Raw genomic sequence first — 108104 nt, 5'->3', positions numbered from 1 at the left:
CCCGTACCGTACCGCCCCATCCGACTCAGCATTCCTGTGCCCCCGAACCGTACCGCCCCTTCCGACTCCGCATTCCCGTGCCCCGCATTCCCGTGCCCCGCATCCACCGTTCTCCATTCACTGCTCCATCGCGCTCCGCGTCCCCCCTCCGTCATATTTACGAATCCCGTCTTGGATATATGGTTTTCACAAAATAAAATTGACAATAATTTACTCTGCGTTTTATAGTATTAATCGTATAGTTGCAAACGTTTGCATAACCGTCGGAGCCGTTCTTTTATTCCGGAAAGGAGACAGCATGGCGCTGAGATTGTATCCCGATCGTGATCCTCCGTGAACCATCGTCCGCAGTCTCGGCCAGAGAGCGGAATCAAGGCGATCGCCAAGGCGCTCGACCTGTCGCCGAGCACCGTATCGCGCGCGCTCAACGGCGTGCGGGGCATTAATCCGTTGACGCGTAAGCAGGTGCAAGACATGGCCGCCGCGATCGGCTACGTGCCGCACTACGGCGCGAAGCAGCTCGTCGGCAAGAGCAGCCAGCTGATCGGCTTGTTCGTGCCGCAATTCGAATTCGAGGCGAGCTCGGGTTTCGTCGAGATGTTCTCGCCCTTGCAGCATGCGCTTAGGAATTACGGAAGGGACGCGATGTTCTTCTCCGTTCCGTTCCTGAATTACCCGCCCCGGCGGCTGACCGAATGCGTCGGCTCGCGAAGCCTGGAAGGGGTCGTGTTATTCCCGGCTTTCTCCGAATCGCATCCGATCGTGCAAGAGGCATTGCAACTGCGGGTCCCTTGCGTGAACTTCGAAGACGTCGTCGGCCCGCGGATGTCCTCGGTCATCTCGGACGACCGGGAAGGCGGACGCTTGGCCGGACGCAAGCTGGCGGCGGAAGGGCACCGGAACATCGGCTACATTAACGGACCTCCGCAATTACGGATTTGCAAGGAACGCTACGCGGGATTTTGCGAAGCGCTCGCCGAGGCGGGAATCGAGTATCGGCCCGAGAATGTCGCGGTCGGTAATTTTTCCGGAGCGAGCGGCGCGGAAGCTGCGATCGGACTGTTGCGATCGAATCCCGGCATGACCGCGATCTTCTGCGCGAACGACTTGATGGCGATGGGGGCGATGATGAGTTTCGCCCACCAGGGTATCGCGGTACCGGGACGCGTATCCGTCGTCGGATACGACGGCGACCCTTTCACCGCCTATACGTCGCCTCCGCTTACGACGATTCGCCATCGGCAGGAGACGATCGGGGAACGCGCCGCGTTCATGATGTTGGAGCTGCTCAACGGAGAACCCGGGAGAAGGGACGCGGTCAGCCCCATGCTGGTCGACCGGCAATCCGTCGCCGGGCCGGAAGCCGGAGGCCTCAACTTTACACTGCCTTTGCGTCAGGAAAGGGGAAACGAACAGAAATGACGGTTTTGTCCGAAGAAAGCGCCGAAGCGTCGAAGACGCCGCAACGGCAGATCATCCAAGCAAGCGGCATTAAGCGGGTGTTCGGCAAAGGAACGGGTTCCGTCACCGTCCTCAAGGGGGTAGACATCGAGCTGCCCGCAGGCAAGCTCGTCGCCTTCAAAGGCAGGTCGGGCTCCGGGAAAACGACGTTGATCAACTTGCTCAGCGCGTTGGACCGCCCGACGGAAGGGAGAATCGTTTTCGACGGCAAGGAATTGACAGCGCTCTCGAATAAAGAACGGGATCAAGTCAGGCGGACCGAAATGGGCCTTATTTTCCAATCGTTCGCCCTCATCCCGCTCATGTCCGCTTACGAGAACGTCGAGTTCGTTCTTCGAATCGCCGGCGTGCCCGCGTCGGAGCGCAAGGCCGCGGCCATTCGCGCCTTGGATCTGGTCGGGCTTAAGCCCCGCATGCATCACCGTCCGTTCGAGATGTCCGGCGGCGAACAGCAAAGAACCGCCATCGCGAGGGCGATCGCCCATAAGCCGAAGCTGATTCTGGCCGACGAACCGACGGCGGAGCTCGACAGCCGCACCGGTTTGCATATTATCAAGGTGTTTCGGGATCTCGTGGAACGCAGCGGCATTACGATCGCGTTGACCACCCACGATCCCGCCATTATGGAGATCGTCGATCAAGTATACGAACTGGAGGATGGACAAATTGTCACGCACGCTTAAACAAGCCGCAGCGCTAGGATTAACGATCATACTGGGCGGAACGCTGGCGGGCTGCTCGTTTCTTCCGAAGGAGGAAGAGACGCTGAAGCCGCCGCTCGTCAAGCCCGCGCAAGAAAACTATTCGACGGCGACAGCGACCAAAGGATCGATCGTGAAGGCGATCAACGGCAGCGGTACTTTCGAATCCGTACATACGGACGTGTCCCAATTCACGGGTCAGGGAGGCAGGATCGACAAGATTCTCGTGAAGTCGGGCGATCAGGTCAAGAAGGGCGACGTGCTCGTGCAGTTGATTCTCGACGGCTTGGATATTCAGCTTAAGGAGCAGCAGTTGTCCCTCGAACGCGCCAAATACGCCTATCGTCAAGCGCGGGACGGCGACGAAGCGCTTCTCAAGATCGCCGGTTTGCAGCTCGAAATCGAACAAAGCAAATACGACCGGTTAGCCAAGCAATTCGGCAGCAAGCAACTCGTATCCGGCATTGACGGGGAAGTCGTGTTCGCCGAAACGCTCAAGGAAGGCGATTTCGTGGAGGCGTACCAGACGATCGTCATCGTCGCCGATCCGACCCTGCTTCGCATCGCGCTCCGCGTGGACGACCCGCAGGCGCTGAAGGACGTTCAAGTCGGCGTGAACGCCGACATTACGCTGAATAAGGAAACGGTCGTCGGCAAAGTCGTGCAAACGCCGTCTTCGTCTCCGGAGACGTTGAACAAGCAACTGGCCGAGAAATACGCGACGACCTTGTTCATCGAAGTGCCGAAACTGCCGAAGAATACGGAAATCGGATCGATCGCCGACGTCAAAATCATTACGGAAAAACGGGACGGCGTCGTCAAAATTCCGCGCAGCGGGCTGCGGTCGTACTTGGGACGCAATTTCGTGCGCATCCTCGAAGACGGCAAACGCCTCCGCGAAGTCGACGTCGAACCGGGACTCGCCGGACCGACGGAAGTCGAGATTCTGAGCGGCTTGCAGGAAGACCAAACGATCGTCCTTCAATAAATCGTTAAAGGTAGTTCAACACGCACTTATTGTATTCCTTCAGTTAGGGAGGCTTTGGAAGTGGCCTTATTCGTCATGATTATCCGTAAAATGGTTCAAAATAAATGGCTCGTCTCGAGCATGTTTTTCGGGATTCTGATGACGGTGGCGCTCGTGGGCACGATGCCGATCTACTCGGAAGCGATTCTGTCCCGCATGCTCGTCAAAGACTTGGAGACGTTCCAGGCGGAGAAGAACATTTATCCGGGTTCGCATTGGGCGTTGATGGGCTTCTATAACGAAGCGCCCGACAAGCGCACCCGGATCATCAACGACATGGACGCGTATATGGAGCGCAGCGCCAAGCCGTCTTTCGGCATTCCGACGCTGGAGCTCGTCAAGGAGCGGCGGACCAAGTCGGTGCAACTGGTTGCCAAAGGCTCGCAGGCGATCAAGAAAAACACGACCGCCACGCTTCGCTCCTTTAGCGATCTAGATAAGCACATCAAGATCGAAGACGGGAGACTGCCGTCGAAGACGGCGGTAAACGGCGTATATGAAGTGCTTCTCACTTCGCAAGCGTTGAGCAGCTTCAAGATCGTGCTCGGCCAGGAGTTCACGCTCAAGGACGATAAGATCAAAGGCACCGTCACGATCAAGCCCGTCGGTACCTTCAGCAAGAAAAGCGACGACGATCCGTATTTCCGCAGCGCCAACCTCGCCGACTTGAATAACGTGTTCGTCGTCGACGCGGGCTTGTTCGACAGCGAGTTCACCCGCGGCAACAAAGTGCCGGTGACGGGCAGCGGATGGTTTTTCGTGCTCGATTACGCGAAGATGAACATCGGCAACGTCGACGACTTCATCGACACGGACAAGGCGATCCGCAACAAAGCGAAAAGCAAGGTCGTCACGTTCCAGACGGAATTCAACGTCCCCGCGCTCGACACGATCAATAAGTATTTCGAACGATCCAAACAGCTGAACAAACTCATGTGGTCGCTGAACGTTCCGGTGCTGATCATGCTCGGCTTCTACATGTTCATGGTGTCGAACTTGATCGTAGACAGGCAGAAGAACGAGATCGCCATCTTGAGAAGCCGCGGGGCTTCGAGGCTCCAGATCGTTCTGTCGTTCGCCGCCGAAGGGGTGCTGTTATGCGGGGGCGCTTGGCTTCTCGGGCCTTTCATCGGCCTCGGCCTGACGAAAGTATTGGGAGCGTCCAACGGGTTCCTCGAATTCGTCCAACGCTCCAGCATGACCGTCCGCCTCAACGAGGACGCTTACTTGTACGGCGGCGTCGCGGCGTTGACCGCGTTCGTCATGACGCTCATTCCGGTGTTGCTGGCGACCCGCGTGTCCATCGTCGACCACAAGCGCCAGCTGGCGCGCTCGCAGCGGATGCCCTTCTGGCATAAGGCGTTTCTCGACGTCCTGTGCTTGGCGGTATCCATCTATGGGCTGTATACGTTCGACAAGCGGCTCAAGGATATGAAAAGCTTAGGATTGAATACGGACGATTTGACGATCGATCCTCTCCAGTTCGTGATGCCGGCTTTGTTCGTCGTGGGGGGCGGGCTGCTCCTGCTTCGGTTATATCCTTACGCGCTCAAGCTCGTCTACTGGGCTGGCCGCAAGTGGTGGCCGCCGTCCTTGTACGCCACGCTCATTCAAGTCGGGCGCTCCAACAGCCAATATCAATTTCTGATGGTCTTTCTCATCATGACGATCGCGATCGGCGTCTTCAGCGCGGGAGCGGCGCGCACGCTCAACAACAATACGGAGGAACGGATCCGTTATAGCCACGGGGCGGATTTCGTGCTGCAATCCCGATGGATGAACGACGCGCCGCCGCCTCCCGCGCCGGGAGCGCCTTCGGAGAGCGCGACGCCGGCGCCGAAGGTCATCCATTATCTCGAGCCGTCCTTCGATCCGTTCACGAAGCTGGAAGGCGTCGAGCAAGCGGCCAAAGTGTTCATCAAGCAGAAGGCGTTTTTCGGCGCCGGATCTCAGACGGGCACGGCAACGCTCATCGGCATCGATTCGGACGAATTCGGACTGACCGCTTGGCTTCCGAATCATTTGCTCGACTACCCGTATTACGAATATTTGAATTTGATGGCGGCGGATCCGAGAGCCGTGCTCATCTCGAAATCGATGGCGGACCAACGTCAGGTGAAGGTGGGCGATACGATCAATGTCGGCTGGGACGGCATCGACTCGCAATCGTTCGTCGTCTTCGGCATCATCGAGTACTTCCCGACGTTTAACCCTAACCCTCCGTTAGGTTCCGTCGACGCGTCGGACGATGAGAGCAAATCGAACGCGCCGATGCTGATCGTCGGCAATCTGAGCCGGATCCAGTTCCAGCTCGCGCTCGAGCCTTACCAGGTTTGGCTGAAAATGAAGCCGGGCTCGTCAACGGCCGCTCTCTACGAGAACATCGAGAAGCTCGAGCTTCCGATTACGAGCATGATCAATACGAAGGAAGATTTGATCAAGGCAAAGAACGATCCGTTCATGCTCGCGCTTAACGGCGTGCTCACGCTCGGGTTCATTATCTCGATCCTGATCAGCTTCGTCGGCTTCCTGCTCTATTGGATTTTGTCGCTGAAAGGACGCACGCTTCAGAACGGAATCATGAGGGCGATCGGCTTGTCGCTCCGGCAATTGATCGGCATGCTCGCGCTCGAGCAGCTGCTGACGTCGGGCGTCGCGATACTGATCGGCGTGCTCATAGGCAACTTCGCCAGCGAGCTGTTCGTGCCGAACTTCCAGATCGCCTTTAATCCGAGCAGTCTCGTTCCCCCGTTCAAAGTCGTTTTCGCGGCGATCGATTTCATCCGTCTGTACGCCGTCGTCTTCGTCATGATGGCGCTCGGGCTCGGCATCCTGTCTTTCATGCTCTCCCGAATCCGCGTTCATCAAGCGCTCAAGCTGGGGGAGGATTAACCGATGATCCATTGCGAAGGTTTGGTCAAAATCTACAAAGCCGCCGATCTCGAGGTGTTCGCGTTGCAAGGCCTCGATCTTCAAATCGAGACGGGCGAGCTGATGGCGATAATCGGCAATAGCGGAAGCGGCAAGTCGACCTTGCTGAACATGCTCGGCGGGTTGGACCGTCCGTCCGCGGGTACGCTCGAGATCGACGGCAAGAACATGCTGAAGATGAGCGAGCGGGATCTCGTCCGGTACAAGAGGGAGAGCGTCGGCTTCGTCTGGCAGAATAACGCGCGCAACTTGATTCCTTACTTGACCGCGCTCGAGAACGTCGAGCTGCCGATTCTGCTCAAGGGCCGCCGCAGGCGGCTTCGCGCGATCGAGCTGCTCGAGGCGGTCGGCCTCGGCCATCGGAAGAACAACAAGCTTCATCAACTGTCCGGCGGCGAGCAGCAACGCGTCGCCATCGCGATCGCGCTCGCGAACCATCCGAAGCTTCTTCTCGCGGACGAACCGACCGGTTCCGTGGACTCGAAGATGGCCGACCAGATTCTAGACCTGTTCCGGGAACTGAACCGGACGATCGGCATTACGGTCGTCATCGTCACGCACGATCCGTTGCTCGCGAAGAAGGTCGACCGCGTCGTCGCGATCCGCGACGGCAAAATCTCCTCGGAAATGTTGCGGCGCAAGTCGTACGCGGAAGAACTCGCGGAAATCGAGCGCGGCATCGAGCAAGCGGAGGAGGATTCCCACGTCGAATACGCGGTTCTCGACAAGGCGGGCCGGCTGCAAGTACCGGCCGCGTACCTCGAATCGATCGGCGTGAAAGACTCGAACAAAGTGAAGCTGGAGCTGGCGGAAGGCAAGATCGTGCTGACGTCGCCGGAGGAAGCCTCTTAACCTCGGACGTCCGATTATCCCACTTGAGAACGCGCTTGCGGCTTCCGGCCGCGAGCGCGCGCTCAAGGGGGATTTTTCAAGAAATACGGCCGCCGTCCGTCCCTTAATCATGTTGAACATTCGCGAACCGATGATATGATGGAAATAGCTTATCAGGGAAACGGAGACAGCCCCTTTGCGAAAAACGGTCATCCTCGTACTCGGCTTCGCTTGCGTCGTTTTGTTTTATTTTACGTTCATGTCGGCCGACAAGGTGTTCCGGTCCGATTGGCAGTTTCCGCGCACGTCGGCCGAGAATCAGGCGAAATACCGGCTCGTGCTGATCACGCAGGAGCTCGAGACGCCGTTCTGGGACAAGGTCGGCTACGGCGCGATCGAAGAAGCGCGGAACAACGGCGCGAGAATCGAGGTATGGGGAAGCTACAACAAAAACCAAGAAGATTTCCTGAAGAAAATCGAGATCGCCATCGATTCCAAGGTGGACGGCATCATCGTTCAGGGATTGGATACGGACGACTTCAAGAACTTAACGAAAATCAAAGCGGCATTCTACGGCATTCCGATTATCACCGTGGCGAACGACGTTCCGATGGCGGAAAGCCTCCGGAGAACGTACGTCGGTTCCGACCAATTCCGGGCGGGGCAGTTGATCGCCAGGCAATTGATCGCCGATATGGGCAAGTCCGGCACCGTCATTCTCCTCGGAGACAGCCGGGCGGAATATTACCAGAAGCAGCGGCTGAACGGTATCGACGACGTGCTGAAGCAATATCCGGACGTACGCACGGAATACGCGGAAACGTTGGACACGAGAGAGCAAGTCATCTCGACGACGCAGAACTTGATGAACCGCTTGCCGAATGTGGACGCGTTCATCGCCGTCAACGCGAACCTCGCCGGGGCGATGATCCAGGAAATCGGCAGACGCTCCCGAGTGGAGCCTTACGACATTTATTCGTTCGACGATAGTCCGGATACGTTGAATTTACTGAAGCAGGGCAAACTGGACGGTATGATCGAGCAATCTCCCGAGACGATGGGGGAAATCAGCGTAAGCCTGATGATCAAGTGGCTAAGCGGCCAGACCGTTCCTCTCGATACGGACGGTTACCTTACCGACATCCGGATGCTGAAAGGCGATGAAGCGCGATGAACAGCATTCAGAAGAAAATTTGGACGCTGGCGGCGGTCGTCTTGTTCATCATGGCGGCGATCTGGATTACCCTCACGTATTACAACCAGAAAACGCAGGATCAATACAACGATATTTTGCAGCGTTACTTGCGGATGAACGAAGTGACGAGCGCGAGTCAGATGACGATCACGGCGCTTAAAAAATACTTGCTCGCCCCGAACCAGTCCAATCTGGCGCAGCTCGACGGGAGCAAGGAGCAGATAAGGAAAGCGAGACTCGAGGTCATCGATCTGAGGAACTCCGATAACGACTTCGCGCTGACGAACTATATGAACCTGATCGACAGCCTCGTCGAGACGACGGACCGCTCGCTCATGTTCCTATCGGAGAAGGAGACGGAGGACTCGGACAAGGCGTTCTCCGAGGCGACGCGCATATCCAAGTACATCTCCGACATGACGCTTACGTTGCTCGATACGGAGCTGAAGACGTACGATCGGTTCTACCGCGGCATTATCGAGCAGTCGTCTGATTTGAAGAAAATGGGCATATGGCTGTTGCTGCTCATTACGTTCCTGCTTATCCTCTTCACGTACATGTTCACGCTCAGCATCACGAGGCCGGTACAGAAGCTGACCCAGGCGGCCAAGGAGCTATCACGGGGCCGGTTCGACCTGCGGATCGAAGTCGAATCGAACGACGAGATTTCGTTTCTCGCCAAGATGTTCGACCGGATGCGCATCAACATCAACAATCTGATTTCGGAAATCCAGCAGAAGGCGCAGCTCGAGAACGAGCTTCAGCAGAGCAAGCTTCTTTTGCAAGAGAGCCAGCTTCGCAGCCTGCAAAGCCAGATCAATCCGCACTTTCTGTTCAACACGCTGGACACGCTGTCCAAGAAAGCTTATCTGGAAGGCTCCGAAGAGACGAGCGATCTGCTCGCCAGCGTCGCCGGACTGCTGCGGTACAACCTGAAGCGGTTGGACCGCTCCGTGACGCTGTACGAGGAAGTCAAAGTGCTGAAGCAGTACATGGAAATCCAGAAAGCCCGTTTCACCGATCGTCTGCGGTTTCATGCGGACGTCGACGAAACTTGCCTGCAAGTTCAAATTCCGGGGCTTACGCTTCAGCCGATCGTTGAGAACGCTGTCATTCACGCGATCGAGCCGATGGAAGACGGGGGCTCGCTGACATTCCGTATCATTGACGGCGAGGAGCGGGTGTCGGTCGAGATCGAAGACGACGGACCGGGCATGGCCGAACTCAAGATCAAGCAAATCTTGGAGGAGCACGTCGTCGAGACCGAAGGACATTCGACGGGCATCGGCTTCAGCAACGTCGTCAGGCGGCTTCGGCTGTTTTACGGGCTGGACGACATTATCGAGATCGAAAGCGGTACCGGCGGCACGAAGGTTACGTTGAAAATACCGAAAATAAGGGCGGTCGAGAAAGTTGATAAAGCTCCTGATCGTGGATGACGAGCAGATCGAGCGGGAAGGGTTGCAGGCGATACTGAGGAAAGGCTTCCCCGACCTGGTCATCGAGCAAGCGAAGAACGGAAAAATCGCTGTGCAGATGGCCGACGAGTTCCGGCCCGATTTGATTCTCATGGATATCAAGATGCCAGGCATGAACGGTATCGAGGCGGTCGAGACGATCGGCGCGGAACATCCGGATATCAAGTTCATCATGGTTACGGCGTACGATACTTTCGAATACGCGCGCAAAGCGATCAAGCTCGGGGTCAAGGACTATTTGCTGAAGCCGAGCAAAGCGAGCGAGATCGTGGCGACGGTCGGCAAGGCGCTCGCCCAGATCGAAGAAGAGAAGCAGTCGCGCGTCCGAAGGGAGAAGGAAAGCGAAGCGTTGCGGAAAGTGTTAACGGTCGTCGAGACGGACGTCGTCACGCAATTGCTGTTCGACCACGTTCACGAAGTGCATCTGGACGAGTTGGTCGGCTTGCTCGACGTGAAGACGACGAACGAGAAGTTCGCGATGATCGTACTGCTTCCGCAAGGCTCCGAGCACGTCTATCCCGCGGTGAAGGAAAAGGTTCGCTTGACGGGGAGCGGGTGGGTCGGCGCGTTATACGGCAGACAGATTCCGATCATCGCGTTCCGCGATCCGGATCGAACGTTCCGCGCCCAAGCGGTGTCCATCGCGAGAGAAATTCTGTCCGTCGCCAAGTCGGATACGGGAATCGGCTGGTTCGTCGGCATCGGTAATGCTTGCGGGTCGCTCGACCAAATCCGGCAATCCTATCAGGAAGCGCTTATCGCATCCATGGATCCGACGCTGCCTGTCAAATATCGTTTCTACGCGGATACCCCGGTGTTGGACGCAGCCGCGGGCGGCAATCAGGCCAAGCAGTTGGAAAAGCAGCTGTTCGACAGGATCCGGCTCGGTCAGTGGGGCCATATTCGTACGGAAGCGATGGATTTCATCCGCCGTTTCGAGTACGAGGGAGCCGATTTGCTGCAAGCGCAACAGCGCGTGATGGAGTTGCTCTGGATCGCGGCGCGGGCGTTGCTCGAGATGGGGGTCGAGACGGAATCCCCGCTGTACTCTTTCCAATCGCAGGATTACCGTCAGCTTCGCTCGGAGACCGGTTTGCTGCTCGACCGGATGCACCAAGCGTTCGCGGAGCATCACGACCGGATAGAGCCCGATACGATCCAGCAGATCAAACAATATATCATCGAGCATTCCCACGAGGACATTTCGCTCGACGCAATCGGCAAGCGGGTCGGGCTAAGCCCGTTCTATATCAGCAAAATGTTCAAGGAACAGCTCGGCGTCAACTACATCGATTTCCTGACCGAATGCCGCATCGAGAAAGCGAAGAAGCTGATGGCCGATCCCGAACGAAGCTTAAAGGAAATCACGTTCGAAGTCGGCTATCACGATCCGAATTATTTCAGCAAAGTGTTCAAAAAAACGTGCGACTCCTCCCCGACGGAATACCGGAAAACGCTTCACGGCAAGAAGGGCCAACCGGACGAGGAAAGGAAGAGAAGCTAATGATGACGAGTTTCAGGCAATCGAGGGTCGTCATGTTTGCGCTGGCGATGGCATTCGTCTTTTCCGGATGCGCAGGAAACGGTACGACGAACCCGGCTCCGGCACCGGCGACGATAGGATCGGCGACGCAGAATCCGGAACCGAGCCCGCATGCCGGCGAGGAGCAATCGGTCGCCGGCGGGGGTCGCAAAATCAAAGTCGGTTTTTCCATGGATTCGTTTCAGGAAGAACGTTGGCTGAAGGACAGGGACCTTTTTAAAATCGCAGTGGAAGAGTTGGGAGCCGATGTCATTATTGAATCGGCAAACGGCGACGACGCGAAGCAAATCCTGCAAGCCGAGACGATGATTAGCCAAGGCATCGATATTCTCGTGCTCATCCCGCATAACGCCGAATCCGTCGGCGCGATCGTCAAGAAGGCGCATTCCGCGGGAATAAAGGTGATCGCCTACGACCGCTTGATCAAGAACGCCGATATCGACCTTTACGTGTCGTTCGATAACGAGAAGGTCGGCGAACTCCAAGCGAAAGCGATCACGGGCTTGGTGCCGAAGGGCAAGTACGTGTATATCGGCGGTGCGGATACGGACAACAATGCCCATTTGATCAAAAAAGGCGTATACAGAGTGCTGCAACCTTTGATCGACAAAGGCGACATTACCATCGTGTACGATCAATGGACGAAAGATTGGGCGCCCGCCAACGCGATCGCCAACATGGAAGAGGCGTTGAAAGCAAACGGCGACAAGATCGATGCGGTCATCTCCGCGAACGACGCGACCGCGGGGGGCGCCATCCATGTTCTTGAAGCGCATGGACTGGCGGGCAAACTGCCGGTCGCGGGCCAGGACGCGGATTTGGCGGGCGCGCAGCGGATCGTCGTCGGGTCGCAGACGATGACGGTGTACAAACCGATCAAGCTACTGGCGGAGAAGGCGGCCGAGCTTGCGGTAAAGCTGGCGAAGGGCGAGAACGTGGATGCCGACAGAAAGGTGAATAACGGTAAAATCGAAGTGCCCTCCGTCCTTCTCCCGCCTGTCGCCGTGGACTATAGCAACATAGACAAGACGATCATCGCGGACGGCTTCCACTCGCGGGAGGACGTGTACAAGAACGCGAAGAAATAGCGATTGCTCCTAAAACCTCCGGCTCCCGCCGAAGGTTTTTTATTTTGCGCGAAAGTACGGAACCGGATAAATCGGAGTTCCCGATTCCGCCAAAGTAACGTCTTTTCGCACCGCTAAACGGCGTCTTCTCCCGCGAGCCGGCTCTCAAAGCTTAAAAAAGTATAGGCGGTCGTAAAAGAATGCTATTGTATAGCGCTTTCATAGAGCTTGGCCGGTGATATAGTTGGTCTTGCCAGTCATCAATGCCATTACCGCAACCAATTCGAGAGGGGTAATAAAAATGAAAAAAAGCTTCAAATCGATCGCGCTTCTGCTCGTGATCATGGTGTTCGCGGCGCTTGTCGCAGCGTGCAGTAAAAACGGCGACAAAGACAAACTGAGCATCGGTATCGTCCTGCCGACGAAAGACGAAAATCGGTGGGTACAAGACGAACAACGGTTTAAAGACTACCTGGAGGATTCGAAGTCGAAGTATACGGCGGAAATTTTGTTCAGCCAAAAATCGTCCGATAAAGAGAAGCAAAACGTAGAAACGCTGATTAACAAAGGCATCGATGTATTGATCATCTGCCCGGTCGACGGCGACGCAGCCAGCGCTGCCGTAGAATTGGCCAAAAAAGAAAAAATCAAAGTCATCTCTTACGACCGTCTCATTACGAAAACGGACGCGGTCGACTACTACGTCACGTTCGATAGCGTCTCCGTAGGCGCGGCGCAAGCGCAATACCTCGTTGACCATGCGAAAGGCCCGGGCCAACCGCTGTACCTGTACGCAGGCGCTGCATCCGATAACAACGCGTTCTTGTTCTTCCAAGGCGCATGGAAAGTGCTTCAACCGAAAATCGCGGACGGCACGTTCAAAATCGCGAACTCCAGCGAAGCGGAAGCCGCGAAAGGCACTGCTGAGTTCCAATTGCCGGCGGATCGCGAAAAAATGGCGAAAATCATCGGCCAAATCACGACGGACTGGGCTCCGGACACCGCGAAAAACTTGTCCGAAACGCACCTGACGGCAGCACCAGCCGAAATGAAAGGCGATGTCGCGGTATTGGCTCCGAACGACGGAACCTCCGTAGCGATCTCCGACGTCTTCGCTGCTGACAAAGCGATTAAGAGCTTCGTCATCACGGGTCAAGACGCGGATAAATCTTCTATCCAATACATCATCGACGGCAAGCAATCGATGACGGTGTTCAAAGACGTTCGTACGCTCGTCAAAGACGCGATGGGCATGGCCGTAGATCTTCTCGACGGCAAAGACATCACAACGACAGGCACTTACAACAACCAGAAAATCGATGTTAAAGCGAAGCAAACGCCGGTTATCACCATCGACAAAGACAACGTCAAAAAAGAAATCGTCGAATCGGGCTACTACCCGGCATCCGATTTCAAAAACCTGTAATTCATAGCTTCGGCGGAATAGTGATAGATTCGTCTATCGCTATTCCGATTTTAGGAGAGTGAACCGATGAGCGAATACATTTTGGAAATGAACCGTATTTCCAAGGAATTTACGGGCGTCAAAGCGCTCGCCGACGTGAATTTCAAAGTTAAAAAAGGCGAGATTCATTGTTTGGTCGGCGAGAACGGGGCCGGAAAAAGCACGCTCATGAAAGTGCTCAGCGGCGTGCATCCCGCGGGCTCCTACAAAGGCGATATCGTCTTCGAGGGAAAAGTCCAGCAGTTCCATCACATCAGCGACAGCGTTAAAGCCGGCATAGCGATCATTTATCAGGAATTGGCCTTGTTTCCGGACCTCACCGTGTATGAGAACATCTACGCGGGCAACGAAGTGAAACGCGGACTGATCGTCGACTGGAACCAGACGATCCTGCAGGCGAAGCAAATGCTGCAAAAAGTAAAGCTGGACGTTAACCCCGAGACGTTGATCAAGGATTTAGGCGTCGGCAAGCAGCAACTCGTCGAAATCGCCAAGGCGCTCAGCAAGCACGTCAAGCTGCTCATCCTGGACGAACCGACCGCCGCGTTGAACGAGAACGACAGCGAAAACCTGCTGATCCTGCTGCGGGAGCTGAAGAAGCAAGGCATCACTTGTATCATGATTTCCCACAAACTCAAAGAAGTCATCTCGATCGCGGACAAAGCGACCGTGCTCCGGGACGGCCATACCATTTGCACGCTTGACGCCTCCAAAGGCGAAATTACCGAAAACGACATCATTAAAAACATGGTCGGTCGGGAGATCGACGATATTTATCCGAAAAGAGCGAATAAAACGTTCGGCGACAAAATTCTCGAAGTGAACGGGTGGTCCGCGTACGATCCGCAGCTTGGCAGGCAGGTCGTGAAAAACGTCGATTTGCACGTGAAACAAGGCGAAATCGTCGGGATCGCCGGCTTAATGGGCTCGGGACGGACGGAGCTTGCGCTCAGCATCTTCGGCAACCCGAAAGCATATAAACTGCAAGGCGATTTGTGGGTAGACGGTGAGCCGGCGTCGTTCAAGCATACGAGCGAAGCGATCGCGGCCGGCATCGCCTATGTAACGGAAGATCGCAAGGGAGACGGCTTGTTTTTGATCCAGGATATCAAAAGCAACATCTCGGCAGCCAATCTGGGCGGCATCTCCGCGCGCGGTGTCATCAACGACAACGAGGAAGTCAAGGTCGCCAACCAATACAAGGAATCATTATACGTCAAAGCGCCGTCCATCGAACAAATCGTCGGCAAGCTGAGCGGAGGTAACCAACAAAAGGTTTCGCTCGGCAAATGGCTGTTCGTCGGTCCGAAGCTGCTCATTCTGGACGAGCCGACGCGCGGCATCGACGTCGGCGCCAAGTTCGAGATTTATACGATCATGAACGAGCTGATTCGGAAAGGCATGAGTATCATCATGATCTCTTCTGAACTCGGCGAAGTGCTCGGGATGAGCGATCGCGTCTACGTCATGGCCGAAGGCAGAATCAAAGGCGAGCTTCCGATCGAAGAAGCGACGCAGGAAAAAATCATGCATTACGCAACGCAGTAGAAGAGAGTTTGGCCGCCAAGCTCCCGATGTCAGGAGGAACACCTATGTCTCTGTACAATGAAGCGAATCCGAAGCTGAAAAAAAATGCGATCGGAGGCGCGCCGGCGTCTTTCCTTCAAGAAGCGAAAACGCAGTTGAAAGGCAATATTCGCGAATACGGCATGTACATTGCCTTATTCGTCATTATGATCACGTTCTGGTTTCTGACGGACGGCCTGTTCATGTCCTCGCGCAACATTAGCAACTTGCTGGATCAGACCGGGTATATCGCCGTCTTGGCCGTCGGCATGACGCTCGTCATCGTCATCCGGCATATCGATTTGTCCGTCGGCTTCGCGGCAGGCTTCATGGGAGCGATCGCCGCCATCATGATGTCGGAGATGGGCTCGCCGATTTATGTGACCGTTCCCGTTATTCTCGTGCTCGGCATCGTGATCGGGATGTTTAACGGCGTTCTCGTCGCGTCGATCGGGATTCCGGCATTCGTGTCATCCCTTGCGGCCATGTTGATTTTCCGCGGCGCACTGTTGCAGGTGACGGAGAAAACCGGCACCATTCTCGTGGAAGACAAAAATTTTAATGCGCTCGGAAGCGGGTATATTCCATCGCTCGCCGAAGTCGGCGGCCTGCACCTGCTAACGCTGATTTTGGGCGGCGTGGCCATTATTCTCTTCATTCTCAGCGAAATCAGGCAGCGGAAAAACAAGATCAAGTATAACTTCGATGTTGTTTCCAATGGCATCTTCGCGACGAAGCTCGTGTTCATATCCGCGATTATCGCTTATGTCACTTGGGTTCTTGCCGGTTATTACGGCTTCTCTTGGACGATGATCATTATGCTGGCGGTCGTTCTCGTCTATCACTTCCTGACGACCAAAACCGTGCTCGGGCGCCATATTTACGCGGTAGGCAGCAACCCCGAGGCCGCCCATCTGAGCGGGATCAACGTCAAGAAAATCACGTACGTCGTCTTCGGATCAATGGGCTTGCTCTCCGCGCTTTCCGGCATCTTGTATACGGCGCGTTTGCATTCGGCGACGACGACCGCAGGCACGCTGTTCGAGCTCGACGCGATCGCGGCCGCATACGTCGGCGGCGTATCCGCGGCTGGCGGCGTCGGCAAAGTGACCGGGTCCATCATCGGCGCGATCGTCATGACGTCGCTGACGAGCGGCATGAACCTGATGGGCGTCGGCATCTCCTATCAATACATGATCCGCGGCGGCGTGCTGGCTGCGGCCGTTATTTTCGACGTGATGACTCGCAGACAAAGAGCATAAAGGCTTGGGACGCCGAGCCGTTCCCGACTCGTTTCGCCCTGCTTGGGGCGAAACAGTTGAGGGACGGCTTTTCTCCGTGTTAAGCTGTCTAGCAGATAGAACGGGCTGCTAAGGCGGCCGCGAAAGGAAGTACGACGCGTGACGAAGGAAAAAGTGCCGATCGATTCCGTGCTGCCGGAGCTGAAGACGGCGCTAGCCGCTTCCCGGAGCGCCGTGCTCGTCGCCGCTCCCGGCGCGGGTAAGACGACGCGGGTGCCGCTGGCGGTATTGGACGAGACGTGGCTGCGCGGGCAAAAAATCATCCTGCTCGAGCCGAGAAGGCTTGCGGCGCGCAGCTCCGCGAACTTTATGGCACGCTCGCTCGGCGAATCGGTCGGGGAGACGGTCGGTTATCGCGTAAAACAGGATACGAAGGTCGGACCGAGAACGCGACTCGAGGTCGTGACCGAGGGCGTCCTGACGAGAATGCTGCAATCCGACCCCGCGCTGGAAGGAATCGGGCTCGTTATCTTCGACGAGTTTCATGAGAGAAGCCTGAACGCGGATTTGGGATTGGCGCTGTGTTTGCAGGCGCAAGCGCTGCTTCGCGAAGATTTGAAGCTGCTCGTCATGAGCGCGACGATCGAAGCGGAACCGGTGGCGGGATTGTTGGGGAACGCCCCGATCATCAGGAGCGAGGGACGAAGCTTCCCGGTGGAAACCGTCTATCGGCCGAAGCCTGCCGGCGCGTATTTGGACGAGGTCGTGTCGAACGCCGTTATAGACGCGTTGCGAGCCCATGACGGAGACGTGCTCGTCTTCCTGCCCGGAATCGGAGAAATCCGCTCGACGGAAGGGAGGCTTCGGTCGAAGTTAGCCGGCACGCCATGGAGCGACGCGAAAATATGCACCCTGTACGGAGGCATGAGCGCGGAAGCGCAAGACCGGGCGTTGGCGCCATTGACGGACGGATCGCGCAAAGTCGTGCTGTCGACGTCGGTCGCGGAGACGAGCTTGACGGTCGAAGGCGTGACCGTCGTCATCGATAGCGGCCTTATGCGCGTATCGCGGTTCTCGCCGCGAACGGGCATGAGCCGGTTGGAGACGATCGCCGTCTCGACGGCGTCGGCCGACCAACGCCGCGGACGGGCGGGCCGGCTCATGGCGGGGACGTGTTACCGGCTTTGGAGCCGGGAGGAGCAGGACGGGTTAGCGGCGAGGACGGTACCCGAGATTCTCGAAGCGGACTTGGCGCCGCTGCTGCTCGAGCTTGCCGTATGGGGCGCGGGAGATCCTTCCGAACTCGACTGGCTCGACGCGCCGCCCGTTCCGGCGATTCAACAGGCGCGGGAGCTGCTCGTTCAGCTCGGCGCGCTGAAGGGGGAGTCGGCGACGCCGCACGGTAAACGGATAGCCGAACTCGGCAAGCATCCGCGCGTCGCGCACATGCTGATCCGCGCGCAAGCGATCGGCCTGGGCGATCTTGCGTGCGAACTCGCTCCGCTTCTCGGCGAGCGGGACATCGTCCGGTCCTCCGCAGGCCAGGCGCCGAACGCGGACGTTCGCGTCCGGTTGGAAGCGTTGCGGGGGCAGGGCCCTTACGCAAGCGCGGTAGACGACTTCGTCAGGCGGAGATTATCCGAAGAAACGCGCCGAACTCGGCGCGAGCTTGGCGAATCTGCCGATCGGGGCGAGAAGCCGGAAACCCCCGACGATTGCGGGCTGCTGCTCGCGTTCGCTTATCCCGACCGGATCGGCCGCAAGAGGGACAACGGCAAGTACTTGCTTAGCGGAGGCAGGGGAGCGGCGTTCGGTCCGGGCCAGCCTCTCGCTCATGAGGAGTGGATCGTCGCGGCCGACGTGGACGACGCCGGCGCGGACAGCCGAATCCGTCTCGCGGCCGCCGTCATCTTCGATCGGCTTGCCGCGGTCATGCCGGAGGAGCTCGCGGCGGAAACCCATCTGTATTGGGATGGCGAATCCAAGTCCGTGCGCGGCCGCGTCCGGAAGAAGCTGGGCGCGATCCTGCTGGAAGAGACGCCGCTGCACAAGCCGCCGGCCGATCGCGTGCTGCGGACGTTGCTGGAAGGCATACGGACGGAAGGTCTCGACCTTCTTCCTTGGACGAAAGCCGCGAGACAGCTGCAGGAGAGAACCGTCTTCGCGCGCCGACACGACGAGACGTGGCCGGACTTGTCCGACGCGGCTTTGCTTGCCTCGCTCGAATCGTGGCTCGGCGGTTACGCCGAAAGTATGAAGAGCCGAGGGGATCTTCAGCGGTTGAACATGAAGGATTTGCTGGAGAACCTGCTCACCTGGGAGCAACGCCGGTCGCTCGACGCCGACGCGCCGACGCATTGGACGGTGCCGACCGGCTCCCGCATTCCGATCGACTATTCGGATATCGACGCACCGGCCGTCGCCGTCAGATTGCAAGAGCTGTTCGGCCTGCCGGAGACGCCGCGCATCGCGGGCGGCCGCGTGCCGCTCACGCTTCATCTGCTGTCGCCCGCACAGCGTCCGGTTCAGGTGACGCGGGATTTGGCCAGCTTCTGGAGCAACGCCTACTTCGAGGTTCGCAAAGACTTGAAAGGGCGGTATCCGAAGCATTATTGGCCGGACAACCCGCTCGAAGCGGAAGCGACCCGCCGCGCGAAACCGCCCGGGAAATAAAGTTATCCGTAGCCGCTCTGCCGACTCGTCGAGGTCGGGAGGGCGGCTTTTTGCGAGCCGATCCGCCAAATTTCGCTCCAATTGTTTCCTGCCCGTGTGGTATGATGAATCCAGTAGAAAAGACTCGAAACTCGGCGAATGAGAGCGGGGTGCGCGCGTGACGGAGCAAGGGAATGGCCGCACGGAGGTGGCCGTCGTGCAGCTGGCCAACCGGTTGGACGAGCTGGAACGGCTGCATGCTTTTTTCGACGAGATCGGCGTCCGTTCCGGATGGCCCGACCGTCTGAAATGGGATTTGACCCTTTCGTGCGAAGAACTCGTCACGAACACGATCTCGTACGGCTACCCGGACAGCGAAGCGGGCAGCCGATTCATCCGACTAACCGTACGCGCGCGCGAACAAACGGTCGAAGTGTGCCTGGAGGACGAAGGAGTGCCCTTTAATCCGCTGGAGACGGCCGATCCGGACGTCGGTCTCGGCATCGACGAGCGGGAGATCGGCGGTCTCGGCATCTTTTTCGTCAAGCGGATGATGAACGAAGCGACGTACGAACGGACCGAGTCCGGCAACCGAATCGTTTTGCGCAAAACGCTATAGAGGTAACATTTACTTATGTCATGCGGGAGGAAACAAAAGTGAACATCGTAACGGCAGAACGCGACGGCGCGACGGTTTTGTGCATAGAAGGCAGGCTGGACGGCAATCACGCCCAGGCGGCGGAGGCCGCGTTCTCGGCGTTGGCGGCCGAAGGCCGTTCCCGGTTCGTGTTCGATTTCTCGGACATGTCCTATATTAGCAGCGCGGGATTGCGGGTCGTTCTCGTGGCGGCGAAGAAGGTGCGCAGCCTGCAAGGCAGGATGATCTGCGCCGGGATGAGCGACCAAGTGCAGGACGTGTTCGAGATGTCCGGATTCCTGAGCATCCTCGAGACGGCGGCGACGGCGGAAGAGGCGCTTAGGAAAATGTCCTCGTAATCTATCGATGCCGCGGGACGGCGAGCAAGGGAAGGAGGCGCAACGGAATGGGCGGACTGTGGACGGGGCTTGCCTGCGGAGTTGTCGCGGGAGCGGCGCTCGGGCTTGCGGCCATGTACGGCTGGGGACGCGGCAGGGCCAGAAGGTCGGAAGCGTTGTTCGATATCAGCATGCAGTTGAACTCCACGCTGAACCGCAGGGAACAGATGGAACTGATCATGAATACGGCGAAAAGGGTGCTACCCGTCGAAGCGGCTTCCGTATTGCTCGTCGATCCGTCGACGAACGAGTTGTTTTTCGAGCTTGCGCAAGGCGACAAAGGAGATCAGGTGCGGGAAATCAGGCTGCAGCCGGGCGAAGGCATCGCCGGTCACGTCGCGCGATCCGGCCAGAGCGTCGTCGTCAACGACGCCGGGAGCGATTCGAGGTGGTCGAACCGCGTCGCGGAACGCACCGGTTTCGTGACGCGCAATCTGCTTACCGTGCCGATCTTGAACCGCGGTCGCGTCGAAGGCGTGCTGCAAGTCATTAACAGGACGGGAAAATCCGGTTTCACGAAAAAAGACCGGCAGCTGCTCGAGAACGTCGCCCGGCCGATGGCCGTCGCTCTCGAGAACGCCCGTCTATACGCCCAAGCCGAGGAATCTCTCGAAGCGCTCCGCAATACGACGGCGATCAAGGAGCGGCTGGAGAGCGAGCTTCAGGTCGCCGGCACGATCCAGATGAGTTTCTTGCCAAGGACGATGCCGTCGTCGCAAGAGCCTTACGACGTGTGCGCGCTTCTGAAGTCGGCCAAGGAAGTCGGCGGCGACTTCTACAATTTCTTCAAAATCGACGACGACCATCTGTTCTTCGCGCTCGGGGACGTCTCCGACAAAGGCATTCCAGCGGCGTTGTTCATGGCGGTCACGCTGACGCTGATCAAAGGCAAAATGGAGCCCGGCGTATCCCCCGGAGAGCTGCTGACGATGGTCAACGACGAGCTCGCGCGCGACAATCCGCTCGTGTTCGCGACGATCGTGTGCGGCATTTTCGATTGCAAGACGGGCGAAGTCGTCATGAGCGAAGGCGGGCATTGCACGCCTTACGTCGTCAGGGCGAGCGGGACGATCGAACCGGTGAAGTTGAAAAAGAGTTTGCCGCTGGCCGCGATGGAAGACGCGGTGTACCACGACGGCAAGCTGACGCTGGGCCGCGGAGACCGATTGCTTCTCTATACGGACGGCATCACGGAAGCGGAGAATGCCGCCCAAGAGCAATATTCTCCCGCCCGCTTGCAGCAATTTCTCGAGATGACGCCGGGCATGTCCAGCGCGGAGACGATCGACGCGTTGCTCATGCACGTGTTCATGTTCGCGGACGGGGCGCCGCAGTCGGACGATATCGCGGTGTTGACGCTGCAGAGGAGATAGAGCGGCCGGATAAGGTCGACAGGGAGAGAGAAAGAGAGGGGATACGGCAGTGCAAGCGGAAGGGAAAACGGTGCCGTACGCGAACGGCCTGCAGCATCTGAACGACGAGCTCGAGTGGCTGGAAGCCGGCTTCAGGACGCTGCTCGAGCTGGGCGGCGGCAATCCGTTCGCCAATCCCCACGGCGGCATGAGAGGGCTCGCGGTATCCGTCGACGAGCTTCTAGAGGCTTCGGAAGACGAGAATAACGGAACGGCCGAAGGCTGGCTACGTTACGTGGAGGAACGACGTTCCCGCGAGAGAAGCATCGCCGCGTCGGCGGAAGCGGCGATGCGAGAAGGCGTCGCCTTGCCGCTCTCGCAATTGTGCGGCCGGCTGCGCCTGACGGTATGGGAGAGGCGGTTCGTCGTGCTATGCCTATCGGCGGAATTGAACCGCAAATACGAGAAATGGCTGGCGTATTTCAACGACGACGTCACTTGCAGGGCGCCGACGCCGGACCTCGCCTACCGGTTTCTGTGCGATTCCCGCGAGGATATGCCCAAAGCACGCCGTTCGCTATCGGGAAGCGGCGCTTTGCGCGGCATCTTGCTGGTAACGGAGGACGCGTACGCTTCGGCCGGGCCGGGCGCGCCCGTGCGGCCGAAATTGAAGACGGCGCTTCGGCTCGACGAGCGGACGGTCAGCTTTCTGCTGCAGACCGAGAAGCTGGACGCGAGGATCGCCGCATTCGCGGAAGCGCATATGCCCGTCCGGATTTCCTCGCTTCCGGAGCTTCCGCCCGAAGACGAAGCGATGGACGCGATCGGCGGACTCGCGGGGGAGATCGAAGTCGGCGGCGGGACGGGAATTCCGTTCATTCATTTGTCCGGGCCGGCCGGCAGCGGCAAGAAGCTTCGGCTGCGTCATCTTGCGGCCGCAAGACGCCAGCGGTTGCTCGTCGTCTCGATGCGGGCGCTTCCGGCGGATGCCGCTCGAGCCGCCGTCGCCCTCGAGCGGGTCGCTCGGGAAGCGGTGCTGACGGACGCCGCGATCGTCCTGAGCGAGGAGCATGCAGCGATCGGCTCCGACATTCCCCATCTCGACGGCTTGACTCGAGCGCTCGGCGATTACGCGCGTTACGGCCGCAGACCGCTTGTCGCGTGGACGTCGAACGCTAAGAGGCAACCTTCCGAGCTTCCGCTGCCGGCCGGAGCCGGCTGGATCCACGGCGAGACGGGCATTCCGGCCGCGAGCGCCCGGTTTGACTATTGGCAAGCCGCGGCCGGACCGGCCGCCGAAGCTTATCCGAAGTCGACGTGGCAGGAGCTCGCGGACAAGTACCGGTTTACCGCGGGACAGATCGCGAACGCGTGGCGGCAAGCTTCGGCTATGGCCGCGGGCCGAGGCGATCCGATCCCCGGCCGCCGCGAGTTGGATGCCGCCGGCAGGGGGCAATTCCGCCATCGGCTCGCCCAACTCGCCGACCGGATCGTTCCCGCCAGGTCCTGGGAAGATCTCGTGCTCCCGCCGGAGCCCGCATCGCTCATTCGCGAAGCCTGCAACAGGTTCCGGCATCGCGAGACGGTATTCGAGCGCTGGGGTTTCGGTCGCAAGCTGCCGTACGGCAAGGGACTCAGCCTGTTGTTCGCCGGCCCGCCGGGCACCGGCAAGACGATGGCGGCGGAGATCATCGCCGGGGAGCTCGGTCTCGAGTTATACCGAATCGACCTTTCCCGAATCGTCAGCAAATACATCGGCGAGACGGAGCAGCGGCTGAGCGAACTGTTCTCGGAAGCGGAGAATAGCGGGGCGATCCTGTTCTTCGACGAAGGAGACGCCCTGTTCGGCAAACGGACGGAAGTCAAGGACGCCCACGATAAATACGCGAATCTCGAAGCGGCTTATTTGCTTCAGAGAATCGAAGCTTACGACGGCGTGACGATTCTGGCGACGAACCTGATCCAGAACATGGACGAAGCGCTGATCCGCAGGATGGGATTCGTCGTCAAGTTCCCGTTCCCCGGACCGGCCGAGAGGGAAATGATTTTCCGGGCTCATCTCCCGGGCCATTCCCCGTTGTCGAACGATCTCGACCTCGCCTTCCTGGCGGCGCGTCTCGACGTATCCGGCGGCTACATCAAGAACATCGTGCTTGCCGCCGCGTTCCTTGCCGCGACCGATAAGCAGCCGATCGGAATGACGCATTTCGTGCGCGCCGCGAGGCAGGAACTGCGGAAAATGGGGAAAATTCTCGTGAAAGACGCATTTTCCCCGTACGATGTCGATTTAAACGAAACATTTGGATAGTCAGCCAGATTTTTTACAGTTATAATACTGGTATTGTGGCGAAAAATGACTGATTTTTCCGTGTTTTGCCGCGATTCGCGGGAAGGAGGAGCTCACATCGGAGGATACACCGTAATCGCGGACGTCGGCTCCAGCTTGCTGAAGCTGCTTCGCGAGCAGTTGTCTCCCGACCCCGTGCCAAGGCCGGATTTGATCGGCATGGCATCGCCGGTCGATAAGGGCGATCTCGTCTTATCTCTCTACTTGTGCAGCATCCGGGAGAACGGCGAGGCGAGACGGAACGAGCTGCAGCCGCAAGGCGGCATCCTCAGGTTTCCGCCGCTGGCGGTCGATTTGCAATATTTGCTGACGGCCCATTCCACGGCGGATTTGCACACGCGCACGTTGGACGAGCATCGCGTACTGGGCAAGGCCATGCAGGTGCTTTACGATAATTCCGTCTTGCGCGGTTCCTATCTGGAGGGCTCGCTGGCCGAGAACAACGAAGAGCTTCGAATCACGTCCGAGAGTTACAGTACCGAGCAGTTGACGCAGCTATGGCAATTCGGGGATAACCCGTACAAGCTGTCGCTCGTCTACCGGGTAGGTCCGGTTCTTCTGGAATCCAATCGAGTGAAACCCGGCACCCGGGTATTGGAGCGCAAGATCACGTTGCGCGACAAGGGAGGCTGACGCCGTTGGACCGCGCGGAAAGAACGTTTTCTACCCGCTGCTCCTTCGTGGCGAAACCGATCGATATTTGGACGGGGAAAGCTCCCGGAGCTTCCTCGATCCGGGTGTCGATCGCGGAAAGCGCGGCCAAGCCGATCCGGACTTCGGACGGAAGCTACGCGTTCATGGACGTAGAAGGCGCCGAATGCACGTTGATCATCGCGTCTTCCGTCTATTCGGAGATCAGGCAATCCGTCGCGTTGGCGCGTGACGCGAACCCGCCGGTCGTCACCGTCGCCTTGCTGCCGAATTCCGCTTATGCGCCTCCTCCCGGCGCTTCCGGCTTTATCGCCGAAGTGCGGGACGAGGCGGGCCGACCGCTCGCGGGCGCGCGATTATCCGCGTACGCGGACGACGAAGCGGCGGTGCGGGGGCGGCTGGCCGAGGAAACCGGCTCGGCCGGCGAGCCGCGCATCCGCGTCTCGTCCGGCAACGGCAAGCTGAGGCCCGGCGACGGGTTCGTCTTGCGGGAAAGGGACGGAGGCACGCTCGAATGGGGCTTTGTCGCCGACCTCGACGACGATCCGTCGGTACTGAAGTTAGACCGTCCGTTCGCGAACAAATGGGGCAGAGGAGCGAGGCTGTTGCCCGCCGTCCGAACGGCAAGCGACGGCAAAGGCGTCGCCGTCATTCCGTTTCGCGGGCTGTTGCCCGCCGCATGTCCGGTTCGCGTTCGGATCGAATGCGGAGAACTTACATACGAAGGCAATTGGGAAGCGACTTGCGGCAGCGTCGTCAGATTGCTGCCGATCAAGCTGAACGCCAAGAATCCAAGCAAGGCCAAGAAGTGAAGGCAGTGCGTGGCGTTGATTGGGCGGAATGCCGCAGGGCAGAGCGATTCCGGTTAACGAAAAGATAAACCCAATATGAGAGGAGGAACTGGTTATCCCTCTGCGATCATCATGAACGAAAGTCGCGAAGCAGATGAGGAGAAGCCGGGGAACATGGCAGAGTATTTGTCGCCTGGGGTATATGTGGAGGAATTCGAGAGCGGTTCTAAGCCTCTCGACGGCGTGAGCACGAGCACGGCCGGCTTTATCGGACTCGCGCAACGCGGGGCGGTCGAAGGTTTGCCGTTGCTCATTACGAGCCCGGCCGATTTTCAGCGCAACTTCGGTTCTTATTTGTCGGAGAGCGCGTTCGGCAGCTATCGTTACTTGGCTTACGCGGTAGACCAGTTTTTCACGAACGGCGGTTCCCGCTGCTACGTCATGCGCGTGGCGCCATCGGATGCCCTTACGGCGTCCAACGTAGGTCCGGTATCGGAGAAGATCGGCATCACGACGAAAAATCCCGGCGCGTGGGGTAACCTCGTGAAAGTCGTCCTGACGGACGCGAGCAAAGCGAAGACGCAAATCTACGAAGTGACCGACAAGCGTTACCGGGTCAAAAACGCCGGCGGCTTCTACGCGGGCGACGTCGTTGCGTTTAACGCCGGCGAAGCGACGCAATATAACCGGGTCGTCAGCGTGCAAGGCAACGTCATCGAGCTTGCCGACGCGTTGTCCGGCGACGTCGTGGACGACGCGCTGCTTCCTACCAAAATCCTTTCCACTTGCGAGTTCTCGCTTCACGTCGTATTCGGAGACGAAGTCGAAAGCTTCGAGAAAGTTTCGTTGAATCCGGAAGCGCCGACGTTCGTCGAGAAAGCGACCGGACGCTCCAACCTCGTCAACGTGAGCGCGCTCGTTACTTCTAAAGACTCGACGCATCCGTTCGACGAGATTACCGGCGCGGGCACGGAAGGCAAAGTCGAATTCGTCCTCGCGGGCGGTTCCGACGGTTCCGTATCCGGCATCGCGGCTTCCGATTTCATCGGCGAAGATCGCGGTCCAGGCCGTCGCACGGGCATTCAAGCGTTCATCGACAACGACGTCGTCAGCATTATGGCGATTCCGGGCGTGACGGACGCGAACGTGCAATTGTCGCTCGTCGCGCATTGCGAGAACTTGGGCAGCCGCTTCGCGATCTTGGACATTCCGCGCGAGAAAACGAAAGTCGCGGACGTCATGACGCATCGCAACCTGTTCGACTCCAGCTACTGCGCGCTTTACAATCCTTGGCTGTCCGTATTCGATCCGCTCGACAAACGGAACATCTTCGTTCCTCCGTCCGGCACGATCGCGGGCATCTACTCCCGTTCCGATACGACCCGCGGCGTTCAGAAGGCACCGGCCAACGAAGTGCTTCGCGGCGTCGTCGGCCTGGACGTTCAATACAACAAAGGCGAGCAAGACATCCTTAACCCTCAAGGCGTGAACCTGATCCGTTCGTTTACGGGCCAGGGCATCCGCGTATGGGGAGCGAGAACGGCTTCCTCCAACACGCTCTGGAAGTACGTCAACGTACGCCGCCTGTTCATCTTCTTGGAAGAGTCGATCAAGGGCGGCACGAACTGGGTCGTCTTCGAACCGAACACGGAGCAATTGTGGGCTCGCGTGCAACGGACGATAGATGCGTTCCTGACGCGGATTTGGCGCGACGGCGCCCTCATGGGCAGCAGCTCGCAGGAAGCCTTCTACATCGATATCGGCCGCAGCACGATGACCCAAGACGATATCGATAACGGTCGTCTCATCTGCGTCATCGGCGTCGCTCCGGTTAAACCGGCCGAGTTCGTCGTCTTCCGCATTACGCAGAAGACAGGATCCGAATAAGCCTTAGCCCGAAGCTATTAAAGGTGCTTGAACGAATATTCGATAATTTGAACGGAAGGGGATACCCATGCCAGGAGAACGCAATGATCCGTACCGCAATTTTAGGTTCCGTGTGGAGATCGAAGGATTGGAGCAAGCCGGCTTCAGCGAAGTGGCCGGCTTCGACGCTTCGTTCGACGTCGTGCAGTACCGCGAAGGCAATGAAGTCATTACCCCGCGCAAGCTGCCAGGTCTCGCACGGTACGGCAATATCACTTTGAAGTGGGGCTCCACGGATTCGGTCGAGCTCTACGAGTGGCTGCAAGAGTGCATTGACGGAACGGTAGAGCGCAAGACGGTTACGATCATCGCCATCGACGAAGAAGGCGGAGACGTCGCGACATGGCAAGTCATCGAAGCTTGGCCGGTACGCTACACGGCTCCGGGCTTCAACGGCTCCGGCGCCGAGGTGGCCATCGAGCTGCTCGAGCTCGCGCACGAAGGCATGACGCGCACGGCTTAATCAGAACGGATGACGGAATAGCGTTACGACGTAACGCTATTCCGGATTATCCGCGCAATAATGTTAGGGGATGACGTTATTCGGAAGTCGATATCGAATGACGGCCGCAATAACGATATGCCGTAACGTTATTGAAACGAGGGGCGCGTAAGAAAGTCCCGACAATCGAATGAAGATCACCGACAAGGGAGGCCCTCTCTCTTGTTTTCCTTTTTTATAAACAGAGTTAAGGAGTGATGGCGGAATATGGCATTCCAGACGGAATACGAATTCGAGCTGCCGCGCGGTTACGTGGATGACAGCGGAACGCTGCACAAGCGCGGGGTGATGAGGCTCGCGACGGCTGCCGATGAGATCTTGCCAATGCGCGACCCTCGCGTACAGCAGAACCAAGGTTACTTGACGATCATTTTGCTGGCGCGCGTCGTCACGAGACTGGGCGATCTGAAACACGTGGATACGAAGACGATCGAGAAGCTGTTCACGGCCGACTTGGCCTACTTGCAGAATCTGTACCGCCAGATCAACGATTTGGAAGCGCCGAAGCTTCATACCGCTTGTCCGAAATGCGATCACGAGTTCGAGGTAGAAGTCGATTTTTTATCCGTAACGGAGGGCCTCTCGTAGCTCATTCGCCCGAGCGAATCTACGAGGAAGTCGGCTTTATTGCCTATTATTTCCATTGGGCCCATGACGACATCATGAACATGGAACACAGGGAACGTCGCAGGTGGTGCGACGAGATTTCCAAAATCAACCGCAAGCTGAACGACGAGCCCGACAAGATGAACGTCTTCGACGTATTCGGAAAGAGGTGACGACGGAACGTGACGGTAGCCGCGATGAACCATAAAGTGAACGGAGCTTTCCGCTTCGTCGTCGAGCTCGACAACATGCTCGTCGCCGGATTCTCGGAAGTGTTCGGGCTCGAGACGCAAATCGAATACGAGGAAATCCGCGAAGGCGGCGTGAACGGATACGTGCACCGTTTGCCGAAAGGCGTAAGGAATGCCTCCATCGTGCTGAAGCGGGGATTATCTTCCTCGCAGGAGCTATGGAATTGGTATTCGCAAGCGACGCTCGGCAAGGTCACCCGCAAAAGCGGGTCGATCATTCTGTACAAGCAAGACGGCGCGGAGCTGTGCCGCTGGAATTTCTTCGACGCGTATCCGACCAAATGGAGCGGTCCGTCGCTGAACGCGGCGTCCAGCGACGTAGCCATCGAGACGATCGAGCTGGCCCATAACGGCATTAAAGCGATCTTTAAGCCTTAAGCGACCGATCGGACGTAGGGAATTGTTGTAAAAGCGCGGCGGAGAGGAGGGCGAGAGATGAGAAGGAACGCGGAGTGGAAAAGGCCGGTCGCGAGCATGGGAGCGATGGGCGCGATGAACGGCCGGTTCGCGAGAGACGTCATGGGCAAATACGGACCGAACCGTCGCGAAGCGAAGAGCGGCCGACCTCTCGTATTCCGAACGGCGAAGAAAGAAGATCGCAAAGCGACGCGCAAACTTTCCGCGACCGATTCTTTTCGGCCGAGGGCTCCGCTCTCGCCTTCTGCCCGCCCGACGCCGCAGTCGCCTATCCGGATTTCGAAGGAACGGGTCGTCGTCGAGCGGGAACGGGTCATCGAACGCGAGCGGATCGTGGAGCGAATCGTCGATCGCGAGAAGATCGTCGAGCGACGCGTTCCGGATACGCGGGAAGTGCAACGGATTATCGTCGAGCAACGTTTGCTGAGAGAACACGCCGTATTGGGGAAGCCGCCGTCGGCGAGTCGAGGCGACGAATCACGGTCGGGCAAGGAAAGCGCAGCTTCCCCGGGACGACTGTTGTTGCCGGATGCGGCGGATGCGCCAACGGCAGTAGCGAATCCTTCCGCCGCGCCCCGGCAAAGGAACTCCGAGGCGAAGTCCGTTCGAAAGGCTACGGCGACGTCCTCTCCGCGACCGCCGCGTAACGTTCCGGGCCAATCTCTCGACTCGCGCGAGCGGGCGACAAAAGATCGGGAGCCTCATGCGGAGTTGGCGATACCGGATCAGGAGTTCCGGCCCGAAGAGATCTTGCAGAATGAATCCGCCGAGCTTGTAACGGATTCAAAAGGAACCGATCAGAGGAGCGGGAAGGGAACGCCGGGTGATAGCGCAAGGGTTGGCGAAGCCAAGAAGATCGGCGGAACCGCCGAATCTCCGATGCCGTCCAGGCATGCGTCCTTCGCGGCGGCTATCTCGGGCCGGACGGACTGGCCTCTTCGTGCAAAATCGTTCGGTCCTAGGATGGCGACTTCTTCTCGGACATCGTCTTCGCGCAAGGCGAATCAGACATCCGGCAGGACGAACCGCAAGCGCATGGGAGAGACCGGACAAGCGGTTTCCCGCGTCAACTCTTTATTAATCTTTCTGAACCGTAAAAAGGTTAGCGAGATGATAGGGGCGGCACCATTAGCGCGTAAGCTTTCAAGTCCGTTATCGGAAGAAGCCGGGAATTCGACTCCCGTCGATCCGATTTCGCGCCGAAGCTTGACGCAAACTTCGACGACGAAAACAAACTTACCGCACGAATTGCAGCCGGAAGCCATGCTGTCGCACGATTCGATAGCAAGAGCGATAGCGCCAGTCAACATACGAAACTCTCCGGCGAGCGGACCGGCCCGACGCGAAGATAACGCTTCGTTCGGAGAGCCTCGTCTTCGGGAAACCGAGTCTTCGGCGGAAACACGATTCGCGTCGGAACATAAAGATCTCATCTCTTATTCGGAGGCGGAAGGAGATCAATCGAGCCCGGAGGCGAAATCGATCGGTTGGCGGTTGCGCAACCTGACTCGGGGAAGTTTCGATCTTCGGCAAGCGGATCCGACCGGAGGCAAATCCTCACTAGAACTGGTGCTTTGGCATTTGGCCGTAAGCGACGGACAGCCGATCATCGCTAAGCGGGATCCGAGCGTTACGGCCGCGACTGAGCATTCGGATACGGAAGCGGGCAACGCGGATGTGCGGAAGCTTGCAAGCGAGTCCTCGGCAGCATCCAAGCCTCTTGAAGTCCAGAACATACCGTTGCTAGGGAAGCCTAATCCCGATGTCTCGGTTCAAGAGAATAGTAAGCTGGAAAGCGAGCTGAAGCTGAAGTCGGGATCGCTACGGCTATCCGCCCGATGGATCGACGAAGCGATCTCCGGTAACAGGAGCGTCGACGGGCCTTTGACTCATCGTGCGGATCCGGGCTTGAACGTATCCGCGAAATCCGCTCAAACGCCTCGTTCGGGAGAGAAGAAGGTCACGGGTCGCTATGCAAAGCAACCGATCGCGGGTCTAGTCCCGTCGTCGACCGAGATGAAGGTCTCGCCGACGCGAATGATTCGCCATAACGGAATCCCGTCGCGATTGCCGGTCAGAAGCGCCGCTCTCTCCGCGAAATTCGCGGAGGAATCAGCCCTTCGAAACGGAAAGTTCGTTTTTCGCAGGACGATAGCTTCCGGAGAATCGCCGGCGACGACGAGTTCGAAGACGAGAGCGGGAAACCGCTCTTCGGCGCAACCGGAGCCGTTATCGCTTGGAGAGCACGAAGAAGCTCGCCGTTCGCAACTGGCCATGCCGCGCGGCGCAAAAGTAAAGCTGCTGGAAACGAAAGCGCCGATCGTTCTTCGCAGAACGGAGCGAGCTACGCACCCGGTGGATACGACCGGGATCGTAAAGAAGTCGATGCCTGTAGCATCGATGTCGAGATCGCCTGAAGCGCCGAGCGCAAGTTTTCAACAAGAGCCGAGCGCCAACCCGCAAGAAACAGCGAGAACGAATAAGGTTTACGCAAGGTCGATGCCGACCCGCGGGACAAAAGATTCGGCTACCGCAATGACCGGAAGACTTATTTCGAGAATGACGAAGCTTCCGGGTAACGTGCCCGTGTCGATGGCCGGATCGTCACCTAAGATGGCAAGCTCGCCGATCATTCGCCCGGACGTAACGGCGAATACTTCCTTCGTGAGGCGGGGAAGTTCGTTTTCGAAGGTTGCCGCTCCGATGCCGGTGACCGCAAGAAGCGTACGAGGATCGGCAGCTTCCGGAAAGCAGGGACCATCCCTCGCCGCGCCCGGAAATCAAGGCTCGCCTCCAGGAGGTTCGATGGCTTTGCCGGGCAGATCGGTCTTGAACAGGACGGGAATCGCCGCGAGCGCTATGTACGACAGGCTTGGTCGGCCGCCGCAAGATACGGCGAGCTTCGCCGAAGAAACGAACGGGAACGGGGAGCCTTCGCTCGTGCCTTTCCGTTCGAGAGGATCCCGCGCGGATGAGAGAGAAAGCGGCACCGCGCTGCCAGTTCATGCCGCGGCGCCGGCCGACCCGGCAATCCATCGCCGCGCGAAGCCTGCGAGGCAAGCGCATGACGACGCCGACGTCGCGGAATCCGCGGCGCTGGAGCTGAGGCGCAACGCGCCGGCCGTCGCCGCGCTCCCCGCCAAGCCTGCGGAAGTGCCGGCGGAGCCGTCGCGCATCGACGCCGAAGTATTGAAGCAAGCGGTCAGCGCGTTGCCCCAGCTGCAGCCGGATCAGCTTGCCGACCAAGTGTACAAAGCGCTCATGAAACGAATGAAGTTCGAGCAACGGTTGCGCGGCTTCTAGTTCGGCCAAACCGCCTTAAATAGCACGGGAACCCGAAAAACGGAGCTGTAGCACGGCCAAACCGCCTTAAATAGCGCGGGAACCCGAAATACGGAGCTGTAGCACGGCCAAACCGCCTTAAATAGCGCGGGAACCCGAAATACGGAGCTGTAGCACGGTAAAACCGCCTTAAATAGCGCGGGAACCCGAAAAACGAAGCTGTAGCACGGTAAATCCGCCTTAAATAGCCTGGTACCCGAAAAACGGAGCTGTAGCACGGTAAATCCGGCTTGCGACAAATCAAGGAAAACAAGGGAGGCCGACAATGGCCCTGACCAAAGCGAAGATCATCATCTTGAAGAACAAGCAGGAAACGGTCAACGTGTTGTTCAACCCGAACGAATACGTGCTGCAATCCGGCAACCAGTTCGCTTGGCAGTCGGTACCCGGCCTTCAGGCGCCGATCGCCCAGTTCATCAGCGGCGAGGGTACTTCTCTGACGATGGACTTGTTTTTCGATACGTACGAGCTCGGGACCGACGTCAGGCTGCATACGAAGAAAATATCCGGCCTGCTCGACGTCGACAACGACCTTCACGCGCCGCCGCTATGCCGTTTCGTATGGGGCTCGCTCGACTTCAAGGGCGTCGTGGAGAAAGTGCAGCAACGGTTCACGATGTTTCTCGATTCCGGCTTGCCCGTCCGGGCGACGCTGAACGTCACTTTCCGCGGCATGCAGTCGATGACGGAGCAATACCAGAACGTGCCGCGCCAAAGCGCCGACCGGACGAAGCAGAAAATGCTGAAGCAGGACGAACAGCTCTGGATGCTGGCGGCGGAAGAATACGAGGACGCGGGACAGTGGCGCTCGATCGCGGAAGCGAACGGCATCGACAATCCCCGCAAGCTGCCCGTCGGACGCAAGCTCATCATCCCCAGATTGGAGTGACCGCAAGTGGCGAGCATTAAATTCGACAACAGCACGTACACGCTCGACGCGCTGGAGAAGAAGTACCGCAATTTTTTCGCCCCGGCGTTCGACATCGAAGTGGACGGGCAGAGCTTCAATCTCAAGAACATCGCCGTGTCCTCCTTGAAAGTGGAGTCGACGACGGAAGCGAAGGCGGACTCCTTCCAGTTCCGCGTCGACAACGCGTATGATGCCGTGGCACGTCATTTCAAGTGGGTAGGGCCGTTGATCGACGTCGGCAAGTCGATCACGATCACGATGGGCTATACCGACAAGCTTGAGATGGTATTCGACGGCATCATTACAGAAGTATCCGCGGAGTATCCCTCCTCCGGCATTCCTTACGTCGAAGTGAAAGGGATGGACCGCTCCTTCCTCATGATGCGCAGCACGAAATCGAATCTGTGGCTGAAAAAGAAAGTGAGCGACGTCGTCAAGGAAATAGGCGGCAAGTACGGGTTTCAGCTGCAGGTGGACGACACGATGACGCCGAAGCCGACGATCGAGCAGATGGGGGACAGCGACTTCATTTTCTTAAAGAAGCTGGCGGAGGAAAACAACCACGAGTTTTTCGTCATCGGGAAGAAGCTGTATTTCCGCAAGCCGAACCCGAGCGCGAGCCCGATGATCACGCTGATGTACGGCAAGAACTTGAAAAGCTACTCGGTATCGGTCGACATCTCGAAGCAAGTGACGGGGTTCGTCGTCCGCGGCGTGGACCCGAAGACGCGCGTGCCGTTCCAGGCGCAATCGCAGACGGTCAACAAGGTCGGAAGCAACGGCCGGACCGGCAAGGACATCATGGCGACGCTGCCCGGCGATCTCGTGGAGACGGTGTACAGCAACGTCACGACGCAAACGGAAGCCCAGACGCTGGCCAACGCGATGTTGAACGAACGCGCGATGGAGATGGTGGACGGCGACGGCGAGTGCATCGGCATTCCGGAATTGCGCGCGGGGCGACAAGTCAACCTGCAAGGCCTCGGCCCGAAGTTCGACCAGCCGCTCGTGCTGAGTTCCGTCAAGCATATGATCAACGACCAAGGCTTCGTGACCCAATTCAGCGCGGAAGGGAATGCGTTCTAATGTCATCGATGAATGATTTCTTCTCTTCCGGCTCTGGAGGCGGACAGTTCGGAGGGGGATCCGGCACGGTAAGCGGCGTCATGATCGCGCAAGTGACGAACAACAGCGATCCCGACGGCCTCAACCGGGTGAAGCTGAAATTCCCGTTGCGGGAAAACAACCACGAGACCGATTGGGTGCCGATCGCTTCCCTCATGTCGGGCGGCAGCCGCGGCACGCTGTTCGTCCCGGAAGTCAACGACGAGGTGCTCGTGGCGTTCCATCTCGGCAATCTGGACCAACCGTTCGTAATTGGCTCCTTATGGAATTCCAACGCGAAGCCGCCGGTGAAGGACGAGAAAAACAATTTGCGCAAAATCCATTCCCGCGGCGGGCACGAGCTGATTTTCGACGATACGGAAAACAAAGGCAAAGTGACGCTGCAGACGAAAAAAGGCATCAAGCTCGAGATCGACGACGCGAACGAGAAAATCACGCTCGGCACGAAAAACGACGCGCAATCCGTCGTCCTGGCGGGAAGCTCGGCCGCTACGATTACGGTGAAGTCCGGGGCCAACAAAATCACGATCGACAACAAAGGCGATATCAGCATAGAGTCGACGAAAGCCGTTACTGTCAAGAGCACCCAGATCAACCTGGAGGCGACCGCGTCGCTGAAAGTGAAAGCGGGCGCGAAGCTCGACCTGATGGCGGACGGCATCGTCACGATCAAAGGCGCGATGGTCAAAATCAACTGACGCGGCGCACGGCGGCGCCTGAAGGAGGGTTCGAACGATGAGCGCATCGTTTCTGGGACGGGGATGGAAATTTCCGATCGCGGTGGACGCGACGACGGGGCGGTTCCTGCTTTCCGAAGGAGAAGAAGATATCGCGGAGGCGGTCCGAATCATTCTGATGACGGCCAAAGGAGAACGCGTCATGCGTCCCGATTTCGGCTGCGGGCTCAGGGAATTCGCTTTCGGACCGACCGATGAGACGACGCTGCGACTGCTCGAGACTGATATTACGCAAGCGATCACCGTCTGGGAGCCCCGCGTGACGGACGTCGAAGTGGAAGCGCGATTGGACGAGTCGGAGTCAGGGAAGCTGCTGCTCGGCATTCAATACGTCGTGCGGTCCACGAACAACCTGTTTAACCAGGTGTACCCCTTCTACCTAGAAGAAGGAACGAAATAAACGGGAGCGACGAATCGGATGAAATCAGGCCAATGGCAAGACGGAATCGCCCGAGCGCCGGCGATCGACGAAAGGGACTTGAACGACCTCGTCGAACAGATGCGGGCCATGGTCCCTCATTATACGCCGGAGTGGAGGTTCTCTCCGGAAGATCCCGACGCGGGCACGGCGTTGTTCTATTTGGCGGCGGATATGGTCGGGGAGAACATCAAACGGCTTAACCGCGTGCCCATGAACCATTTCATAGCGTTCCTGGACTTGCTGCAAGTCAAGCTGCAGCCGGCCCGTCCCGCGCGCGCGCAAGTCGTGTTCTCGCTCAACGAAGGCGTCAGGGAGCCCGTATTCGTTCCTTCGGTCACGATGCTGACGGCCAAACCGGACGACGGCGGAGAGGAACTGCCCTTCGAGACCGAAAGCGCGCTGCTCATTACGCCGGCGAAGCTGACGGAGCTGTTCAACGTGCACCCGGACAATGACCGGATCGCTCTCGCGGCGGAGCGTTACGACGAAAGCCTGTCGGCGGGTTCCCCGCCGGAAGTGGCGTTGTTCGACGTCTCGGGGGATAACTTGCAGGATCACGTCTTCTACTTGCGCAACGACGAGCTGTTCCGGCTGGATCATCCCGCGTCCGTGACGCTGAAGTGGCATAACGCGGAGCGAAGGTACGTCGAAGACGATCTGGCCGCCGCGTTCGCGCGGGCCGATTGGCTGGAATGGTCGTATTCGTCCGGGAACGAATGGATTCCGTTCGAGGAGGTCACCGCCTCCGGACAAGAGATCACCCTTCGGAAAAAGACCCGCGGAATCGTCGGCGAGGCGGAAATCGGCGGCACGTCGGGCCGTTGGATTCGTTGCCGGGTAAAGCCGGCCGCGGACGGCGAACGGGGACCCGCCGCGTTAAGCGCGATGCCGGACATGGACCGGGTTACGCTGAGGGCATCGCACGACGCGGTGCTCGATCCGGACGGGATCGCTCCCGGAGAGCTCTATTTCAACGATACGGAACTGGACAAAACAGCCGGTTTTTATCCGTTCGGCGAGCATTCGATGCCCTATTCGGTGTTCTATATCTCTTGCCGGGAGGCGTTCAGCAAGCGGGGAAGCCGCCTTCGCATAGCATTCCGGGCAAGCAACGTCCCGAACGAGCTCCGTACGGGTCCGGATCCCGAAATCCGTTGGAAAATGGTCATGAGAACGGCCGACTTCGAGAAGAAGCCGCCGCCGCGTCTCTACATCCGCAAAGCGCAATGGGAATATTGGAGCGGGGACAACTGGCTGAGATTGCCGGAAAGCGCAGGATTCGAGGAACTGTTCGCCGAGCTCGGCGAAGAGCAGAAGGAAGTCGTTCTCGACTTTCCTTGTCCGGAAGACATGGCGACGACGTTCGTGAACGGGCGCGAGGATCTGTGGATCCGAGTCCGGGTCACGGCCACCGACGCGCCTACGGCGCCCGTGGTCGCCTACATGAGCCCGAAGATTGAGCGGATGTCGTTTACTTACGCTTATTCGGACACGGCCGAGCTCAAAGCGGATTCCGCCTATACGCTCAACAACGCCGAACTGACGGACGTGACGGCGACGGTGAAGCAAGGGGGCGGCACGTTCCGTCCGTTCTTGCCGATACCGTGTCCGGCGCCCGCCGTATATACGGCATTCGACTTGCCGCCGGTCAAAGGACCGATCCGCCTGCAATTCGCCCTCGGCCGAATACCCGAAGCGGAAGAGCAGCCGCCGTGGGTCGAATGGGAAGGACTCGTTCGCACCGGCAACGAGTGGTCATGGACGCCGCTGAAGACGATCGACGGGACGCAAGGGTTCTCCCAATCGGGAACGCTGCAGTTCGTCGGACCGGCGGGCCTCGCTCCGGCACGGTTGTTCGGCCTTGAGAGGGTTTGGCTGCGCGCGGTCAACCGGGACAAGCGGTACGGCGCGGCCGGCGCTTCGTTGCCGACCGTCGCGGGCATCTACCGCAATTCCGTATCCGCCGTGCAGCAGCGGACGATAATCGGCGAGTACCCGGAGAAAAGCAAGGGCGGCTACGCGTTAGCCCAGACGCCGATCGTCGGCTTGGAAGTATGGGTAGACGAAACCGGCCATATCGCGGAGCACGAGCTCGGCCGATTGGCGGAGTCGGATCCCGATCGATACGAAATCTATCGGGACAGCGAAGGCGCGTTGCAACGCGTCTGGGTCCGTTGGGAAGCGGCGGAATCGTTGACAGGCCTCGGAGGAGACGCGAGGCGTTATACGATAGACCCCGCGGCGGGCATCATCCGGTTCGGCAACGGAACGAGAGGCATGGCGCCTCCGTTGCAAGGCGGAGACAAAATCCGCGTCACCTATCAGGTGACGAACGGCTCGAGAGGCAACGTAGGCGCGGGTCAAGTATCGGGCGTCATGCAGTCGCTCGCGTTCGTGAACGGGGTAAGCAACCCTGCGCCGGCGATCGGCGGAGGAGACGCCGAGCCACTCGAAGGCGCCCTGCGCCGGGGACCGCAGCAACTCAAGCATCGAGGAAGGGCGATATCCGCCTCCGACGTCGAATGGCTCGTCAGGGAAATCGATCCCGGCGTGCTGAAGGCGAAGTGCTTGCCGAACCGCAACGCGAAGCTGGAATACAGCCCGGGTTCCTTGGCCGTCGTGGCATTGCCGTCCGGCGGCGACGCGGCGATGGCGCAGTTCCCGGAGACGAAGAAAAAGCTGGAGACGGCGCTGCGAGCCCGCGCGGCGAACTTGGTCGCGGCGGACGGCAAGCTGACCGTCGTCGCGCCGGCGTCGATCGAAATCTCGGTCATCGCCACCGTCTACGTGGATACCGCGGATTTGATCGTGCCGGTAGAGGTCGCATGTCTCGAACTGCTGGAGAGATTCCTTCACCCGACGGACGGTCAGCTCGACGGCCGCGGATGGGATATCGGAGAGCCGGTGCACGCGTCGGCGTTCTACGGCTTGCTGCAATCCGTCAGGGGCGTGCAACGGGTGGAGCAGCTGCACTTGACGGCGATCCGTACGGAGAACGGCGTATCGGCGGAGATGCTGCCCGAGGACATCCGCCTCGTCCAGCACGGCATCGCGAATAACGGCAAGCAGCATCGGTTGAACGTGACGATCCCGTAGGCATGAAAAGCTCGTCATTCCGATAAATACATGGGAAGGGAGGTCGGTTCGGCATGCTGCCGAGAATACCGCTCGACGATCGTTCATTCGACGGCATTTTGCAGGAAGCCCGCAAAGGCATCCAGCAACGGTTTCCGGAATGGACGGACGAGAACTCGCACGATCCCGGCATTACGTTCCTCGAATTGTTCTCGTGGCTCAGCGAGATGCAGCAATATTACTTGAGCCGGATACCCGAACGCAATCTGCGCAAGTTTCTTTCGTTGCTGGGTATCGCTCCCTTGGAAGCCGCGGCGGCGGAAGCCGAAGTCTCGATCGGCAACGTCAAGGAACCGGTCGAACTGCCCGCGGGAACGAAGCTGCAGGCTGAAGACCAACCGTTCGAAACGGTCGAGCACGCGAGGCTTCTTCCGCTGGCGATCGACCGGATCGTCACGCGCACGGAGAGGGAATCGAGCGACCGTTCGGCTTCGAACACGGGCGGCAACGTCGCGTTTTACGCGTTCGGCAAGGAAGCCGCGGCGGATAGCCGATTATATATCGCGTTCGACCGGGAACCTGCCGTCGGGGAAACGATCTCCCTGCACGTCAGGCTGGCGGACGGCGACGCGGTCTCTCCGTCAGAAGAGAGCGGACGGATCGTCCCGTCGGCGATGGTCGCTTGGAAGATTTACGGCTTGGACGGGGAAGACGGGATGTCTTGGCTTCCGCTGTCCGTCGTGGAGGACGAGACCGTACATTTGACGTATAGCGGCAGAATCTCGTTCCGAATCGACGCGCCCGTTCGGCAAGTGATCGTCCATCCGGCCGCGGACAAGCCGCGGTTCTGGATCAGTTGCACGCTGGAGCAGGCAGGTTACGAGCTCCCTCCCCGCATTGACCGGGTATTGCTAAATACGGTCAAGGCGAGACAGCAAGACACGAAGAGCGAACAGCTCGTCTACGACGGAACGGGATTGCCGGGCCAGACGATCGTCTCCGACCGCTTTCTCGCCCGTTACGGCGAACTTCTCGTCCAAGTACGCGAGCCGAACGGAAGCTGGCGGGATTGGCGGGAAGTGCGAAGCTTCGACGAGGACGGCGTAGACAAAGACGGACACTGCTACGTCGTCGTTCGCGAATCGGGGGCGGACGGCGCATCCGAGGTCCGTTTCGGCGACGGGGCAAGGGGAAGCATTCCCGCAGCGGGGACGCGGAACATTCGCCGCATTCATTGCGAGAAATCGTTCGCGCCGCTCGCGCTGGTCGGCCGCAGCAACGGATTGCCGCATCAGAAGGCGATACTGCACGGACTGCCTTGCAAATGGCGGGACGGCCTCGCGCTCCAAGTCGGCGTCCCGGGCGAAGACGATATGGATGTGCTTTGGGAAGATTGGGAGCCGGTGGCGGATTTCGACCGTTCCGGACCGCTCGACCGCCATTACGTCTACGAGCCCGAGACGGGCGTCATTACGTTCGGGAACGACGAGAACGGCGCCATCCCCGTAGCGAGCGAAGAGCTGAATTTCCGCCTGATCGGTTGCGTACTCGGCGGCGGCGTAAGAGGCAACATCAAGCCTCACCTGCTGACCGAGTGGAGGCAGGATGAGCAGCGGGCACTAGGCCTGACTTCCGACAATGCCGGGTACGGCTCCGGAGGAGCCGAGGAGGAATCGCTCGAGGCTTGCCTCGAACGGGCGCAAGCGGAATGGCAGACGCCTTACTGCGCCGTGACGAGCGAAGATTACGCGCGCCTCGCGATGGAGACGCCGGGGTTGAAAGTCACTCGCGTCCACGTCATTCCGAATCGCTCTCCCGGACGCGAGAAGCCGGCGCCGGGGGCCGTGACCGTCGTCGTCGTGCCCGAAGGGCTCGGAGAGACTCCGGCGCCCAGCGCGGGGTTCCTCGCCACGGTGGCGAAGCATCTCGACGACAGACGCCTGGTGACGACCGAAGTGCACGTCGTCGCTCCCGAATACGTTAAGGTGACGGTTCATGCCGTCGTCGTCGTCGAGCCGCAATTCATGGACGAGAGCCGGCGTATCGCGGCCGCATTGAATCGGCTGCTGACGCCGACCGACGGCGCGGACGGCGTTCGGGGTTGGCCTTTCGGACGCACGGTGCATAAGGGCGATATTTACGGAGCGATCAGCAGAATCAAAGGCGTCGCTTACGTGCAGGATCTGTGGATGGACGCGGAAGGGCGCGCCGTCAAAAAAAGCCCCGGAGGCGACATCTTGCTCGAAGGACATGGCATCGTGTATTCCGGCGATCATCGGATCGAGTTGATCAGCCGGGCTCAGCTCTAGGAACGATTGGCCCGGAAGGGGGATGAAGGTGGAAGGCGGCACGAAATATTTTTCGTTAAACCGGCCCGAGCATTGGCTTAGGCGGGGAATCTCCCGCAATCTCGAAGAGACGGAAGCGGGAGCGGGCATGGCGATCCGGCGCGGGGAGAAATACGGCGTCCTGGAGACGCTCGCGCTCGATCAGTTGGAAGGCGTCGGCGAGGTGACCGCCTTCGCCGTCAGTCCTCACGGACGTATGGTTTTGTTGAACGCCGAAGGCGACTTGTGGACCTACGACAGGGGCAGCAGGCTTCACGAAAGACTGTTCGTGCCCGGTCATCAGTTGTTCACGGGAGCCGCGAAGCTGGCGATTACCGGGGACATCCTGTACGTGGCGGACGCGGGAGACGCCTCGATCGAGCCTTCGGTCGCGGCGTACGACATGGCTAACGGGCAGCTTCGGTTCCGAAGATCCGGGAAGCACCTCGACGAGACGCCGTTTTATCCTCTCTCGCTCGCTTCTGACGCCGGCGGCTTGCATATCGTGTCGACGAGGAAGCCGGCGGACGATCCGCGCGCGGCGGATACGGGCGGGTATCGGGAACTGGCAATCATCAGGCTTTCCCCTTCGGGAACGCTGGTGGACGTGTATGCGGACGAACGGTTTACCGCCAAGCTTCCGGAGGACGAGAGCCGCTGGCGGGACTCGCAGTTTCTGTCCTTTTCCCCCGCCGGCGACCGGTACGTGCTGGAGACGTTCACCTGCGCGCTCTACGTACTCCGGCGGGAGGACGCCAAGCTGGAAAGGCATCTGATGCCTCCCGAATATTTCGCGGGTCTGGGCGTCGACTCCCGGAACCAGATTTACGTCGGGGATTCCCGCGTCATCGGGGGAGAAGACGAGGACGACCGGTTTATCGTGCATTTCGGCGAGAACGGCGAGTTGCTCGACCGCCTGCCCGGCTATCGCGGGAAGGCGAACGGCATCGCGATCGACGGTCGGGACCGGATGTACGTCTGGAACGCGGAAGCGCGCACGATCACGGTGTTGGAGCTGCAGCCCCGGACGCTCGGACTGGAAGGCGGCGGCGTTCCGGAAGCGGTATGGTTGTCCAAGGCTTTCGACAGCGCGGCGGCGGAGACGGTATGGCACAAGTTCACGTTGGACGCCGGCATTCCGGACGGAACGCAGATCCGGGTTAGCTACTTCGGAGCGGATTCCCCCTTCTTGCCGCTGGAGGGCTCGATATGGAAAGTCGACGACTGGATCGCGGACCGAAGCCGTTCGTTCCAAGACAAATTGGATGCGCTCGCCCCGTACTGGTCGCGAGAGGTCGTCAATCCGAAGGACGCGTTGTTCTTCGGGGCGCAAGGGCGTTACTTGTGGCTGAAGGTCGAGTGGATCGGAAGCGAGAGGCATACGCCGGAGCTCGGTCGGATGCGCGTCTATTTTGCGAGGGAAACGCTGCTTTCCCACCTGCCCGCCGTCTATCAAGAGGAAGAGAGCAGCCGGGATTTCGTCGGGCGCTACCTCTCCTTGTTCGGAACGCTGTTCGACAGCGTGGAAGACCAGATCGACGGGATGGCGAAGCAGTTCGATCCCGAGCTGATTTCCGGTAGGCGGCTCAGATGGCTCGGCTCTTGGCTCGGGTTCGACAGCGACGAGCATTGGCGGGACGAAACGGTCAGAAAACTCATTCGAGCGGCGCCGGAGCTGTACAGGTACAGAGGAACGAGGCGAGGCATCGAGAAACTCGTCGAGACGTTCACGGGCAAACCGCCGATCGTCGTCGAACCGTTTCAGTTCAAAGCGATGCGGGACAACGCGGAATGGCGCTGGCTGACCGACCGGCTGTACGGCGACAATCCGCACGCGTTCACGGTGCTGCTCGAGCAAGGGCAAGCGTCGTCGGACAAGGAGCGGGTGCTCTTGCGCGCGTTGATCGACGAACACAAGCCGGCTTACACGGAGGCGCGCCTCGTGTGGCTGCAACCATGGATGTACCTCGATTTGCATACTTATCTTGGCGTTAATACGGTGCTCGCCGAGCCGTCCTTGTTCACGCTGCACGCGGACCGCAACATGCCGAACGACACTTTGATCGTGGACATGGACATGGACGGAAGAATGGACGCGCACACGCGTCTCGGGATGGATTCCGAGTTGGAATAAGTGACGACCGGACCGCAGTCGCGAACGCGCTGCGCGTACGATCAAAGAGGAGGGTTTCCGGTGAAAAAGGCGAGAATGTTTCCTTTCGAGAGAAACAGGTATTTTTACGGAAAATTGCTGACCGTGCGGGATTTCGAATCGGAGCAGAAGTATTTCAACGACAAGAGAAGGCTGCTTAACCGGCTGCTGTTCGGCAGCGGCGTCGTCGCGGGCATGCAAGTCGTCCCGGTCGACGACAAGACGATCACGGTCGAGATGGGCGTCGCGCTCGATTACTTGGGCAGAGAGATCGTCATCTCCTCGCCGGTCACGCTGAAGCTGTCGATGATCGACGGCTTCACCAACAACGAGTACAAGAAGAACGTGTACTTGTACGTCGCGTACGACGAGAAGGGCCGCGAGCCCGTCCATTCCGTGGGCAATTCGTCCGTCCGGGGCGAAGAGACGAGCGAGTATAACCGTTTTCTCGAAAGCTATCGGCTGTACGTCAAGGAAGAGGCGCCTTCTCCGTCGTCTTTCGAGCATGCGGATTTGCTCGAGGATATCGTTACCCTGTACCAGGACAGCGACGTCCGCGTCACCCAACGCATGCCGAAGTACGTTAACCCGGACGACGTCGTCGACGTGACGCTCGTCGTGGAGAAGACGTTACAGACGCCGCGCGTATCGCTTTCGTTCGCCTACGAGGCCGACGGCTTCGATCCGGTCGGCAAGGAAGGCAACGAAGTCCGCTTCCTGGAGCCGGGCGACAAGCAGGACACGGAGCATCGCCTGACGTATAGCGTGAAGGTCCAGGATCGCCCCGGGCATATCGGCAAGCTGACGATTCCGGCGGGTGCGCTTGAATTGTTCATCGGCGACAATCGGATTCCGATCGACCAATCGGCGACCCACGCGGCGGAGATCATCGAGCAGTCGGTCGCGCAGCGCATCATGAAGGACTGGTACGAGCGTTCCCTCGACCAAGCGGCCGAAGGCTATGCGGACCAGAACGTCTGCCTCGCCAAGATCGGCCTGCTGCAGCTAGGACCGACATACATGATCGAACAGGTAGAACGGGTGCCGTTCGGCGAATACATTCCGAACGCGTCTCTCTCTCACCGGATGAACCAGAACGGCCGCTCGTCCTCGTTGCACCGCTTCTACGCGGAAGCCCAGGCGTTCGATCTGAGCTTCGACAGCAAGCCGGAGCTTGACGTCGTCTATCACCCGGATCGCAACGCTTTCGACTTCAAGCTCGGCATTCCGAGACCGCAGACGATCAACGACGAGATCGCGACGGGAATCGTCGACGTCCCGCTCGATACGCAAGAAAAATCGGGTCTCCGGTTGTTCTCCCGCGGCAAGCGGAATTACGTGACGGAAGAAATCGCGCATGGGCTCGGGGACGGTCAAGTGACGGTCGTCGTCGGCTTGGAAGAACTGCCCGACCCGCAGGCGCCGGTCGGCTCCGGCGGGGCCAAAGTGTATTACGGCTCGGCGGACGTGTTCAAGGACACCGAATACGAAGCGGAGTTTCCGAACATTACGTTCGGAACGATCATCTATCCGGACAAATGCAGCTTCCGTATCGGCATGAAACTGACCGGAGGAACGTCCGCGACGTCCTTGCGCGTGCGCTGGTGGGCGTTCAAGAAGCTGGCGGACGGGGTGTCTACGTCCTCGATTCCGTTCGCGAAGTCGGCGGTTAATGAAGCGGCCGCGACGGCCGAACATCGCGATAGCCGATGAGCAAAATCCTTCTCTTCGTCGGACTGACGTGGCTGCTCGGCAATCCGTTTCTCGCGATTATCGTCATCCTGGTCCTACTGTACGTCGCGGAGAGACGGCTGATCGGCTTGTCCCCGAGTTTCGTCAAGCCTTTCCGAAGACGCGGAGCGATATCCAAATGGAGAAGGCAATTGTCGCTCAGCCCGCACGACGTCTCCGCCAAGTCCGAGCTCGCGCGGCTTCTCATCGAGAGCAAGCGATTCGGCGAAGCCCGCGAAATCTTGATCGGCATACAAGACAAGATGGAGCATTCGGCGGAGTTCTGGAGCGATCTGGGAACGTGCGAGTTGGCGTTGGGGCATTGGCGCGAAGGGGAAGAGGGAATGAATCGCGCGCTCGCGATCAGTCCGAGGGTGAAATACGGGCAACCGTATTTGCGCCTTGCCGAAGCGATCGCGAAGCGCGATCCGTCCGGGGCGATCGCCTACTTGGAGCGATTCAAGGAAGTGAATTCATCGTCCTGCGAAGCGTTTTACCGGCTCGGCGCCGCTTACGATGCCATGGGCGACCGGCAGCAAGCGGCAACGGCGTACGCGGAATGCAGGAGGCTGTATCGATCGCTTCCCAAGTACATGAAGAGGCATGAGCGAAAATGGGCCATCCGAGGCTGGTTGCGAACTTTGAAGAAATAAGACAAGGGGCTTTCCGCGAAGATCCGTGAAGATCTTCAAGGAAAGCCCCTTTTCAAAACGGAAGAGGATTGCGATTAGTCAACGACCGATTCCGATTCCTCGGCAGCCGCTTCCGGCTCGTCGGCAGCAACTTCCGCAAGAGCAGGCTCGTCCGCTTCCGCTTGCGCAACCGCTTCGGATTGTTCTTCTTCGGAAGCTTCCTCGGCCGCTTCGGCCGCTACTTCTTCCACTTCGGCGACTGCCTCTTCGGCTTCCGCTTCGCTTGCTTCCACGACTTCCGCTTCTTCCGCTACCGCTTCCTCGGCAACAACTTCCGCTTCGACTTCTGAAGACGCTTCCAATCCTTCCACTGCTACTACTTCTTCGGCATCCAGTTGGTCCATCTCGATCATACCTCCCGAGGTCAATTAAGTGGGGACAATCCCCTAATACCCAAGTTATATCTAAAGCAATAAAGTGGCAACGGTGTTATTTTGGAGGGTTTTGACAACATTTCCCGAAAGCGGGGGCAGTCGAGTAAATCCGGCGAATAACGCCAGATGTTCCCATGAAGGTCGAATGGAGAAAAGTGGCGTTTCCGCCGAGGGGATGCCGTCGGAACGTCGCCGTCCGTTCCGATTGATAGAAAAAACCGTCCGATTACCCGTAGGATTATCGGACGGTTTATGGGGAAGCGGGATTTCGCTAAAGAACGATGCCGGATTCGGCGGTTTATTCCGAGATGACGCTTACCGACAGCCGAACGGGGACGTCTTTGTTGTAAGTGAAGATGTACAACGCGCCTCCGAGCGAGTAGGCTAGCTCGTATTTATTGCCTCCGAGCGTTTCTTTGACGCCTTTCGTTTTGCCGGACTTGAACGCGTCGGCGAGCTGTTGCAGTACCGTCTTGTTCCAAGTGCGGATCTCCCATACCGCGTAGGCTTCCGGATTATCTTCGTCCGCTTTCAGCTTGAACGACACTTGATGAGCCGCGTAGGCAAGATCGAGAGGCGAAGCCGGCAGTTGTTCGGCCTCTCCGGACGACGTCTCCGGTTCGCTCTCCGTCCCGGCCGGATTCGGCGTCGCGACGAACGCGGAGACTCGAACGCTCGAAGCGGTCTTGGCCACGCCTTCCGCGGGATCGGGAACGGCGGGCACGGTTGGGGTCGTCCCGTCGGTTCCGGATGCGCCCGCCGCGGCTTCGGTTTCTTTGCCGTCCGCTTGGCTGCTTCCGGCGTCGGCCTCCGAACCGTTGCCGCTGCCCGCGGACGGTTGCTCGCCTCCCGCGTTTGCGTTCCCGCCCGCGTTAGCCGAGGATTCGCCCGTTGCGGGTACCGCTCCGTCGGCCGTCCCTTCGTCCGCGGGAAGTTCCGCTGTTTCCTCCTCTGCAGGTGGAGCATCCGGAGATCCGAGCAGTTCTTGCAGCTTCGGCAGCGGAATGCCGAGGAAACCGGCCAAGTCGATGCTGCCGTTCTTGAAATAACCTTTGTATACCGTGCCGCCGTCGGCGTCCAGCAAGCTTCCGATGCCGTCGTATCGATCGGATTTGAACTTCCCTGCGTAAAGGGCGACGCCGTCGTTGCCGAACGCCTGCCCGTCGCCCTCCTTCTTGCCGCCGACGAAGCCGCCGACGTAGAGAAGGACGCCTTGCTCGTTCATCAGGCTTCCGGCGCCGTGGTAAGCGCCGAGAAGGAAAGAACCCTTGTATTTGGCGACGCCGGAAGAATAATATTCGGTGCCCTCGCCGGACAACGCTCCGGCAAGGAACTGGCCTTCGACGCGCAATTTTCCGTCTTGTCCGTACTGCTTGCCTGCGCCTTCGTATTTCCCGGCGTTGAATCCGCCTTCGTAGACGAGCTTCCCGGCATCGTCGTACAGCTTTCCTTCGCCCTGGTAGACGCCGGCGACGAAAGCGCCCGCGTACCGCGGCAAGTCCGTCGAGGCGTAAAGGGTGCCGTCGCCTTCGTACTTGCCGCCGGCGAAAGCGCCATCGTACTCGAGCGTGCCGTCCGGACGGAACAACGTCCCGGCTCCGGCGTACTGGTCGGCGGCGAATTGGCCCCGGTAAAGCAGCGTGCCGTCCGGACCGTAAAGTTCGCCTTGCCCGGACTTCAGCCCTTGACTGAAGTCGCCGATGTAGAGCAACGTTCCGTCGGGCGCGAATTGCTTGCCGGCCCCGGAAAACTGGCCGTTCTCCAGAGGCCCTTGGTAGACGAGATTGCCTTCCGCGTCGACGATCTTCGCCTGCCCGGTGAAGCCTTTCTCGAGCGCCGCGGAAGCTTCGAGCTTAGGCGTCCGCGCGAACCACTTGTCTACGAATTTCGGCGGATTGATGAAGCCGAAGTAGACGATGACAAGAGAGAGAAGCAGTACGATGACGAACAGCTTCTTCGCGATGTAGAACGTCCCGATTCGCCAGTAGTTGTCGAGCGAACGAAGCTTGCCGCCGAGCACGGTCTTCATCCATCTGACGAGCCATTTGAGCAGCATCTTCGGGAGCGTCGCCGACTTCTTGATCGGAACGACGATCAGCCTTTTGACCGGTTTAAGGAACGGCTTTAATATCGATTCGATCATTAGGGCACCTGTATCGTGACTTGTCCAGGATTGACGATTTGGATGACGCCTCCGAAGTTGCACATGCACTTGGAGGAATTGTTCAACGCGGGCATGTTCGCGATGAGCACCGTCGGGGCGCCCGGCGCCCAAGGAGCCGCGACGACCGGGGTGCAAGGCATCGGGGTCAGCGCGCCGAGCGCGGCCGCGGTCGCCGACGCGACGGCGGGATTCGCCATCGATTGGCACATGCCGAACGGGGCGATATTGACGAAAGGTTTGTTGTCCATGATGTTGGCGATCGGCATCGCCGTCATCGTCCGGTTGACCGGCAACACGTTAAGAACGCCGGGCGCCATCCCGAAGGAGCATTGCAGCGTTGCCCCGCCGCATACGAGCTGACCCATGAATCCTTCCTCCTGTACGCGCGCTCCCGCGCCTATTCCGATGCGTTATCCGATGTCCGTCCCGCGATCCGAATCTCTTATTTTCCATACTACAACATAACCCGAAAAATGTCATTTTATATAGGATAGAGGATGTAAATTGTCGTTAATTATAGTAGGATGGAAATAATAGGCTCGCGCACGGGAAAGGCTTCTACCGAAGCCATTTAATAGGAAAGCGACGGTTGAATCGAATGAAAAAGATTTCGTTGGCGTTACTATTGGCGGCTCTAGCGATAACGGGCTTGTCCGCGGCGCGGATCCAATCCTCCGGAGGGTTCGGAGCGGGTCCGTGGGAAAGCCGGGTCGCGCTGCAGAATTTGTCGTCCGCGACCGAAGCGGACGCGTCTTCTTACGTCGTCATCGGACAATCGAAGCAGAACGTCTTGAAACTGTCGGAGAACGGCGGGATCGAGGAGAAGACGGTTCACGGCGGCACCGGGGATTCGTCGCGGAGGGACTTCACGGAAGCGGTCGTCGACGCGACGGGAAAGACGATCGTCTTGGACACGGCGCTCGACGCCTACGGCTTGATCGTCCAGAGCGAGCAGATTATCCAGTACGACGAGCGCGGGAAATCTCCCGAGGTGCTGTACGACTGGAAAGGCGACGGCAAGAGTAAAAGGATCGGCCAGCTGAAAGGGCTGCAAGTGAAAGGGGATTCCCTCTTTTTCTTCATCGCCGCGCCGGAGAAAGTGACGCTGATGGAGCTTCCGTTGACCGGCGGGCAACCGAAAGAAGCGTACTCGTTCCAGCTTCCGCCTGAACGTTATTTGTCGGAGATTACGGGTATGGTTCCCGGCGAGATTTATTACGCGACGAAGCGGGGGGGCATCTTCCGCGTGACGGCGGAGGGAGCGAGCGAGCTCGTATACCCGCTAGACAGCATGGAACGAACGAGAAAAAACTTCCCGGAGAAGCTGTCGGTCGCATCGAACGGCAAGCTGCTGTTCGTCGACAGGCTGCTGAACGCGGTTACGACGTTCAAGCCGGGTTCGTACGGGCTGAACGTCTTGCTGAACGAGGAGTCCCTCCTTAAGTCGGTACCGGACGCCGAAAGTTTGGAAATCATGGACGTCCAACCGTCTTCGGATGGGGGCTTCGTCGTCGCGCTGAGCGATCGGCTGCTCGTCTACGACCAAGCGAACCGGTTAACGAAGGTCATCTCCGATGCGAGCTACCGCGGAGACGATCTGCTCAGAGGATGGCTTATATGGGGAGCGTTCGCCGTCGGAGCGCTGTTGCTCCTCGTCGCGCTCAGGCTCGTCCACTTCCATGTGCTGAACCGGAAGTTCTCCCTTTTCTTCAAGCAATTGATCGTCACCGTGCCGGTAACGGTCGCGTGCATGGTGCTGCTCTCGAACTTTATTTACGACAGCTTCTCCGCCCGGATGGAAGGCGAGATGCAACGGGAGCTTGCGATGCTCGCGCGCAACGGGCAGCAGATTATCGACGGGGATCGGCTGGAGAAGCTGCGCTCTCCGGAAGATTACGGGAACGAAGATTACGAGGCGATTCGCTCGAAAATGATTTTCCTGTTCGAAGGAGAACAGGCGGCGGAGCGGCAAGGCTTATATAGCACGCTGTACAAGTACGAGAACGGCGAGCTTTATATTCTGATGGACGACGACGACGGCGTGAACATGTTCAAGCCGTTCGAGATGAACGAGGAGAACGAGACGGTCCGCAAGCAAGGCGTCGTCCAGAAGGGACATTGGGAAGACGCGAACGGCAAATGGCTGTACGCGATGGGCCCGGTGTACAACAGCAAGCACGAAGTCGTCGGCATCTACGAGACGGGCCGCGACCTGAGCGTTCTTTACCAAGCGAACCACAAAATATACGTCACGATCCTGAAAGACATCGTCATCATTACGGCCGTCCTGCTTCTCGTCATCATGGCGGGCACGTTCTTCATGCTGTCGACGGTGCGTAAGCTGCGCCGCAGCGTCATGGACATGGCCGACGGCAACTGGGACGTCGAAGTCCGCGTGAAGAGCCGCGACGAGGTCGGGGATCTCGGCGAGCAATTCAACCGGATGGCCCGCTACATTCGCCAATATATCGCGGACATCACGCAATTCTCGGAAGCTTCTTACCGGTTCGTTCCCCAGCAGTTTTTCAACTCGCTAGGCAAGAAGGGCATATTGGATATCCGCCTCGGCGATCAAGTGCAGAAGAACATGTCGGTCATGGTGGCGAACTTGAGAGAATTCCGCAAGCTGTCGCAGACGCTGACGCCGATGGAAAACTTCAATTTCATGAACTCGTTTCTGAGACGGTTCGGTCCGCTCGTGCGCAAGGAAGACGGGCTCATTAGCAAATACTTGGGTGCCGGCTTCATGGCGCTGTTCCCCGGTTACGCGGAAGAGGCGCTTCGCGCCGCCGTCGCCATCCGACAAGAGCTGACCGAGTACAACGCCGGCCGTCGCCGCGCGGGTTACGTGCCGGTCGACGTGGGTATCGCGATCCACCGCGGGCCGCTCATGATGGGCATCATCGGCGAAGAGCGCCGCTGGGAAGGCAACGTCATCTCGGACGACGTTCATCTGACGACGATGCTCGAGAGAATGTCGGAGGAGCTCGGCGCTTCGGTGCTCGTGACGAAAGATTTCTTCGAACAGATGAGAGACCCCGAAAGGTTCCGACATCGCTCCCTCGGACGCATTACGCCTGAAGGCCAAGACGTCGCGATCGAGCTCATCGACGTCTACGACGGGGATCCGGAGCATCTGCGCCAGGCGAAGGACCGTACGAAAGCGTTGTTCCAGCGCGGCCTGCAGCTTTGCCAAGAAGGCCGGTTCTTCGATGCCAGGGAGACGTTCGTCGAAGTCATCAAGCAGAATCGGTTGGACAAGGCCGCCAAGCTCTACTTCTACTTATGCGACGAGTACTACCAGAAGGGGACGTCGACCGGTTGGAACGGCACGCTCGCGGTATAAAGCAACCGCGGGGGGAGGACGAACGCGATGATAACGGGAACTTATTCCATTCACAGGCTGGATACGGCCAAACGGGCGCGCGAAGTCGTCGCGTTTTTCTTCTCCGGGAATTCGTTCGACGATACGCGCTTTACGCCGGGGGAAGAGGAGCAGCTACGAAGCCTTCCGTACCGCGCGCTGACGGGCGAAGTCGTCCTTTGGTACGCGACCAACGAAGCCGGCGACATCATCGGAGCGAGCTGCGTCGAAGAGAACGACCAGGGAACGGGCGGTTACAGCTGGGATTACGTCGTCGTGCACCGCAAATACCGGCGATGGGGAATCGCGGCAGACTTGCTCGAGATCATGATCGGCTACTTGCGCGGGGTATCCGCAAGGTACTTGATCACTTATACGTGCAGCTTGCCGGAATACCGAACGATTCGTAGGCTGTTCGAACGGAATCAATTCCGTTTGGTCGGACAAATTCCGGACTTCTACTTCGACGGAGAAGACCGCTTGATCTATTGGCGTAAAATCTCCTGATTAAAGCATTGAGTGAGTGTTCAAAAAGTTCGGTTATCAGCACCGAGAAGGTTGAAAGAAGCTAGGGAATGAGGAGCGGAGCGTAGGCAAACCTACGTGAGCACCGGAAGTCCCGGCTGAATTCAAGATTCGATGTCGAATATGCTTCCTGATTCACTTCGTGATCATAATCGTACTTTTTGAACTTCCTCTCGGGAAAGAGAGAATCCATGGACCTACAACGATGGGTGCGCAGGCTCGGGATCAAATCGGAGGACCGGCGCAAGCTTTGGCTGATGGCGCCGGTTTTCCTATTGTGCGGGATCGCCGAGTCGCTCAATTACAACGGATTCATGACTTTGTTTAATCAACGTTTCGGTAGTTCCTATTTGCCTTACGTCTATCTCGGGGAAGCGGTCATACTCCCGATCGAGGCTTGGTTCATGGCATGGCTCGCGGGGCGGCTGTCGAAGCCGGGACTCATGCGGGCGATGTACGCCGTCATGACGGCGATCGTGCTGGCGAACGCCGCGGCGCTGCTCGGCATGCGGATCGCCGACGTGGAATTCCGTTCCTACTATCCGATCCTGTTCTTGTCGTCCAGCTTCGTCGTCCGGCAGCAGACGATCCTTCTGTGGAGCTTGGCGGTCGATTTATGTCCGACGCAGCAGGCCAAGAGGCTCATGCCGACTTTCGTGGCCGCCGCCACGCTCGGCGGAATCGCCGCAGGCGTGCTGACGCAGATCGTCAGCCCGATGTTCGGTCCGGACATCGTCTACGCGCTCGGCCCGGTATTCCTGCTCGTCGCTTCCGTCAATTACCGGAAGGCGATCGCGGTTTATCTCGTTCCGCTTGCCCTCAAGTGGACGGGAGACGCGGCCGGGCAAGCGGAACCGCTCTCCTCGATGGCCTATTTCCGCCGGACGCTGAAATCGCCGTTTCTGCTCGGCATCTTGGGGATGATGACGGTCATGCCCGCGTTGTATTTTCTGATGGAATACGTCTTCTTGAACACCGCGCACGGCGCGTATCCGAACGAAGCCGAATTCGGCCGCCTGTTCGGGGTCGTGACGACGTTGCTGTTCACGTTCGCTTTTCTCCTGCAGCTCGTGTCGGGAAGACTAATGGCTTGGCTTGGAGCCAGCGGTATGCTGACGGCGATCTCGGCGGTATACGCGATGTCGTTCGCCCTGTCGTGGACGCTGCTCGATACTCCCGCGGCGCTGGCCGCCGTGTCCGGCGGGTACATGCTGACCTATCTCTTCATCTATTATTCCGCGGAGCCATCTTATCAGCTGTTCTATAAGACATTGCCGTTGACGCAGCGTGACGGCTTCAGGTACGTTGCCCAAGGTATCGCGTCCTTCATGGGCATCGTGCTGGGCGCCGGCCTTCAATTTCTGCATACCGGCTTCGGATGGGGTTTCTCCGCGCTTGCGGCGATCGGAACGGCCGGCGCGGCCCTGTTGCTGGCATTGTCTTGGCTCGTAAGGCAATCGTACATGAAAGAGCTCGTCCGCAGCGTGCAGACGCTCGGTCTCTCCGGGGATAAAGAGCTTGCCGAATCGTATCAGGAATTTTATCGGAATACTCGCACGATGGGCGCCGTTCAGGCGTTGCTGAAGAACGGCAGCGAGGAAGCGCGGGAGATCGGGGCGAGCATTCTCGGCAACAGCAAGGACGCGAAGTATTTGCCCCAGCTACTGATCATGCTCGAAGACGATAGCGTCAGGGTGAAAATCGCCGCTTTGCGCGCGATGAACTTGTCGGCGGCGAACCTCGAAGCGATGGCGAAGCTCGCGTCGCTGCTCGAAGATCCGGAGCCGGACGTGCGTAAGGAAGTCGTCCATAAGCTCGCGCAGATGAAGCATATGTCGTCGCAGGCGTTCTTCTTCTTGCGCATGAAGCTGCTGGATCGTTCGCCGACGGTCGTCGCGGAAGCGGTGAAGGCGATGTACTTGCTGGAAAGCGCCCAAAGCTATGAAGCTTGCTACGAAGTCATCGAACGAATTTTGGCTGAAGGCGGGGAACCCGCCATTCACGTCTGCCGGGTTGTCGCCGAGCTGAACTTGGACCGGTTTTCAGGCCCGATTGAGGCGTTGTTGGAAGACGCGCGTCCGGCCGTTCGAGTCGCCGCGACGGCCAGTCTCGGCGCACTGAGGCAGCTTAGGGTCGCGCCGACGTTGCTCGCTCGTCTGCCTGCCGCCGACCAAGAACTTCATCGCGTGACGACGCAAGCGTTGATCGATATGGGAGAGGGCGTCGTCGGCTTGCTTAAAGAGACGATGCCGGGAGCATCCCCGAAGAGCTGGAGCTCGGTCGCCCAGGCGCTTGCCCGCTTGCTGCCGGACGAAGAAGTGCGAGGCTGGCTAGCGGAGCAAGGCGCCGCCAAGCTGGCAGAGCTCGAGGAAACCGCGCGGTTGCCGGAAGCGTTCCACCTGTTAAGGCGTCCCGATCTTGCCGAACTCGCGGCGCTGAGGCAGCGGGACATGCAGTCGACGGTGTACGCCGGCGTCTGGCCGATGCTCGAGCGGCTAACCGACGAACAAGTCGTCGGCGCCATCCGCAGGGCGATCGCGAACGAAGACGAGGAGACGAGGAGCGGCGGCTTGGAGGTGCTGGCGGAAGGCGTCGGCGAGCGGAAGCTGTCGCAAAGGCTGGCCGCAGCCCTTCAGTCGGACGCGGGCCGAACGTCGGGACTGACATGGGGATCCGCCCGGGTAGCCGTCGAAGCGGCGGCGGCTTCGCAGGACGATTGGTGGGGCGAGATGGCGGCGGATCTTAGAAACGGCGAAAGGAGAACGGCGATGATCGAAGAACACGGAATGCTAGGCAGACTCAACAAAGTCGTTTTCCTGAAAAAGGTGCCGTTCTTCGCTGACTTGTCCCTGGAAGAGTTGGGTTTAATCGCGGGCGCGGCGACGGAAGAAGCGTTCGCGGACGGCAGCTACTTGCTGAAGCGAGGGGAACCGAATCCGGCGCTGTTCGTCGTCATCGAAGGCAACGTGGAATTGACGAGCGTGTCCGCGGCCGGATGGGAAGCGACGCTCGGCGTGCTCGGTCCCGGCGAAGTATGCGGAGCGACGTCCGCGTTGGACGAATCGCCTTCGTCCGTAACGGCGCAAGCGTTCTTCGGCGACGTGAGGGCGCTGGCGTTGCAGCGGGAAGACGTCACCCGGCTCGTCCGGCTATACCCGGAGATCGGAATCGGATTGCTGCGGGCGTCGCTCGCGCGCATCCGCTTGCTTGAAGAGATGATGATGAAATTCGATTCTTAGCGGACGGGGAGGCACGGCGTTGAAAGGGAAAGCCGCGCATGTTATCCTCGTAGTATCGGAAAGCAATGCATTCGGAAGATATCGCGACCTTATGGCAGCAGCGCCGTAAGGTTTTCTTTTCTTCATAATAGTTGAACGCGCAGAATCGGAGGCAAGATCGGAATGGCAGGAGCAGGACGGAATCGAAGACAAGGCGGGCCGGGACAGTCGGGCGGAGAACGAAACGGACGTCGGGATCGGGGGAGGAGCGGCGGCGGTTCGCACGGGGGTGGACGCGGAAGCGGAAGCCATGCGGAGAAAAGCGGCTTTGGCGGACGCAAATTATCCCAGGACAGGACGGAAGGGCCGCGCCAGCAGGCGGAACGTACGGGTGGATCGTACGGGCAGGGCGGCAAAACCCGCGGCTCGGTCGCCGGAGGCGGCAGGGGCCAGGCCGGGACGCGTCCTCCGAGGGGGAGCGGCGGAACGGGCGGGCCTTCGGGAGTCCGGGCGGCGGGCGGCGGACAACCTTCCGCCGGAAGAGGAAGCCAACAAGGGCCAATCTTAAGCATGGGCAGAATCAAAGGAGAATGGATGGAAATCCGGCTTCCCGACAATCTATCCGGAGCGCCGATGGCGGCTATCGCGAAGTATTTGCCTTTGCCTCCCAAGCTGCTGTCGCGACTGATGCAAACCCGCGGATGCGTGCTTCAGGGACCTCATCTGCGTTTGCACCTGTTTCCTCGGGAGGGAAGGGACTTTCCTTCCGATTGGATGGAGCTTAACATCTTGTACGAGGACGAGTTCACTCTCGTCGTCAACAAGCCGGCGGGCATCGAGGTGCACCCGAGCGAGAAGGGGCAGCGCAAGACGCTTGCCCATGCGGTCGCGGCGTATTACGAGATGTCGGGGCAGGACTTGCGCGTCAGGCACGTCCATCGCATCGACAAGGACACGACGGGACCGGTGCTGTACGCCAAGAACGAATTCGCGCATTATCAATACGACAAGGCGATGCGAGAAAAAGAAGTCGAGCGAATTTACGTCGCCCTCGGCGAAGGGCGCGTCGAAGGAAACAAAGGGAAGATCGACAAGCCGATCGGACAAGACAGGCATCATTCCACCCGGCGCAGAATCAGCGACACGGGCGATCAGGCCGTGACCCATTACGAGGTCGTCGAGCGATTCGACGATCATACGCTCGTTCGCCTGCGGCTCGAGACGGGGAGAACGCATCAAATCCGCGTCCACATGGCGTCGATCAACCACCCGCTGGCAGGGGACGGCCTATACGGGGGTAAGCGGGGCGTCATGTCGAGGCAAGCGCTGCACGGCGAGCGCCTCATCTGGCGCCATCCGTGGACGGGCGAGAAGCAGCAAGTCACCGCGCCGTTGCCCGACGACTTCGCGCAAGCTTTGGTTAAGCTGAGGAACGATAGGTAACGCAAGATCGGAAGCGGCCCGTTCAGACGAAGCAGCTCCCGCAAGCAGGTACCGTGCAGGGAGTTACACGCTAAGGCGAAGTCACTCCTGCGAAAATCAGACGCTGCGCAAGGAGTTACTTGCCCGGACGAAGTAATTCCCGCAATATCAGTCGCTACGCAGGGAGTTACTCGCTCAGACGAAGCAGCTCCCGCGAATATCAGGCGCTGCGCAGGGAGTTACTTGCCCGGACGAAGTAATTCCCGCAATATCAGTCGCTACGCAGGGAGTTACTCGCTCAGACGAAGCAGCTCCCGCGAAAATCAGGCGCAGCGCAGGGAGTTACTCGTTCAAATGAAACAGCTCCATCAAAAACGAACCCGAAAAGCATGCGGCAACATTCGCCAGCTTTCCGGGTTCGTTTTTCATGTTCGCGATTTCTTGCAGATCGCTTCCGTCATCAGATACGAGATCGTCGCCTCAGCGCCGCAATTAATGTTCGGACCGCTAGGCGTCAGACCGTCGCAGCAGCTGCCGTCGGTCGGATCGGCGACCGGCGCGCCGAGGTCGTTATCTCCGTAGTACCAGCTTCTGCAACGGTCTCGCAACGACCGGAAGCCGCTCGCATCCCTTACACCGCTTGCGCGTCCCAACCCGCTCGCATCCCTTACACCGCTTGCGCGTCCCAACCCGCTCGAACCGCTTAAACCGCTTATGCTCCCCAACCCGCTCGAACCTCTCAACCCGTTCGCTCTACCCGGTCCGCTCCCGCCTTCGTCGCCCTTGACGTTTCCGGTTAAGCCGGCCTCGCCGATCCCGAAGCCGCTGCCGGAGCCTCGCAAGATGCCGACGAGATTTCCCATTGCATTCAGATCCGTTTCCGATACCTTCGCCGTCCGATCCTCTCCCGTCTCGTCCAAGACGAGAGAGGCTTCCTCGAGCGCGAGCGCCAGCTTGAACAGCTCGAGAGGCTGTTGGTCCCATCGGCTGACGGCATCGCCGTCCGACGTGCACCACCCCTCGTTGCCGACGGGACGAAGCCAGCCTCCGTCGGTAACCATCACCCCCAGAAGGAAGTTAAGGCTCTCCATGCCTGTAAGCATCGTCTCTTCCGTGCGCGTATAACGGTACGTTCGGAGCATCGCCCAAGGAAGCACGCCGTTGCTGTAAGTCATCGCGGGCTCGAACCATCGCCAGCGGTCGTCCCGGAAGTCGAGGTAGGCCCGGTTCAGCACGTTCTCGAGCCTTTCGGAGTGGTGGCGCAGTTCGATCGCGACGTCGAAGGGCAATGAAATGCGTCCGCGTTCCGAAGCTTCCAGCAAATGCGCGCAAGCCGCCATCGCGAAAGCCTGGCCCCGCAACGATTCGATTGCCCGAAGCGTAGGCATGGCCCGCTCGACGATCGCTTTCGCGGCATCCTGACGGTGTCCGTCCAGTCTGACCCAAGCGTCGGCGCAAGCCCAGAACGATCGCCCTTGGCAGTCGTGGGACACTTCTTCCTCTTCGAGGGAACGGTCGTAAGCGAAGTTGTTGCTGAACCATCCGTTCTCGTCCTGCGCCCATAACATGAACGCCAAATAAGTGTCCGCGAGCCGGCGAAGCTCATCCGGATCGGCGCTTTCGGCCGCGCCGCCGTCCAGTTCGAGCCACTCCGTCGCCGTCCATAACGCCCTGGCGTTATCGTCGGTCGTATACCCTTCCCGGCGACGCGGAATGCGTCCCAGCGCGTGCTCCAGTATTCCCGTGTCGTCCGTCAGGCGGCGCAAGTGTGCGATCGAAGGAAGTGCCGACGGATGACGTAAATGCCGGAGCGGGCTTTCGTTAGACGACACCGGCGACGATGCCCCTCTTGCCGTTGATGATAAGCTGAAACAGCCGCAGGTGCTGCGCCCCCACGTGCGGCCAATGCATGCTCGTGCCGATGTCGGAGACGGCACGTTCCCATCCGCCGAGCATGCCCGGATAAGTAAACAGCTCGATAAGCTTCGCGCTCCAAGCTTCGTGGTCGCCGTAAGGGAGAAGCATGTCTTCCCGCCCTTGCACGAGATCCCGCGCGTATTCGTAAGGCGTGGACAAGAACGGTCTCCCGAGTCCTGCGGCGTAAGCGAGCGTTCCGCTCGTGATTTGCCCCATACCGGGGTACGGCGTCACGTACAGGTCGCATGCGGAGATCAGCGACACGAGTTCCTCTTCCGGCACGTAACGGTCGATCCACGAGACGTGGTGTTCGAGCCCGAGCTCCCGAACGAGCGCCTTCAATTCCTCCCGGTATGCTTCGCCTTCGTGCTTCCGGACTTCGGGATGCGTCTGTCCGGCGATGACGTAGAGCAAGTCGGGAACGGCCTGCACGGCCGACGCCATTGCCCGCAGCACGAGCTCGATGCCTTTACCCCGGCCGAGTAGACCGAACGTAAACAACACGTTGCGATGCTCCCAGCCTGCCAGCCGTCTCGTTTTCGTCCTGTCGGAGCGGCTCGGGACCGGCGCGCCGTGCGGAATGAACGACATTTTTCCGTAAGGAGTACCGAAGTTGTCATGCATGTAATCCAAGCCTTTGCGGTTCATGACAAGCATATGGTCGCTAAGCAGCGCGATTTCCTTCTGAACGTCCAAGTAAGGAGGGAGCGGGTTCTCGAATACGGTGTGGAACGTCGTGACGACCGGTTTGCGCAGCCGCCTGAGGAAATCGATGACGTAGCCCCCGGCTTCCCCGCCGAAAATACCGAATTCGTGCTGCAAGGAAACGACATCGATCGCGCTCTGGTTGATCGTCTCCGCGATACGGACGTAATCGCCGGGTTGCCGCTTGATCAGCGGGAGCATCCACGGCTCGCCGTAGTCCGAAGTTTCGTCCTCGTGGCATACCGTAACGATCGTATCCGTCGTTTTGCCGCCTTTCGCGAGGGTAATGGCCTCCCGGAGATGGTGCGTGTAGGTAGCAAGTCCGCATTTCTTGGGTACGTACGTGCTGACGTACGCGATTTGAGGGGAACGGTTGTTCATCGGCGTTGCACCTCCAATACACGATTGCATACCGCTTCGTGCAGAATATGGGGACCGACCTGCATGCCCGTACCGAATATGCACTGGTTAAGCTGGGCGCCGGAACGTATTTTGCAACGGTCCCACAAGATCGAGTAAGACAGGCGGGACTGGCTGCCGATACGGCTTCCTTTGCCGATGACCGCGTACGGGCCGACGATGGCGCGATCCCCGATCGTCACGTCGTCCCCGACCATGACGGGGGGGACGAACAGAACGCCTTGACCGACTCTGACGTTGTCGCCGAGCCAGATGCCTTTGTCTTCCAGCTCCTTTCCGTCGATCGTGACGGGAAAACGGCGGTCGAGCAAATCCCAATGGAGCTGGCGATAACGTTCCTTCGTCCCCATGTCCATCCAATAGCCGCCGATCGGATGACCGAAAACGCCGCTGCCGTTGTCGATCAGCAAGGGGAACGTTTCCTTCTCTATCGATACGGGCCTGCCGGAAGGGACGCAATCGAGCGCTCGCCGCTCGATAATGTATATGCCGGCATTGATCCGATTTGACGGAGCTTCATCTTTTTTCGGTTTTTCGATAAAACGGATGATGCGGCCGTCGCGCGTCTGCTCGACGACGCCGTAATGGGAAGGATCGTCCACTTCCGTCAGGCAGATCGTCGCCGCCCCGCCGTGGTTTTCGTGAAACCGTAGCGCCGACGCCAGGTCGACCTGGTGGATGATGTCCGCGTTCACGACGATGAACCTTTCCCCGAGCAATGGTTCCGCGTTTTTGATGGCGCCCGCCGTTCCGAGCAATTCCTTTTCCACCGCGTAATCGATCTTTACGCCGAATTTGGAGCCGTCCCCGAGATGGCTTTCGATCAGTTCCCGATAATGTTTGACCGCGACGACGAATTCGCTCACGCCTTGGTCCCTGTAGTGAAGGAGCAAATGCTCCAGCCAAGGACGGTTGCCCACCAGGGCCATCGGTTTCGGAAGGTGTTCCGTCAATGGGCGAAGCCTGGTACCCAAACCGCCGGCGAGAAAGAGTGCTTTCATGATGACATCAACCTCCGTATCATGGATGTGTCCCCTCGTAGAGTCGATTGACTACTTTACGCGCGTCTCCCGCTTTTCATCACTTTTCCGGGTAAAAAGAAACGCTCCCGGGTTCGCGCGAGCGAAGGGGAGCGTCGGTATCGAATGGATAGGCGTTAGCGCGAGTAAGCGGCGAATGAGGAAACGTCGAATGCGGGAGCTGCCCGTTCGTTCGTCCGAAGATGAGCCGGAAGGCTTATGCTACAGCCTACTCTACCTGAAAAAGGAATTCCCTGCAACTGCTATCCATGCCGCTAGTCCTTCTCCGGATAGGCTCCTGCCGCGTGCTTTCTTAGCATTCTCCGCGGTTCGTCGGAAATCGATTCAAAGCGCGTCAAACGGGGCATACCATTGAAGTAAGCCCGCACGCCCACAAATCGGAAGTACCCTCGAGCGGAGGTTATGAAAATGGCTGTAACCGTCGGAATCTACGACAAGGAAGAACAAGTGCTAGAAGCGATCCGCCTGCTTCGGGAAGCCGGCGCGGAGGAAGACGACCTCCGCGTCGTCGTCAACAACCGGGAAGGCGCTCCGCTGCTCTCGGCTGACGGGCATATTCGGATGGAAGAGCTGTATCGGATCCAAGCGACCCGCGAACGGGAAGGCGACGGAGCTCCGATAGTCGCGTATGCGCCTCTCGCAGGCGGATATCCCGTCGGCGTACCGGCGATCGGTTCGGGACCCTCGGGCGTCGTTCTCACGGGGCTCGGGACAGGCAATGCCGCCGGCGCCAAAGAAGTGATGCTCGACATCGGCGTTCCCGCGAACGCCGCGGAGAAATGCGCGAGAGCCGTCGAATCGGGGAAATACGCGCTAGTGGCGGACGTCGCGGAGGACATCTCTTCCGAGACGCTGATCGGCCATGCGGGGGCGATCGACGTGTCGACTTAACCGAAGAGCAAGCAAGGCAAAGCCGCCTCCTCGAGCGAAGGCGGCTTTGCCTCTCTTGTATGCGCCGCTCAAGAAGATGATCCCTTGCCGGCGGCTTCGCCGAACGCTTGGCCGATCGGACGATCGGGCCTGACGATATCGGCGATTTCGTTCGGATAACCGAGCAAGCGGTCCCGTACGATTTCGGCTCCGATCATACTGTAGATCGTGCCGTTTCCGCCGTAGCCGAGCAAGTAATATTGCCCGGGACGGTCGGGGTCTTCCCCGATCCAAGGCAAACCGTCCGCGGATTCGCCGAAGGAAGCGCACCACTCGTAACGAACGCTCGGATGAAGCTCCGGAAACAATTTTTTCACTTCGGAGAGCAAGCGCATCGAGCGGGCGCGCAGCTCGCGACCGGTCAGAACGGGGTAGCGGACGCTCTCGTCCAAGCCGCCCGCGACGATCCGGTTATCCGGCGTCGTTCTTACATAGAGATAAGGCCTGGCCGTCTCCCAGAGCAGGAAGCGCTCATGCCAACCGGAGAAGCCGTCGAGGGGGGCGGTCGCGATCGCGTAAGAGCGGTTGATCGACGCTTGGATCCACTTGCCGCCTGCGTTTTCGGGCGTGTAGCCGACGGCGTATACGACGTGGTTCGCTTTAATGTCGCCCTCCGTCGTCCGAACGACGTAGCCTTCGCCGGAATCGGCCCGTTCCACGGACGTCATGGCCGTATTCTCGAAGATGCTTAGCCCGGCGTCGGCGGCTTCCTCCGCCATGGCGTGCACGAATCGGAAAGGGTTGATTTCGGCATCGCCGCGGGTGACGATCGCCGCTTCCCTGCGGAACGGGAAGCGCTCGGCGATTCGATCCCCGTCCCACCAGTCGCCCGCGAAGCCTCGTTCGCGAAGCGCGTCGAATTCTTTCTCCAACGCGGGCACGTCAGAGGGAGAGGAAGCGAAATACAAGCTGCTTCTCCTGTTGAACCAGACGTCCCGGCGGAGATTCTCAGCGATCAGGCCTATCTTCTCAGCTGCATCTTCGCAAGCGCGGTAGAACGTTGCGGCTCTTTCCTCCCCGATCGAGGACGCGAATTCCGTCATCATCGTATCGTTCAAATACTGCAACAGTCCGGTATTGGCGGAGGAACTGCCCGAAGCGATCTGCCGTTGTTCGAGCAAGACGGTATCGATGCCGCTCTTCGCCAGCAAGTATCCGCACGTAACGCCCGACATGCCGCCGCCGACGATGGCGACGCGAGTGCGCTTATCCCCTTTTAAGGAAGGATAAGTCGAATGCTCGGGAAACGTGCTCGGCCAATAGAGCGATCCGTAATGCAAATTCATGCGCGATTAACCTCCGTAGGTTCCGTTTGTTCGCATGCTAGGGACTAGCATGCCGAATATAAGCGGGGCATATGCGGCCGCCGGACGAAATGGACGCGCCATCTTCCAGAGGGAGGCGCTTTCGTCTACAATAGAAAGGATTGATTACGCGTAGCGAGGCGAAAGAGAGGATCGACATGGAGTGGAAGGGAACGCCCAATTCCGATCCGATGCAATGGGGATCGATTTCCGTTCGTAAAAGGGAGGATCGGCGGTGGAGACCGCTTGATCTCGCGCTAGTGTTATTGCTTACGGCATTATCCGCGATCATGTCGTTCCATGATCTGGGCAACCGAACCGCGCCGCAAACGTACTGGATGCCGGACAAGCCCGGCGATACGTTCACGGTCGATTTCGGACAAGCCCGCAAGGTCGATAGGGTTAATTTATACGAAGGTCCCGGCGCAAAGGGAGACACGAAGATCGAATATTCGGTCGACGGCCAACGCTGGGATACGTATTTAGAAGTCGAACACAAGACGAACCGGGTATTCACTTGGATGCTCGACGAGAAATCGGTCGAAGCCCGATACATGAAATTCACGACGGTGCGTACCGGCTACAGGCTGTACGAGGCGGCGTTCTTCACGAAAGACGTGACGGTGCCGATTCCGGTCGAATCGATCGCGCCGGGAGAGTACAATTCGGCCGCGTCGATCGGCGACGGCCATGCCGTCTTCGACGAGCAGGAATACGCGCCTTACCGGCCGGATTACCGCAACTCGATGTACTTCGACGAAATTTACCACGGTCGTACCGCTTACGAATTCATCGAACGGATCGAACCGTACGAGAATACGCATCCGCCGCTCGGTAAAGTGATTCTCGAGATCGGCGTGAAGATGTTCGACATGACGCCTTACGGTTGGCGCTTTATGGCGGCTGTCGTCGGCACTTTGATGGTGCCGGTGTTCTATGCCGCGGCCAAAGGCATGTTCGCGCGAACCCGGTATGCCTTTCTCGCCACGTTGCTTCTCGTCCTGGAGGGGTTCCATCTCGTCCATTCGCGAATGGCGAACGTGGATATTACGGGCGTCACGTTCACGATCCTCATGTATTACGGCATGTACAGGTACGGGGAAGCCGTCTGGCGCGGCGGAGGCTTCAAGCGCAGCATCGGCTGGCTGGCGCTGAGCGGCGTGTTCTTCGGAGCCGCGGCTTCCGTGAAGTGGAACTATTTGTACGGAGGCGCCGGACTCGCCGCATTGTTCTTCTGGACGCTGTACCGTCGCTGGAAGGAAGGGCGCGAGCAGGGCGAGCGGACGAAAACGGTCAAACGTCTCGCGTTGACCGTCATGGCCGCCGTCGTCTTGTTCGTCGCGGTACCGGCGGTCGAATACGCGGCATCCTATATTCCTTACCTCAAGGCGACCAAGGCGGACGACAGCTACAAGGATTTGTGGCAGTACCAGAAAAACATGTACGATTACCACAAGGGCGTCAAAGAACCGCATCCGTACGCTTCGAAATGGTATACGTGGCCGGTCATGGTACGTCCGGTATGGTATTACGGCGGCAAAGATCTGCAAAAGGGAGATGCCCAGAGCATTGCCGCGATCGGCAACCCGATCATCTGGTGGGGCGGATTGGCCGCGTTGCTCGCTTCTTGGTGGCTGGGGGCGCGCCGCAAAGACCGGCTCGTCCTGACGCTAGCGCTCGGTTACTTGTCGTTTTACGTGCCGTGGATGGTCGCTCCCCGAAGCATTACGTTCTTATACCATTACTTCCCGATGGTGCCGATTCTGATCCTGTCGATCGTCTGGATGCTTCGCTGGTTCGAGGAGCAGAAATACTACAATAGAAGGATCACTACGGCGTTCGTCGTCGCGGTTGCGGGAGTATTCGTATGGTTTTATCCGCTTTATACGGGCATGACGATCAGTCGCCACTGGATGAACGTATTCATGAAGTGGCTGCCCAGCTGGGGATTCTAGGAAGGGGACATTACGGTGCAGCAAGCATGTTTCTTATCGGTCGTCGTTCCGATGTACAACGAAGAGGAAGTCATCGAGGTTACTTATAGAAGGCTGAAGTCGGCGTTGGACGGTCTCGGGGAAACGTACGAGATCGTGTTCGTGAACGATGGAAGCCGAGACCGGACGGCGAAAATCGTACGAGCCTTATGCGAGGCCGACGACACGGTCAAGCTGGTCGATTTCTCCCGCAATTTCGGGCACCAGATTGCCGTTACGGCGGGAATGGATTATTCTTCCGGCCGTATGGTCGTGCTCATCGACGCGGACTTGCAGGATCCGCCGGAGCTGATCGCCGACATGGTGGCCAAGTGGCGCGAAGGGTACGACGTCGTCTACGGCAAAAGGATCGAGCGCAAGGGAGAGTCATGGTTCAAGAAAGTCACGGCCGCGGCGTTCTACCGGTTGCTCCGATCGATGACGTCGGTCAACATTCCCGTCGACACGGGCGACTTCCGGTTGATGGACCGCAAAGTGTGCGATGCGTTGACGTCGATGCGCGAACGCAGCCGGTTCATTCGGGGCATGGTCAGCTGGGCGGGCTTCAAGCAAGATTCCGTCGAGTACGTGCGCGACGAGAGGTTCGCGGGCGAGACGAAGTATCCGCTGCGCAAAATGATCAAGCTGTCGCTCGACGCGATGACGTCGTTCTCGACGAAACCGCTCAAGATCGCCAGCGTGCTCGGGTTCGTACTATCGGCGGTCGGATTCGTTTACTTGTTCGTCGTGCTATACCAGCATTTCTTCACGTCCACGACGACGCAGGGCTGGACGTCGCTCGTCGCGATCAGCCTGCTGTTCCACGGCATTACGCTGTCTCTTCTGGGCGTGCTGGGCGAATACATCGGTCGGACTTACGAGGAGACGAAGGGCCGTCCGTTATATCTCGTATCGGAAGCGGTGAACTTCTCGGGGGCGTCCGAGGAGAGCGATCGTTCCCGAGAGAAGACGAGGGAGTGGGTAGGCGCGGGGCGCTGACGGGTTAAGGGTTATAGGTGAGGGGGCGGAATCCAGACGGAGACGTCTGGATTTTGTTTCGGCGACGGGGTTGGCGATTTTTACGCGCGCGCGAGCCGAAACGGTACGGTGGTTCGTGGGCCGGGTTGGTCGCACAAACCAGTCCAAACCGACTACTTCCGCCTATTGGATGGCTCCTGCGCCGATTCAGATCCAATCTAACTCGAGCTTGAATGGTACTCCCAGCATCGAGTTACAGCACAAACCGACTAATTCCGCCGATGCGGTGGAGTGAGTTCGGAGGCTTCAAGGCGGATAATGCGGCGTTTCCCACATTACACTAAATCAATAGACATCAAAGAGACGAAGGAGCGACTTGCAATGAACGAACAATTGACGATACTCGCAGACGTTCCGTTACTGGCGATGACGAGAGGCGAGCGTACCGAGAACGTACACCGCGGACGCATTAGCATCGTGTCAGCCGAGGACGGAAGGTTGCTTTACGCGGCAGGGGACGCGAACGCGCCCGCTTACGTCCGTTCGACGGCGAAGCCGATCCAAGCGGTCGCGTCGCTGCTCGAAGGAGCCGCCGCATACGGTTACGAGGAGCGGCACTTGGCGATGATGGCCGCATCCCATAGAGGAAGCGCGGAACAGATCGCGACATTGGAGGAAATGTTGAAGCTGACCGGCATCGACGAGGACGCGCTTGCGATTCAGCCGACGCTGCCGGTCGGTCGCGGAGCGCGGGATGCCTACGTCGCCGCTGGCGGAAAGCCTCGCAAGTTGCTGCATACGTGCGCGGGCAAACATCTCGGCGTGCTCGCATGGAGCAAGCTGAAAAGCTGGCCGCTGGAAGGTTATATTCATCCGGACCATCCGGCGCAACAACAAATTTTGCGGGTGCTTAGAGGATGGACGGAGGCAGGGGATTCGCCTGTGACGATCGGCCGGGACGGATGCGGATTTCCCGTCGCTTCCATGCCGCTTGACCGGCTCGCGCTCGCTTATGGCAGACTGGCGAGTCCGGGGTTCGCAGCCGACGGCGCGACCGGAGCGGAAGCGGCCAAAGTCGCCAAGGCGATGCATGCCTATCCGGAGCTTGTCGAAGGACGTTACCGGCTCGCAAGCGAACTGCTGAGAGATCCGAACGTCGTCGCGAAGAGCGGCGCGCACGGCGTATTCGCCTTCGGGCTTCGGAAGGAGAAGATCGGGGTGGCGATCGCGGTAAGCGACGGCACGGAAGTCGCTTGGCCGCACATCGTCAAGTCGTTGCTGGAGCAGCTAGGCGGCGTATCTGAAGAAACGCGGGCGAAGCTCGAGAAGACTTTCCCCGCGGAGTTCCTTAACGATGCCAAGGAAATCGCCGGCGACTGGAAAGCCGTCTTCGAGCTTGAGAACCGGTAAAGACGCATCGGGAGAGCAGGCATGGTTCGAATGGCGGTACCGGGTGTTAGTTATCACCCGGTATCGACCCGATTGAGTCCTCCCAGGCCGTTAATCGAGTCGAATGCCGCAAACAGCTCTTACACCCAAATTACGTCGCCATGCGTCGCTAAATTCTCGAATTCGCTCGTCCCGCCCAAATAATGTCGCCATGCACCGCTAAATTCTCGAATTCGCTCGTCCCGCCGAAATAACGTCGCCACGCGCCGCTAAATTCTCGAATTCGCTCGTCCCGCCGAAATAACGTCGCCACGCCTTTCCCAGGCCTTTAATCGCGTCGGATTTCGGCGAAATAAAGATCTCCCAGGTCGGTAATCGCATCTAATTACCGAATTTCGCCGGAATAGAGTCCTCCAGACTGCTAATGAGTTCGAAGCACGGAGCGACAAGGGCGTTCGCCAATTGCAATGCAGAGGCGTGGCCCCGGAGTCAAGGATACTCGCCTCGTTTTTATTTCAGCGATTTGCCGACCGCGATCCGGTAATCGGTCGGGGACTGACCGTACAAACGGCGGAATTGCTTGGAGAAGTACAGCGGATCGTGGAAGCCGACGGAGAACGCGATCTGCTCGATCGTCAGCTCCGTCCGTTCGCGAAGCAAGCGTTTGCCGTGATCAACCCGCTGCTGCGTCAAGAACGCGACGGGCGAGACGCCGGTCCGCTGCTTGAAGACGCGAGACAAATAGGCGCGATTGTAACCGAGCGTCTCCGCCATCCCTTCGATCGTGATCGGCTCGGCGTATTGGGTCGACAAGTAACCGGCAACTTGCCGGACGAGTTCCTCGTTATGCGAATCCGGCCGCAACGCCTCCGTTCCGTTGTCCGCGGTCGCTTCCTTTAAGCTGGCCAGCAACAAGTGCAGATGTCCCGTCGCCGCCAGCGACGCCGACCCGCCGCGGGCGCGGAACGCCTCGAAGATGGCGCGGCACCGATCGCCCGGCTCCCGTCCGCCGCCGGAACTTACGACCGGCTTCTCGTCGCCCATGCCGGCCTCGCCGACGATGGCCGCAGCCTGGGAGCCGGCGAAAGCGACCCACCGGTAGAGCCAAGGATCCTGCTCGTCCGAGACGTAATGGACGAGCTGTCCCGGACGAATGAGGAAGCTATCGCCCGGGGACAGCTCGCATTCGAAGTCGCCCGCGCGAAAATAACCTTTGCCCGATAAGACGTGGTGAAGCAAATAATAATCGACGACTTTCGGCCCGATGCGATGCAACGGGTTCGTTTGGCTTTCTCCGGCGAAGAGGACGGTCAGCTCGCGCGCGTGGAAGCTGACCGGGTTCGAGGCGACGCGGTAAGTCGGTTTTCTGCTCATGCGATTCCGGTTCCCTTCTGTACTCGAATCGATTTCTTTTCCTCCATCATGACACCATCATAACACGGCGGGGAGCGGAACGCTTTTGTATAAAGTCACATTTCTCCATGCGGAAAGCATATCCCGCCATTTTGCGATAGCGCCTTCATCCGGTATACTGAGATCAAATTCGAACGTTACCAAGGAGAGCTGATCGCTGAGATGGCACAAATATCGGAGTTGAAACGGCAATTCGCCGAACTGTTCGGCGGCACGGAAGAAAAAGTACGCGCGTTCCAAGCACCGGGCAGGGTGAACCTGATCGGCGAACATACGGACTATAACGGCGGATCGGTGTTCCCGGCCGCTCTCACCTTCGGAACGACGTTACTCGTTTCCCCGCGAGCGGACCGCAAGCTATCGTTCGCGTCGACGAACTTCCCCGCAAAGAAGGAAGTATCGATCGACAACATCGAATTCAATGAAGAAGACGACTGGGCGAACTATCCAAAAGGCATCGTATGGGAACTGGCCCAACGGAACATCGAGCTGAGCCACGGGTATAACTTCCTGTATCACGGGGAAATTCCGAACGGCTCGGGCTTGTCCTCGTCGGCTTCGATCGAGGTCGTCACCGCTTACGCGCTTCTGACATTGGAAGGCCAACCGACGGACACGGTGCGGATCGCGCAATGGTCGCAACACGCGGAAAACGAATTCGTCGGCGTCAAATGCGGCATCATGGACCAGTTCGCGGTCGCGAACGGGCGCAAGGACCACGCGATCCTGCTCGACTGCGACACGCTCAAGTACGAGCTCGTTCCGTTCCGCTCCGGCGAATACCGGCTCGTCATCGGCAACACGAACAAACGCCGCGGCCTCGTCGATTCCAAATACAACGAACGCCGCGCGCAATGCGAGCAAGCGGTTCAAGACTTGAAAGCGGCGTTCCCGCAATTGACGCTGCTGGGACAACTGACGCTTGCTGAATACAACGCGAACGAGCACTTGATCCAAGACGAGACGGTGCGCCGCCGCGCCCGCCATGTCGTCGAGGAAATCGATCGCGTCGCCAAGTCGATGGAAGTGTTGGCCAAGGACGATCTCGCGGCATTCGGACGATTGATGAACGGTTCTCACGATTCTTTGCGCGATCTGTACGAAGTGACGGGAGACGAATTAGACGCGATGGTCGACGCGGCGCGCGCCGTTCCGGGCGTTCTCGGCTCGCGGATGACGGGAGCCGGCTTCGGCGGTTGCACCGTGTCCCTCGTGCACGAAAGCTCTGTAGAACGGTTTATCGCCGAAGTCGGCGAGAAATACGAAGCGAAGACGGGATTGAAGCCGGCGTTCTACGTATGCGACATCGGCGACGGCGTCCGCGAATTGAAGGGGGAGGCGTAAAAGATGGCGGTTCTTGTTACCGGAGGAGCGGGATATATCGGTTCCCATGCCGTTGCGGCATTGCTGGAAAAGGGCGAAGAGGTCGTCGTCGTCGATAACTTGTACCAGGGGCACCGCGAAGCGTTGCTCGGAGGCAAGTTTTACGAAGGCGATCTGCGCGACGCGGACTTCTTGGGACGCGTGTTCCACGAGAACGACATCGACGGCGTTATTCATTTCGCCGCGAATTCCCTCGTGGGCGAGAGTATGAAGGATCCCGGCAAATATTATCATAACAACGTATACGGCACGCTCTGCCTGCTCGAGCAAATGCAGAAAGCGGGCGTTAATCGTATCGTCTTCTCTTCGACGGCGGCGACTTACGGGGAACCGGAGAAAGTGCCGATCGACGAGTACGACCGCACCGTTCCGACGAACACTTACGGCGAAACGAAGCTGGCGATGGAAAAAATGATCCGTTGGTTCGACGTCGCGCACGGCATCAAATTCGTCTCCCTGCGGTACTTTAACGCGGCAGGCGCGCACGATTCGGGCAAAATCGGGGAGGACCACTCGCCGGAAACCCATCTCGTGCCGCTCGTGCTGCAAGTCGCGCTCGGACAACGCGAATTCATCTCCGTGTTCGGCGACGACTATCCGACGGAGGACGGCACTTGCATTCGCGACTATATCCACGTCAGCGACTTGGCGGACGCGCACATTCGCGCGCTCGGTCGCCTTCGAGAAGGCGGAGACAGCGCGATCTATAATCTCGGCAGCGGCAACGGTTACTCGGTCAAACAGGTCATCGACGTGTCCCGCGAAGTGACGGGCCATGCGATTCCCGCGAAATACGAGCCGCGCCGCGCCGGCGATCCGGCCGTGCTTATCGCTTCTTCGGCCCGGGCCCGCGAGGAGCTCGGCTGGTCCCCGAGCCGCGAGAAGCTGGAAGACATTATCGGCAGCGCGTGGCGTTGGCATCAACAGCATCCGAACGGTTACGCCAAGTAACCGACGGATTGGGAGGTTCGCAGGATGAATACGTCAACAGCAACGAACGCGCCTTCCGAACGGGAGTTGGCGATCGCCATCGAGCGATTGGTCGCGTTCGCTTCGCATAACGGTCTTATCGACCGTTTGGACATCGAATATTCGCGTAACGCTTTGCTCGACTTGTTCGCCGTGAACGAGCCGGCGAAAGGCGATCCCGTCGATCCGGCTTCTTTGCCGGACAGCCCGGTTCCGCTCCTGGAGCCGCTACTGGACGCGGCGGTCGCGCTCGGCCTCGTGCCGGACGACACGCTCACGTACAGGGACTTGTTCGACGCGCGCATCATGGGGTTGCTCATGCCACGGCCTTCTGAAACCGCGCGTGAATTCGCCGGACGGACAGCCCGAAGCGGCGTTTCCGCCGCGACGGATTGGTTTTACAAGCTCAACATCGACTCCACTTATATCCGCATGGACCGGATACGCAAGAACGGTTACTGGAAGCACCGGACCGACGACGGCGTTCTGGAAATTACGGTCAACCTGTCCAAGCCGGAGAAGGATCCGAAGGAAATCGCGCTCCTGAAGACGTTGCCGCAGGCGCACTATCCGAAATGTCTTCTCTGTAAGGAGAACGTCGGATACGCCGGTCGGCCGGATCATCCCGCCAGGCAGAACTTGCGCGTGCTGCCGCTCGAACTGCAGAACGAAGCGTGGTTCTTCCAATATTCGCCTTACGTCTATTACAACGAGCACAGCATCGTGTTCAAGGGCGAGCATGTCCCGATGAAGATTTCGCCGGACACTTTCGCGCGGCTGCTTGATTTCGTCGAGCAATTCCCGCATTACTTCATCGGTTCCAACGCGGACTTGCCGATCGTCGGCGGATCGATTCTCAACCACGATCACTTCCAAGCCGGACGTCACGTCTTCCCGATGGAAACGGCGGACGTGCTCGAGTGGCGTGTCTCCGCGACTGAGCCCGACGTGAAGCTCGGCATCGTGAAGTGGCCGATGTCCGTCTTGCGGCTACGTTCGGGCAACCGCAAAGCGCTGCTCGAAGTCGCGTCCGACATTCTCGCCAAGTGGCGCGCGTATAGCGATCCTTCGGCGGACGTGCTCTCCCATAGCGAAGGGCCGAACGGCCGCGCCTGGCACAACACGATCACGCCGATCGCCAGATTCAAGGACGACGGAGCCTACGAACTCGATCTCGTCTTGCGCAACAACCGCACGAGCGCGGAGCATCCGGACGGCATTTTCCATCCGCACCGCGAGCTTCATCACATCAAGAAGGAAAACATCGGCTTGATCGAGGTCATGGGTCTCGCCGTTCTGCCGGGGCGCTTGCAGCAGGAGCTCGGACAGATCGCCGACCTGATGACCGGGCGCATCGCTTACGACGCGGCGGCGATTTCCGCGCCCGACCATCCGCTCGCGAAACACGCGGACTGGGTCGACCGCTTGATCGACCTTTACGGAAACGACGGCACGGAGGATGGCGTCCGGTTGTTGCTGCAAGCCGACGTGGGAGACAAATTCCACGCGGCATTGCGCGACGCGGGCGTGTACAAAGGGGACGATGATGGCCGCGCGGCGTTCCGCGCGTTTCTGGAACGTTCCGGCTTGATTTCGAATCGGGATGAGGGATGAGCGAATGACCGGGATCGTCATTAAAGAAATAAGCCATGACACGTGGGGACGCTGCGTCTCCTTAAGCAACGGCAACGTCGAATTGTTGGCGACGCTGGATTTCGGTCCGCGCATCATTCATCTTTCTTCTGCGGGCGGCCGCAACTTGTTTTTCGAGGACGCGGGACAGGCAATAGGCCAAGATGGGGACGCGTTCGCGCCGGTCGGCGGAGGCAGATGGAACATTTACGGCGGCCACCGGCTGTGGACGAGCCCCGAACGCATTCCGCGGACGACGTATCCGGACAACGAACCCGTCGAATGGGAACGTCTCGGAGAGACGGCGATCGTCTTGAAGGCGAAGCCCGAGCGTTGGAATCAAATCTCGAAGGAAATCGAGATCCGGTTCGACGTCAGCGGGGCGGACGACGTGCTAGTCGTCCATCGGATTACGAACGAAGGGGCTTGGCCGGTCGTATTCGCGCCGTGGGCGCTTTCCGTCATGGGCGCCGGAGGGCGCGCCGTCGTCCCGATGACGGGGGCGGACAACGGGCTGTTGCCGAACCGCAGGTTCATTCTGTGGCCTTATAGCCGGTTGAACGATCCGAGAATCAAGTTCTCCGAGTCGGCTTTGTTCGTCGATCAGGGAGAAGGCCCGACGCCATACAAGTTCGGCAGCGACAACGAAGCCGGCTGGGCAGCGTACAGCAATCATGGGGATACGTTCATTAAGAAATACGAGCCGGTGCCGGGCGGATCGTACCCCGACTTCGGCGTTTCGTTCGAGCTGTACACGAACAGCCTGATGCTCGAGCTCGAGACGCTCGGGGAAATCCGGGAAGCGGAATCGGGAGCGACCGTCGAGCACGTCGAGCGTTGGAAAGTCGTGAAAGGCCTCGATGTCAGGAACGCCGACCTGGAGCAAGCGCTCGCTTCCTTGGCGCCGCACGTCTCGAAATAATATCGGCTCCTCATAACGTAAACCCGCCTTCGCAGTCAGCGAGGCGGGTTTTGTGCGCTTTCGGTCAAGAAATATGGGAAGCCGACAACGTCGTCCGCTGATCGCCCGCGCCTTGCAGCAGCTCGATCAGATGACGAATGGCGGGGCTCAGCCATTTTTTCTTGTGGTAGACGATTTGCGAGAAGAACGTGATGTCCGGATGGGAAAAGGGAAGCGCCGCCAGCTTGTTTTCCATGAGCTCCCGGGTGACGACGATACGGGGAACGAGGGCGATGCCGAGGCCGTAGCCGACGAATTGCTTGATCGCTTCCAAGTTGCCGAATTCGTGGGACACGTGATAGTTGACGCCGCGGAGGGAGAGAAGTCGTTCCAGGGCGGCGCGATAGCTGCAGCCTTGCTCGGTGACGATGAGATATTGGCCGTCCAGTTCCTCGAGGCCGAACGGGCTGGAGGAAACGAGCGGATGATCGGGTTTGGCGACGAGAACGAGCGGTTCCCGCCGGATCGTGATTGCCTCGATGTCGTCGTCCTCGATCGGCGCGTCCATGACGATGCCCATGTCGAGCGCGCCGCTTCGCAGCGATTGCATGACCATCGTTTCCGTGTTCGTGTGTACTTGCAGGTTCATATCGGGGTAGCTTTGCGAGAACCGGTGGAAGACCGGAGGCAGGAAGAAAGACATGAGCGATTCGATCGTTCCGATCTCGATGTTGCCCTTGGCGTGTCTCGATACGAGACGGAGGGAGTCGTCGTACAGCTCCACGATCTTTTCGAACGTCGTTTTCAACTGCTCCCCAGCCGAAGTGAGCCTCATCGAACGGCCGTACCGTTCGAACAGCACGACTCCGTATTCGTTTTCCAGCTTCTGAATTTGAGCGGTGACGCTCGACTGCACGTATCCCAGGTTTTCGGCCGCCTTCGTAAAGCTATGGCACTTGGCGACTTCCAAGAACGATTTTAAGTAGACGAAATCCACCGCATCCCCCCCTATCTTTTGCGCGGCGTACGCTTGCTTAGCGAACGAGTCCGACAAGCCAGGCGATCAACGTCCCGGCCCGGCGGCCGGAGAAACGGCCTCCGTTGCTTAAGCCGTCTACGTTCAACCGTCTGTCGTTCAGTTCCCGATCGGTTTTCCATATTCTATAGGCTGCATACTCTTGAATCAACATCTTTTTTCGCCTCCCGCATCTCTTTGAAAATCATCATAACAGCGGGGGAAGCCAACGAGTTATCGATGCTTTTTCATGCTTGCGATCGGTATTTTCAATGGAAACGCCTTCATCGGATTTTTGCATGGGCAGACGCGCAAAAAGGACCGTCCCCGCCGATGAAGATCGGTAAGGAGCGGTCTTGTACGCTTGCATGAACGCGCGTTAGGCTCTCAGCTTGCCAAGCTCGGATACGAGCGCTTCGACTTCGCTGATGCTGAAGCGATCCTTGGAGTGAACCATGTCGTAGATGTCTTTCAGGTCCTCGTACTTCTCGGCCGTGAAGCTGGACGCCTGCATCGCGGCTCCCGTCGCCATTCTCAGCTTCGTCTTGATCGCTTCGATCATATATTCAACGTTCTGCTGCGTCGGTTCGTTTAAGTTCATCGGTTAACTTCCTCTCATGCGGAATGGGGATATACCCATTGTAGCATAGCGGGCGCGCGCCTCGCAGTAAAATGTGCCGGGGGAGGCGCCGACGGCCCGCCGTGTGGCATTCCGGTCTTCGTCATGGTAACCTGAGAGAAAACGACGCGAGGAGCGGGACGGGACGTGAACGGCGGAATGGCGGACAAGACGGCGCTTGCCGGGGAGAGAGTGGACGAAACGGGCCTTCGCTCCTTCTCGGAATCGATAGCGATCTGGCACGGGATGGCGGAGATCACGTTTCTGTGCATCGGGACCGATCGTTCGACGGGCGATTGCTTAGGGCCTCTCGTCGGCACGATGCTCGCGGAGAGGGGCGTGCCGAACGTCGTCGGCACGTTGAAGGAGCCGTGCGACTCGGAACGGCTGCCGCGCCTGCTGCCGGAATTGGCGGAAGCGGGCGCGATCTTCGCGGTGGACGCCTGTCTCGGGCGCCCCGAGCATGTCGGCGGTTACGTCGTCAGGCGCGGACCTCTCGTGCCCGCCCAATCGGTAGGCCGCGGCTTCGGACCGATCGGCGACTACAGCGTCGCCGCCGTCGTCAACGCGGTTAGCCCGAAGCCGTATTGGACGCTGCAGTCCACCTCGTTATACGGCGTCATGGGCATGGCGCGGGCCATCGCGGACGCGATCTGCGACGGCTTCGGGCACGAACGGCAATCCCAATCCGGAGAAGAGGAAGTGTAATCAGATGAAAACGATCGAATTGGCAACAGGGATGACGGCGGCTTACAGGGAAGCGGGAGAGGGAGAACCGATTATCCTGCTTCACGGGTATTGCGGCAGCGGCGAATATTGGAACGGCGTCATTGGCCCGATCTCCGCTTACGGCCGCGTCATCGCTCCGGATTTCCGCGGGCATGGCGGTTCTTCCGCCGGAGAAGGTACATACGGAATGGAGATGCTCGCTGACGACGTCGCCGCGTTGATGGACGCGTTAAAGCTCGAGCGGGCGCATCTGTTCGGCCATTCGCTTGGCGGATACGTCGCCCTCGCGTTCGCGGAACGGCATCCGGAGAGGCTGCTGTCTTTCTCCCTCGTTCATTCTACCGCTTATCCCGATGCGGATGCCGCGAAGGCGAATCGGCTGAAAGCGGCCGAGACGATCGCCGCGGAAGGCGTTCGTCCTTTCGTGGAAGGGCTCGTGCCGAAGCTGTTCGCGCCCGGACATCGCGATTCGCGATCCGCGCAGCTGCTCGAAGCGATCGAGATCGGATACGGCACGTCGGCCGAAGGGGCGATCGGTTGCGCGCTGGGCATGCGCGAGCGTCCCGACCGCGTCCTGACGCTGGCCGAAACCCAGGTACCCGTATTGTTGCTGGCGGGGGAGCTGGATGAAGTCATTCCGGCGGAAAGAAGGTTTCCGGCAGCTGGCGACCGGATTTCGGCCGTCACGCTGGCGGGGGTCGGCCATATGGGCATGAAGGAAGCGCCGGAGCGCTTCTCCGAAGAGATCGTCGCGTTCTTGGAACGGGTTCGGGGGACGGCGAGTGTTTGAGAGAGACTATTTGATCCGGTTGCTCGCGCAGGCGGGCGCCGTGCTCGGCAAAGCCGCCGGGTTGAAGGACCTCGGAAAACCGCAGGAAGCGTTGCAGACGATCGACGAGTTTATGAGCCGCGAGCTTCGTCTTCGCTCGAGGCTCGCGATGGGACTTACGGACGAGGATTTGCTCTCGATGCTATCGCTGACCGGAAGCCCGAACGCGGAGTCCGTGGCGATCGTGGCTTCTTGTCTGAAGCAAGAAGCGGAACTTTACGCCTCCCTCGGGGAGGAGGACGAGAGCGTTCCGAGATTCGAAAAGTCGCTCCGCCTGACGTTGCACGCGCTCCGCAACGAACTCGAGGCCGAAGGCTGGGACGCCCGCAAACGGGCGGAAGAGCTGATCGCCTCGCTCGATCCGTACGAGACGGAAGCCGATACGAAGAAGGCGTTATGGGGCTGGCACGAGGAAGAGGGCCGATTCGCGGACGCGGAGAACCTGCTGTTCGAGCTGGGCGAAGCCGGCGCGCTCTCCGCGGAGGAAGGACAAGCTTTCTATACGCGGTTATCCGGCATGGAAGACGCGGCGTTAGATGCAGGAGGGCTTCCGCGCGACGAGATGGAAGAGGGGCGCAGGCAGTGGGGCGCTCTAACGAAGGAGAATGAAGCATGAACGGTAACGGACAAGCGGAAGCTTGGCTGGCGTTATTGGATGAAGCGTCCGCGGAAGGCAATCTCGTCCAGGCGACTTTCAGTTCGCCGAGAATCAAGAGCGAGGACGCGGACAAGAAACTAACGGTAAGGCCGGTCAAGCTGAAGAGCGGACTGTTCTACCAATTCGAGCGTCTGCGCGGGAACAAAGCTTACCACGAGAACGTAGTCTCCGACCTACTGGCGGAGAAGCTCGGCGAAGCAATGGGCCAGTACAAGCAGGCGTTGTTCAAATTGCAGGGCGCCGACGTTCAGGTGATGGCGAACAAGAAAGGCGTCTTGACCGTCGTCGGCCGCAAATCCGCGGAGCGTCGGGAATCGGCTCCGCAATCGCATAACAGAAGCAAGTCGTACGTGCTTCCGGAAGATGAACCGGTTCCCTTTCTCCATGCTCTCGGCGTCATGACGGCAGAAGGAAAGGTCGTGAAAGCCAAGTACGATAAGTTCAGGCAAATCAACCGATTCCTCGAGATGGTAGCGGACGTCGTCGGCGACCTCCCGAGAGGAAGAAAGCTCACGATCGTCGACTTCGGCTGCGGCAAATCGTATTTGACGTTCGCGCTCTATCATTTGCTGGCGATCAAGGAGAAGTTGCCCGTTCGCATCGTCGGACTCGATCTGAAAAAAGACGTGATCGAGCATTGCGCCAAGCTCGCGGAAGAGCTGAAGTGGGACGACTTGACGTTCTCCGTCGGGGACATCAACGACTACGAGGGCCATGCCTCGGTCGATATGGTCGTTACCCTTCATGCTTGCGACACCGCGACGGACGCGGCTTTGCTGAAAGCGATCGGATGGGGAGCGAGCGTCATTCTGTCGGTGCCGTGCTGCCAGCACGAGTTGTTCCGCCAAATCTCGCAGCCGGCGTTGAAGCCGCTTCTGAAGCACGGCATTCTGAAGGAACGCTTCTCCGCGCTCGTGACGGACGCGGCCAGGGCGAATTTGCTCGAGCTTGCCGGTTACCGGACGCAGATGCTAGAGTTCATCGATCTGGAGCATACGCCCAAAAACTTGCTCATTCGGGCCGTCAAGGGCGGCAAAGCGGATCAGGAAGAGTTGCGAAAAGAATACGAAACATTTAGGGATCTATTGGGGATTTCCCCTTATATGGAAATTAATCTCACATCGTTGATCCGTAAGTCGTAGGCAATCAGGGACAAAAGTCCTTAAATCTAGCTAAAAACTGAAAATAAGTGACAGATTGTCCAAGAGGAGATGTTGTCGATAAAAGAAATGATATGGTAAAATCAAACAAGCTTATCCTTTTTCTTACCATAGCCCTTTTGCGAAAAGGTGAACTTATTGGGACTCTTCCAGTCGATCGACTTTATTTTGTTCATCCTGCTATTCGCGCTGTTCGTATGCGTAATCGCCGTTAATCGAATTACGCAGACGCACAAAGTCTATTTAGCGTTCCATTTCATTATGATGTTATGGCCGCTAGGGCTGTTCGCGACGAAAATTACGGATGACCCCGCCATCCAGCACGCGTTCATCAACATGTCCTATTTCGGCATGGGCATGCTGGGGCCTGGCTGGCTCATCTTCGTATTCTTCCTGACCGGACGGGCGGAAAGGCTGAAAGCCGGACGGCTGTTCGTCTCGATCTTGCCCGCTTTCGCTTGCGTAACCGCCGCTCTGACCAATCCGGGCAAGCTGTTCATGTCCCCGGTCGGCGGCTCCTTCCTGAGCCGGGAGTACGGGCCGCTGTTCTGGGTTCTCGTCCTTATCCAGTTCGCTTATTTCTTCTTGGCGCTCATGAACATGTTCCAAGCGCTCAAGACCGTCAATTCCGTTCATCAACGGAAGCAGCTCGCCCTTGCCCTGATCGGCATGTTCGTGCTGACGGGATTCGGACTGCTCGACGTCATCGTTAACGTGCTGCTGGCGCAATGGCTACCGGTCATACCGGGTTTTCTGGCGCTTGGCATCTTGCTATCCGACTTGTGCTTCGTCATCGCCATCTATCGCTTCGGCATGTTCGACATTTTGAGCATGGCCCAGCGGGATATTTTCGAACATATGACCACGGGAATCATCGTCGTGGACGATAACGATAAAATATTGGAAGTCAACAAAGGAACGTCCCCGTTCGTAAGGGCGTTCAAAGGCGAGACGTTCGAGATGGAGAAGTTTCTCGCCCCTCTTCAGGCGCAAGGCGAAGCGTACGAATTCCTCTATCGGTACATGAACCATCCGTACGAGAAAATGCAAATGGAGTTCTCGTTGCAGGAAAGCGCGGGAAGGCACGTATCGATCCAGATTTCCCCGGTATTGGACGACCGGAAATCGTTTCTGGGCCGCATCATCACGTTCCATGACGTCACGGAGTTGCGCAAGCTCGTCGTGGAGATGAACCGGAAGAACGAAGCGCTTCACGAACGCAATCTGGAGCTGATCACGATCCAGGAAGAACTGTTCAGGGTCAACCAGAAGCTGGAGCAGATGGCGATCACGGACGGCTTGACCGGCTGCTTCAACCGCAGGTACCTGATGCAACAGCTGGAACACGAAGTGCTGCTGAACATGAGATATCAAATTCCGTTCTCCATCTTCCTGTTCGACATCGACTTCTTCAAGCAGATCAACGACAAATACGGCCACCTCGTCGGTGACGAGGTCATCCGGAGCACGGCGGACGTCGTCAGGACGAAGCTGCGCCGCACCGATATTCTGGCGCGTTACGGCGGCGAGGAATTCACCGTGTATTTGCCACACACGAACCGCGAGCAAGCCGAGCTGTTGGCGGAGAGAATCATGCTCGCGGTCGGGGACAACCGGGTAGAGGCCGGCAACGAGCTCGTGAGCGTCACGATCAGCATGGGCGTGCTTGCGGAGTCGAGCGCGGATCTGCGATTCGACGATCCGAAGGAATACTTGCGAGATGTGTTTTCGAAAGCGGATTCGGCGTTGTACAAGGCAAAGAACGGCGGAAGAAACCGCGTCGTTCTAACGAATTGACGGCTTCGCCGCAACGGGCGAACGCCCCAAAACAGTGACGATAAATGGCGAAGTATGGTATAATCTTCGCAAACGCGCACTACTCGATAAATGGCAAACTTGCTGAAAGGCAAGGACGCAAAGCCACAGGGTCTAATGTTCTCGCGAACGATGACAGCCTGGCTGCCGAAAGTCCGAACGCGGATGGAGAAGGCGATCAGGCTGCTTCCTCAGGGGAGCCGCCTTTTTTTGTGCGAAACGCGATCGAAGGAAAGGGGTTTGGCGGATATGACGCAAGCCGGCGAAAAAGGAACGATGACCGAATTGGAAAAGGATTTGCTCCCGCTGAACGTCCTGCTTCATTGCAGAACCGTCGTCGAAAGCAAAAATTTCGTCACGACCGGAGTCATGACCCACTTGGAAGGCGAACTGTTCGAGATCGAATTACACGAATTCGAACAATTCGAGCTTGGGGAAACGGTGAAGCTGACGGTATACTCTCCTGCCGGCATTCAATCGATGCCATCGGTCGTCTTCGCGAAATACGAAGGCGCGATCGCGCTGCTGCAGCCGCCGGACGTGCAGAAGCGATTCAAAGAACGGCGCGAGCATCCCCGAGTGGAAATCAGCGGCAACGCGCAAATCGTGAAAGTGTTGAAGGCTTCAGGGGACGAGGCGATACCCGAACCGTTCGCGGAGCTGACGATTCACGACATCAGCATTACGGGCATCAGCTTCTCGGGTCCGGACGCGCCGCACTTCGCGACGAATTCCCGTCTGAAAGCGAAAGTCGAGATCGGCTTCGGATTCAATTGCGAGCTTGAAATCATGCGCCGCGAACGTCATGAAGAAAACCGGATGCACTGCGGAGCGAAGATGCAAGTGCTGGAGCCGGAGATGCTGCGGCCGTTGCGCGCGCTCATTCTTCGCCAGCAAGTCGAGAAGAACGCTCAAGCGCGGAGAGAACTCGGCAAGAAACGGACGTTCAACGGTTGATCGCTCCGATGACGTTCATGATACAATGGACGGCAACGGGGGAACGCGTAAATGGCAATAAAGAGCGTAATAAGCAAAGCGCCGGCGATCGTCGCTGCTTTCATGGCGGCCGCGCTGGGGTGGTCCGCATACCGGTACGGCATGTTTTTCTCGGCGGATTTCTACCGGATGGAAATCGCGATAAGTGCCGCCGCGACTCTATACGCGATTTGGCTTGCGAAGACGGCGAACGAGAAAGACGGAGGAAGCGCTTGGCGCGCTTGGCTTCCTTTCGGGTTGGCCGTCTTGTTCGCCTTGGAACTGGCTCTAGGTCCCGCGTCCGTCCTGGGGACGGAGGATGCCGCGCTTCGTTGGTTTGCTTACGGGTGCTGGACGCTGCTTGTGTCGGGAATCGTTCGCGCGGGCCGATCCGGCAAGGAAGCCGTCCAGCTGGCCATTCAGGCGACGGGGGCATGGCTTCTCGCCGGCGGGTGGGCCGGATGGTACGGAGGAATAACGTTTACCGATATCGTGCTGCGGTTCGACGACGCGGAGTTGTCGGCGACGGGAGCGAGGCTCGCGGGGTTTCTTCAATATCCGAACGCTTACGGCGCCGTGATGGCGGCGTTCTTGCTCATGCAGTTACAGTGTTGGGCTAGCGGGGGGAGGCTTCGCCGACTGGCGGCGGCGACGGCCGTACCTTACGGCGGAGCGCTGCTGCTAACGGAATCCAGGGGCGCGGTGGCGGCGTTCGCCATCGGCGCCGTTCTGGCATGGTTGCTACAGCCCGGGAAGGAAGGCAAAGCTCGCCTCTTGGCGGCCGGAGGCATCGCGGCGGCGGGAGCCGGCATCGCGACTCGCTTATCCTGGCAATGGATGAACGCGGCCGGAGAAGACGGACAATCCGCGCTTCGTTCGGCGGGGGAGAGCGCCGCGCCGTGGCTAGCGATCGTCTGCGCGATCGCGGGAGCGGCGGCGCTGCTTGCGTTGGACAAGCGCGGCGCGGTCCGTCTTCCATGGGCTTGGCTTGCCGCTTGCGCGGGACTCGCGGTCGCCGGATGGATTTCATTCGCCGGCGCGGGCGATAGAATCTCCGGGCATTACGGCACGGTCTCGTCCCGTAAGCTGTTCTACGAAGATGGCTGGCGCATGTTCCTCGACCGTCCGATTCTAGGCAACGGGGGAGGCAGCTGGCGGGCGATGTTCGGCTTGTACCAAGGACAGCCCTACGTCGGAGGGGAAGTGCATAGCGGTTATTTGGATCTCTTGCTCGACGTCGGGCTGATCGGATTCGCTTGGCTGGCGTTTATGCTCGGCGCGTATTTGCTGGACGTCTGGCGATTCAATAGGACCGCGCTCGCGCCGGCGGTCGTGCTGCTCGTCCACGCGGCGACGGATTTCGATTGGTCGTACGCGTTCGTCTGGCTGCTGCTGCTGTCTTGGTTTATCCTGCACGGAGCGCCGGCCGGCGAGACGGCCGGGAGGAGCGAGGAGCCGAGGCGCGGGCAAGCCGCTCGCCGAATCCCGGCATGGACGCGCCGGGCCCTCGCCGCGTTGCTTGCCGTCGCCGCGGCGACGGGGGCTTGGGCGGCGTGGCGGTCCGACGCCGCAATGGAGCGCGCCGCCGCCGGCATGGCGGTCGCGTCCGCCGCGCGCGAAGCGAAGCTGCGCGCGGCGCTGGAGGCGAATCCCGCGATGACGCGGATTCGCCTGGCGCTTGCGCCGCTCCTGCCCCTGCGGGAGCGGGCGGCGGTGCTTGAAGCGGGGCTGCGGTACGAGCCGTACGCCCCGCGCCTGCGCTTCATGCTCGGCGACGCTTACGCCGAGCTCGGGAACGTCGCGCAAGCGGCTGCGCGCTTGCGCGAGGCGACGCGGCTGGAGCGGTTCGGCCGCGAAGGGCAGACCGCCGCCGTCGCGACGCTGGCGCGCTTGGCGCAAGCCCGCCGCGACGCCGGCGACGAAGCCGGCGCCCGGGCCGCGGCGGAAGCGGCGGTATCGCAATTCGGGCGATACCGCGAGCTGGACCGGCAGGTGGCGGCGACGGCGCATCCGGCCAACGGCAAGCAATTCGGGCTGACCGTGTCCGCGAAGATGAACGCGGCGAAGAGCTTGCTCCTGCTGTCGAGGGACGAAGAGGGCAAGGAACTGCTGCGCGAGGTCATTCGAGAAGGGGATGCCGACTGGCGGGAGGAGGCCCGGGAGCTGCTCGGGGACGAGCCCGCGGGTTGAAGCGCGATTCGGTCGCGGCGGGCAGAGGCACCCGAGGAATTCGGCGAAAATGGACGTAGCCGTGGGGGGCTGTCCGTGATGGCAAGCCATGGCGCCACATACGATGCATCATCACGCGACAAAGGAGTGATGACCATGGCTAACCAACGTCCAAAACCGATGCTTGCGGACTCCAAAAAGTTCCGCATTATCCGCACTAAAGTGTCTAACAAAACGGGTGGCACGAGCGGTGGAGGAAACATTCCGACGTTTTCCCGCCTGACTGTCGTCTGGGTTCAGAACAACGGCGTACCGTTCAATACGACGGGATTTTTCGCGCGGTTGACCCGCGGCAATAGGATTGTGTCGTCCGCCAACTTCGACCGGTTCGGCGTCGTTCGTTTCGGCAACGTACGCACGTTAACGAACGTCTCGTACACGCTGAGAGTGTTCAGCAGCACCGGCGTGCTTTTCCGCACGCGCACCATTCCGGCTGGGGTGGAAACGTTCGCGATCATCGGTTAACGACCGATGCATGAACGCGCCGAAGAGACCGCGAATATTCACGGTCTCTTTTTTTGCGAATATCGGAATTGATAAGTTTCGCATGCCTCTTGTATTCATCCGATACCTCCGCAAAGCTGCTTCGGCGTCCATGGGACGCCGATGGCGTTTTTGCTTGCTTTTCGCGGCTTGCCCGCCAAGTATGGTTAAGCTCCGAAAGCGCCGCGGAACGCATGGGACAGCCGATCTCCGTCTACGCCCCACAGCTTCGCGATATCGTCGCGGACCGTTTCGTCCCACCAATCGGCAAGCGCCTTGCGGTTGCTGCGGTGATCGTGGATCCATAACAGGTTGCCGATGACTCGCTCCACGTAGAGCTTCTCCGCTTCTTCGACGAGAGCGGCGGGGACGTGCCGCTTCAGCCGTTTGACGGTGCGGTACAGCTCGTTGGCGCATGCACGCCGGATCGTACGCTGGGAAGGGAGGGGAGCCGTATGTTTCTCTTGGAACATTTTCATCGCGAAAAATCACCCGACCTCTCTATCCATACGTTATGCATGGATGAAAGATCGGGTCACCGTTCGGCTATTCGATTAGTCGACGATCAGATATCCGACCATCGGACCGCCGTCTTTCGGATCGGCGTGCGTTTGGCAGACGATCGCGAAGACGCCCGCTTCTTTGGGAGTGAATCTCACGACTGTCGTTTTGCCTTTGTTGATCGTGCCTTTGATGCCTTGTCCTTCGATGACGAAAGGATGGGACTGGCCGTTGACGCCCGAGATGCGAAGCTCGACCGGTTGTCCTTTTTTGGCGTACACCGAGCTCGGGGCGAATTGGTAGGACTCGATTTTTTTGCCGTCGAGCATCGCCGTGAATTCGCCGGTTACCATCTGCAGCACTTGCGGGGCGTCCGACGAGACGTTGGCCGCCGTCGTCTTCGTTTGCTGCCAACCGATATAAGCTCCCGCGAGAATGACGACCGCCGCGATAACCGCGTACAACTGGATCTTTTTCCTGTTCAGGATCACGATTTTGCTCATTCCGTTCTCTCCTCTTCATCTTTGATCGTGTACGGATGATTGCTTGACCTATTCGCAGTCTATGCAGGGGCAAGCCCCCGCATGACAAGCTCCCCGCAATTTGTCCTACGGCTTCGGAAACTGGAAGACGGGAGCGACGATATGCTAGAATAGAAACGGTTATCAAGGGGAGAAAGCGGGTTGGAAGACGATGATGGATACGTTGCACGGTTGGCTGGATCAAGCGCTGATCTGGATCGAAAGCCTAGGTTACTGGGGCATTATTATCGGCCTCGCGATCGAAGTCATTCCGAGCGAGATCGTCCTCGGCTACGCGGGTTATCTCGTTTACAAGGGGAACGTATCTTTCACGGCGGCGGTCATCTGCGGCGTGATAGGGGCGATTCTTCAGCAATGGCTGCTTTACGCGATCGGGCGCTACGGGGGTAGGCCGTTTCTCGACAAGTTCGGGAAGTACTTGCACCTGAAGCCGAAGCACGTCGATATCGCGGAAAAATGGTTCGAGAAATACGGGCCGATGATCGTGTTCACCGGTCGTTTCGTTCCCGTTATGAGGCAGGTCGTGAGCATTCCGGCCGGCATGGCGCGCATGAACTTGAGCAAGTTCACTTGGCTCACCGTTCTCGCGTCGATTCCTTGGTCGATTTTGTTCGTCTGGCTGGGCAAGAAGCTCGGGGATAATTGGGAGGATATCAAAGGCGAAGCGGCCCAGTACGTTCAGCCGATCATCCTGGTCGCCATCGCGCTGTTGATCGCCTATTTCCTGTATCAATATTTGCGCAAGCGCGGCAAGAGCATCTAGTCTAGCCGCTTCGAAATTCCAACATCTACAACCAAACGGAGGTTCGCACGATGAGCCAATTGATCGCGAGCAAATTACGCACGGGGCTGTCCCCGAAGCAATTCGTCGAAGGCATGACCAAAAACCGGGAGGCGTTCCAAGCGTGCCTGGACATGTTCGATTGGCACGGCGACGCGGAGCTGGAAGAATTCTACGACTCTCTGAATAACCGAGACGATCTCCGTTGCCTCATTATCGCGGCGGACTGGTGCGGGGACTGCGTCCGCAACGTGCCGGTCGCGTTCCAAGCGATGGAGAAAGCCGGCATCCCGACCGAAGTGCTCGTCATGGAAGAGCATCTCGACTTGTTGGACCAGCACTTGACGATGGGCGGACGCTCGATTCCGGTCGTCCTGTTCGTCGACACCGGCGGCCACTTGCTCGGCAAATGGGGCGCGCGTCCGCAATACGTGCAGGAAGTCATGAACGCCTTCAAGGCGGCGAATCCGGATCGCGAAGCGCCGGATTACCAAGAGAAAATCTCGGTCGCGCGCGAAGAAATGAAGCGCCGGTACGGAGAAGGCAACGGCTATCAGAAACTTATTCTCGAAGAAATCCGCGACGTTTTGTCCCGGGTGTAAGGCGGGGGAAACGCATGCTGACTTTCCAGAAATATTCGCTCGGCGCGTTGCAGACGAATGCTTACGTCGTTGTGAACGCGGAGCGCACGCATGCCGTCGTGATCGATCCGGGTACGCCTGACGGCGCGCTCATGCGCAAGCTGGACGGCTTGAAGGTTGAGGCGATCTTGCTGACGCACGCGCACTTCGACCATATCGGCGGCGTCGAGGCGGTTCGCGAGAAGTACGGCTGCCCGGTGTATGTGCACGCGGCGGAGAAGGACTGGCTCTCGGACGCGGGCAAGAACGGCTCCTCCCGCTGGGCGGACGTCACGCCGCCGATCGCGGGCCGCGGCCCGGATCATCTGCTCGCCGGCGGAGATGAGCTTGATTTCCTCGGGGAGAAGTTCCGGGTGCTGCATACGCCGGGCCATTCCCCGGGCAGCGTCGGTTTCCTGATCGGAGATTTGCTGTTCTCGGGAGACGCGCTGTTCCGGCGTTCCGTCGGACGTACGGACTTGCCCGGCGGCAGTCAGGATCAGCTGTTCAAGTCGATCCGGGAGAAGCTGTACACGCTGCCGGACGACGTGCTCGTCTTGCCCGGCCACGGGCCGGAGACGACGATCGGCGAAGAGCGCCGCGACAATCCGTTCGTCAGATAATGTCCAGTCTTGCGGAAAAATGTAAAATAATGCTTTACACTAGCTAGGGTCATTTGTTATATTGAGCCTAGTTGGACGTAGCGCCATATGGAAACACTTACGACTGCGAAGCACGCAGGCGACGAAGGGAAACCTTCGCGCCTGCGTTTTTTTTTATTTTCCATAGGGAAAGAAGGGATTGGATGAACAGGAGAAGGCAGGCATCGATCGGCTTGTCGGCGGCGGTTCTCGCCGGATTGCTCGTGTATGGCGTCTACGAATTGCAGCTTAGGCAGATACGCCTGGAAGAGACCGTCCAAGTCGTTGCGGCGAAAGCGTTCGTCGGCGCGGGCACGAAGCTCGAACCCGAGCACTTGACGATGTTGACGTTGCCGCGTTCCGCCGTGGCGCGGGAGATGCTCACCGACGCCAAGGAGGCGATCGGCATGGAGACGGCCGTTCCGCTCGGAAGCAACGAGCCGTTGCTCGCATGGAAAATCGACAAATACCGGCTGTTGCCTTCGAAGGGCCAATCGACTTTCCAAATTCCGAGGGAATACGTTAAATCGGTAGCCGGCGGCATCCGGGCGGGTGACGCGGTACTCGTCTACTTGTCCGGCGAAGAGACGCCTTCCCGCAAGCTGTACGAACGGCCGATTACGGTCGCGGGAGTGAAGACGGCGGCGAACGTCGAGATCGACGATCCGAAAAATCCGAACCTGCTCTCTATGGCGGACGGGGACAAGGAAGCGATGTACGCTTCCCGGCGGGAGGCTAACGGCACGATCGACTCGATCAACCTGAATTTATCCGAAGAGCAGTGGCTCGCGCTCGATTCCGCTTGCAAGGGGGGAACGGCGAAGCTGATTATCGCGTCCCTGGGAACGACGATTTGGGAAACCGACGGGGAGGCGACGGAATGACGGGGAAGCTGGCGGCGTTCGCAGGATCCACGCCGAACATCGGGACGTCGCTCGCGGCGTTCGGTACCGCGTACCGGGTCGCGGCGTTGACTGGCCGAAGCGTCGGGTACTTGTGCTTGAACTTGAAGAGCGCGAAGACGCATTTGTATTTGGGGGTAGACAAGCCCGAGGTCACCTTGGACGGCGTCCGACCGGAGCTGAGGGCCGGAACGCTGAACGGCGATAAGCTTAGGCAATATGCGTACCGGTCGCCGGCGCTAGGGGGACTGCGGGTGCTGTTCGGTAACATGGCGCGGGAGCAGGCCGAATATTACGAACCGGAAGACATACGGTGTTTGCTGGCCGCTTCCCGGGAAGCGTTCGACCTGACGATCGCCGACGTCAGCGCTTATTGGGACAACGCGGCGACCGTATGCGCGATGCGGGAAGCGGACGACAGGTTTCTCGTGACGACCGGCAGCCTCAGCCACTTTCAAGAGGACGTTCACCGGTGGACCGGCCAGGTCGGCTCGCTATTCGGCGTCACGCCGGAGCAATTCCGGCTCGTTATGCTGCAGCGGAATCAAAAAACGACGGGAGGATACGGGATGAAGGAGATTCGCAAAGAAACCGGATGCGCCGAATTTACGGAACTGAGGCTGTTGGAGAGCGTGCACCTGCAACTCGACAGCGGCAGATTGGACGAGTGGCTGGCCGAGCAGGAAAGCCATTCGGCCGCGTTCGACGATGTGGCCGTTCCTCTGCTTCGGCGCTTGGATTGGCAAGCGAGGTTGAGGAAGACGGACCGGCCATGGCTAAGAAGACTGCTGAAGCATAGGCAAAGCCGATCATGAGCGACAAGACGGCGTCCGACATTCCCGTCCGGTTTTCCGCTTCCGCATACGCGGCCGCGTTGCAGCCGTCGTCTGCGACCGGAGATCCGGCGGAAGGAAAGCCTGGCGGACTGAACGAGCTAAGGGCGTACACGGAGGAAGTACGCCATATGATAGCTTCGCCTCGCGGATGGAGCGAAGAAGAAAGGCGGCTGTACGCGGAGAAGCTGAATCGGGCGATTATCGGCTTTCCGCAAGAGCGGACGGAGATGCTCGCGATCATCGCGGATTGGATCATCAAGAAAAGGCTGCAGCACGTATCCTTCGGCGGTCTGCCTTACGCGTCGCTCGCGGAAGCGCTGTTCGCCGAAGTCATCGGCATGAACGTACTCGAGCTCGTGCTTCGGAACAGGGAAGGTCTGGAGGAAATACAAGTCGTCGGTACCCGGATCTTCGAAGTGCGAGACGGCATGGCTACCGCATCCCCGTACCGGTTCCAAGAATTGAGCCACGTAGAGAGAATCCAGCAGAACCTCGTCCTGTTCAACAACGACAGGATTAATCCCCGCAAGCGTTGGGCCGAAGTGCTGCTGCTCGACGGTTCGCGCGTGACGTTAACGGGTTTCGGCTTCACGGCTCAGCCGACGCTGACGATCCGGTTGTATACGGTGAAGAGGTTCAGCTTGGAGACGCTTTGCAGACCGGAATACCGGACGATGGACGACAGGGTTAGGCAATTGATTATGCTGGTCGTGCGAAGCCGGTTCAATATGGTCGTGATCGGTGCGACGAACACGGGCAAGACGCACTTGATCAAGGCGTTAATCGCCGCGATGCCGGACGAGGAACGGATCGTCACGATCGAGAGCCGTTACGAGCTCATGCTGGCGAGGGATTTCCCGGGAAAGAACGTCGTCGAGTACGAGGCGGACGAGGACGATCCGTTGCACGGTCCGCGTCAGGCGTTTAAGCTGGCGCTCAGGCAATCCCCGCAACGGATCTGCCATGCCGAGATTCGCGACGAGGATGCGAATATCTACGTTCGCGCTTGCACGCGCGGCCACGATGGGAGTATCACTTCGGTGCACGCGAGCGCGCTGGAGGACGTTCCCGATACGATAACGGATATGTGCATGCTGGACGGGCGGGGGATGAACCCGGTGTCCATGCTTCGGCGCATTACCGAGCACGTGACGCATATCGGGTTCGAGATGCGGTTGGTCGGCGGCGAGCGCAAGCTTGTCCGCGTCGGCGAATTCGAGTGGAGGGACGGCGCCGCGGCCGTCAGGGACTTGGTCCGATACGACGAAGCGGCGGAGGGATGGGAATTTCCGCGACCGTTCTCCGAGAAGGCGAGACTTAAAATCGACAGGGCATGCCCAAACGAAGCGGATTTCGTTCGGGTCGAGCCGGGGAGGGAGGCTTCATGCTGAAACCGGCAATCGCGGCGATCGCGGCGGCGCTCTTCTTGCTTGCGTTCGCGAGCATCCGATACGGGCTTACGGCATGGTGGGACAAGGGAGCGTTAAAGCGGCGATTGACATCGCGTCAAGCGAAGAAGGCGGGCTTTGTTTTCGCGGGCCGACGGCTCGTCGCTAACGCGCTGTTCGATCATGTCTTGGATTTGATGCTGGCGCTGGGATGGAAGATGAAACCTTCAAGCTTCTTCGGTTGTTCGGCGTCTATGGGCGTCGCGGGCGTCGTCTGCGGGACGTTCGTCTTCCATTCGTTCCGATCGTCGGCGGTTCTAGCATTGCTATTCGGAGGGCTGCCCTATTTGATGCTCCGAATGTCTCTCGTTAATCGGCAGATGGCGACGAGACTCGATTTTCTTCCGGCGGTGGAGCTGTTTTACCAGAGCTACTTGGTGACGGGAAGCCGGCATATCCGCATCGCCTTGCAGAAGACGGTCGAAGAGCGCCGTTTGCCCGGCGAAGTCCAGGCCGCGTTCGAGCAATTGTACAGAAATCTTTCCGTAAACGGCGACGACGAAGGTAGTTTGCGCCGGTTCGCGCTATCGTTCGGCAACGCATGGGCGGATTATTTCGGCAACATCTTGAAGGTGGCGCTCGAGGAGGGCAACAACGTCGCCGACAATTTAAAGGAACTCATAGCCGACATGCGCAAAGCCCAATTGGCCAATCTCGTGGAACGGCACAAGCTGCTGGAGATCCGAATGGCGAACTTCGCGCCGATTCTGTTTCTCGGCCTGTTTCTGGCCGTCAATTTTCGGCTAAATCCGGAAGGAAGCTACGAATATTACGTCAGGGACGCCGGTGGCAGAAACATGTTGCTGAACGCCGCCTTGCTGTTGTTCGGCTCCCTGCTCATGGGAATCTATCTGTCGCGCAGAAAACTATAGTGTCGCAAAGGAGGATGCGGATGGCGGAATGGACCGGGAACGTAACGTCCGGGCTCGGCGTTATCGTGCAATTCGCGGCGTCGTTCATTGCGATCGCGATGCTGCTGCGGGTCGTCGCGACGCCCCGTGCCCGTTGGAACGTGAACTGGAAAGGCTGGCGCGGAGGGAACGCACCTCCGTGGTGGCTCAGAACATGGCGAGCGGACGCGCCGAGCGTCGCCCTCCAGGAAAGGAAGTTGCTGCTCGCCGGTTGCGGCATTCGGTATTCGCCGGCATCGTACTTGGCGCATCGGAGAAGTCTACTGGCGATTCTCCCCGCGATTGCCGGCGGGATATACGTCATGCTGGAACAGGGCGCAATTTCGGGCATGTTCGCGTGGAACTCGCTGTTCGCGGCGCTCGTCGGTTATATGGCCGCTTGGAGCGACAGAACTTGGCTGCAGGCGTTTCGCCGTTATCGGACGGACCGCATCCGACGGGAGATCGTCGCGGTCAGCAGCCAGTTACTGTATTACGCGGGCTCGCGCCTTCACTTGCACGGCAAACTCATGAAATGTTTGCCGTTAACCCGCCAAATCCGCTTCGAAATGGGGTTGCTTCTCAACGAATGGTATCACGACGCGGACACGGCATTGAAGCGTTTCAAGGAAAGGCTGGGCACCGATGAAGCGTACGGATTCGCGGAGAGCTTGAGGTCGCTGAGGTTGAACGAGAGCGAGGAAATCTACGATTTGCTGAGAGAAGTTCTGAGAGATTACAAGGAACAGATCCGGTTGGCGAAGGAAGGCCGCAAGGAGACGACTTCCTACGTGTTGTTCGTACTGGCGGGCATTCCGATTTTGTACACGTTTCAAATTTTTCTGTACCCGTGGGTGCAGGAAACGGGCAAGCTGTTCGACGCGTTAAACCCTTAGGGAGGAGGAAGGCGAATGCGCAATATTTTGATTACCGTCATGATGCTCATCGTCGTCGCGCTCATGTTCAACGCGATCATCGCGACCGATAATACGGGGACGCGAGACCGCATCGAGACGCACGGGAATACGGCAAACACGACGTTAGGCAACTTGCAGCCTTAATTCTAAGGAGGGAATAGGATGCGACAGCTGTTGATGACGATGCTTCTGATCGCGACGGTCGCGATGCTGTACGCGTCGTTTGCCCAAGGCGAAGGGGGAGCGAACGAGACGATCGCTCGATCCGGCAACCGGATGGCGGACGCGATTTCGCGCATTAGCCCGTGAAGCAATTGCTTGTGTTCGTGCTCTTCTCGTCGTTGTTCTGTTGGCTCATGTTCTCCCCGATCTACAAACACGTGCTCGTCATTCGGCAAGCGCTCCTCCAACAAGAAGCGGATTACATGCTGGAGATCGGAGCAAGCGGGCGCTTCGGCTACATCGACGGCGCTATGGTCGCGGAATCCCGAGAACGTCTCGCGCGGCACGGGTTCGACCCTTCCAGGCTGGAATACGAGGTGACGTCCGCGAACGGGGAGGAGGCGACCGTCGCTTCTTCGCCGCTTCGCCGGGGGACGGGCATCCGGCTCCGGATCGCTTACCCCTACGAGAACCTGCTCCGGATCGACCGGTTGATCGGACTTGAGCCGCCTTCCGAAGATGCCAGAATCGCGGGCGGGGGAATGAAGATGAGCGAATACGTTCCTTTGAGCGATTAGCAGCTTTCAATAGAGCAAGGGGATATTTCGATATGGCCAAGTTGACGTTCGGCGTGCTCATGATCGTCTTATGGTGGATGCTCCATGCGCTGCAGATGGACGAAGAAGTGGCGATGGGAACCGTTCACGACGCGAAACGGGCGGTGGATCGCGCCGCCCATGCGGCCGCGCAACGGATCGACGGCGATAAGCTAGAGATGGGAGTGCTATCGTTGCAACCGTCTTTGGCGAGCGCGACGGCGCGGGAATATTTGCGTAGCAATCTTTCGTTAGACGAGTCTCTCAGCCCGCTTCCGGGGAGCTTCTTACGGGAAGCGGTCGAGATGCGGGCGTTCGCGGTCGTCAACGAAAACGAGACATTTCCTTATACGTACCGGAACGAGAGCTACGACTACGAGGTGACGTTAAACCGTCCGGGAGTCGTGTTGATCGTTCACGTCGAGTATCCGCGTATGTTCGGCGTGTTATCGCCGGTCGCTTGGGATTTGAAAGGCTCCGCGGAACTTGTCTATTGAAGCGGAGCCCAAAGCCGTCGTAACGCGCGCGTTGTTAAGCACGCGGTTTCGCGCGCTTTCGCGGAAAGTTGACGGCTTCTTCCGGTTTTGCTCTAATAAAAGCGAGACGTATAAGGCAGGCAATGAAAGGAAATCAGCGCGATGTTACCTATAGATCAGCCGAAGGAAGAAATGGCTAACAGGCTCCAAAAGCTTCAGGCCGGAATGGGCAAGCTCGGATGGAGCGGATGCCTCGTCACGCAGAACGTCGGTTTGTACTATTATGCCGGTTCCATGCAGACCGGTTATTTGTTCGTGCCCGCTCGGGGGGAGCCGACGTATTACGTAAGAAGAAGCTTATCCCGGGCGATGACGGAAGCGACGGTCCGGGTCGCGGAGCTCGAGTCGTTCCGCGGCTTCGGACTGCAACTCGAACGCGACTTTCCGGAAGTATTCGGATCGGAGGTAGAGGCTGTCCCGATCGGAGCGGATCTCGACGTCATGCCCGCCCAATTGTACGTCAGGCTGAACGAAGCGATTCCCCACGCCCGGATCGTCGACGGATCGTCGCTGCTTCGCCAAGCGCGCGCCGTGAAGTCGCCTTTCGAGATCGGCAAGATCGCCCAAGCGGCAGAAGCCGCGGCCAAAGCGCTGGATGCGGGCATATCCCGTCTGAAGGAAGGGATGACGGAGCTCGAGCTGATAACGATCATCGAGAGCGAGCTACGGCGAAATGGGCATATCGGACTGATGAGAATGCGCGGCTATAACCAGGAAATCATGACCGGCGTCGTCGCCGCGGGAGACGCAGCGGCCGAGCCGACTTACTTTGACGGTCCGGCGGGGGGTCGCGGGCTTTCGCCCGCCGCGCCGCAAAGCGTCAGCAGGCGTCCGATCGGCCGCGACGAACCGATTTTGATCGATATCGGCTGCTGCATCGACGGCTACGTGATCGATCAGACCCGCACGGCGGTCATCGGAAGGCTTTCCCCCGAATTAACGACCGCTTACGAGACGGCCGAGGCGATCCTCCGCCATAGCGAAAGCTTGCTCAGACCCGGCACGCTTCCGGAGCGATTGTACGCGGACGCCTTGGACATCGCGGAACGGGCGGGATTGTCCGAACGCTTCATGGGTTTCGGCCGGGATCAGGTGAAGTTTCTTGGCCACGGCATCGGCCTCGAAATCGACGAATGGCCGGTTCTGGCCAAGGGATTCCGCGACCCGCTCGAAGCGGGCATGACGCTGGCCGTCGAGCCGAAATTCACGTTCCCCGGGGTGGGCGTCGTCGGCATCGAGAACACGTATCTCATCACGGAGAACGGTTGCAGGCCGATAACGTTATCGCCGGAGAGGTTGTACGTCCTGCGAGCCGATTAATCTTGTCGTCCGCATCGTCGAGCCGTTGATCGCCCCTCCGGCGTAAGAACTCCATCGAACGAATAAAAGAGCGGGGCCGAAGCCGCGCTCATTTTCATTTTTTCAAATGATAAGGAACCGTCGTAACGATGACGTTCTTGCGGTAGAGCAACCGGGCGCGGATCATCAGGCTGGTTTGGTTGTGCAAAATATTGTGCCAGCCCTTTTTCGGGATGAATTGCGGAATGATGACCGTCACCTGATAGTTCGATTCGTTCGCCTTGCGCTCGACGGTATCGATGAATTTCATGAGCGGCTGGATGATCGTCCGGTAAGGAGAGTGCAAGGTAACGAGCCTGACGTCCGGATGGAATTTGTTCCATTTCTCTTCGAACGCCGTTTCGTCCTCCCGCTCGAACGGGATGTAGACGGCGATGATTTGTTGGGCGGACAACGATTGGGCATAGTTGATCGACGTTTCGACGACGTGAGTGATGCCGGCGACCGGCAAAATGAACACGTTCCCCTCGATCGGCATCGCCGGCTCGCACGTCGTCAGCCGAAGCTGCTTGCCGACGGCTTCGTAGTGCTTCTTGATGCGATGGAAGACGTAGATGATCGTGGGCAAGAAGACGATGACCGACCATACTTGCTCGAATTTCGTGATGAAGAACATAATCGTCACCGTGAAGCTGATGAGAGCGCCGATCGAGTTGACGACGAGCTTGAATATCCAGCCTTTCGGTTTTTGCCGAATCCACTTGACCATCATCCCCGTCTGGGACATCGTGAACGGAATGAATACGCCGACGGCGTAAAGCGGAATTAAGTGTTCGGTATTGCCTTGGAAAGCGACGATCAGCACGATGGACAGAAACCCGAGCGTGATAATCCCGTTCGAATAGCCTAGCCGGTCTCCGCGTACCGTGAAAATCCTCGGTATGAATTTGTCATTGGCCAAGTTGACCGCCAGCAGCGGGAAAGCCGAATAACCGGTGTTGGCAGCCAAGATCAAAATCAATGCGGTCGTACCCTGGATGAAGAAATACATGAAATGGCGGCCGAACGTTTGCTCCGCGATTTGCGAGACGACCGTCACTTCCGTTCTTGGGCTAATGCCGTAATAATAAGCGAGAAACACGATGCCCGAGAACAAAACGGCGAGCAAAGCGCCCATCATGAGCAGCGTACGGGAAGCGTTCGCTGGAGCGGGGGACTTGAAATTCAGAATGGCGTTCGAGATCGCTTCGACTCCCGTCAACGCGGAGCTACCCGAGGCGAATGCCTTCAGTAGCAAGAACAGGCTTATGCCGGCGACTGGCGTGCCGATGGACGCGTGAAGATCGGGAGGGACCGCGCCCGTCGCGATGTCGTATATGCCGACGCCGATCAGAATAAATAACGCCAGAACGAACAAATAGACGGGATAAGCCAGGATCGACGCCGATTCCGTAACGCCCCTCAAGTTCAGGACCGTCGTGAACAACACGAACGCGATGGCGATGAGCACGGTATGTTCATGCAGGCTCGGGAAGGCGGACGTAATGGCATCCGTGCCGGCCGAGACGCTTACCGCTACGGTCAGCACGTAGTCGACGAGCAGGGATCCCCCGGAGATCAAGCCCGGCCACACGCCGAGGTTTTCCTTGGATACGACGTAGGCGCCTCCGCCGTGCGGATAAGCATAGATGATTTGCCGGTAAGACAGGATGAGCGCCGTTAGCAGGACAAGAACGCCGATCGCGATCGGAACGGAATACCAGAAAGCCGTCACGCCTACCGCTACGAGCACGATCAGGATTTGCTCCGGCCCGTAGGCGACGGAGGAGAGGGCGTCCGAAGAGAGGATGGCCAGCGCCTTCGTTTTGTTCAGCTTTTGTTCCCCTAAAGCCGTGGACTTCAATGGGCGTCCGATTAACAATCTTTTGATGGAATACATGTCGTTTTTCACCGCCGATTAAGATTGATCATGACTATCTGTTGTTAATGTGTCCGATTCAACGGCTTTCAGCACGAAAAAAACCGCTGAGGAACGTTCCGTGCGACAGAATTTGCATATCGGATTCTTTTTTTAGTAGGATAGTAGTAAGACGTTAGATGCGAGAGGGGAGAATCGACATGTTGAAGCTTGGGGAAAGGATCATCATCGTCGATGACCGGTTTGAGCAGAACTTGCCTTTGGGCGAATACGGCTACATTATCGCCTACGACCGGAACAACGACAGCGCGTTTGATTACGTGATTCGGGTACCGAAAGCGAACAGGCAATTTTACGTGCCCTGCGAAGATATCGAATTGGAAGAAACGTTGATAGAGATCGAAGCGGCGCGGATCGAGAAAGAAGCGCTCATCGACTTCGCTCTCGTCACCCGCAACGAGGAACTGTTCAAAAGAGTCATGAACGGCGGTCAACAGGAAGAACAACCGGCCGAAGAGACGAACAAGGAAGTGTTGAGCCGCGAAGAGTTCATCCGTCAGGTGAACTTGAAGGCTTGGATCTGACGCCGCCCGAGGCGAACGACGGCGAAACGCCGGCAAACGCGATGTCCCGAACGAGGGAGCGCGTTTGCCGGCGTTTTACGGCTTAACGGGATACCGCGTTCGACGTCGCCTTCGAGGGGACGGGCATCGCTCTTCCGAACAGATAACCTTGAAACAACGGAACGCCCGCGTGGCGTAAGTAGTCCCATTCTTCCTCGCGCTCGACCCCTTCGGCGAGAACGGACCCGCCGAAGCGCGACGCTCTGTCCAATAGGCTGTCGACGTACTTCTGTTTGGCCGGATCGGCGTCGCAGCCGCTGACCCACTTCCGGTCCATTTTCACGTAATCGGGCTTTAGCCGGTCGACCGCGCCTAGGGTGGCGAAGCCGCTCCCGACGTCGTCCAAGGCGAGATTGACCTTTTGTTCCCGATAGGCGTCGAATACGCGATCCAGCTTGTTATCGTCCAGAGGCTCGGTTTCCATCACTTCGAAGACGCAATCTTCAGGGGCCGTCCCGGTTTCCTTCATCAGGTCGAACGTGTCCCGCAGGCATGTCGCCGGGCGGAGAAGGGACGACGGGAGGAAATTGACGAACCGTTTCGTTCCCGGCGGCAGATGGGAAGCGCCCATGCGAATGGCCGAATGGCGGGCCGCGCGATCCAAGAAAGCGTGATGCCCGGTTCTGCGCGCCGTTTCGAACAGTTCCGCGGGTCGGAACGGGGCTTGCTCCGGCAACGGACGCAGAAGGAACTCATAACCCATCGGAACGCGGTCGGACCTCACGATCGGTTGAAGATACGGCGTATAGATCCGGTGCAGGATATAATCGGATACGCTTATTCCTCCGACTTGGCCGAAGAGGGCCGCGAGCGGAAACCAACCGTCCGTTCGTTCCGGACCGTCGGACTCGTCCCTTGCGTCATCGTCATCCGCTGCTGAATCATTATCGTGACCGTAGTCGATTCTGCATCGAATGCTTTCGGCATCCCGGGAGGAGAGCTTGCGTTGCAAATGGCCGAGAAGCCGAAGCAATTGCTGCGGGGCGTCGTATTTCGCCGCAAGCGGTGACGCGGCGACGCCATCGGTTTCCGCGACGGCGTCGCCGAGCCGTCGGCGCATGACGGGGTCGTCCGACGCGAATTCGACGAGACCGGCGTTCCGAAGCGGCGACGGAAAACGCGCGCGATGGTATCGGGTCATCTTTTTCCTCCTATTCGCAAGCGATCGGGGCCTGCAAAGTATCGTTGAGTTCCCTTAGTTTGTCCGATATAATGAAAAGAATGAGCGGATATGCGGTATTTAGGAGGGTTAAACAACCATGAGCATTACGATCAAAGACGTCGAGCATGTCGCAAACCTGGCCCGCCTCGAGCTGTCAGAATCGGAGAAAGAGCAATTTTCCGGACAATTGAACGCCATCTTGAAATACGCGGAGAAGCTGAACGGCTTGGATATGGAAGGCATCGAGCCGACCAGCCACGTCCTGCCTTTGGCGAACGTCATGAGAGAAGACGCGGTGAAGCTTTCCTGGCCGATCGAGAAAGTCCTCCTCAACGCGCCGGAAGAAGAGAATGGGCAGTTCAAAGTGCCCGCCGTGCTGGAATAACGACTAGGAGGATCTACGCATGTCGCTTTTCGAATTGAAACTGTCCGAATTACATAATCGGCTTCAACATAAGCAATTATCCGTTTCCGAGCTCGTCGAGCATTCGTTCGACCGGATTTCCGGAACGGACGAGCGGATCGGAGCGTTCCTCGCGCTGAACGAAGAAGGCGCGCGCGAGCAAGCGAAGTCGCTCGACGGCCAGTTGGCGGCGGGCGGAGAAAGAGGCTTGCTGTTCGGCGTACCCGCGGGCATCAAGGACAATATCGTCACCGAAGGGCTGCGCACGACGTGCGGCTCGAAATTCCTCGAAAACCACGATCCGATCTACGACGCGGCCGTCGTGACGAAGCTGCGCGCGGCGCAGGCGGTCACGATCGGCAAGCTGAACATGGACGAATTCGCGATGGGCGGTTCCAACGAAAACTCCGCTTTCGGCGCCGTTCGCAACCCGTGGGACTTGGAGCGCGTGCCGGGCGGTTCGTCCGGCGGTTCCGCCGCTTCCGTCGCCGCGGGACAAGTGTACTTCTCGCTCGGCTCCGATACCGGCGGCTCCATTCGCCAGCCGGCCGCTTATTGCGGCGTCGTCGGCTTGAAGCCGACTTACGGCCTCGTCTCCCGTTTCGGGCTCGTCGCGTTCGCGTCGTCGCTTGACCAAATCGGGCCGATCACGAAAAACGTCGAGGATTCCGCTTACGTCCTGCAGGCGATCGCCGGCCATGACGAACGGGACAGCACGTCCGCCAAAGTCGATATTCCGGATTATGTCGCCTCGTTGTCCGGCGACGTAAAAGGATTGCGCATCGGCGTACCGAAAGAATATCTCGGCCAAGGCATCGATCCTCAAGTGAAAGAACGGGTGCTGGAAGCGTTGAAAGTGTTCGAGTCGATGGGCGCGACGTGGGAAGAAATCTCGCTTCCTCATACGGAATACGCGATCGCCACCTATTACTTGCTCGCTTCTTCCGAAGCTTCCTCCAACTTGGCACGTTTCGACGGCGTTCGTTACGGCGTGCGCGCCGACAATCCGGCCAACCTGATCGACCTGTACCGCAAGTCCAGAAGCGAAGGGTTCGGGCCGGAAGTGAAAAGACGGATCATGTTAGGTACGTATGCGCTCAGCTCCGGTTATTATGACGCTTATTATAAGAAAGCCCAGCAAGTCCGTACGCTCATCAAGCGCGACTTCGACCAAGCTTTCGAGAAATACGACCTGATCGTCGGCCCGACGGCTCCGACGACGGCGTTCAAGCTCGGCGCCCAAGTCGGAGATCCGCTGACGATGTACTTGAACGATATTTGCACGATTCCCGTAAGTCTAGCGGGCGTGCCGGCCATCAGCATTCCGTGCGGCATGGCGGAAGGGCTCCCGGTCGGATTGCAAATCATCGGCAAGCCTTTCGACGAAAGCACGGTATTAAGAGCGGCGCACGCATTCGAGAGCCAAACCGGCTTCCACGCTATGCGTCCGGCATTGTCCTAGGAGGAAAAATCGATGTCCAAATACGAAACGGTCGTCGGCCTCGAAGTCCACGTCGAGCTGCATACGAAATCGAAAATTTTCTGCGGTTGCTCCACGTCCTTCGGCGCGCCGCCGAATACGCATACGTGCCCGGTCTGCCTCGGCCATCCGGGCGTTCTGCCCGTATTGAACCGCCAAGCGGTCGAATACGCGATGAAAGCCGCCATGGCGATCAATTGCGAAATCGCAGAATGGTGTAAATTCGACCGGAAAAACTATTTTTACCCCGATTCGCCTAAAGCCTATCAAATTTCGCAATACGACCAACCGGTCGGCCAGAACGGCTGGATCGACATCGAAGTGGACGGCACAACGAAGCGCATCGGCATTACCCGCCTCCATCTGGAAGAGGACGCGGGCAAGCTGACGCACATTGAGGGAGGCTTCGGCTCCCTCGTCGACTTGAACCGGGTCGGCACGCCGCTCGTCGAAATCGTATCCGAACCGGATATTCGTTCTCCCGAGGAAGCGAAAGCCTACTTGGAGAAGCTTCGCGCCATCATGCAATACTGCGACGTCTCCGACGTGAAGATGGAAGAAGGCAGCTTGCGCTGCGATGCCAACATCAGCATCCGCCCGTACGGGCAGGAGAAATTCGGCACCCGCGCGGAACTGAAGAACATGAACTCCTTCCGCGGCGTTCAGCGCGGACTGGAATACGAGGAGCTCCGCCAAGCGGACATTCTCGATTCCGGCGGCACGGTCGTGCAAGAAACGCGCCGCTGGGACGAAGCGCAAGGGAAAACGTTCAGCATGCGCGGTAAAGAAGAAGCGCACGACTACCGTTACTTCCCGGATCCGGATTTGGTTCGCCTGCATATCGACGCGGAATGGAAAGCCCGCGTCAAGGCGTCGATCCCGGAGCTTCCGGACGCACGCCAAGCGAGGTACATTCAGCAATTCGGTTTATCCTCCTATGACGCAGGCGTGCTTACCGCTTCAATGAAACTCGCCGATTTCTTCGAGGAAAGCTTGAAGCATACGACCGATGCCAAAGCGTCCGCTAACTGGATTATGGGCGAACTGCTCGGCTATTTGAACGCGAACAACCTGGAGCTCGGCGACGTGAAGATCACGGGCCAAGGCTTGGGCGAGATGATTCAGTTGATCGAGAAAGGCACGATCAGCAATAAAATCGCCAAAACCGTGTTCAAAGGCATGCTGGAATCCGGGAAATCGCCGCAATCGATCGTCGAAGAACAAGGACTCGTCCAGATCAGCGACGAAGGCGCCATCGTGGCGATCGTGGACGCGGTAATCGCGGCCAATCCGCAATCGGTCGAGGATTTCCGCGGCGGTAAAGACAAAGCGATCGGATTCCTCGTCGGGCAGATCATGAAGGAAACGAAGGGCAAAGCGAACCCGGGACTCGTCAACAAGCTGCTTGTCGAGCGCCTGAACGCCTAATAGACGAATCAAGACGGCAAATCCGCTCTCTGCGGATTTGCCGTTTTGTTCGAATATCGGTTCGTATCAATTTCTACCGCTTTTTACTCCTCAGATACCTCCGCAAAGCTTCTTCGGCGCCCAAGGACGCCGAAGACGTTTTTGCTTGAAGAAAGGAACATGCGCATGGTCGGCATTCACGAACGGGATATTCGAGACCGGGAAACGGCGGAAGCGGTATGGGCGTTGCAGCATCCGGCCTACAGGGCGGAGGCGTCTCTGATCGGCGTGTCGGAGTTGCCGCCTCTTCGGGATACGGTCGAGACGTTGCAATCTTGCGGCGAAAGCTTTATCGGCTTCGGGAACGAAGAGGGGGAGCTGATAGGCGCCGTTTCGTACGAAAACGACGGTAAGACGTGGACGGTATGCAGGCTGATGGTGCACCCGGACCATCATCGCAAGGGTATCGGGACAAGGTTGATGGAAAGCCTGTTATCGATCCAAGAGAAGAAGGTATGGACCGTCACCGCCGAAGTGCGTAATTTACCGGCGATCTCCCTCTACGAACGGTTCGGGTTTCAAGGCAGGGACACGATCAAGCCGATGCCCGGCATCGTGCTGCTTCGACTCGTACGCGAGCCAGAAGAAGCTGCTGAGGAGAGGGTATCCGATGACGGCAACTCGACTTAAGACTAGGTTCGTCCCCGCCGAAAAACCGTTGAATGGCCAAATTCCCGCGTGCTACAATAATGAAAATAACGCTTCCGGAAGTGATGCTTTTGAATAGCCCATGGGAAATCGATAACGCGCATCTGATTATCCGGTTGTTATTGTCCGTATTGTTGGGCGGTTTGATCGGATTCGAAAGGGAACGCAAAAACCACGCCGCGGGATTGCGGACCCACACGTTGGTCTGCTTGGGCTCTTGCCTGATCATGATGCTGTCGATGTACGGATTCGCCGACTTCGTGAACGAGCCTAACGTCAGGCTCGATCCGGCCCGGTTGGCCGCGCAGGTCATCACCGGCGTCGGTTTCCTCGGGGCGGGCACGATTCTGTTCACCGGCAAATCGATCACGGGCTTGACGACGGCGGCCTCCATCTGGGTCGTCATGGCCATCGGTTTGACGGTCGGAGCGGGATTTTACCTGCCGGCGGTCTTCTCCGTAATTATGGTGCTGCTGATCTTGTGGGGACTTAACATCGTGGAGAAAAGATTCGTCAACCATCGCAGCGATTGCTCGTTCACGATTACGACGTCGGGCGACGGACTGCGGATCGACGACGTTCAGCGGCTGCTTACCGCACGGGGAGTGAAGCTCGTCAAGGTACGATTCGCGGAATCCGAGTATTCGTCGGACGATCCCGAGGCAAAGCAACGCCGCATCGCGATGACCGTCGTGCTTCCGGACAAGGGACATTTGCTTGAAGTCGCGGACGAACTCAGCAAGATACAAGGCGTCATTGGAGTCGCGGTAGAATAGGTAGCCAATTTGGAGGGAAAACGATGAACTACCCCGTAGCGCAACCGGCCAGAAAGAAAAAATGGATCGCCGGAAGTCTTGCCTTCTTCGTGCCGGGGATCGGCCACATGTATCTCGGACTAATGGTGAAAGCGATCGTGATCATGCTGCTCATCGCCATGAATATTTTGGGCATCGTGTACGTGTCGATCGACGGGGACAACGTGTTGTCCATCGTCCTCCTCAGCTTGCTGATGCCGATCATCTATTTCTATAGTTTGTTCGACGCGATCCAGAGCACCGAAGCCGTCAACGAGCGTAAATTCGCGCAAGCCGCGCTTGCCACTCAATCGTTGCCTCCGTATCCTCCGAGCGCTCCGTTCGTTGAATACCCTCCGGGAGAGGTGCCGGCTGGTCGACCGCAACAATCGGTTCCGCTAGCGAATGGTCATCTTCGTCCCAACGACGGCCAAACGCACCGGAGCTTTTCTCCCCTCGGCATGATCCTGCTCGTCGGAGCGGGAGTCGTTCTTCTCGGCATCGTCGGGGACAACTTTATGAATCGTCTGTTTCGTTCGTCGGGTGCGATGGTCGGTGCCGTCCTTCTCGTAGGAGCGGGTATCGCTTTATGGATATGGGAGAACCGGGCGGATCATCGAAAAGGGAGCTAGAGCCGCCACGCGGGGATGGATATTCCATTGACAACGGTCGAACGGGAGCCATAGAATAAAGACATGGCATCGTCGATGCGCATTCGATGAGCAGACGTTATTAACGAAAGGCTGTGAGAGCATGGAATCCAAGGTCGAGCATGCCGTGGACCAGCTCAAATCGGGCGGCGTCCGGATGACTCCGCAACGATACGCGATTCTTCAATATTTGATTGAATCCTATACTCACCCGACGGCGGACGACATTTTCAGAGCGTTGTCCCCCCAATTTCCGAGCTTAAGCGTCGCAACCGTATACAATAACCTGAAGGTGTTCGTGGATACCGGACTCGTTCGAGAACTGAAATACGGCGACGATTCCAGCCGTTTCGACGCGGATATGTCGGATCATTACCACGTGACGTGCACGAAGTGCGGGACGATCGTCGATTTTGATCATCCGCCTGTACTCGAAGTAGAGCGCGCGGCGTCGTCGTCGACCGGCTTCACCGTCATCGGTCACAGGCTCGAGATTTACGGGACTTGCCCGGCATGCAAAGGAATGCATTCTTGAAATTTCGGATTCGAACGCAAGCAAGTCGGACAAAGCACGCTGAAAGGTCGCTAACGCCTTCGCGTGCTTTTTGTTTGGATTCGGACAAGTCAAACTAGCAACTTTAAGAGACGATATATCGTTCTCACTATAAAGACAGGCTTTCATCCAGAAGGACAGAAGGACAGAAGGACAGAAGGAGTGAACGCAATTGCATACCGACCTCGCTGCCGGTCCGCGCAAGAAGCGCCGGCGATCGGGCCGTTGGATAGGACTCGTTCTTTGTTTCGCATTCGCGTTGGCGGCCGCGATGTGGTGGAGATCGTCGCTCGAAGGAAATACTTCGTTCGCGACGCCCGAATATACGGCCAAGCCTCATGCGATCATGGCGGACGGCGCATGGACCGGCGAATACGCCGACGGCAAAGACGAGGGGCTGCTGATCCCTCTCGATACGGCCCGTTCGTTGTTAGGAGAAGGCGTCGCCTACGAGAAGAAGACGGACTCTATCATTTTGACGTCGGACAAAGAAGTGCTGCACTTCAAAACAGGGGCTTTGGACGCGACATTAAACAGCAAACCTACCGCATTGCGGTTTGCGGCCAAGAACGTCGACGGCAAAGTATTACTGCCGGTCGCGCCATTGACCGAGCTATTCGGGTTGAAGGTGGAGATCGGCAATGCGGGTGATATCGTGACGTTGCTGATGCCCGGCGAAGCGGTTCAGCGCGCCGAGGTGACTGCCGGCAAGAAGAAAGGCATCGAGCTGCGCGAAGGAGCGGGCAAAAAGTTCGCGATCGTGGAGCGTTTGGATGCGGGCGCGGGCATTCGGTTATGGGGAGAAGAGGACGGTTGGTACAAGGCGCAATCCGAGAACGGACATATCGGTTACGTCGCCAAAGTCGGCGTGACGTTGCTTTCCATCGAGCAAGTGCCCTTGACGGGGGCGACTGAAGAGCCTTTCGTCGCTTGGCATACGGCAGGGAAGCGGATAAATCTGACTTGGGAAGCCGTATATACCAAAAATCCGGATACGGACCAGATCGGAGAGTTGACCGGCGTTAACGTCGTAAGCCCTTCGTGGTTCGAGCTCATCGACGGCAAAGGCAGCATCAGAAGCAAAGGTGACGCGGCCTACTCTTCGTGGGCAAGAGCGAAAGGCATACAAGTCTGGGGCATGTTCAGCAACGGATTCGAGCCCGACCGTACGCACGAAGCGCTCTCCTCCTTCGAGACACGATCGGCGATGATTCGCCAATTGCTTGCTTACGCGAAAACGTTCAAGCTGCAAGGTATAAACATCGACTTCGAGAACGTGTACACGAAGGACAAGGAAAATCTCGTTCAATTCGTCCGGGAGATGACGCCGTTGTTGCACGAGCAGAACTTGGTCGTCTCGATCGACGTGACGCCGAAGTCGGGTAGCGAGATGTGGTCCGCGTTCTTGGATCGGGCCAAGCTGGGCGCCGTCGTCGACTACATGATGGTGATGGCTTACGACGAACATTGGGCGTCCAGTCCAGAGGCGGGCTCGGTTTCTTCCTTGCCTTGGGCGGAGAACTCGGTCAAGCGCATACTGGAGGAGGATCAAGTACCTTCCGACAAGTTGATCTTGGGCGTGCCGTTCTATACGCGAATCTGGACGGAGGAGCCGGACGGCAAAGGCGGGACGAAGGTTTCCTCCAAGACGATGGACATGGACGCCGTCAACGCGCTTATCGCGGAGAAGAAACTGAAACCGGCGCTATCCGAAGAAACCGGACAGAAGTACGTCGCCTTCAAAGACGGCAACGCCGTCAAGAAGATCTGGATCGAGGATGCGTCGACGATCGTCGCGCGTGCTAAGCTGGCTAATGATTACGACTTGGCCGGAGTCGCGTCTTGGAGGCGCGGCTTCGAATCGCAGGATGTTTGGGCGGCGCTGGATCAAGCGTTGCAAAGCGGGCCATAATTTCATTCAGTACCCTTAAACGAAAACCCTCCGGACCGCAATCGTCCGGAGGGTTTTCGCTATCTCTGTTCGTTAGGCTTCCGGGCTTACGGGAATTTCCGAGCCTTTGTCCGTCGCGGCCGACGGGTCCCAAGTCAAGATCGTATGGCAGTACATGCAACGGTCGGTCGTACCGAGCATTTTCGTTTTCTTGTTGCACTCCGGACAATCGATGACCGGCGCGCTCGTCGATAAGACGCCGACGTAGAAGTAAATGCCCATGCTGATGAAGCAACTGATCAACCCGATGACCATGAACACGGCGGCGATTACTTTGCCCACGTTGCCGAACAGCAGAATGCCGCTTGTCCCGAACACCATGACGCCCATCCCGAGAAGCACGAGGAGAAGACCCCAAGTACGCATCGTGGAGATTTTGCTCGCTTTCCATTTCATGCCGAATTATCCCCTATCTTGTGGCGATTCGCGATTCCCGGCAGGAAACGCGAGTTCCATTGTAGAACTTAACCATATTCGCGTATTCCATTATATCTTACATTTTTGGAGCAGACCACCTCGGCGTTCCGGGGAGGGTTGCGTTAAGAACAGGATGTGAATAAAACGTGTCGCAATCGCAAAAAGACGCATTCTTGAAGTTGATCGGCAAAGAGGAAGGGCTCGTGAGCTTTCTGCTCGTCGGGAACCCGTTTTCCTACCAACCGCTCATCGACGGCATGGACCGTTTGGCGCTCGTCGTTAAGAACGCGGCCGATCCGGCCAAGGAAACCGAGCATTGGATGTGGAACGAGCATCGGATACTCGTGAGGCGCGTAACTCCGGAGCAACTGGAAAGCTGGATCGTAAGCGGTTCCAATCGTAACGTGATTTATTGGTTGCTGCAGGGGGACGACTTGATCGATCAAGACGGTTATTTGGCGAAGCTTCGTACACGGTTAATGGATTGGTCTCCGGTGATGCGGGAGAGAAAGCTGCTGAGCGAATTTTCTCGGTTCGTCCGTTCTTATTTGCAGGCGAAGCAAGACTTGAAGGACGGTCAAGCGCTCGACGCATATTCCAACGTGTTATCTTCCCTTCATTATTGGGCGCATATTGTGCTCGTAGAGGAAGGGATGCATCCGGAGCTTACGGTATGGGAGCAGATGAGACGGGTCAATCCCGGTATCTACAAGCTGTTCGAGGAATTAACGACGAGCAGGGAAACGCTCGAGCAAAGAGTGCAACTGGTTCTGCTGGCTTGCGAGTTCTCGATGCTCAACAAGATGGAGTCGTCGTGCGCGTTGCTCATTCGATTGATCGAGAGCCGGACGGAAGGATGGACGCCCGCGGAACTGAAGCTTCATCCCGATCTGGCGGGTCTTTCGCTCGAACTGTCCGTTCTTCTGCAGAAACTCGTCAGCCGTGGCTGTATCAGGGAAATCGCCAGGTCGTCGCCGCTAGGATACGGCGGATTGTTGGAGCTCAGATACGCCGCGAAAGCCTAATGAAAAGAAGCTATAAAAAATGTCGAATGAAGTGTTGACTTAGGCATTCGTTCTGTGATAAATTATATCTCGCCGCTGAAAAAGACAAACGACGCGGACACGGTGAGAAAATCGGAAATGCAAAAAACTTAAAAAAAGTGCTTGCATTAAAGATACGAACTGTGATATATTATTCAAGTCGCTGTTAACGCGGACGACATGAAAAAAGAAACAAAATTGTTCTTTGAAAACTGAACATTGAGCGTAAGAAACAAACAATCG

At 58.6% G+C, this 108104-nt stretch carries 93 protein-coding genes and 1 riboswitch; of the genes, 77 read left to right on the top strand and 16 right to left on the bottom strand.

The features are described 5' to 3' along the window. The first annotated feature begins 333 nt into the window (after positions 1–333). The 34 genes from ACFPPD_RS08105 (at position 334) to ACFPPD_RS07940 (ending at position 45509) form a co-directional block, all read left to right on the top strand. Complete coding sequence (locus ACFPPD_RS08105) at positions 334–1422, top strand: LacI family DNA-binding transcriptional regulator (RefSeq protein ID WP_378081794.1); 1089 nt, start codon at positions 334–336, stop codon at positions 1420–1422. Continuing rightward, positions 1419–2144, top strand: a complete 726-nt coding sequence (locus ACFPPD_RS08100) for an ABC transporter ATP-binding protein (protein ID WP_209744732.1) — start codon at positions 1419–1421, stop codon at positions 2142–2144. The genes ACFPPD_RS08105 and ACFPPD_RS08100 overlap by 4 nt, the downstream gene beginning before the upstream one ends. Continuing rightward, positions 2119–3150, top strand: a complete 1032-nt coding sequence (locus tag ACFPPD_RS08095) for an efflux RND transporter periplasmic adaptor subunit (RefSeq protein ID WP_209744735.1) — start codon at positions 2119–2121, stop codon at positions 3148–3150. Before ACFPPD_RS08100 ends, ACFPPD_RS08095 begins: the two co-directional genes overlap by 26 nt. 60 nt (positions 3151–3210) lie before the next feature. Further along, on the top strand, positions 3211–6081 hold the full coding sequence (locus ACFPPD_RS08090; protein WP_209744738.1) for an ABC transporter permease: 2871 nt from the start codon (positions 3211–3213) through the stop codon (positions 6079–6081). Positions 6082–6084: 3 nt separating this feature from the next. After that, positions 6085–6972 (top strand): ABC transporter ATP-binding protein, encoded by an 888-nt coding sequence (locus tag ACFPPD_RS08085; protein WP_209744740.1) that lies wholly within the window; start codon positions 6085–6087, stop codon positions 6970–6972. Positions 6973–7147: 175 nt separating this feature from the next. Further along, entirely contained in the window at positions 7148–8125 is a 978-nt protein-coding gene (locus tag ACFPPD_RS08080) for a sugar ABC transporter substrate-binding protein (protein ID WP_209744743.1), read from the top strand. Next, the gene (locus ACFPPD_RS08075) at positions 8122–9585 is read left to right on the top strand and encodes a sensor histidine kinase (protein ID WP_209744746.1); all 1464 of its coding nucleotides are present in this window, start codon (positions 8122–8124) and stop codon (positions 9583–9585) included. The genes ACFPPD_RS08080 and ACFPPD_RS08075 overlap by 4 nt, the downstream gene beginning before the upstream one ends. Next, the gene (locus ACFPPD_RS08070) at positions 9560–11128 is read left to right on the top strand and encodes a response regulator (RefSeq protein ID WP_209744749.1); all 1569 of its coding nucleotides are present in this window, start codon (positions 9560–9562) and stop codon (positions 11126–11128) included. The genes ACFPPD_RS08075 and ACFPPD_RS08070 overlap by 26 nt, the downstream gene beginning before the upstream one ends. Beyond that, entirely contained in the window at positions 11128–12255 is a 1128-nt protein-coding gene (gene xylF / locus ACFPPD_RS08065) for a D-xylose ABC transporter substrate-binding protein (RefSeq protein WP_209744752.1), read from the top strand. Before ACFPPD_RS08070 ends, xylF begins: the two co-directional genes overlap by 1 nt. Before the next feature lie 280 nt (positions 12256–12535). After that, positions 12536–13660 carry a sugar ABC transporter substrate-binding protein gene (locus ACFPPD_RS08060; protein WP_209744755.1) on the top strand — a complete coding sequence of 375 codons (1125 nt, stop codon included), beginning with the start codon at positions 12536–12538 and terminating at the stop codon, positions 13658–13660. Between the two features lie 66 nt (positions 13661–13726). Further along, on the top strand, positions 13727–15247 hold the full coding sequence (locus tag ACFPPD_RS08055) for an ATP-binding cassette domain-containing protein (RefSeq protein ID WP_209744758.1): 1521 nt from the start codon (positions 13727–13729) through the stop codon (positions 15245–15247). A gap of 161 nt (positions 15248–15408) precedes the next feature. Then, positions 15409–16527 carry a sugar ABC transporter permease gene (locus ACFPPD_RS08050; RefSeq protein WP_378081800.1) on the top strand — a complete coding sequence of 373 codons (1119 nt, stop codon included), beginning with the start codon at positions 15409–15411 and terminating at the stop codon, positions 16525–16527. Between the two features lie 138 nt (positions 16528–16665). After that, positions 16666–19179 (top strand): ATP-dependent helicase HrpB, encoded by a 2514-nt coding sequence (gene hrpB / locus ACFPPD_RS08045; RefSeq protein ID WP_209744764.1) that lies wholly within the window; start codon positions 16666–16668, stop codon positions 19177–19179. A 157-nt stretch (positions 19180–19336) separates the two neighbouring features. Further along, positions 19337–19777 carry an ATP-binding protein gene (locus tag ACFPPD_RS08040; protein WP_209744767.1) on the top strand — a complete coding sequence of 147 codons (441 nt, stop codon included), beginning with the start codon at positions 19337–19339 and terminating at the stop codon, positions 19775–19777. 38 nt (positions 19778–19815) lie between these two features. After that, positions 19816–20154 carry an STAS domain-containing protein gene (locus ACFPPD_RS08035; RefSeq protein WP_209744770.1) on the top strand — a complete coding sequence of 113 codons (339 nt, stop codon included), beginning with the start codon at positions 19816–19818 and terminating at the stop codon, positions 20152–20154. Positions 20155–20201: 47 nt separating this feature from the next. Continuing rightward, entirely contained in the window at positions 20202–21566 is a 1365-nt protein-coding gene (locus ACFPPD_RS08030; protein ID WP_209744773.1) for a PP2C family protein-serine/threonine phosphatase, read from the top strand. 49 nt (positions 21567–21615) lie between these two features. Further along, positions 21616–23853: an AAA family ATPase gene (locus ACFPPD_RS08025; protein ID WP_209744775.1), complete on the top strand. Its 2238-nt coding sequence runs from the start codon at positions 21616–21618 to the stop codon at positions 23851–23853. A gap of 45 nt (positions 23854–23898) precedes the next feature. After that, positions 23899–24525, top strand: a complete 627-nt coding sequence (locus ACFPPD_RS08020; protein WP_209744778.1) for a Pvc16 family protein — start codon at positions 23899–23901, stop codon at positions 24523–24525. 5 nt (positions 24526–24530) lie between these two features. Beyond that, positions 24531–25355 carry a carboxypeptidase-like regulatory domain-containing protein gene (locus ACFPPD_RS08015; RefSeq protein ID WP_209744781.1) on the top strand — a complete coding sequence of 275 codons (825 nt, stop codon included), beginning with the start codon at positions 24531–24533 and terminating at the stop codon, positions 25353–25355. Between the two features lie 153 nt (positions 25356–25508). Next, complete coding sequence (locus tag ACFPPD_RS08010) at positions 25509–27221, top strand: phage tail sheath subtilisin-like domain-containing protein (protein ID WP_209744784.1); 1713 nt, start codon at positions 25509–25511, stop codon at positions 27219–27221. A gap of 67 nt (positions 27222–27288) precedes the next feature. After that, positions 27289–27723 (top strand): phage tail protein, encoded by a 435-nt coding sequence (locus ACFPPD_RS08005; protein ID WP_209744788.1) that lies wholly within the window; start codon positions 27289–27291, stop codon positions 27721–27723. A 246-nt stretch (positions 27724–27969) separates the two neighbouring features. Next, positions 27970–28350: a phage tail assembly protein gene (locus ACFPPD_RS08000; RefSeq protein WP_209744791.1), complete on the top strand. Its 381-nt coding sequence runs from the start codon at positions 27970–27972 to the stop codon at positions 28348–28350. Further along, complete coding sequence (locus ACFPPD_RS07995; RefSeq protein WP_378081782.1) at positions 28290–28541, top strand: DUF6760 family protein; 252 nt, start codon at positions 28290–28292, stop codon at positions 28539–28541. The genes ACFPPD_RS08000 and ACFPPD_RS07995 overlap by 61 nt, the downstream gene beginning before the upstream one ends. Before the next feature lie 9 nt (positions 28542–28550). Then, positions 28551–28997 carry a phage tail protein gene (locus ACFPPD_RS07990; protein ID WP_378081779.1) on the top strand — a complete coding sequence of 149 codons (447 nt, stop codon included), beginning with the start codon at positions 28551–28553 and terminating at the stop codon, positions 28995–28997. Between the two features lie 57 nt (positions 28998–29054). Further along, a complete protein-coding gene (locus tag ACFPPD_RS07985; RefSeq protein WP_209744794.1) occupies positions 29055–32339 on the top strand; it encodes a hypothetical protein in 3285 nt (1094 codons plus the stop codon). Between the two features lie 304 nt (positions 32340–32643). After that, positions 32644–33267, top strand: coding sequence for a CIS tube protein (locus ACFPPD_RS07980; protein WP_209744797.1), 624 nt, complete (start codon positions 32644–32646; stop codon positions 33265–33267). Positions 33268–33273: 6 nt separating this feature from the next. Next, complete coding sequence (locus ACFPPD_RS07975; protein ID WP_209744800.1) at positions 33274–34374, top strand: phage late control D family protein; 1101 nt, start codon at positions 33274–33276, stop codon at positions 34372–34374. Then, complete coding sequence (locus ACFPPD_RS07970; RefSeq protein ID WP_378081774.1) at positions 34374–35111, top strand: phage baseplate assembly protein V; 738 nt, start codon at positions 34374–34376, stop codon at positions 35109–35111. Before ACFPPD_RS07975 ends, ACFPPD_RS07970 begins: the two co-directional genes overlap by 1 nt. A gap of 37 nt (positions 35112–35148) precedes the next feature. Continuing rightward, positions 35149–35550 (top strand): GPW/gp25 family protein, encoded by a 402-nt coding sequence (locus ACFPPD_RS07965; RefSeq protein WP_209744802.1) that lies wholly within the window; start codon positions 35149–35151, stop codon positions 35548–35550. Between the two features lie 18 nt (positions 35551–35568). Then, complete coding sequence (locus ACFPPD_RS07960; RefSeq protein WP_209744805.1) at positions 35569–38667, top strand: baseplate J/gp47 family protein; 3099 nt, start codon at positions 35569–35571, stop codon at positions 38665–38667. Positions 38668–38720: 53 nt separating this feature from the next. Next, positions 38721–40955 (top strand): putative baseplate assembly protein, encoded by a 2235-nt coding sequence (locus ACFPPD_RS07955; RefSeq protein WP_209744808.1) that lies wholly within the window; start codon positions 38721–38723, stop codon positions 40953–40955. A gap of 22 nt (positions 40956–40977) precedes the next feature. Beyond that, positions 40978–43107, top strand: a complete 2130-nt coding sequence (locus ACFPPD_RS07950) for a phage tail protein (RefSeq protein ID WP_378081771.1) — start codon at positions 40978–40980, stop codon at positions 43105–43107. 60 nt (positions 43108–43167) lie between these two features. After that, positions 43168–44838 carry a hypothetical protein gene (locus ACFPPD_RS07945; RefSeq protein WP_209744815.1) on the top strand — a complete coding sequence of 557 codons (1671 nt, stop codon included), beginning with the start codon at positions 43168–43170 and terminating at the stop codon, positions 44836–44838. After that, on the top strand, positions 44835–45509 hold the full coding sequence (locus ACFPPD_RS07940; RefSeq protein ID WP_209744817.1) for a tetratricopeptide repeat protein: 675 nt from the start codon (positions 44835–44837) through the stop codon (positions 45507–45509). The genes ACFPPD_RS07945 and ACFPPD_RS07940 overlap by 4 nt, the downstream gene beginning before the upstream one ends. A 74-nt stretch (positions 45510–45583) precedes the next feature. Here ACFPPD_RS07940 and ACFPPD_RS07935 read toward each other — a convergent pair whose 3' ends face one another. From ACFPPD_RS07935 to ACFPPD_RS07925, 3 genes are all read right to left on the bottom strand, one after another. Beyond that, positions 45584–45892, bottom strand: a complete 309-nt coding sequence (locus ACFPPD_RS07935; protein WP_209744819.1) for a hypothetical protein — start codon at positions 45890–45892, stop codon at positions 45584–45586. 328 nt (positions 45893–46220) lie between these two features. Further along, positions 46221–48065, bottom strand: a complete 1845-nt coding sequence (locus ACFPPD_RS07930) for an MORN repeat-containing protein (RefSeq protein WP_209744822.1) — start codon at positions 48063–48065, stop codon at positions 46221–46223. Then, positions 48065–48451, bottom strand: a complete 387-nt coding sequence (locus ACFPPD_RS07925) for a DUF4280 domain-containing protein (protein ID WP_209744825.1) — start codon at positions 48449–48451, stop codon at positions 48065–48067. Before ACFPPD_RS07925 ends, ACFPPD_RS07930 begins: the two co-directional genes overlap by 1 nt. Before the next feature lie 233 nt (positions 48452–48684). On the opposite strand from ACFPPD_RS07925, the gene ACFPPD_RS07920 reads away from it, so the two are divergent. The 4 genes from ACFPPD_RS07920 to ACFPPD_RS07905 all read left to right on the top strand — a co-directional run bounded on the left by ACFPPD_RS07920 (position 48685) and on the right by ACFPPD_RS07905 (position 56636). Next, positions 48685–51432, top strand: coding sequence for a HAMP domain-containing protein (locus tag ACFPPD_RS07920; protein WP_378081797.1), 2748 nt, complete (start codon positions 48685–48687; stop codon positions 51430–51432). A 27-nt stretch (positions 51433–51459) separates the two neighbouring features. Then, positions 51460–51957, top strand: coding sequence for a GNAT family N-acetyltransferase (locus tag ACFPPD_RS07915; RefSeq protein WP_209744832.1), 498 nt, complete (start codon positions 51460–51462; stop codon positions 51955–51957). 209 nt (positions 51958–52166) lie between these two features. After that, the gene (locus ACFPPD_RS07910; protein WP_209744835.1) at positions 52167–55214 is read left to right on the top strand and encodes a HEAT repeat domain-containing protein; all 3048 of its coding nucleotides are present in this window, start codon (positions 52167–52169) and stop codon (positions 55212–55214) included. Positions 55215–55376: 162 nt separating this feature from the next. Beyond that, entirely contained in the window at positions 55377–56636 is a 1260-nt protein-coding gene (locus tag ACFPPD_RS07905; protein WP_378081766.1) for an RluA family pseudouridine synthase, read from the top strand. A gap of 404 nt (positions 56637–57040) precedes the next feature. Here ACFPPD_RS07905 and ACFPPD_RS07900 read toward each other — a convergent pair whose 3' ends face one another. Genes ACFPPD_RS07900 through ACFPPD_RS07890 form a run of 3 tightly spaced genes read right to left on the bottom strand, consistent with a single transcriptional unit; the run spans position 57041 to position 60658 of the window. Further along, the gene (locus tag ACFPPD_RS07900; RefSeq protein WP_209744838.1) at positions 57041–58447 is read right to left on the bottom strand and encodes a hypothetical protein; all 1407 of its coding nucleotides are present in this window, start codon (positions 58445–58447) and stop codon (positions 57041–57043) included. Next, a complete protein-coding gene (locus ACFPPD_RS07895; RefSeq protein ID WP_209744841.1) occupies positions 58437–59618 on the bottom strand; it encodes a glycosyltransferase family 4 protein in 1182 nt (393 codons plus the stop codon). Before ACFPPD_RS07895 ends, ACFPPD_RS07900 begins: the two co-directional genes overlap by 11 nt. Continuing rightward, positions 59615–60658: a nucleotidyltransferase family protein gene (locus ACFPPD_RS07890; RefSeq protein ID WP_209744844.1), complete on the bottom strand. Its 1044-nt coding sequence runs from the start codon at positions 60656–60658 to the stop codon at positions 59615–59617. Before ACFPPD_RS07890 ends, ACFPPD_RS07895 begins: the two co-directional genes overlap by 4 nt. Positions 60659–61105: 447 nt before the next feature. Between ACFPPD_RS07890 and ACFPPD_RS07885 the strand changes: the two genes are divergently transcribed. Continuing rightward, the gene (locus ACFPPD_RS07885; protein ID WP_209744847.1) at positions 61106–61588 is read left to right on the top strand and encodes a hypothetical protein; all 483 of its coding nucleotides are present in this window, start codon (positions 61106–61108) and stop codon (positions 61586–61588) included. Positions 61589–61656: 68 nt separating this feature from the next. Here the strand turns inward: ACFPPD_RS07885 and ACFPPD_RS07880 are convergent, their stop codons facing one another. Next, positions 61657–62913 (bottom strand): NAD(P)/FAD-dependent oxidoreductase, encoded by a 1257-nt coding sequence (locus ACFPPD_RS07880; protein ID WP_209744849.1) that lies wholly within the window; start codon positions 62911–62913, stop codon positions 61657–61659. A gap of 176 nt (positions 62914–63089) precedes the next feature. Between ACFPPD_RS07880 and ACFPPD_RS07875 the strand changes: the two genes are divergently transcribed. The 3 genes from ACFPPD_RS07875 (at position 63090) to ACFPPD_RS07865 (ending at position 67292) form a co-directional block, all read left to right on the top strand. After that, positions 63090–64886: a phospholipid carrier-dependent glycosyltransferase gene (locus ACFPPD_RS07875; protein ID WP_209744851.1), complete on the top strand. Its 1797-nt coding sequence runs from the start codon at positions 63090–63092 to the stop codon at positions 64884–64886. Between the two features lie 15 nt (positions 64887–64901). Beyond that, entirely contained in the window at positions 64902–65903 is a 1002-nt protein-coding gene (locus ACFPPD_RS07870) for a glycosyltransferase family 2 protein (RefSeq protein WP_209744853.1), read from the top strand. Positions 65904–66263: 360 nt separating this feature from the next. Then, the gene (locus tag ACFPPD_RS07865; RefSeq protein WP_209744855.1) at positions 66264–67292 is read left to right on the top strand and encodes an asparaginase; all 1029 of its coding nucleotides are present in this window, start codon (positions 66264–66266) and stop codon (positions 67290–67292) included. A gap of 489 nt (positions 67293–67781) precedes the next feature. Here ACFPPD_RS07865 and ACFPPD_RS07860 read toward each other — a convergent pair whose 3' ends face one another. Then, positions 67782–68645 carry an AraC family transcriptional regulator gene (locus ACFPPD_RS07860; RefSeq protein WP_209744857.1) on the bottom strand — a complete coding sequence of 288 codons (864 nt, stop codon included), beginning with the start codon at positions 68643–68645 and terminating at the stop codon, positions 67782–67784. A 201-nt stretch (positions 68646–68846) separates the two neighbouring features. Between ACFPPD_RS07860 and ACFPPD_RS07855 the strand changes: the two genes are divergently transcribed. From ACFPPD_RS07855 to ACFPPD_RS07840, 4 genes are read left to right on the top strand one after another with little or no spacing between them, the layout of a single operon-like run. Beyond that, on the top strand, positions 68847–70028 hold the full coding sequence (locus ACFPPD_RS07855; RefSeq protein ID WP_209744859.1) for a galactokinase: 1182 nt from the start codon (positions 68847–68849) through the stop codon (positions 70026–70028). 3 nt (positions 70029–70031) lie between these two features. Further along, positions 70032–71018 carry a UDP-glucose 4-epimerase GalE gene (gene galE / locus ACFPPD_RS07850; protein ID WP_209744861.1) on the top strand — a complete coding sequence of 329 codons (987 nt, stop codon included), beginning with the start codon at positions 70032–70034 and terminating at the stop codon, positions 71016–71018. A gap of 24 nt (positions 71019–71042) precedes the next feature. After that, complete coding sequence (locus ACFPPD_RS07845; RefSeq protein WP_209744864.1) at positions 71043–72650, top strand: UDP-glucose--hexose-1-phosphate uridylyltransferase; 1608 nt, start codon at positions 71043–71045, stop codon at positions 72648–72650. 4 nt (positions 72651–72654) lie between these two features. Further along, positions 72655–73590, top strand: coding sequence for a hypothetical protein (locus tag ACFPPD_RS07840; RefSeq protein ID WP_209744868.1), 936 nt, complete (start codon positions 72655–72657; stop codon positions 73588–73590). A 64-nt stretch (positions 73591–73654) separates the two neighbouring features. Here ACFPPD_RS07840 and ACFPPD_RS07835 read toward each other — a convergent pair whose 3' ends face one another. The 3 genes from ACFPPD_RS07835 to ACFPPD_RS07825 all read right to left on the bottom strand — a co-directional run bounded on the left by ACFPPD_RS07835 (position 73655) and on the right by ACFPPD_RS07825 (position 75185). Continuing rightward, positions 73655–74566, bottom strand: a complete 912-nt coding sequence (locus ACFPPD_RS07835) for a LysR family transcriptional regulator (protein WP_209744871.1) — start codon at positions 74564–74566, stop codon at positions 73655–73657. A 37-nt stretch (positions 74567–74603) separates the two neighbouring features. Then, complete coding sequence (locus ACFPPD_RS07830) at positions 74604–74759, bottom strand: hypothetical protein (protein WP_209744874.1); 156 nt, start codon at positions 74757–74759, stop codon at positions 74604–74606. A 204-nt stretch (positions 74760–74963) separates the two neighbouring features. Beyond that, positions 74964–75185 (bottom strand): DUF1128 domain-containing protein, encoded by a 222-nt coding sequence (locus tag ACFPPD_RS07825; RefSeq protein WP_209744877.1) that lies wholly within the window; start codon positions 75183–75185, stop codon positions 74964–74966. A 165-nt stretch (positions 75186–75350) separates the two neighbouring features. On the opposite strand from ACFPPD_RS07825, the gene yyaC reads away from it, so the two are divergent. From yyaC to ACFPPD_RS07785, 8 genes are all read left to right on the top strand, one after another. After that, positions 75351–75911, top strand: coding sequence for a spore protease YyaC (yyaC, locus tag ACFPPD_RS07820; RefSeq protein ID WP_378081756.1), 561 nt, complete (start codon positions 75351–75353; stop codon positions 75909–75911). Positions 75912–75915: 4 nt separating this feature from the next. Then, positions 75916–76722, top strand: coding sequence for an alpha/beta fold hydrolase (locus ACFPPD_RS07815; protein WP_209744880.1), 807 nt, complete (start codon positions 75916–75918; stop codon positions 76720–76722). After that, on the top strand, positions 76715–77377 hold the full coding sequence (locus tag ACFPPD_RS07810; protein ID WP_209744883.1) for a DUF6483 family protein: 663 nt from the start codon (positions 76715–76717) through the stop codon (positions 77375–77377). The genes ACFPPD_RS07815 and ACFPPD_RS07810 overlap by 8 nt, the downstream gene beginning before the upstream one ends. Further along, positions 77374–78561 (top strand): class I SAM-dependent methyltransferase, encoded by a 1188-nt coding sequence (locus ACFPPD_RS07805; protein WP_209744885.1) that lies wholly within the window; start codon positions 77374–77376, stop codon positions 78559–78561. The genes ACFPPD_RS07810 and ACFPPD_RS07805 overlap by 4 nt, the downstream gene beginning before the upstream one ends. Before the next feature lie 156 nt (positions 78562–78717). Next, positions 78718–80376, top strand: coding sequence for a histidine kinase N-terminal 7TM domain-containing diguanylate cyclase (locus ACFPPD_RS07800; protein WP_209744888.1), 1659 nt, complete (start codon positions 78718–78720; stop codon positions 80374–80376). Between the two features lie 82 nt (positions 80377–80458). After that, a riboswitch (cyclic di-GMP riboswitch) is annotated at positions 80459–80546 on the top strand. Positions 80547–80643: 97 nt separating this feature from the next. Further along, on the top strand, positions 80644–81351 hold the full coding sequence (locus ACFPPD_RS07795; protein ID WP_209744891.1) for a PilZ domain-containing protein: 708 nt from the start codon (positions 80644–80646) through the stop codon (positions 81349–81351). A gap of 51 nt (positions 81352–81402) precedes the next feature. Further along, positions 81403–83559, top strand: a complete 2157-nt coding sequence (locus tag ACFPPD_RS07790) for an O-antigen ligase family protein (RefSeq protein WP_209744894.1) — start codon at positions 81403–81405, stop codon at positions 83557–83559. Between the two features lie 135 nt (positions 83560–83694). Continuing rightward, positions 83695–84063 (top strand): hypothetical protein, encoded by a 369-nt coding sequence (locus ACFPPD_RS07785; protein WP_209744898.1) that lies wholly within the window; start codon positions 83695–83697, stop codon positions 84061–84063. Between the two features lie 185 nt (positions 84064–84248). On the opposite strand, the gene ACFPPD_RS07780 is transcribed toward ACFPPD_RS07785, so the two are convergent. Together ACFPPD_RS07780 and ACFPPD_RS07775 are read right to left on the bottom strand one after the other, a co-directional pair. Continuing rightward, positions 84249–84560 (bottom strand): dehydrogenase, encoded by a 312-nt coding sequence (locus ACFPPD_RS07780; RefSeq protein ID WP_209744901.1) that lies wholly within the window; start codon positions 84558–84560, stop codon positions 84249–84251. A gap of 75 nt (positions 84561–84635) precedes the next feature. Next, a complete protein-coding gene (locus ACFPPD_RS07775) occupies positions 84636–85085 on the bottom strand; it encodes a cupredoxin domain-containing protein (protein ID WP_209744904.1) in 450 nt (149 codons plus the stop codon). A gap of 190 nt (positions 85086–85275) precedes the next feature. On the opposite strand from ACFPPD_RS07775, the gene uptA reads away from it, so the two are divergent. The 13 genes from uptA to ACFPPD_RS07710 all read left to right on the top strand — a co-directional run bounded on the left by uptA (position 85276) and on the right by ACFPPD_RS07710 (position 94773). Further along, positions 85276–85887 carry an undecaprenyl phosphate transporter UptA gene (gene uptA, locus ACFPPD_RS07770; RefSeq protein WP_209744907.1) on the top strand — a complete coding sequence of 204 codons (612 nt, stop codon included), beginning with the start codon at positions 85276–85278 and terminating at the stop codon, positions 85885–85887. 50 nt (positions 85888–85937) lie between these two features. Further along, entirely contained in the window at positions 85938–86507 is a 570-nt protein-coding gene (locus ACFPPD_RS07765) for a thioredoxin family protein (protein ID WP_209744910.1), read from the top strand. A gap of 14 nt (positions 86508–86521) precedes the next feature. Continuing rightward, positions 86522–87148, top strand: coding sequence for an MBL fold metallo-hydrolase (locus ACFPPD_RS07760; RefSeq protein WP_209744913.1), 627 nt, complete (start codon positions 86522–86524; stop codon positions 87146–87148). Positions 87149–87330: 182 nt separating this feature from the next. Further along, positions 87331–88050, top strand: coding sequence for an SAF domain-containing protein (locus ACFPPD_RS07755; protein ID WP_209744916.1), 720 nt, complete (start codon positions 87331–87333; stop codon positions 88048–88050). Next, positions 88047–88883 carry a hypothetical protein gene (locus tag ACFPPD_RS07750; RefSeq protein ID WP_209744919.1) on the top strand — a complete coding sequence of 279 codons (837 nt, stop codon included), beginning with the start codon at positions 88047–88049 and terminating at the stop codon, positions 88881–88883. The genes ACFPPD_RS07755 and ACFPPD_RS07750 overlap by 4 nt, the downstream gene beginning before the upstream one ends. Beyond that, the gene (locus ACFPPD_RS07745) at positions 88880–90295 is read left to right on the top strand and encodes an ATPase, T2SS/T4P/T4SS family (protein ID WP_209744922.1); all 1416 of its coding nucleotides are present in this window, start codon (positions 88880–88882) and stop codon (positions 90293–90295) included. Before ACFPPD_RS07750 ends, ACFPPD_RS07745 begins: the two co-directional genes overlap by 4 nt. Beyond that, the gene (locus ACFPPD_RS07740; RefSeq protein WP_378081748.1) at positions 90289–91224 is read left to right on the top strand and encodes a hypothetical protein; all 936 of its coding nucleotides are present in this window, start codon (positions 90289–90291) and stop codon (positions 91222–91224) included. Before ACFPPD_RS07745 ends, ACFPPD_RS07740 begins: the two co-directional genes overlap by 7 nt. A gap of 20 nt (positions 91225–91244) precedes the next feature. Further along, positions 91245–92138, top strand: coding sequence for a hypothetical protein (locus tag ACFPPD_RS07735; protein WP_209744925.1), 894 nt, complete (start codon positions 91245–91247; stop codon positions 92136–92138). Between the two features lie 15 nt (positions 92139–92153). Continuing rightward, positions 92154–92303, top strand: a complete 150-nt coding sequence (locus ACFPPD_RS07730) for a hypothetical protein (RefSeq protein WP_209744928.1) — start codon at positions 92154–92156, stop codon at positions 92301–92303. 18 nt (positions 92304–92321) lie between these two features. Further along, a complete protein-coding gene (locus ACFPPD_RS07725) occupies positions 92322–92468 on the top strand; it encodes a hypothetical protein (RefSeq protein ID WP_209744931.1) in 147 nt (48 codons plus the stop codon). Continuing rightward, positions 92465–92899, top strand: a complete 435-nt coding sequence (locus ACFPPD_RS07720) for a hypothetical protein (RefSeq protein ID WP_209744933.1) — start codon at positions 92465–92467, stop codon at positions 92897–92899. Before ACFPPD_RS07725 ends, ACFPPD_RS07720 begins: the two co-directional genes overlap by 4 nt. A gap of 32 nt (positions 92900–92931) precedes the next feature. Beyond that, positions 92932–93414 (top strand): hypothetical protein, encoded by a 483-nt coding sequence (locus tag ACFPPD_RS07715; RefSeq protein ID WP_209744936.1) that lies wholly within the window; start codon positions 92932–92934, stop codon positions 93412–93414. Positions 93415–93555: 141 nt separating this feature from the next. After that, positions 93556–94773, top strand: a complete 1218-nt coding sequence (locus tag ACFPPD_RS07710; RefSeq protein WP_209744939.1) for a M24 family metallopeptidase — start codon at positions 93556–93558, stop codon at positions 94771–94773. A gap of 94 nt (positions 94774–94867) precedes the next feature. Here the strand turns inward: ACFPPD_RS07710 and ACFPPD_RS07705 are convergent, their stop codons facing one another. Then, positions 94868–96691 (bottom strand): APC family permease, encoded by a 1824-nt coding sequence (locus ACFPPD_RS07705; RefSeq protein ID WP_209744942.1) that lies wholly within the window; start codon positions 96689–96691, stop codon positions 94868–94870. Positions 96692–96870: 179 nt separating this feature from the next. Between ACFPPD_RS07705 and ACFPPD_RS07700 the strand changes: the two genes are divergently transcribed. Continuing rightward, positions 96871–97254: an ATPase gene (locus tag ACFPPD_RS07700; protein ID WP_209744944.1), complete on the top strand. Its 384-nt coding sequence runs from the start codon at positions 96871–96873 to the stop codon at positions 97252–97254. A gap of 82 nt (positions 97255–97336) precedes the next feature. Here the strand turns inward: ACFPPD_RS07700 and ACFPPD_RS07695 are convergent, their stop codons facing one another. Continuing rightward, on the bottom strand, positions 97337–98434 hold the full coding sequence (locus ACFPPD_RS07695; RefSeq protein WP_209744947.1) for an EAL domain-containing protein: 1098 nt from the start codon (positions 98432–98434) through the stop codon (positions 97337–97339). Between the two features lie 118 nt (positions 98435–98552). Between ACFPPD_RS07695 and gatC the strand changes: the two genes are divergently transcribed. From gatC to ACFPPD_RS07655, 8 genes are all read left to right on the top strand, one after another. Continuing rightward, positions 98553–98840 carry an Asp-tRNA(Asn)/Glu-tRNA(Gln) amidotransferase subunit GatC gene (gene gatC / locus ACFPPD_RS07690; RefSeq protein ID WP_209744950.1) on the top strand — a complete coding sequence of 96 codons (288 nt, stop codon included), beginning with the start codon at positions 98553–98555 and terminating at the stop codon, positions 98838–98840. A 19-nt stretch (positions 98841–98859) separates the two neighbouring features. Beyond that, positions 98860–100320, top strand: coding sequence for an Asp-tRNA(Asn)/Glu-tRNA(Gln) amidotransferase subunit GatA (gene gatA / locus ACFPPD_RS07685; RefSeq protein WP_209744953.1), 1461 nt, complete (start codon positions 98860–98862; stop codon positions 100318–100320). Positions 100321–100332: 12 nt separating this feature from the next. Next, entirely contained in the window at positions 100333–101766 is a 1434-nt protein-coding gene (gene gatB, locus ACFPPD_RS07680) for an Asp-tRNA(Asn)/Glu-tRNA(Gln) amidotransferase subunit GatB (RefSeq protein WP_209744956.1), read from the top strand. A 159-nt stretch (positions 101767–101925) separates the two neighbouring features. After that, positions 101926–102435 carry a GNAT family N-acetyltransferase gene (locus tag ACFPPD_RS07675; protein ID WP_209744962.1) on the top strand — a complete coding sequence of 170 codons (510 nt, stop codon included), beginning with the start codon at positions 101926–101928 and terminating at the stop codon, positions 102433–102435. Between the two features lie 89 nt (positions 102436–102524). Next, positions 102525–103229: an MgtC/SapB family protein gene (locus ACFPPD_RS07670; protein ID WP_209745047.1), complete on the top strand. Its 705-nt coding sequence runs from the start codon at positions 102525–102527 to the stop codon at positions 103227–103229. A gap of 23 nt (positions 103230–103252) precedes the next feature. Further along, the gene (locus tag ACFPPD_RS07665; protein WP_209744965.1) at positions 103253–103879 is read left to right on the top strand and encodes a hypothetical protein; all 627 of its coding nucleotides are present in this window, start codon (positions 103253–103255) and stop codon (positions 103877–103879) included. 121 nt (positions 103880–104000) lie between these two features. Then, positions 104001–104432 (top strand): Fur family transcriptional regulator, encoded by a 432-nt coding sequence (locus ACFPPD_RS07660; protein ID WP_209744968.1) that lies wholly within the window; start codon positions 104001–104003, stop codon positions 104430–104432. Between the two features lie 190 nt (positions 104433–104622). Continuing rightward, entirely contained in the window at positions 104623–106362 is a 1740-nt protein-coding gene (locus ACFPPD_RS07655) for a glycosyl hydrolase family 18 protein (protein ID WP_378081737.1), read from the top strand. 72 nt (positions 106363–106434) lie between these two features. On the opposite strand, the gene ACFPPD_RS07650 is transcribed toward ACFPPD_RS07655, so the two are convergent. After that, on the bottom strand, positions 106435–106797 hold the full coding sequence (locus ACFPPD_RS07650) for a DUF2614 family zinc ribbon-containing protein (RefSeq protein WP_209744971.1): 363 nt from the start codon (positions 106795–106797) through the stop codon (positions 106435–106437). Positions 106798–106964: 167 nt separating this feature from the next. Here ACFPPD_RS07650 and ACFPPD_RS07645 point away from each other — a divergent pair, with 167 nt between their 5' ends. Then, a complete protein-coding gene (locus tag ACFPPD_RS07645) occupies positions 106965–107843 on the top strand; it encodes a nucleotidyltransferase-like protein (protein ID WP_378081734.1) in 879 nt (292 codons plus the stop codon). Positions 107844–108104 lie beyond the last annotated feature (261 nt).

This window comes from Cohnella suwonensis, from assembly GCF_042655365.1.
Classification (GTDB): Bacteria; Bacillota; Bacilli; order Paenibacillales; family Paenibacillaceae; genus Cohnella; species Cohnella suwonensis.
The sequence above is the reverse complement of the archived record's forward strand: the minus strand, read 5'-3'. Positions and strand labels throughout refer to the sequence as shown.

Bases quoted from the DNA above. Each gene is read 5' to 3' on its own strand.
- ACFPPD_RS08005 (WP_209744788.1), top strand. From the start codon at position 27,289: ATGCCAGGAGAACGCAATGATCCGTACCGCAATTTTAGGTTCCGTGTG.
- ACFPPD_RS07955 (WP_209744808.1), top strand. From the start codon at position 38,721: ATGCTGCCGAGAATACCGCTCGACGATCGTTCATTCGACGGCATTTTG.
- ACFPPD_RS07745 (WP_209744922.1), top strand. From the start codon at position 88,880: ATGAGCGACAAGACGGCGTCCGACATTCCCGTCCGGTTTTCCGCTTCC.
- ACFPPD_RS07675 (WP_209744962.1), top strand. From the start codon at position 101,926: ATGCGCATGGTCGGCATTCACGAACGGGATATTCGAGACCGGGAAACG.
- ACFPPD_RS07760 (WP_209744913.1), top strand. From the start codon at position 86,522: ATGCTGACTTTCCAGAAATATTCGCTCGGCGCGTTGCAGACGAATGCT.
- ACFPPD_RS08095 (WP_209744735.1), top strand. From the start codon at position 2,119: ATGGACAAATTGTCACGCACGCTTAAACAAGCCGCAGCGCTAGGATTA.
- ACFPPD_RS07995 (WP_378081782.1), top strand. From the start codon at position 28,290: ATGCGATCACGAGTTCGAGGTAGAAGTCGATTTTTTATCCGTAACGGA.
- ACFPPD_RS07855 (WP_209744859.1), top strand. From the start codon at position 68,847: ATGGCACAAATATCGGAGTTGAAACGGCAATTCGCCGAACTGTTCGGC.
- ACFPPD_RS07910 (WP_209744835.1), top strand. From the start codon at position 52,167: ATGGACCTACAACGATGGGTGCGCAGGCTCGGGATCAAATCGGAGGAC.
- ACFPPD_RS07915 (WP_209744832.1), top strand. From the start codon at position 51,460: ATGATAACGGGAACTTATTCCATTCACAGGCTGGATACGGCCAAACGG.
- ACFPPD_RS07725 (WP_209744931.1), top strand. From the start codon at position 92,322: ATGCGACAGCTGTTGATGACGATGCTTCTGATCGCGACGGTCGCGATG.
- ACFPPD_RS07905 (WP_378081766.1), top strand. From the start codon at position 55,377: ATGGCAGGAGCAGGACGGAATCGAAGACAAGGCGGGCCGGGACAGTCG.
- ACFPPD_RS07715 (WP_209744936.1), top strand. From the start codon at position 92,932: ATGGCCAAGTTGACGTTCGGCGTGCTCATGATCGTCTTATGGTGGATG.
- ACFPPD_RS07660 (WP_209744968.1), top strand. From the start codon at position 104,001: ATGGAATCCAAGGTCGAGCATGCCGTGGACCAGCTCAAATCGGGCGGC.
- ACFPPD_RS07875 (WP_209744851.1), top strand. From the start codon at position 63,090: ATGGAGTGGAAGGGAACGCCCAATTCCGATCCGATGCAATGGGGATCG.
- ACFPPD_RS07960 (WP_209744805.1), top strand. From the start codon at position 35,569: ATGAAATCAGGCCAATGGCAAGACGGAATCGCCCGAGCGCCGGCGATC.
- ACFPPD_RS07650 (WP_209744971.1), bottom strand. From the start codon at position 106,797: ATGAAATGGAAAGCGAGCAAAATCTCCACGATGCGTACTTGGGGTCTT.
- ACFPPD_RS07845 (WP_209744864.1), top strand. From the start codon at position 71,043: ATGAATACGTCAACAGCAACGAACGCGCCTTCCGAACGGGAGTTGGCG.
- ACFPPD_RS08075 (WP_209744746.1), top strand. From the start codon at position 8,122: ATGAACAGCATTCAGAAGAAAATTTGGACGCTGGCGGCGGTCGTCTTG.
- ACFPPD_RS07935 (WP_209744819.1), bottom strand. From the start codon at position 45,892: ATGGACCAACTGGATGCCGAAGAAGTAGTAGCAGTGGAAGGATTGGAA.
- ACFPPD_RS07815 (WP_209744880.1), top strand. From the start codon at position 75,916: ATGAAAACGATCGAATTGGCAACAGGGATGACGGCGGCTTACAGGGAA.
- ACFPPD_RS07700 (WP_209744944.1), top strand. From the start codon at position 96,871: ATGTTGAAGCTTGGGGAAAGGATCATCATCGTCGATGACCGGTTTGAG.
- ACFPPD_RS07830 (WP_209744874.1), bottom strand. From the start codon at position 74,759: ATGTTGATTCAAGAGTATGCAGCCTATAGAATATGGAAAACCGATCGG.
- ACFPPD_RS07790 (WP_209744894.1), top strand. From the start codon at position 81,403: ATGGCAATAAAGAGCGTAATAAGCAAAGCGCCGGCGATCGTCGCTGCT.
- ACFPPD_RS07735 (WP_209744925.1), top strand. From the start codon at position 91,245: ATGGCGGAATGGACCGGGAACGTAACGTCCGGGCTCGGCGTTATCGTG.
- ACFPPD_RS07780 (WP_209744901.1), bottom strand. From the start codon at position 84,560: ATGAAAATGTTCCAAGAGAAACATACGGCTCCCCTCCCTTCCCAGCGT.
- ACFPPD_RS07795 (WP_209744891.1), top strand. From the start codon at position 80,644: ATGACGCAAGCCGGCGAAAAAGGAACGATGACCGAATTGGAAAAGGAT.
- ACFPPD_RS07885 (WP_209744847.1), top strand. From the start codon at position 61,106: ATGGCTGTAACCGTCGGAATCTACGACAAGGAAGAACAAGTGCTAGAA.
- galE (WP_209744861.1), top strand. From the start codon at position 70,032: ATGGCGGTTCTTGTTACCGGAGGAGCGGGATATATCGGTTCCCATGCC.
- ACFPPD_RS07805 (WP_209744885.1), top strand. From the start codon at position 77,374: ATGAACGGTAACGGACAAGCGGAAGCTTGGCTGGCGTTATTGGATGAA.
- ACFPPD_RS08010 (WP_209744784.1), top strand. From the start codon at position 25,509: ATGGCAGAGTATTTGTCGCCTGGGGTATATGTGGAGGAATTCGAGAGC.
- uptA (WP_209744907.1), top strand. From the start codon at position 85,276: ATGATGGATACGTTGCACGGTTGGCTGGATCAAGCGCTGATCTGGATC.
- ACFPPD_RS07940 (WP_209744817.1), top strand. From the start codon at position 44,835: ATGAGCAAAATCCTTCTCTTCGTCGGACTGACGTGGCTGCTCGGCAAT.
- ACFPPD_RS07925 (WP_209744825.1), bottom strand. From the start codon at position 48,451: ATGGGTCAGCTCGTATGCGGCGGGGCAACGCTGCAATGCTCCTTCGGG.
- ACFPPD_RS07710 (WP_209744939.1), top strand. From the start codon at position 93,556: ATGTTACCTATAGATCAGCCGAAGGAAGAAATGGCTAACAGGCTCCAA.
- ACFPPD_RS07840 (WP_209744868.1), top strand. From the start codon at position 72,655: ATGACCGGGATCGTCATTAAAGAAATAAGCCATGACACGTGGGGACGC.
- ACFPPD_RS07880 (WP_209744849.1), bottom strand. From the start codon at position 62,913: ATGAATTTGCATTACGGATCGCTCTATTGGCCGAGCACGTTTCCCGAG.
- ACFPPD_RS07895 (WP_209744841.1), bottom strand. From the start codon at position 59,618: ATGAACAACCGTTCCCCTCAAATCGCGTACGTCAGCACGTACGTACCC.
- ACFPPD_RS08050 (WP_378081800.1), top strand. From the start codon at position 15,409: ATGTACATTGCCTTATTCGTCATTATGATCACGTTCTGGTTTCTGACG.
- ACFPPD_RS08100 (WP_209744732.1), top strand. From the start codon at position 1,419: ATGACGGTTTTGTCCGAAGAAAGCGCCGAAGCGTCGAAGACGCCGCAA.
- ACFPPD_RS07980 (WP_209744797.1), top strand. From the start codon at position 32,644: ATGGCCCTGACCAAAGCGAAGATCATCATCTTGAAGAACAAGCAGGAA.
- ACFPPD_RS07970 (WP_378081774.1), top strand. From the start codon at position 34,374: ATGTCATCGATGAATGATTTCTTCTCTTCCGGCTCTGGAGGCGGACAG.
- ACFPPD_RS07825 (WP_209744877.1), bottom strand. From the start codon at position 75,185: ATGAACTTAAACGAACCGACGCAGCAGAACGTTGAATATATGATCGAA.
- ACFPPD_RS08060 (WP_209744755.1), top strand. From the start codon at position 12,536: ATGAAAAAAAGCTTCAAATCGATCGCGCTTCTGCTCGTGATCATGGTG.
- ACFPPD_RS07695 (WP_209744947.1), bottom strand. From the start codon at position 98,434: ATGACCCGATACCATCGCGCGCGTTTTCCGTCGCCGCTTCGGAACGCC.
- ACFPPD_RS07930 (WP_209744822.1), bottom strand. From the start codon at position 48,065: ATGATCGAATCGATATTAAAGCCGTTCCTTAAACCGGTCAAAAGGCTG.
- ACFPPD_RS08055 (WP_209744758.1), top strand. From the start codon at position 13,727: ATGAGCGAATACATTTTGGAAATGAACCGTATTTCCAAGGAATTTACG.
- gatA (WP_209744953.1), top strand. From the start codon at position 98,860: ATGTCGCTTTTCGAATTGAAACTGTCCGAATTACATAATCGGCTTCAA.
- ACFPPD_RS08000 (WP_209744791.1), top strand. From the start codon at position 27,970: ATGGCATTCCAGACGGAATACGAATTCGAGCTGCCGCGCGGTTACGTG.
- ACFPPD_RS08030 (WP_209744773.1), top strand. From the start codon at position 20,202: ATGGGCGGACTGTGGACGGGGCTTGCCTGCGGAGTTGTCGCGGGAGCG.
- ACFPPD_RS07730 (WP_209744928.1), top strand. From the start codon at position 92,154: ATGCGCAATATTTTGATTACCGTCATGATGCTCATCGTCGTCGCGCTC.
- ACFPPD_RS07765 (WP_209744910.1), top strand. From the start codon at position 85,938: ATGAGCCAATTGATCGCGAGCAAATTACGCACGGGGCTGTCCCCGAAG.
- ACFPPD_RS07950 (WP_378081771.1), top strand. From the start codon at position 40,978: ATGAAGGTGGAAGGCGGCACGAAATATTTTTCGTTAAACCGGCCCGAG.
- ACFPPD_RS07890 (WP_209744844.1), bottom strand. From the start codon at position 60,658: ATGAAAGCACTCTTTCTCGCCGGCGGTTTGGGTACCAGGCTTCGCCCA.
- xylF (WP_209744752.1), top strand. From the start codon at position 11,128: ATGATGACGAGTTTCAGGCAATCGAGGGTCGTCATGTTTGCGCTGGCG.
- ACFPPD_RS07785 (WP_209744898.1), top strand. From the start codon at position 83,695: ATGGCTAACCAACGTCCAAAACCGATGCTTGCGGACTCCAAAAAGTTC.
- gatB (WP_209744956.1), top strand. From the start codon at position 100,333: ATGTCCAAATACGAAACGGTCGTCGGCCTCGAAGTCCACGTCGAGCTG.
- ACFPPD_RS07750 (WP_209744919.1), top strand. From the start codon at position 88,047: ATGACGGGGAAGCTGGCGGCGTTCGCAGGATCCACGCCGAACATCGGG.
- ACFPPD_RS07920 (WP_378081797.1), top strand. From the start codon at position 48,685: ATGAAAAAGATTTCGTTGGCGTTACTATTGGCGGCTCTAGCGATAACG.
- ACFPPD_RS07860 (WP_209744857.1), bottom strand. From the start codon at position 68,645: ATGAGCAGAAAACCGACTTACCGCGTCGCCTCGAACCCGGTCAGCTTC.
- ACFPPD_RS07705 (WP_209744942.1), bottom strand. From the start codon at position 96,691: ATGTATTCCATCAAAAGATTGTTAATCGGACGCCCATTGAAGTCCACG.
- gatC (WP_209744950.1), top strand. From the start codon at position 98,553: ATGAGCATTACGATCAAAGACGTCGAGCATGTCGCAAACCTGGCCCGC.
- ACFPPD_RS07985 (WP_209744794.1), top strand. From the start codon at position 29,055: ATGAGAAGGAACGCGGAGTGGAAAAGGCCGGTCGCGAGCATGGGAGCG.
- ACFPPD_RS07775 (WP_209744904.1), bottom strand. From the start codon at position 85,085: ATGAGCAAAATCGTGATCCTGAACAGGAAAAAGATCCAGTTGTACGCG.
- ACFPPD_RS07755 (WP_209744916.1), top strand. From the start codon at position 87,331: ATGAACAGGAGAAGGCAGGCATCGATCGGCTTGTCGGCGGCGGTTCTC.
- ACFPPD_RS07865 (WP_209744855.1), top strand. From the start codon at position 66,264: ATGAACGAACAATTGACGATACTCGCAGACGTTCCGTTACTGGCGATG.
- ACFPPD_RS08020 (WP_209744778.1), top strand. From the start codon at position 23,899: ATGACTGATTTTTCCGTGTTTTGCCGCGATTCGCGGGAAGGAGGAGCT.
- ACFPPD_RS07965 (WP_209744802.1), top strand. From the start codon at position 35,149: ATGAGCGCATCGTTTCTGGGACGGGGATGGAAATTTCCGATCGCGGTG.
- ACFPPD_RS07740 (WP_378081748.1), top strand. From the start codon at position 90,289: ATGCTGAAACCGGCAATCGCGGCGATCGCGGCGGCGCTCTTCTTGCTT.
- ACFPPD_RS07665 (WP_209744965.1), top strand. From the start codon at position 103,253: ATGAACTACCCCGTAGCGCAACCGGCCAGAAAGAAAAAATGGATCGCC.
- ACFPPD_RS08085 (WP_209744740.1), top strand. From the start codon at position 6,085: ATGATCCATTGCGAAGGTTTGGTCAAAATCTACAAAGCCGCCGATCTC.